General features: G+C 62.4%; 112 protein-coding genes (1 of these 112 running past the window's edge). 52 read left to right on the top strand and 60 right to left on the bottom strand.

The features are described 5' to 3' along the window. The 6 genes from CIT25_RS24250 to CIT25_RS24225 form a co-directional block, all read right to left on the bottom strand. On the bottom strand, window positions 1-1,644 hold the 5' portion of the coding sequence (locus CIT25_RS24250) for a hypothetical protein (RefSeq protein WP_095487217.1). The gene continues 135 nt to the left of window position 1, outside the view; 1,644 of the gene's 1,779 nt are visible here — the first part of the coding sequence; the start codon lies at window positions 1,642-1,644; the stop codon falls past the left edge of the window. A 21-nt stretch (window positions 1,645-1,665) separates the two neighbouring features. After that, window positions 1,666-5,145, bottom strand: coding sequence for a hypothetical protein (locus tag CIT25_RS24245; protein WP_095487215.1), 3,480 nt, complete (start codon window positions 5,143-5,145; stop codon window positions 1,666-1,668). Next, window positions 5,138-5,506: a hypothetical protein gene (locus CIT25_RS24240; RefSeq protein ID WP_095487213.1), complete on the bottom strand. Its 369-nt coding sequence runs from the start codon at window positions 5,504-5,506 to the stop codon at window positions 5,138-5,140. Before CIT25_RS24240 ends, CIT25_RS24245 begins: the two co-directional genes overlap by 8 nt. Then, window positions 5,506-5,874: a hypothetical protein gene (locus CIT25_RS24235; RefSeq protein WP_095487211.1), complete on the bottom strand. Its 369-nt coding sequence runs from the start codon at window positions 5,872-5,874 to the stop codon at window positions 5,506-5,508. Before CIT25_RS24235 ends, CIT25_RS24240 begins: the two co-directional genes overlap by 1 nt. 68 nt (window positions 5,875-5,942) lie before the next feature. Further along, window positions 5,943-7,067: a phage major capsid protein gene (locus CIT25_RS24230; RefSeq protein WP_095487210.1), complete on the bottom strand. Its 1,125-nt coding sequence runs from the start codon at window positions 7,065-7,067 to the stop codon at window positions 5,943-5,945. 1 nt (window position 7,068) lies between these two features. Continuing rightward, entirely contained in the window at window positions 7,069-7,830 is a 762-nt protein-coding gene (locus CIT25_RS24225; RefSeq protein ID WP_095487208.1) for an HK97 family phage prohead protease, read from the bottom strand. 171 nt (window positions 7,831-8,001) lie between these two features. Here CIT25_RS24225 and CIT25_RS36470 point away from each other — a divergent pair, with 171 nt between their 5' ends. Then, window positions 8,002-8,364 (top strand): hypothetical protein, encoded by a 363-nt coding sequence (locus tag CIT25_RS36470; RefSeq protein ID WP_158302639.1) that lies wholly within the window; start codon window positions 8,002-8,004, stop codon window positions 8,362-8,364. Between the two features lie 63 nt (window positions 8,365-8,427). Here CIT25_RS36470 and CIT25_RS24215 read toward each other — a convergent pair whose 3' ends face one another. Further along, window positions 8,428-8,673 carry a hypothetical protein gene (locus CIT25_RS24215; protein WP_095487204.1) on the bottom strand — a complete coding sequence of 82 codons (246 nt, stop codon included), beginning with the start codon at window positions 8,671-8,673 and terminating at the stop codon, window positions 8,428-8,430. Continuing rightward, window positions 8,670-9,566, bottom strand: coding sequence for a hypothetical protein (locus CIT25_RS24210; RefSeq protein WP_095487202.1), 897 nt, complete (start codon window positions 9,564-9,566; stop codon window positions 8,670-8,672). The genes CIT25_RS24215 and CIT25_RS24210 overlap by 4 nt, the downstream gene beginning before the upstream one ends. A 499-nt stretch (window positions 9,567-10,065) precedes the next feature. Here CIT25_RS24210 and CIT25_RS24200 point away from each other — a divergent pair, with 499 nt between their 5' ends. Further along, entirely contained in the window at window positions 10,066-10,647 is a 582-nt protein-coding gene (locus CIT25_RS24200; RefSeq protein ID WP_095487198.1) for a VOC family protein, read from the top strand. Window positions 10,648-10,674: 27 nt separating this feature from the next. After that, window positions 10,675-11,565: a glutathione S-transferase family protein gene (locus CIT25_RS24195; protein WP_095487196.1), complete on the top strand. Its 891-nt coding sequence runs from the start codon at window positions 10,675-10,677 to the stop codon at window positions 11,563-11,565. Window positions 11,566-12,010: 445 nt separating this feature from the next. Here CIT25_RS24195 and CIT25_RS24190 read toward each other — a convergent pair whose 3' ends face one another. After that, window positions 12,011-12,895: a hypothetical protein gene (locus CIT25_RS24190; RefSeq protein WP_245329979.1), complete on the bottom strand. Its 885-nt coding sequence runs from the start codon at window positions 12,893-12,895 to the stop codon at window positions 12,011-12,013. Between the two features lie 428 nt (window positions 12,896-13,323). Here CIT25_RS24190 and CIT25_RS24185 point away from each other — a divergent pair, with 428 nt between their 5' ends. Further along, a complete protein-coding gene (locus CIT25_RS24185) occupies window positions 13,324-13,695 on the top strand; it encodes a hypothetical protein (protein WP_095487194.1) in 372 nt (123 codons plus the stop codon). A 205-nt stretch (window positions 13,696-13,900) separates the two neighbouring features. Here CIT25_RS24185 and CIT25_RS24180 read toward each other — a convergent pair whose 3' ends face one another. Together CIT25_RS24180 and CIT25_RS37655 are read right to left on the bottom strand one after the other, a co-directional pair. Next, window positions 13,901-14,116: a hypothetical protein gene (locus tag CIT25_RS24180; RefSeq protein WP_095487192.1), complete on the bottom strand. Its 216-nt coding sequence runs from the start codon at window positions 14,114-14,116 to the stop codon at window positions 13,901-13,903. Window positions 14,117-14,379: 263 nt separating this feature from the next. Next, window positions 14,380-14,805, bottom strand: coding sequence for a hypothetical protein (locus CIT25_RS37655; RefSeq protein WP_245329978.1), 426 nt, complete (start codon window positions 14,803-14,805; stop codon window positions 14,380-14,382). A 34-nt stretch (window positions 14,806-14,839) separates the two neighbouring features. Between CIT25_RS37655 and CIT25_RS24175 the strand changes: the two genes are divergently transcribed. From CIT25_RS24175 to phoB, 9 genes are all read left to right on the top strand, one after another. After that, on the top strand, window positions 14,840-15,541 hold the full coding sequence (locus tag CIT25_RS24175) for a DUF2865 domain-containing protein (RefSeq protein ID WP_245329977.1): 702 nt from the start codon (window positions 14,840-14,842) through the stop codon (window positions 15,539-15,541). A gap of 32 nt (window positions 15,542-15,573) precedes the next feature. After that, the gene (locus tag CIT25_RS36465) at window positions 15,574-15,804 is read left to right on the top strand and encodes a hypothetical protein (protein WP_158302638.1); all 231 of its coding nucleotides are present in this window, start codon (window positions 15,574-15,576) and stop codon (window positions 15,802-15,804) included. 465 nt (window positions 15,805-16,269) lie between these two features. After that, window positions 16,270-16,626, top strand: a complete 357-nt coding sequence (locus tag CIT25_RS24165; protein WP_425351755.1) for a response regulator — start codon at window positions 16,270-16,272, stop codon at window positions 16,624-16,626. Window positions 16,627-17,132: 506 nt separating this feature from the next. Next, on the top strand, window positions 17,133-18,137 hold the full coding sequence (locus CIT25_RS24160) for a PstS family phosphate ABC transporter substrate-binding protein (protein WP_095487186.1): 1,005 nt from the start codon (window positions 17,133-17,135) through the stop codon (window positions 18,135-18,137). A gap of 121 nt (window positions 18,138-18,258) precedes the next feature. Then, window positions 18,259-19,647 (top strand): phosphate ABC transporter permease subunit PstC, encoded by a 1,389-nt coding sequence (gene pstC, locus CIT25_RS24155; RefSeq protein WP_095487184.1) that lies wholly within the window; start codon window positions 18,259-18,261, stop codon window positions 19,645-19,647. Continuing rightward, window positions 19,640-21,253 carry a phosphate ABC transporter permease PstA gene (gene pstA, locus CIT25_RS24150; protein ID WP_095487182.1) on the top strand — a complete coding sequence of 538 codons (1,614 nt, stop codon included), beginning with the start codon at window positions 19,640-19,642 and terminating at the stop codon, window positions 21,251-21,253. The genes pstC and pstA overlap by 8 nt, the downstream gene beginning before the upstream one ends. A gap of 12 nt (window positions 21,254-21,265) precedes the next feature. After that, on the top strand, window positions 21,266-22,081 hold the full coding sequence (gene pstB, locus CIT25_RS24145) for a phosphate ABC transporter ATP-binding protein PstB (protein WP_095487180.1): 816 nt from the start codon (window positions 21,266-21,268) through the stop codon (window positions 22,079-22,081). Window positions 22,082-22,116: 35 nt separating this feature from the next. Then, window positions 22,117-22,824: a phosphate signaling complex protein PhoU gene (gene phoU / locus CIT25_RS24140; protein ID WP_095487178.1), complete on the top strand. Its 708-nt coding sequence runs from the start codon at window positions 22,117-22,119 to the stop codon at window positions 22,822-22,824. Between the two features lie 16 nt (window positions 22,825-22,840). Continuing rightward, window positions 22,841-23,530: a phosphate regulon transcriptional regulator PhoB gene (phoB, locus tag CIT25_RS24135; protein ID WP_031254097.1), complete on the top strand. Its 690-nt coding sequence runs from the start codon at window positions 22,841-22,843 to the stop codon at window positions 23,528-23,530. 34 nt (window positions 23,531-23,564) lie between these two features. On the opposite strand, the gene CIT25_RS24130 is transcribed toward phoB, so the two are convergent. Beyond that, entirely contained in the window at window positions 23,565-24,812 is a 1,248-nt protein-coding gene (locus CIT25_RS24130; RefSeq protein ID WP_095487176.1) for an ROK family protein, read from the bottom strand. 267 nt (window positions 24,813-25,079) lie between these two features. On the opposite strand from CIT25_RS24130, the gene xylF reads away from it, so the two are divergent. From xylF to CIT25_RS24110, 4 genes are all read left to right on the top strand, one after another. Continuing rightward, window positions 25,080-26,120: a D-xylose ABC transporter substrate-binding protein gene (gene xylF, locus CIT25_RS24125; protein WP_095487174.1), complete on the top strand. Its 1,041-nt coding sequence runs from the start codon at window positions 25,080-25,082 to the stop codon at window positions 26,118-26,120. 145 nt (window positions 26,121-26,265) lie between these two features. Continuing rightward, window positions 26,266-27,597 (top strand): sugar ABC transporter permease, encoded by a 1,332-nt coding sequence (locus CIT25_RS24120; protein WP_095487172.1) that lies wholly within the window; start codon window positions 26,266-26,268, stop codon window positions 27,595-27,597. A 12-nt stretch (window positions 27,598-27,609) separates the two neighbouring features. Continuing rightward, a complete protein-coding gene (locus CIT25_RS24115; protein ID WP_095487170.1) occupies window positions 27,610-28,410 on the top strand; it encodes an ATP-binding cassette domain-containing protein in 801 nt (266 codons plus the stop codon). Between the two features lie 129 nt (window positions 28,411-28,539). Next, window positions 28,540-30,162 carry a CHASE domain-containing protein gene (locus tag CIT25_RS24110; RefSeq protein ID WP_095487168.1) on the top strand — a complete coding sequence of 541 codons (1,623 nt, stop codon included), beginning with the start codon at window positions 28,540-28,542 and terminating at the stop codon, window positions 30,160-30,162. A gap of 94 nt (window positions 30,163-30,256) precedes the next feature. Here CIT25_RS24110 and CIT25_RS24105 read toward each other — a convergent pair whose 3' ends face one another. The 6 genes from CIT25_RS24105 to CIT25_RS24080 all read right to left on the bottom strand — a co-directional run bounded on the left by CIT25_RS24105 (window position 30,257) and on the right by CIT25_RS24080 (window position 33,734). Next, window positions 30,257-30,499, bottom strand: a complete 243-nt coding sequence (locus tag CIT25_RS24105; protein WP_095487166.1) for a YMGG-like glycine zipper-containing protein — start codon at window positions 30,497-30,499, stop codon at window positions 30,257-30,259. Between the two features lie 79 nt (window positions 30,500-30,578). Beyond that, the gene (locus CIT25_RS24100) at window positions 30,579-30,905 is read right to left on the bottom strand and encodes a hypothetical protein (protein WP_095487661.1); all 327 of its coding nucleotides are present in this window, start codon (window positions 30,903-30,905) and stop codon (window positions 30,579-30,581) included. 135 nt (window positions 30,906-31,040) lie between these two features. After that, window positions 31,041-31,223 carry a hypothetical protein gene (locus tag CIT25_RS36945; protein WP_095487164.1) on the bottom strand — a complete coding sequence of 61 codons (183 nt, stop codon included), beginning with the start codon at window positions 31,221-31,223 and terminating at the stop codon, window positions 31,041-31,043. A gap of 142 nt (window positions 31,224-31,365) precedes the next feature. Continuing rightward, window positions 31,366-32,400, bottom strand: coding sequence for a sensor histidine kinase (locus tag CIT25_RS24090; protein ID WP_095487162.1), 1,035 nt, complete (start codon window positions 32,398-32,400; stop codon window positions 31,366-31,368). Window positions 32,401-32,555: 155 nt separating this feature from the next. Next, window positions 32,556-32,723, bottom strand: a complete 168-nt coding sequence (locus CIT25_RS24085; RefSeq protein ID WP_023797107.1) for a DUF1328 domain-containing protein — start codon at window positions 32,721-32,723, stop codon at window positions 32,556-32,558. Window positions 32,724-32,939: 216 nt separating this feature from the next. Beyond that, entirely contained in the window at window positions 32,940-33,734 is a 795-nt protein-coding gene (locus tag CIT25_RS24080; protein ID WP_095487160.1) for a response regulator, read from the bottom strand. Between the two features lie 237 nt (window positions 33,735-33,971). Between CIT25_RS24080 and CIT25_RS24075 the strand changes: the two genes are divergently transcribed. Both CIT25_RS24075 and CIT25_RS24070 read left to right on the top strand, forming a co-directional pair. Beyond that, entirely contained in the window at window positions 33,972-34,166 is a 195-nt protein-coding gene (locus CIT25_RS24075) for a NepR family anti-sigma factor (protein ID WP_095487158.1), read from the top strand. A 3-nt stretch (window positions 34,167-34,169) separates the two neighbouring features. After that, entirely contained in the window at window positions 34,170-34,721 is a 552-nt protein-coding gene (locus tag CIT25_RS24070; RefSeq protein ID WP_029348707.1) for an RNA polymerase sigma factor, read from the top strand. Window positions 34,722-34,760: 39 nt separating this feature from the next. Here the strand turns inward: CIT25_RS24070 and CIT25_RS24065 are convergent, their stop codons facing one another. Continuing rightward, complete coding sequence (locus CIT25_RS24065; protein ID WP_095487156.1) at window positions 34,761-35,141, bottom strand: response regulator; 381 nt, start codon at window positions 35,139-35,141, stop codon at window positions 34,761-34,763. 337 nt (window positions 35,142-35,478) lie between these two features. Between CIT25_RS24065 and CIT25_RS24060 the strand changes: the two genes are divergently transcribed. Together CIT25_RS24060 and CIT25_RS24055 are read left to right on the top strand one after the other, a co-directional pair. Next, window positions 35,479-35,805 carry an ElaB/YgaM/YqjD family protein gene (locus tag CIT25_RS24060; protein ID WP_095487154.1) on the top strand — a complete coding sequence of 109 codons (327 nt, stop codon included), beginning with the start codon at window positions 35,479-35,481 and terminating at the stop codon, window positions 35,803-35,805. 11 nt (window positions 35,806-35,816) lie between these two features. Then, window positions 35,817-36,281, top strand: coding sequence for a hypothetical protein (locus tag CIT25_RS24055; protein WP_095487152.1), 465 nt, complete (start codon window positions 35,817-35,819; stop codon window positions 36,279-36,281). 101 nt (window positions 36,282-36,382) lie between these two features. On the opposite strand, the gene CIT25_RS24050 is transcribed toward CIT25_RS24055, so the two are convergent. After that, complete coding sequence (locus tag CIT25_RS24050) at window positions 36,383-37,915, bottom strand: sensor histidine kinase (RefSeq protein WP_095487150.1); 1,533 nt, start codon at window positions 37,913-37,915, stop codon at window positions 36,383-36,385. 163 nt (window positions 37,916-38,078) lie between these two features. Here CIT25_RS24050 and CIT25_RS24045 point away from each other — a divergent pair, with 163 nt between their 5' ends. After that, entirely contained in the window at window positions 38,079-38,279 is a 201-nt protein-coding gene (locus CIT25_RS24045) for a hypothetical protein (RefSeq protein WP_095487148.1), read from the top strand. 29 nt (window positions 38,280-38,308) lie between these two features. Here the strand turns inward: CIT25_RS24045 and CIT25_RS24040 are convergent, their stop codons facing one another. Continuing rightward, window positions 38,309-39,229, bottom strand: coding sequence for a diacylglycerol/lipid kinase family protein (locus tag CIT25_RS24040; RefSeq protein ID WP_095487146.1), 921 nt, complete (start codon window positions 39,227-39,229; stop codon window positions 38,309-38,311). A gap of 290 nt (window positions 39,230-39,519) precedes the next feature. Between CIT25_RS24040 and CIT25_RS24035 the strand changes: the two genes are divergently transcribed. After that, entirely contained in the window at window positions 39,520-40,920 is a 1,401-nt protein-coding gene (locus tag CIT25_RS24035; protein ID WP_095487144.1) for a PRC-barrel domain-containing protein, read from the top strand. 49 nt (window positions 40,921-40,969) lie between these two features. Here the strand turns inward: CIT25_RS24035 and CIT25_RS24030 are convergent, their stop codons facing one another. Next, window positions 40,970-42,547 carry an alkaline phosphatase family protein gene (locus CIT25_RS24030; protein ID WP_095487142.1) on the bottom strand — a complete coding sequence of 526 codons (1,578 nt, stop codon included), beginning with the start codon at window positions 42,545-42,547 and terminating at the stop codon, window positions 40,970-40,972. 224 nt (window positions 42,548-42,771) lie between these two features. Between CIT25_RS24030 and CIT25_RS24025 the strand changes: the two genes are divergently transcribed. The 4 genes from CIT25_RS24025 to CIT25_RS24010 all read left to right on the top strand — a co-directional run bounded on the left by CIT25_RS24025 (window position 42,772) and on the right by CIT25_RS24010 (window position 45,872). Continuing rightward, window positions 42,772-43,704 carry a VOC family protein gene (locus tag CIT25_RS24025; RefSeq protein ID WP_095487140.1) on the top strand — a complete coding sequence of 311 codons (933 nt, stop codon included), beginning with the start codon at window positions 42,772-42,774 and terminating at the stop codon, window positions 43,702-43,704. A 10-nt stretch (window positions 43,705-43,714) separates the two neighbouring features. Then, window positions 43,715-44,338 (top strand): alpha/beta hydrolase, encoded by a 624-nt coding sequence (locus CIT25_RS24020; protein ID WP_095487138.1) that lies wholly within the window; start codon window positions 43,715-43,717, stop codon window positions 44,336-44,338. 3 nt (window positions 44,339-44,341) lie between these two features. Continuing rightward, entirely contained in the window at window positions 44,342-44,641 is a 300-nt protein-coding gene (locus tag CIT25_RS24015) for a GNAT family N-acetyltransferase (protein ID WP_095487136.1), read from the top strand. 172 nt (window positions 44,642-44,813) lie between these two features. After that, window positions 44,814-45,872, top strand: a complete 1,059-nt coding sequence (locus CIT25_RS24010; RefSeq protein WP_095487134.1) for a dipeptidase — start codon at window positions 44,814-44,816, stop codon at window positions 45,870-45,872. Window positions 45,873-45,883: 11 nt separating this feature from the next. Here the strand turns inward: CIT25_RS24010 and CIT25_RS24005 are convergent, their stop codons facing one another. The 4 genes from CIT25_RS24005 to CIT25_RS23985 form a co-directional block, all read right to left on the bottom strand. After that, on the bottom strand, window positions 45,884-46,144 hold the full coding sequence (locus CIT25_RS24005; protein ID WP_095487132.1) for a hypothetical protein: 261 nt from the start codon (window positions 46,142-46,144) through the stop codon (window positions 45,884-45,886). A gap of 2 nt (window positions 46,145-46,146) precedes the next feature. Beyond that, window positions 46,147-47,382: an aminomethyl transferase family protein gene (locus CIT25_RS24000; protein ID WP_095487130.1), complete on the bottom strand. Its 1,236-nt coding sequence runs from the start codon at window positions 47,380-47,382 to the stop codon at window positions 46,147-46,149. 211 nt (window positions 47,383-47,593) lie between these two features. Next, window positions 47,594-49,159, bottom strand: coding sequence for a phytoene desaturase family protein (locus tag CIT25_RS23990; RefSeq protein WP_095487128.1), 1,566 nt, complete (start codon window positions 49,157-49,159; stop codon window positions 47,594-47,596). Next, window positions 49,146-50,765, bottom strand: coding sequence for a phytoene desaturase family protein (locus CIT25_RS23985; RefSeq protein WP_095487126.1), 1,620 nt, complete (start codon window positions 50,763-50,765; stop codon window positions 49,146-49,148). The genes CIT25_RS23990 and CIT25_RS23985 overlap by 14 nt, the downstream gene beginning before the upstream one ends. Before the next feature lie 184 nt (window positions 50,766-50,949). Between CIT25_RS23985 and CIT25_RS23980 the strand changes: the two genes are divergently transcribed. The 5 genes from CIT25_RS23980 to CIT25_RS23960 all read left to right on the top strand — a co-directional run bounded on the left by CIT25_RS23980 (window position 50,950) and on the right by CIT25_RS23960 (window position 56,072). Further along, entirely contained in the window at window positions 50,950-51,744 is a 795-nt protein-coding gene (locus tag CIT25_RS23980) for a class I SAM-dependent methyltransferase (protein WP_095487124.1), read from the top strand. Between the two features lie 6 nt (window positions 51,745-51,750). Next, window positions 51,751-52,467: a transcriptional regulator BetI gene (betI, locus tag CIT25_RS23975; protein WP_095487122.1), complete on the top strand. Its 717-nt coding sequence runs from the start codon at window positions 51,751-51,753 to the stop codon at window positions 52,465-52,467. Window positions 52,468-52,494: 27 nt separating this feature from the next. Continuing rightward, complete coding sequence (locus CIT25_RS23970) at window positions 52,495-53,577, top strand: ABC transporter substrate-binding protein (protein ID WP_095487120.1); 1,083 nt, start codon at window positions 52,495-52,497, stop codon at window positions 53,575-53,577. A 114-nt stretch (window positions 53,578-53,691) separates the two neighbouring features. Beyond that, a complete protein-coding gene (locus CIT25_RS23965; protein ID WP_095487118.1) occupies window positions 53,692-54,765 on the top strand; it encodes an extracellular solute-binding protein in 1,074 nt (357 codons plus the stop codon). Further along, window positions 54,762-56,072: a flavin monoamine oxidase family protein gene (locus CIT25_RS23960; RefSeq protein ID WP_095487116.1), complete on the top strand. Its 1,311-nt coding sequence runs from the start codon at window positions 54,762-54,764 to the stop codon at window positions 56,070-56,072. The genes CIT25_RS23965 and CIT25_RS23960 overlap by 4 nt, the downstream gene beginning before the upstream one ends. Here CIT25_RS23960 and CIT25_RS23955 read toward each other — a convergent pair. The 3 genes from CIT25_RS23955 to CIT25_RS23945 are packed head-to-tail and all read right to left on the bottom strand — an operon-like array spanning window position 56,036 to window position 58,917. Next, window positions 56,036-57,109 carry an ABC transporter ATP-binding protein gene (locus tag CIT25_RS23955; RefSeq protein ID WP_095487114.1) on the bottom strand — a complete coding sequence of 358 codons (1,074 nt, stop codon included), beginning with the start codon at window positions 57,107-57,109 and terminating at the stop codon, window positions 56,036-56,038. The genes CIT25_RS23960 and CIT25_RS23955 overlap by 37 nt on opposite strands. Window positions 57,110-57,149: 40 nt before the next feature. Then, window positions 57,150-57,974, bottom strand: coding sequence for an ABC transporter permease (locus tag CIT25_RS23950; RefSeq protein WP_095487113.1), 825 nt, complete (start codon window positions 57,972-57,974; stop codon window positions 57,150-57,152). Between the two features lie 25 nt (window positions 57,975-57,999). Then, window positions 58,000-58,917, bottom strand: coding sequence for an ABC transporter permease (locus CIT25_RS23945; protein WP_095487111.1), 918 nt, complete (start codon window positions 58,915-58,917; stop codon window positions 58,000-58,002). Between the two features lie 60 nt (window positions 58,918-58,977). On the opposite strand from CIT25_RS23945, the gene CIT25_RS36460 reads away from it, so the two are divergent. Then, on the top strand, window positions 58,978-59,259 hold the full coding sequence (locus tag CIT25_RS36460) for a hypothetical protein (protein WP_128242987.1): 282 nt from the start codon (window positions 58,978-58,980) through the stop codon (window positions 59,257-59,259). Next, on the top strand, window positions 59,228-60,640 hold the full coding sequence (locus tag CIT25_RS23940; protein ID WP_095487659.1) for an aminotransferase: 1,413 nt from the start codon (window positions 59,228-59,230) through the stop codon (window positions 60,638-60,640). Before CIT25_RS36460 ends, CIT25_RS23940 begins: the two co-directional genes overlap by 32 nt. A 177-nt stretch (window positions 60,641-60,817) precedes the next feature. Here CIT25_RS23940 and CIT25_RS23935 read toward each other — a convergent pair whose 3' ends face one another. Beyond that, window positions 60,818-62,020: an aromatic ring-hydroxylating oxygenase subunit alpha gene (locus tag CIT25_RS23935; protein WP_095487109.1), complete on the bottom strand. Its 1,203-nt coding sequence runs from the start codon at window positions 62,018-62,020 to the stop codon at window positions 60,818-60,820. Window positions 62,021-62,454: 434 nt separating this feature from the next. Between CIT25_RS23935 and CIT25_RS23930 the strand changes: the two genes are divergently transcribed. Next, window positions 62,455-62,865, top strand: a complete 411-nt coding sequence (locus CIT25_RS23930) for a hypothetical protein (protein WP_095487107.1) — start codon at window positions 62,455-62,457, stop codon at window positions 62,863-62,865. Between the two features lie 134 nt (window positions 62,866-62,999). Here the strand turns inward: CIT25_RS23930 and CIT25_RS23925 are convergent, their stop codons facing one another. Together CIT25_RS23925 and CIT25_RS23920 are read right to left on the bottom strand one after the other, a co-directional pair. Continuing rightward, window positions 63,000-65,087 carry a PAS domain S-box protein gene (locus CIT25_RS23925; RefSeq protein WP_167391089.1) on the bottom strand — a complete coding sequence of 696 codons (2,088 nt, stop codon included), beginning with the start codon at window positions 65,085-65,087 and terminating at the stop codon, window positions 63,000-63,002. Window positions 65,088-65,160: 73 nt separating this feature from the next. After that, window positions 65,161-65,940 (bottom strand): response regulator, encoded by a 780-nt coding sequence (locus CIT25_RS23920; RefSeq protein WP_185928140.1) that lies wholly within the window; start codon window positions 65,938-65,940, stop codon window positions 65,161-65,163. Window positions 65,941-65,988: 48 nt separating this feature from the next. Between CIT25_RS23920 and CIT25_RS23915 the strand changes: the two genes are divergently transcribed. Then, window positions 65,989-66,675: a response regulator transcription factor gene (locus CIT25_RS23915; protein WP_095487104.1), complete on the top strand. Its 687-nt coding sequence runs from the start codon at window positions 65,989-65,991 to the stop codon at window positions 66,673-66,675. Window positions 66,676-66,772: 97 nt separating this feature from the next. On the opposite strand, the gene CIT25_RS23910 is transcribed toward CIT25_RS23915, so the two are convergent. Beyond that, entirely contained in the window at window positions 66,773-66,940 is a 168-nt protein-coding gene (locus CIT25_RS23910; protein WP_095487102.1) for a hypothetical protein, read from the bottom strand. Here CIT25_RS23910 and CIT25_RS36935 point away from each other — a divergent pair. Continuing rightward, complete coding sequence (locus tag CIT25_RS36935) at window positions 66,933-67,433, top strand: hypothetical protein (RefSeq protein ID WP_167391088.1); 501 nt, start codon at window positions 66,933-66,935, stop codon at window positions 67,431-67,433. The two genes, CIT25_RS23910 and CIT25_RS36935, sit on opposite strands and share 8 nt — an antisense overlap. Before the next feature lie 242 nt (window positions 67,434-67,675). After that, window positions 67,676-68,149, top strand: a complete 474-nt coding sequence (locus CIT25_RS23900) for a L,D-transpeptidase (protein WP_095487655.1) — start codon at window positions 67,676-67,678, stop codon at window positions 68,147-68,149. Window positions 68,150-68,227: 78 nt separating this feature from the next. On the opposite strand, the gene CIT25_RS23895 is transcribed toward CIT25_RS23900, so the two are convergent. Next, window positions 68,228-71,314, bottom strand: coding sequence for an efflux RND transporter permease subunit (locus CIT25_RS23895; RefSeq protein ID WP_095487098.1), 3,087 nt, complete (start codon window positions 71,312-71,314; stop codon window positions 68,228-68,230). Continuing rightward, window positions 71,314-72,573, bottom strand: coding sequence for an efflux RND transporter periplasmic adaptor subunit (locus CIT25_RS23890; protein WP_425351754.1), 1,260 nt, complete (start codon window positions 72,571-72,573; stop codon window positions 71,314-71,316). The genes CIT25_RS23895 and CIT25_RS23890 overlap by 1 nt, the downstream gene beginning before the upstream one ends. A 151-nt stretch (window positions 72,574-72,724) precedes the next feature. Between CIT25_RS23890 and CIT25_RS23885 the strand changes: the two genes are divergently transcribed. From CIT25_RS23885 to CIT25_RS23875, 3 genes are all read left to right on the top strand, one after another. Then, window positions 72,725-73,261 carry a TetR/AcrR family transcriptional regulator gene (locus CIT25_RS23885; protein ID WP_095487096.1) on the top strand — a complete coding sequence of 179 codons (537 nt, stop codon included), beginning with the start codon at window positions 72,725-72,727 and terminating at the stop codon, window positions 73,259-73,261. Window positions 73,262-73,268: 7 nt separating this feature from the next. After that, entirely contained in the window at window positions 73,269-74,081 is an 813-nt protein-coding gene (locus tag CIT25_RS23880; RefSeq protein WP_245329975.1) for a 3-hydroxybutyrate dehydrogenase, read from the top strand. 121 nt (window positions 74,082-74,202) lie between these two features. Beyond that, window positions 74,203-75,270, top strand: a complete 1,068-nt coding sequence (locus CIT25_RS23875; RefSeq protein ID WP_095487094.1) for an ABC transporter ATP-binding protein — start codon at window positions 74,203-74,205, stop codon at window positions 75,268-75,270. Window positions 75,271-75,276: 6 nt separating this feature from the next. Here the strand turns inward: CIT25_RS23875 and CIT25_RS23870 are convergent, their stop codons facing one another. Then, window positions 75,277-76,878, bottom strand: a complete 1,602-nt coding sequence (locus CIT25_RS23870) for an ABC transporter permease (RefSeq protein ID WP_245329985.1) — start codon at window positions 76,876-76,878, stop codon at window positions 75,277-75,279. Window positions 76,879-77,031: 153 nt separating this feature from the next. Then, the gene (locus CIT25_RS23865; RefSeq protein ID WP_095487092.1) at window positions 77,032-78,006 is read right to left on the bottom strand and encodes an ABC transporter substrate-binding protein; all 975 of its coding nucleotides are present in this window, start codon (window positions 78,004-78,006) and stop codon (window positions 77,032-77,034) included. A 211-nt stretch (window positions 78,007-78,217) separates the two neighbouring features. Here CIT25_RS23865 and CIT25_RS23860 point away from each other — a divergent pair, with 211 nt between their 5' ends. Next, entirely contained in the window at window positions 78,218-78,493 is a 276-nt protein-coding gene (locus tag CIT25_RS23860) for a hypothetical protein (protein WP_095487090.1), read from the top strand. A gap of 10 nt (window positions 78,494-78,503) precedes the next feature. Here CIT25_RS23860 and CIT25_RS23855 read toward each other — a convergent pair whose 3' ends face one another. The 14 genes from CIT25_RS23855 to CIT25_RS23790 form a co-directional block, all read right to left on the bottom strand. Next, window positions 78,504-79,589, bottom strand: a complete 1,086-nt coding sequence (locus tag CIT25_RS23855) for a Gfo/Idh/MocA family protein (RefSeq protein WP_095487088.1) — start codon at window positions 79,587-79,589, stop codon at window positions 78,504-78,506. 56 nt (window positions 79,590-79,645) lie between these two features. Further along, complete coding sequence (locus CIT25_RS23850) at window positions 79,646-80,410, bottom strand: ATP-binding cassette domain-containing protein (protein ID WP_095487086.1); 765 nt, start codon at window positions 80,408-80,410, stop codon at window positions 79,646-79,648. Then, window positions 80,407-81,408 carry an ABC transporter permease gene (locus CIT25_RS23845; RefSeq protein ID WP_095487084.1) on the bottom strand — a complete coding sequence of 334 codons (1,002 nt, stop codon included), beginning with the start codon at window positions 81,406-81,408 and terminating at the stop codon, window positions 80,407-80,409. Before CIT25_RS23845 ends, CIT25_RS23850 begins: the two co-directional genes overlap by 4 nt. Beyond that, entirely contained in the window at window positions 81,405-82,394 is a 990-nt protein-coding gene (locus CIT25_RS23840; RefSeq protein WP_095487082.1) for a sugar ABC transporter substrate-binding protein, read from the bottom strand. The genes CIT25_RS23845 and CIT25_RS23840 overlap by 4 nt, the downstream gene beginning before the upstream one ends. Before the next feature lie 365 nt (window positions 82,395-82,759). Continuing rightward, window positions 82,760-83,845, bottom strand: a complete 1,086-nt coding sequence (locus CIT25_RS23835; RefSeq protein ID WP_095487080.1) for an ABC transporter ATP-binding protein — start codon at window positions 83,843-83,845, stop codon at window positions 82,760-82,762. Then, window positions 83,838-84,875: an ROK family protein gene (locus CIT25_RS23830; RefSeq protein ID WP_095487078.1), complete on the bottom strand. Its 1,038-nt coding sequence runs from the start codon at window positions 84,873-84,875 to the stop codon at window positions 83,838-83,840. Before CIT25_RS23830 ends, CIT25_RS23835 begins: the two co-directional genes overlap by 8 nt. Further along, complete coding sequence (locus CIT25_RS23825) at window positions 84,875-85,597, bottom strand: ribulose-phosphate 3-epimerase (RefSeq protein WP_095487076.1); 723 nt, start codon at window positions 85,595-85,597, stop codon at window positions 84,875-84,877. Before CIT25_RS23825 ends, CIT25_RS23830 begins: the two co-directional genes overlap by 1 nt. After that, a complete protein-coding gene (locus CIT25_RS23820) occupies window positions 85,594-86,427 on the bottom strand; it encodes an alpha/beta fold hydrolase (protein ID WP_095487074.1) in 834 nt (277 codons plus the stop codon). Before CIT25_RS23820 ends, CIT25_RS23825 begins: the two co-directional genes overlap by 4 nt. Further along, entirely contained in the window at window positions 86,427-87,245 is an 819-nt protein-coding gene (locus tag CIT25_RS23815) for a sugar phosphate isomerase/epimerase family protein (protein WP_095487072.1), read from the bottom strand. The genes CIT25_RS23820 and CIT25_RS23815 overlap by 1 nt, the downstream gene beginning before the upstream one ends. Further along, entirely contained in the window at window positions 87,245-88,321 is a 1,077-nt protein-coding gene (locus tag CIT25_RS23810; protein WP_095487070.1) for a Gfo/Idh/MocA family protein, read from the bottom strand. The genes CIT25_RS23815 and CIT25_RS23810 overlap by 1 nt, the downstream gene beginning before the upstream one ends. A gap of 10 nt (window positions 88,322-88,331) precedes the next feature. Next, window positions 88,332-89,153 (bottom strand): sugar phosphate isomerase/epimerase family protein, encoded by an 822-nt coding sequence (locus CIT25_RS23805; RefSeq protein ID WP_095487068.1) that lies wholly within the window; start codon window positions 89,151-89,153, stop codon window positions 88,332-88,334. 21 nt (window positions 89,154-89,174) lie between these two features. Next, the gene (locus CIT25_RS23800; protein ID WP_095487066.1) at window positions 89,175-90,011 is read right to left on the bottom strand and encodes a carbohydrate ABC transporter permease; all 837 of its coding nucleotides are present in this window, start codon (window positions 90,009-90,011) and stop codon (window positions 89,175-89,177) included. After that, complete coding sequence (locus tag CIT25_RS23795; protein WP_095487064.1) at window positions 90,008-90,937, bottom strand: carbohydrate ABC transporter permease; 930 nt, start codon at window positions 90,935-90,937, stop codon at window positions 90,008-90,010. The genes CIT25_RS23800 and CIT25_RS23795 overlap by 4 nt, the downstream gene beginning before the upstream one ends. A 4-nt stretch (window positions 90,938-90,941) precedes the next feature. After that, entirely contained in the window at window positions 90,942-92,288 is a 1,347-nt protein-coding gene (locus CIT25_RS23790; protein ID WP_095487649.1) for an ABC transporter substrate-binding protein, read from the bottom strand. 157 nt (window positions 92,289-92,445) lie between these two features. On the opposite strand from CIT25_RS23790, the gene CIT25_RS23785 reads away from it, so the two are divergent. Continuing rightward, a complete protein-coding gene (locus CIT25_RS23785) occupies window positions 92,446-93,594 on the top strand; it encodes a Gfo/Idh/MocA family protein (RefSeq protein ID WP_095487062.1) in 1,149 nt (382 codons plus the stop codon). Between the two features lie 18 nt (window positions 93,595-93,612). After that, entirely contained in the window at window positions 93,613-94,596 is a 984-nt protein-coding gene (locus tag CIT25_RS23780) for an alpha/beta hydrolase (protein ID WP_095487060.1), read from the top strand. On the opposite strand, the gene CIT25_RS23775 is transcribed toward CIT25_RS23780, so the two are convergent. Continuing rightward, a complete protein-coding gene (locus tag CIT25_RS23775) occupies window positions 94,577-95,599 on the bottom strand; it encodes a LacI family DNA-binding transcriptional regulator (RefSeq protein ID WP_164759284.1) in 1,023 nt (340 codons plus the stop codon). The two genes, CIT25_RS23780 and CIT25_RS23775, sit on opposite strands and share 20 nt — an antisense overlap. A gap of 245 nt (window positions 95,600-95,844) precedes the next feature. Here CIT25_RS23775 and CIT25_RS23770 point away from each other — a divergent pair, with 245 nt between their 5' ends. The 8 genes from CIT25_RS23770 to CIT25_RS23735 all read left to right on the top strand — a co-directional run bounded on the left by CIT25_RS23770 (window position 95,845) and on the right by CIT25_RS23735 (window position 104,082). Beyond that, window positions 95,845-96,792, top strand: coding sequence for a sugar kinase (locus CIT25_RS23770; RefSeq protein ID WP_095487059.1), 948 nt, complete (start codon window positions 95,845-95,847; stop codon window positions 96,790-96,792). Beyond that, window positions 96,789-98,075, top strand: coding sequence for a D-tagatose-bisphosphate aldolase, class II, non-catalytic subunit (locus CIT25_RS23765; protein ID WP_095487057.1), 1,287 nt, complete (start codon window positions 96,789-96,791; stop codon window positions 98,073-98,075). The genes CIT25_RS23770 and CIT25_RS23765 overlap by 4 nt, the downstream gene beginning before the upstream one ends. Before the next feature lie 181 nt (window positions 98,076-98,256). Then, window positions 98,257-99,141 carry a dihydrodipicolinate synthase family protein gene (locus CIT25_RS23760; protein ID WP_095487055.1) on the top strand — a complete coding sequence of 295 codons (885 nt, stop codon included), beginning with the start codon at window positions 98,257-98,259 and terminating at the stop codon, window positions 99,139-99,141. Between the two features lie 23 nt (window positions 99,142-99,164). Continuing rightward, window positions 99,165-99,824, top strand: a complete 660-nt coding sequence (locus CIT25_RS23755; RefSeq protein ID WP_095487053.1) for a GntR family transcriptional regulator — start codon at window positions 99,165-99,167, stop codon at window positions 99,822-99,824. Between the two features lie 63 nt (window positions 99,825-99,887). Continuing rightward, window positions 99,888-101,222: an ABC transporter substrate-binding protein gene (locus CIT25_RS23750; protein WP_095487645.1), complete on the top strand. Its 1,335-nt coding sequence runs from the start codon at window positions 99,888-99,890 to the stop codon at window positions 101,220-101,222. After that, a complete protein-coding gene (locus tag CIT25_RS23745; protein ID WP_095487051.1) occupies window positions 101,222-102,160 on the top strand; it encodes a carbohydrate ABC transporter permease in 939 nt (312 codons plus the stop codon). Before CIT25_RS23750 ends, CIT25_RS23745 begins: the two co-directional genes overlap by 1 nt. Then, on the top strand, window positions 102,161-102,982 hold the full coding sequence (locus CIT25_RS23740; RefSeq protein ID WP_023797160.1) for a carbohydrate ABC transporter permease: 822 nt from the start codon (window positions 102,161-102,163) through the stop codon (window positions 102,980-102,982). 41 nt (window positions 102,983-103,023) lie between these two features. After that, window positions 103,024-104,082: an ABC transporter ATP-binding protein gene (locus CIT25_RS23735; RefSeq protein ID WP_095487049.1), complete on the top strand. Its 1,059-nt coding sequence runs from the start codon at window positions 103,024-103,026 to the stop codon at window positions 104,080-104,082. Window positions 104,083-104,378: 296 nt separating this feature from the next. Here the strand turns inward: CIT25_RS23735 and CIT25_RS23730 are convergent, their stop codons facing one another. The 8 genes from CIT25_RS23730 to CIT25_RS23695 form a co-directional block, all read right to left on the bottom strand. Continuing rightward, complete coding sequence (locus tag CIT25_RS23730) at window positions 104,379-104,609, bottom strand: hypothetical protein (RefSeq protein ID WP_095487047.1); 231 nt, start codon at window positions 104,607-104,609, stop codon at window positions 104,379-104,381. A gap of 335 nt (window positions 104,610-104,944) precedes the next feature. Continuing rightward, window positions 104,945-105,691: a GGDEF domain-containing protein gene (locus CIT25_RS23725; RefSeq protein WP_245329974.1), complete on the bottom strand. Its 747-nt coding sequence runs from the start codon at window positions 105,689-105,691 to the stop codon at window positions 104,945-104,947. Between the two features lie 364 nt (window positions 105,692-106,055). Continuing rightward, window positions 106,056-106,670: a thermonuclease family protein gene (locus tag CIT25_RS23720; RefSeq protein WP_245329973.1), complete on the bottom strand. Its 615-nt coding sequence runs from the start codon at window positions 106,668-106,670 to the stop codon at window positions 106,056-106,058. A 123-nt stretch (window positions 106,671-106,793) separates the two neighbouring features. Next, window positions 106,794-107,993, bottom strand: coding sequence for an ABC transporter substrate-binding protein (locus CIT25_RS23715; RefSeq protein ID WP_095487041.1), 1,200 nt, complete (start codon window positions 107,991-107,993; stop codon window positions 106,794-106,796). Between the two features lie 86 nt (window positions 107,994-108,079). Next, window positions 108,080-108,835, bottom strand: coding sequence for a lytic transglycosylase domain-containing protein (locus tag CIT25_RS23710; RefSeq protein WP_425351753.1), 756 nt, complete (start codon window positions 108,833-108,835; stop codon window positions 108,080-108,082). Between the two features lie 35 nt (window positions 108,836-108,870). Further along, the gene (locus CIT25_RS23705) at window positions 108,871-109,242 is read right to left on the bottom strand and encodes a hypothetical protein (RefSeq protein WP_095487037.1); all 372 of its coding nucleotides are present in this window, start codon (window positions 109,240-109,242) and stop codon (window positions 108,871-108,873) included. Between the two features lie 60 nt (window positions 109,243-109,302). After that, window positions 109,303-110,733, bottom strand: a complete 1,431-nt coding sequence (locus CIT25_RS23700) for a calcium-binding protein (protein WP_095487035.1) — start codon at window positions 110,731-110,733, stop codon at window positions 109,303-109,305. Between the two features lie 40 nt (window positions 110,734-110,773). After that, window positions 110,774-111,161, bottom strand: a 388-nt coding sequence (locus tag CIT25_RS23695) for an Ig-like domain-containing protein (RefSeq protein ID WP_206072988.1), incomplete at both ends; no start/stop codon positions are given.

Here is a 111,161-nt window from a genome sequence, read left to right as displayed (position 1 = left end):
CCGATATTCGGTCCAGACATCGTCGCCGAACGCTTGGTAATAGGCGAGCTTGTTCTGATCGAAGATGCCGGTTGTAAAGTCGATGTTGTCGATCGCGGTATTCTCGGCGAAGGTGGTGATCGTCTTCGACCCAATGTTGAGCAGATAGACCCTGCCATCGGCGTTGAGACCTTCCGTCATCATGACATAGCCAGGCCTTGGCCAATATCGCTCCTTGCCTGTCGCATTGGTGCCGGTCGTGATGAAATAAGACCGATCGACAGTCACACTGTCGGCGGTGATGCCGGTTTCCGGATCGACATAGCGGACGTAGTAGGCGCCTGCGACCGTCTCAAAGACGATCAGATAGCCGGTCTGTGGATCATACCAAAAGCCAGTCGGAACGCCGGCTGATGTATAGACCGTGGCGACGGTCCAGGCGTCACCATCGAACACCGCCTCTTTGACGGTTCCTCCGCTGCTGCGGATGAAGAAGGACACCGTTCCGGCCGTCTGGCGGCCGTAGACCAGATCGCCACCAATGACAAGCGTATCTGAGACGGTGCCGATCGAGATGTTGCCGGTGATGTCGATCAGTGCATAGGGAAAGGGAGGGTCGTCTCCGAAGGCGTATCCGGTGAAGATGTAGTTCTGGCCGAACGGGAAACCGATCTTCCAGTCGAAGTTCGTGCTCGTCTCAGTGTATGACGAGACGATCTTTCCGGTCGCGACATCGTAGACGACATTGATTTCCGGAAGGGTCGGACTACCAAAGCGGACGAGTACGAAGTTCGATCCACGGATCGCATAGATCCATTCGATATTCGGCTCGTAGCCCTCCGAGCCCTCCAGCGGCACGCGATAGCGTTCGGTGTGCGTGACCGTATCGAGGACGGCGAGATAGACCTGCGCCGAACCATTGATCAGCTGATAGATGACATCCTGCGTCGGATCGTAGGCCGCTGCACGGCCGGCGGCGTTTTGTGTAAAGGTCACCGGCGTCGCCCCGGTCCAGACGATCTCCTGCGTGCCGCCGCCACCGCTTGCGGCGTTGGAAATGACGCACTTGACCGACGGCGCGCTGTCCGCGGCGTAGCCGTCGATAAAGATCATGGCGAAGTTCTGCCAGGCCCCGGCGTTGGCGCCGATTACACCTCTGGCGATCGGGTCGACTGCGGTATGGGTGCCGCCATAATAGCGGAACTGTGTCGAGGCGACGATACCGTTTTCGGCATCGAAGACAACGGCATCGTCGATCTCGACGCGGATCAGTTCATAGCCGTCGCCGAACGGATCATAGGCCAGGAGATAGCCGATCGCCGCGACCTGTTGTGAGCCAGAGATGGGGACCAGAGCAACCCGGCTGAACGGATCGTTGTTCAGCCACTTGCTGCCCGAAGGATAATCGCTGAGGTTTTGCAGCGTCGTCAGGCTGACCTGAGTGTAGCCGGTGACGATCGAAGTGGTGAGCGCCCCGCCGACGACAGGGATTCCATCCACCTTGTCGGTGCCGATGACGATCGGGATCGACCGGCCAAGAACCTTCGAAACCGAGAACGGACGATCGGCTGAGACATTTTCCGGCGGCTTTGTCGTGTCCTGCTTTACACCCGTGCCGCCCCAAGAGGCGCCCGATCCCGATCCGGGCGAAGAAAACCACACCATCAGTTCAGCCCTACAATAACGTTATCGACCACGGAGGGACCTCAAAGCGTCCTGAATGCCAAGTGCGGTGGCGCGGCGGAGTTCGGCCAGGCTTTCCTTCGAAGGAGGCGCCGATCCTTCCCAGCGGTTGGTCTGGCTGAACTGGATCGGTCGATCGCGGCCGCTGGAGTTCGATGAATCGGAACGCCGATCCTCGAACTGATCGGGCCTCGCCACGATGACACGCTCATTCGGGTTCTTGAAGAATTCGACCTTCTGAGTATCGCCAGGTGCGATCATGCCGCCGCTGTCGAAGCCGACGTTCTGGCCACGGAACACGCTCCGCATGGCGTAATTATTGTTGGCGGCCGAGCTTCTCTCATAGGACGTCGACCCGGCGCTGCCGAGCGGCGATTGGCCGCCATAGACAATGTTGCGAGCGATTGTTTCGGGAGAGGCATTGAGCCCTTGGAGACCATAGCCTGTGATGCCACTGCCGACGATACCAGCTGCATGAAAGTTGGATTTGACGCTGGCGAGGACCCTTCGGTATCGCGCGGAGAGCGCGTCATCCTCGCTGACGCTGCTGCTGGACGATGATCCGTCATAGGACGAACCACCGGAACCGCCGTACCCGCTGGATGAGAGCTTATCGATGCTTTCGAACGTCTTGCGGGTGTTCGCCTCGATGTTCATGAGGACCGTCCAGAGGCGGTCCTGTTCACGCGTCGCATCGCGACCGGTGAAGGCAGATTGCGGATCGGCCAGACCTCCCTGCAGCGCATCCACCTGGTTCGGCGTGAAGATGCCGACGGTCTCCTCCGGCGACTTGAAGAACGAGACCCGCTGCGTATCGCCAGGATGGATCATGCCGCCGGTGGCGAAGCGGGTGACGTTGACTGTGGAAGTGCCGAGATTGCCCGACCCGCCCATGCTCCCGTAGCCGCCCGTGCGCGGGACGCTATTCGAAGTGATCGATGGGCCGGACTGCTGGCCGGCGACACCACCGTAACGGGTGACACCAACTGTGCTGGTGCCTCCGCTCTGGTTTGGCACATCATAGAGCGACTGCGTGCCCGACCCGACCTGCTTGGTGACGACGGTGATGGTGACCGTCTTGTTCGGGATGTTCTTGATGCTGGCCGACAGGTTATCGACACCGGATTTGAGGTCGCGAACCTTGAGCTCGCCGTTGATGATGCTGTTGATGAAGGAGTTGATCGCGGTCGGATCACCACCAAGTTGCAACAGGCTTTGGCGGAGCAGTTCGGTGCTTTCGTGAAGCGACCCTATCGAAACATTGCCGGTGTCATAGGCGTCATAGAGCTTGTCGATCGCCGTGACCGTGCGCTCAATGGCCTCAGTGGCCTTGTCCTGGTCTCCTGAGAAGGCATCGCCGAAGACCTCGGAAACGGGCGTTACAGAAGCCGCGTCGAGCGTCTCCTGAATGTCCTTGGCCTGGTTCTTCATCGTCTGCAGCTGCTGCGACGACTGTTCCAACCCGATGAGCTGCGCCCGTTTCGCATCCTCGAATGCGCGGGTGACGTTGATAACCTCCTGGCCGACGCCGCCGATCTGAACCGATACCCCGCTTGCTGCCTTGCCGACGCCGCCTATGGCGGAACCGAGGCCGTTGGCGCCGCCGATCGACTTGTCGAAGCTGACGTTGCCGAGGGCCTCGAGGCCTTCCAAAGCATGGTTGGTCTGGATCTGATCGACGACGCGTTGTCCGAAGTCGCGCAATGGCGTCGAATTCAGTATCGCCATCACCTCTTTCAGATGCTCGGCGTTTGCGGCGGCCAGATCAGCCGACGCGGGGTTCTCGATCCGACCGAGATCGACATTGTCGATCTTGGTCAGCATTCCTCCGAAGGTGTCGTTCAAGTGATTGATCGCGGACGCCACCTTGTTAATCGCGGCTTCCATGATGGACACCAGCGCGTTGGCGGCGCCAATAGCCGCAGCCTCCACAATCGTTGGGAAATTGCTCCAGATGAAAGCGATGTCGGAGCCGACAGCCCTAAACGCGTTGATCGTCCATTCCGCCAAATCGGTCGCCGCCGATCTGAGCTTCCCGAAAGCGTAGCTGATCGGAGAGACGATAGCGGCGTCGATCATAGGTCCGATATTGAAATCGCGGTTTAGGGTTTGGAAAATAGCGTGGAAGGTCTCGCCGAACCCGACGACGCGGTGCTCCGCCTCACTCGCCGCGTCTCGGATCGAGTTGAAGCCAAGCGCCAGGCCGCCGACGGCGGCACCCGCCAGTGTGCCGGCAGCGCTGGCGGCGACGGAAGCGAGCCGCGACAAAACCCCGCCAAGCATACCGCCGATCTCGCCGAGGGCGGCCCTTAGGCCGCCGCGGCCCATGAATATCTGACCGATCTGGGCGACCTGGAAGCCCAGGTTCTGCAGGAAGTAGAGCGGCGACTGGAACGCCAGCGGAATCGACTGCGCGATGTCGATCATCTGGAACTGCAGATTGCGCATTTCGAAGGAGGCAAGCTTGCTGCCGCGGCCGATCGCCGCCGCGGTCGCGTCGAACCTGGTCCTGACCATCGTTTGCGCCGCGGCCAACTCCTCGGCCGAGATCGCACCTCTCTGCGCCAGGACAGCATACTCGGCCAGTTCGGCGTTGACCCGCTCCTGAGCGGCGGCGAGCGGATTGAGCTCAGCACGCAGCCCGGCGACCTTCGCCGCCATAAGGTCGGCTTCCCGACCAGCCTCCTCGAATATCGAGGCCGAGGCGCGTGCCGAATTGCCGCCAGCGCCGATGCCAAAGGAGGCATTGAGGTCGGCCTGGAATGCCGCTCCGATCTGTGCGGCCTTCAAACGCGCGACATCCTCGACCCGGTCTAGCTCGGCGGCAAAGACCGATGCGGCGTCGCGCGCCGATTTCGTGGTTCCGGCGACAAGGCTGCGATCGAGGTCGATCCCGAACGTCTGCCCAGCTTGTTGAGCCTTCAGCGCCGCGATCTCGTCGAAGCGGTCGAGCTCGGCCGCGAAGACGGACGCCGACGCCCGCGCCGATCCGGCGCCGATGTTGCCGATGCCGAGCGTCCGGTTGATGCTCGCCTGCGCCTGTTCGGCGGCAAGTGCCTCGCGGCCCGCCGCCGCCAGCTCTCGATAGCTCTGCGCCTGTGCCTCGGCCGCGGCGGCAACGGCATCGTGTTTCAGTATCGCGAGATCGAGGACGCGCGCGACCTCCTTGTTATCGACACCAAGTTTGATGCTCGCCGCATCAGCCGCCAGGATTGCCTTCTCCAGCATCTGCGTGGATCGGAAGGTAGGGTCGACAGACGCCTTCAGGCGGTCCCAAGCGCGCGCCGTTGCGGTGATCGAACCGGCCGAACCGACCATGACGGCGGTCTGTTTTTCGATCGCGGCCGTTGCCGCCTGTTCCCGTTGGACGAAACTGTTTTGCGAAGCCGCCGCCGCCTGCATGGCCCTCACATAGGCGGCTGCGCCGACCTCTGCGGGCCTCGCGTCGATTCGAAGCTCGGTAATGACGACTTCGTTAGCCATGCCGTGTACTCTTCCGCTCCGGGAATGGATCGAAGATCTCGTCTGTGAAAACGAAGTTGAGCTTTACGAATTCGGTTTCCTCGATCTCCGGCGCGGCGACGGCTTGCCGTAGTGCCTTTCGCGCTTCCATCTTTCGCCCCCTCTCGAACAGAGCAACGATTGAGCGCAGCCTGGCCAAGCGGTCATTGAGCAATTTGCGCAGCGAAGCGACCAGATCCACGCCGGCCTTCAAGTCACCATAGGCGATCAATGCGGCCTTCCTCGTCACTTCGACCTCGTCAGCCAGGTCGAGCGCGTGCGCGGCGATCTCGGTCGGCGTCATGCGCTGGTGCGCAACAGCCAATGTTTCGCGAGCCGACATCAATTCATCGCCTTTGCTCGCGGCGCCACGCCGGTGCGCCGACGCTGAAACTCGTCGGCCAGGATGAGGCAGATACGACGCCAGAGATATTCGGCGGCCATTGAGCGGCGAAGCAGCTGCGCCTGCAGCTCGGTCTCAACGCCGTCTTCGATCGTTTCCATCGCGATCGCCTTCACCTCGTCGCAGGTCTTTCGCGCATCGACCGCCACCTCCTTCAACTGGTCCATGCTGAGAAAGGTGACTCGGTTTGGCATCTCCTCCAGATCGGCGAGCTGCTTCTCCGTCATCTGGGCTCGCGCGAGCCGGTCGTATTCGGCGTGAGGGTCCTCTTCAAGCGCGCGCTCGTCGAGTACCGGAATATCCGTCATGCTGCTTCTCCGTTGTCGGACAGCGGAAAGCGGGGGACCGCCAGACGCGGCCCCGCCTCACGTCGTGATCAGGTTGAGCACTTCAGCTTCTTGATCGCTTCGGCAAGCACCGCGGCTCCGCCGACACGCCTACGTGCGTGAAAGCGAATCAATCCGCTCGTCGCCTGGCTGTAGGGGTCACGTAGGAGCGACAGCGAAACGCGATCGTAGATCCTGTAGGCGGTTTGGAAGTCCCCAACAGCGATCGGATAGAGGTTGGCTCCCTCGGACGGCATATCGACAGCTTCAACGACTGGTCGGCCGAGGATGGTTTCGGGCTGCCCGGCAGCCAGAGCGGGCTGCCAGATGTAGTTGTTCTGCCCATCCTTGAGCTTGCGGACCGAGGCCAAGGTCGTGCCGTTCATCATCCAGGTGGACCGGTTTCGATAGAAGGGCGCCAGCGAGTAGAGAAGGTTGATTAGTCCGTTCGCCTGGCCGTTTACATCGGCGATGGTAGCCGCCGTTCCCGAAACTGAGGAGCCAATCTCAGAACTGCTCATGAAGCCGGCGGGCTTATTTACGCCGTCGCCCAAGACAAAGGCGGCCCCCTCGAGGCGGCCGAACTCCTGGGCGAGATCGAACGCGAGTTCGGAGTTCATATCGACTGCGGCATCTTCGACGAGTTGCTGAGAGATGTCCACGTAGCAGCTCGCTTCGTAGACGACGATCTCCTTCTGACCATAGGACGGCGCGCTCTCGGGTCGCGTTTGCGTCTCCGTCACCCACTGCGCCGTCGGCGCTCCGGTGCGCACCGGGAGGATCACGCTCTTGCTCATCGTCGAGCCGACGCGAGCGGCTTGACGCACCGGAGAAAACTGCACGACGCCCTTGATCACCTCGCCAACGAAATCACTTGGAGCGAGATACCCGCCTCGGGTGTCCTCACCAACGATCAGCGACTTCACCTCGTCCTGTGGCATTCTCTGCTCGCCGAAGGAGATGTAGCTCCCGAACGCCTTCATCTCCTCGGACTCCTTGAGGCCAGCCGGAGTGACGCCTCCTGCGGGAGCGCGCGCGATGGCGACCTCCAGTTTTGACAAATGGTCGGCCATCTTCTTGAAGTCGGCCTCAAGCTTCCTCTGGCCTACGACTAGCGTTTTGACTTCGCCGTGATAGCCATCGAACGCCGTCTTCAGCTCTGCAAAATCGTCCATTTCAACGTCCTTTCAGGTCTGTTTTTGCCCCCTGGATCGATGCGATCAGGTCGGCAATTTGGTCGTGGTTGTTGTCTCCGTCTTGGGTCGGCAGAGAAGTCCAGCCGCTTGCGGCGATTATGCCGGCCGCAGCCTTCGAGAAGCCGGCATCGCGAAGGAAGTCCTGGAATTCACGGATCGTCTTGATACCGTCGGCGGGCGCGTCGTCGCCCAATAGGCGCTTCACGTCGTAGACGCGGGACAACACATTCGACGGATCGTCGACGAGCGAGACCTCGCGCAGGTTGGCGGTCTTTATCCAGCGAGCAGGCTCGCCTAACTTGCCGGATCCTTTGCGGGATCCGCCAGGCGGCACCCGATATCCAATCGAGAGGCCACTAAGACCGCCTTCCCGGAGCTGGGCGTAGTTCCATTTGCCCTGTTCGGTGTCCAGGCCGATCAGTCGGCCTTTGACGTGGAGGCCGTTCGGATCCTCCGACATCGCATCCCAGACGCCGATCGGCTCGTGTCGATTGCCTGTCATGGCGCCGTGCATCTTGTACATCGGCGGCAGCGACCGACCCTCGCGCTGACGATCGAGCAGCGATTTCGCGAAGGCACCAGGCTCGATGACGTCGCCATGGCTGTCGGTGTTGCCGAAAACAGAGCCATAGCCTTCGAAGGTTCCTGGCGCTCCGCCGCTGGCGAATTTCGCCTCGAACGGCGCGCCGATGCAGCCGAAAGACGGCTGCGTAGCTGGGTCATGAAGGGCATCGCGCGTCATAGGCGCACCTCGAGCGATATTGCGAAAGGGGTTGAATTCACCACTTCGCCCGGCATCCCGCCGGCGCTTTGAGGCGCGGTCTCAGCATCCCGCCGATGACACGCAAGGTGGAATCTACGCATCGTTGCCCTTTCCGTCAACACTACCCGGCGAGGATGTGGATAACTGACCTTGGGTGTTGATGCCCAAGTGTCTAAGTTCGCCTGCCTCGGCGCGCTGGACGAGCTCGGCCGCAAGTGCTCGGCCCTGCGCGTTGTAGGCTTCACTACGCCGGCGGCTGCGCTCCCTCCGGCAGGCTTGGCTGCAAACCTGGCGAAGGCCTCGGCTCCCAATCTGGATTTGGTCGAACGGCTGGCCGCAGATGCTGCAATCGCATCGGACTTGCGTCCGAGGAGCCTCAGTAAAATATTCGTCGGTTTTGCGTTCCCGCTTCGCGACTTCGCCAGTAAACATGTGCGTTTTCAGGTACTTAAGTGCTTTCATGACCACATCACCCCCTCTTCCGGGCCTTCCCCGAAAATTCCGCGAAAATAAAAAACCTCTGAATGAGCCCGGTTACGGCCCCCGTATCCGCCCAGAGATTTGACCCTCCCCCCCTCACCGCGCTTGCCTCTGTAGGCGACGCCAGGCCCGGAGGAAGCCGGCCGCAGCGGCTCTGGCGTATGGCTCTAGCGCGCGGCTACCAATGCCAGCGTCTGCTGCTGGCTCCCGCATCGAATCCCTCATGATGTCGACGACAACCTCGGTCGGATATCGATCGTCGGGATAGAGCCGGTAGTGACGTTCCGCCATGTCATCGCCGAACTCGCGATGACGGCTAAGTGCGACTGGATCGAGCTTCATGATTTGGACCTTTCCCCCTCAGCGAAGAGCTCGGGATAGAGCTCGGGGCGTTGGCGTTGGAACTTTGTCGGCTGCTTCACTGCTGCTGGCCGCGGCGTTGTTGCCGGCGCTGGGCTCGCCTTCGGCCGCTCGGGCAGCGCTTTCCACATCCTTTCGGCGAGATACCTGGTGAGGCTGCAGATCAGCTTTCGACCGGCCGATCGATTGATCGCGACGAACCTGTCGATCTCGCTGACGGCATCGAGGCGATCATCGAGCGACAGCGCGTCCCATGCTTTCCGTGCAGCCTTTGGGCTATCGATAACAGGCCAACGCTTCAGTGCTTGATCGAAGTCATCCATCGCGCGCTCTCTCTCAATTGATGGTTCTTCTGACGAGTCGGGGCGCATGGGTGCGCCCCGTGGGGGCGCATGGGTGCGCCCCGTCTGCTGGGTGTCACGGGGTGCATGGGTGCGCCCCGTCTGCTGGGTGTCACGGGGTGCATGGGTGCGCCCCGTCGACTGGGTGGTACGGGGTGCATGGGTGCGCCCCGTCTCGCCCTTTTTCTGACGCCGCTCATCGGCCTTTTCGAACTCCGGCAACTTCGGAAATGTGTCCAGCCGAGCGACGTTCATTTCGTAGCGCCTGGTCATGCCAGGAGCGCCACCCTTGTCGTTTCCAACGACCCGAAACCACCAATCGCCGGCCGCGTCATCTCCTGATGGCATGAGCGAGCGGAGGACGCGTTTTGCTTGAGATCTGCTGACGCGCATGGCCTCGGCGAGCAGTGCAATTGAAGGATAGAGGCTATCGCCATCGTCGTTGCACCAATTGGCCATGACCAACATGCACGTGAGCTTGCTGCCGGCCACCGGCGCGCGCTGAATGACCTTAGTCATGACGTCGATGCTCATGCCCGCGCGGCCTCGCGCAGCACGGCGATGGCCTGCAGCGGCGTCAGGCCAAATCGGGACCGAAGCGCAGGAATGACCGGATGTTCGCAGGTGGCCGCGTTCGCTCGGTACCACGCTGCCGCGATATCGATGGCGGCTGTTGACTGATGGCAAAGGCCAGTCGTTCCGCCGACAGGCAGGTTGGACAACGCGCCAAAATCGCTAATCGTTTCAACGAGGGGGGTTAAGAGGGTTGGACGAGCTAAGCCACTGATTTTGCGGTTTACTGCCACGCCCCTTGGGCGTACCAAGGATTTCAAATTTGCGTACACGGATATCGCCGTCGGTCAAAGCCGGAGTCGTCGCTTCTGGTGCGGCGCCCTCAATTGAATTAGCATCGCTTCATGTAACCGAAGGGCCAAGGGTCCAGGACGGTGCGCAGAACGCCGCCGGGACGAATCTGTCGCGCGGCGAATAGATCGACGCTCGTCGGGAACGAGAAGATCTAGGGAGAGGGCCAATGCAAAAACTGCAATCCCAGGGCGTCCATCACATCACGCTGGTCGGCGCCGGGCGTCAGACCTCCATCGATTTCTGGGAAGGCGTGCTTGGCATGCCTTTCATCTTCGAGCAGCCCAACCTCGACAAGGCCAGCGAAAGCCACCTCTATTTCGATCCGGGCGATGGCCGGCTGATCACCATCTTCACCGACGAGAGCCGCACGCCGGAGAAACGGCGCACGCCGACCGATCCGGGCTGCGTCCATCACATCGCGTTTGCGGTGTCGCGCGTCACCTTTCTGCAGGCGGTCGCCCGGCTCGACGAGCGCGCCATCAAGCATAGCGGCGTCAAGGATCGCGGTTTTATGGATTCGATCTATTTCGAGGATCCGCTCGGCCTGCTGATCGAGCTCGCCTCCTACCGTTTCGAGCCGCCGGCGGGCTTCACCCACGCCGACGTTCTGATGCAGGCGCACAAGATCCGCGTCGCGCGCGGCGACTATGCAATAGCCGAAGTGCATCTCGCCGACGCGATCCAGGCGCTTATCGAGCGCTCCCGTGCGACTTTGTCGGACGACCGGACACCGAAAAATCCATACTGACGACAGCAACCGCGAGGGAGGACCATAATGGCAAAGACGACAACCAAGAGTGCGAAGAAGCCGGCCGCCAAGGCCGCTACGAAACCAGCTGCCAAGGCCGCGACAAAGCCTGCAGCCAAGGCGTCGAAAGCTTCCGCCAAGTCGGCAACGAAAGCCGTCGCAAAACCTGCAGCCAAGGCGTCGGCGAAGTCCGCGCGGAAGGCCGTAGCGAAATCAGCGAAGAGGCCCGGACTGACGCTCAGCATGCTGAAGCCGAGCGTCAATAACATGAGCGTTCGGGTGTTTGCACGGGCGGCGGGGCTAGATCATTCCGAGACCGACGTATGGGGCCACACGCGCTCGCCTGAATACATGGCGCGAAACCCAGCCCATCTGACGCCGATGATCGAGGACAAGGGCTTGCCGAGAGGCGTCTTATGGGAAAGCTGCGCCATCATGCAGTATCTCGCCAACAAGCATGGGCTGGAGAAATTATATCCGAAAGCGCCGGCCAAGCGGGCGATGATCGACAGCGCTATGTTCTACCTGATCGGCACGCTCTACCCCTATGTGGCGCGCGCCACCTATCCTGCGCTGAACTTCCCGCAATATGCCGGCGAGGTCGGCCACAGCGACGCCCACCCCGACAGGAAATCGGAGGCCCAGAAGGCCGCGGCGGCCGCAATTGCCGAGCCGCTGGAGGTCTTTCACTCCTTCTTCAGGAACGGCAAGCCGTTCATCGGCGGCAAGAACCCATCGATCGCCGACATCCGTCTAGCGGCGACGCTCGAATTCCTCGCCGTCATCGACTACGCGCTGCCCCAATGGGCAAAGGAATATATGGCGGCGATCGAGAAGAAGCTCGGCAAGGCCTACGCGGAGCCGGCCAGCGACGTGCGCGGCTATATCGCCTATGTGAAGTCACAGGCCGAGGCGTGAGGCTTTCGCTCTAACGGTTGCTTCCTAAGCCGACCTAAAACAGAGGTCGAAAGCCCTGCCTTTTACTGGACGTAAGAATGTTTGAAGCGTCGACGAAGAAGCGACGGTTGACCTGGGGGCATGGGTCCCGATGATGGGGCCGCGCGGGTGGCGTCCATGGAAGGGACTGTACATGACCCGCAAACTACCTTTATTCGCCGCGTTCGGTTTGGCGCTTGCTGCCCTGGCGGCGTGTGACCAAACTCAATCAGGAGGAACGCAGGCGACGACCGCTGGCCAATTGCCGCCACCTCCAGCCGACACGATGACGCCGGCACCCGCAACCCCGCCAGCTCAGACCGCCCCTGTTCAGTAGCAGATCGTAGCTTCAAAAATGGAACCCTCGCCCAAGGCGGGGGTTCACTTTCGGCATCGCCAGAGCCCAACAGGTTGTTGCGCTTGTCGTTCAGGGACCGAATATCACAAGCTCGGTGAACGTCAGATCTCCAAGCGAGGGTGGTTTGGGGCCCTTGAAATATTTCAGCCCCCTGTTGTGGCGGTACCGCCCGTGCAGACCTGCAATCGGCTCCTTGGCGTCGACGACGCAAAGCAGGATGCCGCTTCGCAAGAGAAAGCGCCCCACAGCGCCGGCGCACCGGCTCAAATCCGCGAGGGAGCGGCAATAGATGACCTGATAGCACGGGACAAGACCGCGCAATATTCGGCGCGGCATCAATACGAAAGGAAACGCCACGCCGTCGCAAATGCAAATCAATGACATGCAGCCCAGCGCGGAGTGTTCCGAGAGTATGTATCTCTCACTGTCGGGCAGCATCGCCATTTCCGCAAGATCGGGACGAGCCTCGAGCACGCGATATGACTGCGGCACTGAATTCAAAGCCGGCAAGAAGGCGAATTGTCCGGTGGAAAAGGGGCGAAAGCCGAGCGCCCAGTTAGCCTTTAATGTCGCGGGCGCCGGCGAAATATTCGTGTACGTCACGTCCCTTTGCTTGAGAATCGTCGTAACCAATTTGGCGCCATAGGGACGGGATTCCGCGTCGACGGACCAGCTTGAAAGGTTGCAGCGGACTTCGTCCCCTTCCTGCCCGCGATAACGGGTATATAGGGTCAGCACAACGCCAACGATCCGACCAGCCTTCTCCAAAGCCAAGCCGTATTGTGGGAACTCGGCGACGGCAGGCCGCTGCGACAAACGGGTCAGCGCCTGTATCCAGTAATTCCGGTCACGCTTCGGAAAGCCCCGGCACAGGCAGTCGACCACCCCTTCCCAATCAGCTTCGCGAATTGGTCGACAGAGAACGTCGGGAGGGAGGGCGCCAAGCACGGCCATAAATCGACTTCCAGAATACGATAGTTACTTCGATATGTCTCACGCGCCAACATGTTGGTGCACAACGATTAATAGTCTGTGCTGGTTTTAAAAACGACTTTCCGCATTCATCACGAGAACGCCGATCAAGGTTGGCCAGGACACGTCGGTGAGCAGCCCCGCCAGCTAAGGATTTGTTAACCAAAGCCCTATCTACTGATCGGCAATTCACCCCCAATTCGTGACCACGGATGTACTGGCGCGGGCGAGGTGAAAAGGAAAGGTCGGCCATGTGCCGGCCTTTTTGCTCTCAAGGGCCATTTCGCCGGGGAAACTGCGGCCTGACTTCGCGATTGCCGGGCATCAAGCCCTTGCAAAACATATTGTCATCGTCGCCATTGTCCGTACCATATCGCTGTGCGGGCAAGGCGGAAGGACGAGGACTTGCAATGAAACGCGCTGCAGGGCTTTGCGTGATTGCGGGCGCGATATTGGCAGGCGCCACCTGTCAATCGAATGCCGCATCGCTCAACACCATGGACGATGTCGGGGCTGCGATCCAGGCGTGCTGGACCCCGCCGGCAGATGCCGGGAATTCAACCGTCACGTTGAGCTTCAGCTTCAAGCGCAATGGCACGCTGATCGGCCCGCCCAGGCCGGCTGCCATCAACGTGACCGGCGACGCGAAGGCACGGCAATCCTTTGTCGATGCCGCGATCGCCGCCGTGGAAGACTGCTTGCCGCTGAGTTTTTCGCCGGCGCTCGCCCAAGGGATTGCAGGCAACGTCTTCACCCTGCAATTCAGCTCGCCCAAACAGTAATCGGGCGTCACCCCAAGGCAAAGGGCCGGGCGGGCGCATTCAGCCACGCGTAACCGGTGGCGCCATCCCAAAGCGATCGGGCCGAATTCCGGTACGAGATGTCAAAGCGCGTCGCGTTGAAACGGATTCAATCGCCACGCTTTAAGCCTTTGTTTTTATGCATGTCGTTATCCCAAAACCGCTGCGCACTTTTGGGCGACATGCTCTAGTGCTGCCCACGCCTCGCATTGACATGGCGCGCCAATTCCGGCGTTTCGAAGACGTAGTCGCTCCAGGCCGATTCCGGAATCTGGCCGGACAGATAGCATTCCAGCAAAAGACTTTGCTCAGGACTGAGAGGTCTCGGCGCGCGCTCATGATCCAGTCCAAGCGAATGAAACAGATTTCTGGTCAGGCCCGAGACAGTGAAGTGAATCGACATGTACGTCTCCTTTGACCGTCCAGCGCATGGTCCCAAGACCGGAAACGACATGCGCCAAATCAGCGTCCTTTGTGCATCCAAAGGGACGCGCGGCGCTGCAATGGCCATTTAACGCCGAAGACAGGACAAAGGTTTCAGTGCGAAACTGCCGGTAACGCCGGATTGATCGGAAATTCACCGGTCGATCGAGGAGTCCGAAACCTGCCAGTCTGGTCAAATTTTCGGCAGTGGCGCGGGTAGCCGGCGTTGTTTTTGGTTTCGTCTCAATCTTGAAACAAAAGTGCAATATTGAATTTACGCGAATACATGTAATACACTAGTATTAAGGTCTCTTGAAACTGCAATTTCGCTGGAATTAGGTGGTGCTCATTTAGAGAACCCTTATTCACCATCAACAAAGAATGCGGTTCCAGGTTATCGGCAGAAACAATGGCAATGGTCGCTCCAATGACACGCTTCTGGTCTGACATGTTTCTTTTGCCGGTATTGGTGACGGCATTTATGCTCGGCACTTCCTCTTCATACGCGGATAGTTGCAGCGCGATCAAAAGCCAAATGCGTTCGGCCGAACGCGGCGGCGGGTCGAGCCCGCAGCTTGCGCAGTTTCGCCGGCAGCTTGTTGCGATCCAACGGTTGGAGAAACAGCGCCAATGTTCGGCCAAAAGTTCGCTGGTCGGGTTCTTCTTCAACCCTTGTGCCGATCTCGTCAGGAGCAAGGCAGAGGTGCAACGCCAGATCGCGGCCGCATCGAATGCGCGCAGGAATACAGCCGGCCTGCGGGCCAGGTTCGCCGCCCTGGGCTGCGCGCCCACCGCCAAGCAACAGAATCGGCAGAAAGAGCAGCAGCAGGACCAGCGTTCGGCAGCCAAAACCCAGACCGCTGGCCTGAAATATGCTGGCAGCCCGATGCTGTTTTGCGTGCGCCTGTCGGACGGATATTTCTTCCCCGCGCCAAAATCGCAGTTCGCCAAAAGAGACGATCTGAAGGAGACCGTCGATCAGTGCCGCTACATTTGCGACGATCCAGGTGTCGACCTCTATACGCTGGAGGATGCCAGCCTCGAGACCGAAGCGATGGTCGCTCTCGAGACGCGAAAACTCTACACAGAGCTTGCGACCGCTTTCAGGTACCGCGACGACGCGAATTTCAAGGCGTGTAGCGTCAAGCGTTATTCTCGGCGGGTCGCCGAACTCAGGGCGCGGACGGTAACGCCCGCCAACATGGCCAACGCCATCATTCCATTGCCGACGACAAAGCCGGATCTTGGCGCCGTTGCAGAAATTCTCGGACCCGATGCCAAAGCTCCGGATCTCGGGGCTCCCAATGCCGAAGCCAAGGGCGCCGCTCAGCATCAGTCGATCGAAAAATTAACCGAAACGCGGCCGGTAAGGGTGGTCGGGCCGGCTTTCTTCCCCGAAAACTGACCCCGTGGAGCTTAATTTAGATCACCGTTTGAATGCCGGTCGGCTATTCGCAGACCATGCGGACCCGTTTTCCGGGTTGGCTGATATTCCTGCAAGTGAGCGGTTTTGCCGGCTCGGATGACGGCGTCGGCGGATCTTTGGAAATCCTGGTGATTTGCCTTCTCGGCGCCACGGGGGTGTTGGTTCTGCGGACCTCGGCTTTTTTCGGCGTTTCGGGCGCCACAGGAAACACATCGGTCTGCAACTGGGGCTGTTCGGCTTGAGCCTGCTGCGGCGGCCTGTCCCAGAACCGCCGGACATCGAGCGGCCTTGGAATGACGACGGTGCCGTCATAACTGCGCGAGCAGCCGCTCCCGAACAGCAGCATCGGGCATAGCAAAAAAGGCAGAATCCGTCCCAACATCGACAACACCCTTACGGGATTGTAACGCGGCTTCGGTTCTAGCGGCAACGAGCGAATTCCAAATCCGCCGCACTGGTCACGATCTGTTAAGGTTAGCGGAACGTTAATGCTTGTGGGACACATTCCACCGACGAGCCGCCGGCCGGCGGTTCCGAGAACGACATGGCGCAGTCATCGCCGGTGCAACCGCCGCTGCCCGTATACGGAGCCGCGTCCGGGCGGGCGCTGCTGCAGCCGCCACCGGTTCGTCCCCGCACCAGCACGCCGGCAGGCCACCGGGCATCGGCTGGATGTCCTCGTTGCCGAGGACAACGAGGTGAACCAAATGGTTTTCACTCAGATTCTCGGCGAAACCGGCTACGGCTTCGAGATCGTCGGCAATGGCCGCAAGGCGCTCGATGCCTTCGGCAGGCTCAATCCGCGCATGATCCTGATGGATGTTTCGATGCCTGAGATGAACGGCCACGACGCGACCGCCGCTATTCGGCGGCGGGAAGAAGAGACCGGCACGCATGTCCCGATCGTCGGCGTCACCGCGCACGCGCTGAAGAGTGATCGCGAACGGTGCCTGGAGGCGGGCATGGACGATTACCTGCCCAAGCCCATCAGCCCCAGGGCCTTGCTCGAAAAGGTCGAGCGCTGGCTCGGCGCGGACGGCGAAATCCAGCGCAACGCGGGGTAGGCATCCGCGTCAGGCTGCAGAAGTTCACTTGAGATTCGGCGACGCGTTGCGGACGAGACTATGGTGCGATCGCACCATACCAAAGCGTGCGCCAGGTTGGGACAATAAGCACATTCGAGTTCCGCTCCTCCAGTTACGGGCGGGAGCAGCGACCGCCGGCAAGAAACAGGGTCAGATTTACCCCAACGGACCTGTTTCGGCGATGGCGCGGCCATGACCTCCTTTGGCCGCATGCAACGCGCTCCCGCCCGGATTTTCTTTTTCGACGCAAATTTGCACCGCCTGTCCGAGGAAATGCCGGCTGGAAACCGTGCAAGCTGCTGATTCCAGCGGCAAACCACGGCTGTGCCGGCGAGACCCGCGGCGCTTCCCTTTCGACATGGCTGTGCGGCGTTACCGGGCTGACATCAAACTGTCATGCGACTGTTGTAATCGGGGGCTATTGGCCTCAGCGGGCGCCGAAGGAATGGCGCCGAGAGACCATATTCCGAACAGGAGCAGGCCACATGAAGAAATTTCTCCTTACGGCGTCGGCCGCGGCGCTTGCGCTCGCCACGTCGGCTGGTTATGCCGCCGCGCGCGACCAGATTCAAATCGTCGGTTCGTCCACAGTGTTCCCATTCACGACGGCTGTCGCCGAAAAGCTCGGCCAGAGCGGACAGATCAAGACCCCGGTCGTCGAATCGACCGGCACCGGCGGCGGCATGAAGCTGTTTTGCCAGGGCGTCGGCGAAAATACCGCCGACTTCACCAATGCCTCGCGCGCCATCAAGGACAGCGAGCTTAAAACCTGCAAGGCAAACGGCGTGACGCCGGTCGAGATCAAGGTCGGCTTCGACGGCATCGTGCTCGCCAACTCGAAGGCAGGGACTGTCGTCGATCTGACCAAGGAACAGGTTTTCAAGGCGCTCGCCAAGAATGTCGCAGTTGACGGAAAGGTCGTCGCCAACCCCTACAAGAACTGGTCGGATGTCGATGCGTTGCTTCCCGCGACAAAGATCGAAGTGCTTGGCCCGCCGCCCACGTCTGGCACGCGCGACGCGTTCGTTGAACTCGTCATGGATGCGGCCTGCCAGGAAGAGGTGAAGGCGGCTAATGAAAAGGGCTGCGGCGAAATCCGCGAAGACGGCGCTTTTGTCGAGGCCGGCGAAAACGACAATCTGATTGTCCAGAAGTTGGAAGCCAACCCCAATGCCTTCGGCATCTTTGGTTTCTCGTTCCTTGACCAGAATGCCGACAAGCTGCAGGGCCACAAGGTCGACGGCGTCGAGCCGACCTTCGAGAACATCGCATCCGGCAAGTACGGCGTTTCCCGCTCGCTCTACATCTATGCCAAGAAAGAGCATGTCGGCGTTATCCCCGGCATGCAAGAGTTCATCGCCGAGTATACCTCGGAGGGTGCATGGGGTCCTGAGGGTTATCTGGCCGACAAGGGCCTGATCCCGCTGCCGGACGCCGAGCGCGCCACGTGGGCCGAAAACGCCAAGGCCCTGAAGGGCATGGGCTCCTGATTTTTTCGGGGTCCGGGCAAATATCCGCTCTGACCCTCATGCTCTAAAGCACAAAGCGCGGGACCAACGTCCCGTGCTTTGAGCCGGTGAATGGCCGGCGGTCGAGGGGACGTCCTGAATCATGGTCGGTTATCTCGTTGTTCTTCTCTTAGTTCTGGCTGCTGCGGCCTATTGGATAGGTCGGACACGCGCCATCGCCAGTGTCAATGGCGACGTCGCGCGGTTGCATTCGCTGCCTGGCCAACATGGCATGTTTCTGGCGCTTTTTGCTGCCGGTCCCGCGCTGCTTGCGATCGTGTTGTGGTCGATGGTTACGCCGGGAATTGAATCGTCGATCATCGCCGACCGCTTCTCCGCCGAGCTGTCGGGAATGGGCGTTCCGCAGGTCGAAGCTTTCATCCGCGACGCTCGTGCGATGGCATTTGGCGGGCTTGTCGGCTTCGCCGATCCCACGAAAGAGGCAGCCGCGGCCGTCTACAAATCGATCCATACGACCAGCGCCTGGATCATCTGGGCCGTCGCGCTCCTACTTTCCGCGTCCGGATTTTACTGGGCCTATTCGCGCATCGCACAGGCCTATCGGGCGCGCCACGTTGTCGAGCGCGTTCTTCGCGCATTCTTGATCACCTGTTCGGCGGTCGCGATCCTGACGACGATCGGCATCGTTTTGTCGCTCATATTCGAATCCTTGCGGTTCTTCCAGCAGGTGCCGCTCTATAAGTTCCTGTTCGGCACGCATTGGTCGCCGCAGAGCGCCTTCACCGGCGCCGGAGCGGAAGCCGGGGCGGTCAACCAGGACATTTTTGGCATGGTGCCGCTCTTTGCCGGCACGTTGCTCATCACCTTCATTGCCATGCTGGTAGCTGCGCCTATCGGGCTGATGGCTGCGATCTACCTTTCGGATTACGCCTCCAAAAGCGTCCGCGCGGTCGCAAAGCCGGTATTGGAAATCCTTGCTGGCATTCCGACCGTCGTCTACGGTTTCTTCGCTGCGCTGACGGTTGCGCCCTACTTCCGCAGTATGGGCGAAAGCCTGGGCCTCAACGTTGCGTCCGAATCCGCGCTCGCCGCAGGCGTGGTCATGGGTATCATGATCATTCCCTTCGTTTCCTCGCTTTCCGATGATGTGATCAACGCCGTTCCGCAATCCCTGAGAGACGGTTCTGCCGGCCTCGGCGCGACCAAGTCTGAAACCATCCGCAAGGTGATCCTTCCCGCGGCCCTTCCGGGCATCGTTTCGGCGATGCTGCTCGCAGTCAGCCGCGCAATCGGTGAAACAATGATCGTGGTCATGGCCGCAGGGCTGGCGGCAAATCTCACGGCCAACCCGCTCGAAGCGGTCACAACAGTGACGGTGCAGATCGTGACGCTGCTTGTGGGCGATCAGGAATTCGACAGCGCCAAGACGCTTGCAGCCTTCGCGCTCGGCCTGGTGTTGTTCTGCATCACGCTTACCCTCAACATCGTCGCTTTGCGCGTCGTCCAGAAATACCGAGAGCAATATGACTGATGCGATCGCGTCATTCGGCGCCGGCAGACGGCCGGTCAGCATTCATACCGACGATGCCGCGAAGGCACGGCTGAAGGGCCGTTACCGCGCGGAAACGTGGTTCAAATGGCTTGGCGCCGCAGCCGTCGCGTTGGCCGGCTTGTTCCTTGTGCTGCTCTTGTCGACGATCGTCACGCAGGCGATCCCGGCGCTGCGGCAGAACTATCTGACGCTGCCGATCGATCTTTCGGCGGCCAAGGTAGACGCGGCGAAACTCGACGCCGTCAACTACGACGCCATCGCCCAGGAAGCGCTTACGGCAAAATTTCCGGATGTGACGAGCCGTCAGGACAAGCGCCTGCTGCGCGGACTGATTTCCACGGGCACAGGCGTGTTCCTGCGCAAAGATATCGCTGCTGATCCGGGGATGCTCGGAGGAACTGTGGACTACGCGGTTCCACTTGACGATTTTGCCGACCTTTATCTCAAGGGTTTGCTTGCCGACGTCGGTTCGGACGAGGCGATTTCGACAAGCGTCACGCCTTCGCAAAGCAGCGGCGACATCGATCTGACCTTCGGCGACGATGCCATGCTGGCGTTGGCGCGTGGCCATGGTGCGACCGAGGGCGAAAACGGCATGCTCACGCTGACGAGCGGCGCGTCGTCGCTGCTGGTCGCGTTCAATGGCGGCACGGTCAAGCTGACCGCGCTGTCGCCTGGGGCCAACGGAACGGCGGTCGCAAAGGGCACGGTGATCGAGGCGCTGGACAGCACGGCGCCAGCCGCGAGCGGCCAGGCATTCCTGCGGGTCATCGACACGCCGGAAGCATCGCGAAAGATTTCGGACAAGGTGATCGTCTGGCTCGATACGCTGAAGAGCGCCGGCCTGATCGAAAGCCGGTTCAACTCGATCTTCTTCTTCACCGGCGCAAGCCGCGAGCCGGAACTGGCTGGTATCTGGGGCGCGGTCGTCGGATCGTTCCTGACCATGATCGTAACGCTCGCCATCGCCTTCCCGATCGGCGTTTCGGCGGCGATCTATCTTGAGGAATTTGCGCCCAAGAACCGGCTGACGACGATCATCGAAGTGAATATCAACAATCTGGCGGCGGTGCCTTCGATCGTCTTCGGCCTGCTTGGACTTGCCGTATTCCTGAATTTCTTCGGCCTGCCGCGCTCGGCCCCGGTGGTCGGCGGCATGGTGCTGGCGCTGATGACCCTGCCGATCATCATTATCGCCTCACGCGCTTCGCTGCGCGCCGTGCCACCGTCGATCCGCGAGGCGGCGCTTGGCATCGGAGCGTCCAAGGTCCAGACCGTATTCCATCACGTCCTGCCGCTGGCGATGCCGGGTATCATGACCGGCACCATCCTCGGAATGGCGCATGCGCTGGGCGAAACCGCGCCGTTGCTGATGATCGGCATGGTCGCCTTCATCGTCGACATTCCCGGTGGCTTCACCGATCCCGCGACGATCCTGCCGGTGCAGATATTCATGTGGGCCGATTTTCCTGAAGCGGGGTTCCAGCAGAAGACTTCGGCGGCGATTTTGATTTTGCTGGTGTTTTTGGTCATCATGAATGCCATCGCGGTGATACTGCGCAGGCGCTTCGAGCGGCGCTGGTAAGGAGTAGAGGATATGAACATCATGACGGAAGCCAGCGTCGAGCAGAAACTGAGTAGCGGAACCAACGAGCCTTCGATCAAGATGAAGGGCGAAAAGGTCTCCGTTCATTACGGCGAGAAGCGAGCTCTGTTCGACGTGGATCTCGATGTCCGCGAGAACCAGGTGACGGCGTTGATCGGCCCATCGGGCTGCGGCAAGTCGACCTTTCTGCGTTGCTTGAATCGAATGAACGACACGATCGACATCGCGCGGGTAAGCGGCAAGATCACGCTCGACAACGAGGATGTCTACGACCCGAAAATCGATGTCGTCGAGCTGCGAGCTCGCGTCGGCATGGTGTTCCAGAAGCCGAACCCGTTTCCGAAGTCGATCTACGAAAACGTCGCCTACGGTCCGCGCATTCACGGTCTGGCCAGGAGCAAGGCGGAGTTGGACGGCATCGTCGAATCGAGCCTGAAGAAGGCCGGCCTGTTCAACGAGGTCAAGGATCGCCTGCTCGAGTCGGGCACTGGCCTTTCCGGTGGCCAACAGCAGCGTCTGTGCATTGCGCGCGCCATCGCTGTGTCACCGGAAGTGATCCTGATGGACGAGCCGTGTTCTGCGCTCGATCCGATCGCCACCGCCCGTGTCGAGGAACTGATTGACGAACTGCGCCAGAACTACACGATCGTCATCGTCACCCATTCGATGCAGCAGGCAGCGCGCGTGTCGCAGCGCACGGCGATGTTCCATCTCGGCTATCTGGTCGAGGAGGGCGCGACCGATAAGATGTTCACCAACCCCGACGACAAGCGCACCCAAGACTACATCACCGGCCGGTTCGGCTAAGCGGTCCGGCGAATTTCGAGCACGAGGACAGTATCATGGGTGAACATACCGTCGCATCTTTCGACGAGGAATTGGAGCACATCGACAGGCTGATCCGCGACATGGACGAGCTCGCCGCCGCGATGGTCGCAGCGTCGATCCGCGCGTTGCTCGCGTCAGACAATGCGATGGCGCAGCGCGTCGTCTCGGATGACGCCATCATGGATGCGCGGCAGCGTGAACTCGACGACAGCGCGATCACGCTGATCGCCAAGCGGCAGCCGATGGCGCAAGATCTGCGCGCCGTGGTTGGCGCAATCCGGATGGCCGGCGATCTCGAGCGCATCGGCGACCTGGCCAAGAACATAGCCAAGCGGGTCAACGCCGTCGGTCAGAGCGCCACGCCGCGTAATCTCTCGCACGGTATCGACGCGATGGCGGATCTCGTTCTCGAGCAGCTCCGCGGCGTGGTCGAGCACTATGTGTCGCGCAACGCCGGCGCGTTGAAAGAGCTGCGCGCCGCCGACGAGAAGATCGACGTGAAATACACGGCGGTTTTTCGCGAACTCCTGACCTACATGATGGAGGACCCGCGCAACATCACCGCCTGCACGCATCTTCTGTTCTGCGCCAAGAATCTCGAGCGTATCGGCGATCATGTCACCAACATCGCCGAAAACGCCTACTATGTCGTGACCGGGCAGCAATTGCCGGCGGATCGACCGAAGCTCGACGAAACGACGATGTCGGCGTCGGCGACATGACAGGGGTAACCGGCCGATGATCGCGCCGCGCATCATGGTGGTGGAGGACGAAGAGCCGCTGGGCGTCCTCCTTCGCTACAATCTGGAATCCGAAGGCTATCAGGTCGAGGTGGTGACGCGCGGCGACGAGGCCGAAATCCGGCTTCAGGAAAACGTGCCCGATCTTCTGGTGCTCGACTGGATGGTGCCGGCGGTTTCGGGCATCGAGCTTTGCCGTCGCCTTCGGGTGCGTCCCGAAACCGAGCGGCTGCCGATCATCATGCTGACCGCGCGCGGCGAGGAAAGCGACCGGGTGCGCGGCCTCTCGACCGGGGCCGACGACTATCTGGTCAAGCCGTTCTCGACACCGGAATTCATGGCCAGGGTCAAGGCGCTGCTGCGCCGCGCCAAGCCCGAAGTGCTGTCCAGCGTGCTGAAGGTCGGTGACATCATGCTCGATCGCGAATCGCACAGGGTCTATCGCAAGAAGAGCGAGATCCGGCTCGGGCCGACCGAATTCCGGCTGCTCGAATTCATGATGCGGCACCCGGGTCGGGTGTTCTCGCGCAGCCAGTTGCTCGACAATGTCTGGGGCGAGACGATCTACATCGACGAGCGCACGGTGGACGTCCATGTCGGCCGGCTGCGCAAGGCGGTCAACAATGGTCGCATGCCCGATGTCATCCGCACCATCCGCGGCGCGGGCTATGCGATCAGGGAAGACTGAACAGACTGCCTAAATTCAAGCTGCGTTCTTCCGTTCAGGCCACGTGCTTCCTGGCCGTGCCGGACTTCCCTTGCGCGCCCGGCGCGAAAATCTCCTGGTCGACGAAGCTCAGCGCTCGCATGGCGCAGCCTTCGCGGATCAGCGGCAGCTCGTTCGGCTCGGTGTCGAAGGAAATCGAACCCGAATGCTGACCGCCGGCGGTCTGAGCGATGGCCTCGCGCAGGGCCGGCTCGATCAGGTCGAAAGCGGCAGCGCTGGCGCCGACCATGGCGACCGGCGCCGGATCGATCAACGCGAACAGGCTGCCGAGCCCGAAGCCGAGCGCTTCGCCGGCCTTGCGGTAGGCTTCGCGCTCCGGTCCGTCCGTCTGGCGCGCCCGGGCCGCCAGTGCCCGCATCTCGGCGTCGCTGACATCGGCGACCGGCTCGGCGTTCTCGCTCAACTGCCTTGCATTGCGCCAGATGGCGTAGTTGCCGGCATAGGCCTCGACGCAGCCGCGCCGCCCGCAGCGGCAAAGCGCGCCGCCCGGCCGGTGGATCATGTGGCCGAATTCGCCGCCTGAGGAATGGGTGCCGGTGAACAGTTCGCCCTTCAGCACCAGCCCCATGCCGATGCCGTGGGAGAGCAGGATGGCGATGAAATCGTCGCGGTAGCGATCCGGGTCGCGCCAGCGCAGCGCCACGGCCATCATGTTGCAGTCGTTCTCCATGATGGCCGGGATGCCGAACTCACGTTCCAGAATGTCGGCGAAGGCAATGTTCGTCTGCGGCGTGATCGGCGACCACAACATGGCGCGCGCATGGGAATCGGTGATGCCCTGGATCGCCAGCGCGATGCGGGCGACGCTTTGGACATCGAGATCGGGATCTTCGAGCCGGCGCCGGACGATGGCGACACATTCGTCGATCAGCTCGTCGCGCGACATGGTCAGCGTGTCCAGCCGGCGCTGTTCCTCGGCGACCACTTGTCCGGCATAATCGATGACGGCGACCGAAAGGAAATTCAGCGACAACACGACGGCCAACACCGCTGCCGCTTCCGGATTGAGGCTAAGGCCGACCTGCGGCCGGCCGCGTTTCAGCGAAACGGTCTCGCTCGCTTTGCTCTCGGTCAGGATGCCTTCCTGGATGAGGTCGGAAGAGATCGCCGATATGGTCGAATGGCTGAGGCCGGTGGTCGCGGCGATCTCGGTTCGCGACGGCTGGCCTGCCCGGCGTACGGCCGAAATCACCATCGCCCGGTTGCGCCGACGCAAATCGTCATGACGGATTCCAACCGACATCCTTTGCTTCCTCCCTCTTGCCGCGGCCGCTCATGAACCGGAAGCCGTCGGTAGCGTCCGACAAATACTGGCAGAAGCAGAAGGCCCTGTCATTGTTTATTCCGGGGCTCGAAAAAAGTCGGCAGGGACATCAAAATCCATCAGAATTGATGTTGACAGCGCTTCGGCGTTGGACCAGTATTTTTTCGAGGCTCGAAAAAATAGAGCCTTTGTGCCGGCCTTCGGGCCAGTTTGGTAGCGCCGTATCGCGGCGCAGGGAGGACTATCATGAAGAGATTCGCAGCCGCCATCCTGGCGGGGGTCGCCATGTCGCTGACGCTCGCGTCGGTCGCACAGGCGAAGGACAAGGTCATTGGCGTTTCGTGGTCGAACTTCCAGGAAGAGCGCTGGAAGACCGACGAAGCCGCCATGAAGACAGCGATCGAGGCCGCCGGCGACAAGTATATTTCCGCCGATGCGCAGTCCAATCCCGGCAAGCAGCTGACCGATGTCGAGAGCCTGATCTCGCAGGGCGCCAACGCGCTCATCATCCTTGCGCAAGATGCGTCGGCCATCGGGCCGGCGGTGCAAAAGGCGCTGGACGAAGGCATTCCGGTCGTCGGCTATGACCGGTTGATCGAGAACAAGGACGTGTTCTATCTGACCTTCGACAACCAGGAAGTCGGCCGCATGCAGGCCCGCGAAGTGTTCAAGGTCGCGCCGGAAGGCAACTACGTCTTCATCAAGGGCTCGGGCGCCGATCCGAATGCCGATTTCCTGTTCGCCGGCTCCATGGAAGTGCTCAAGGATGCCATCGACAGCGGCAAGATCAAGAATGTCGGCGAGGCGTATACCGACGGCTGGCTTCCCGCCAACGCCCAGAAGAACATGGAACAGTTCCTGACCGCCAACGACAACAAGGTCGATGCGGTGGTTGCCGCCAATGACGGCACCGCCGGTGGCGTCGTCGCGGCGCTGACGGCGCAAGGCTTGGCCGGATCCGTCCCGGTGTCCGGCCAGGACGGCGACCATGCAGCGCTGAACCGCATTGCGCTCGGCACACAGACCGTATCGGTGTGGAAGGACGCGCGAGAGCTCGGCAAGAACGCCGCCGAGATCGCCTCGCAGCTTGCCGATGGCAAGCAGATGACCGACATTGCGGGCGTCAAGGACTTCACCACGCCGGGCGGCAATGCCGTCAAGTCGCTGTTCCTGACGCCGATTGCCATCACCAAGGACAATCTCAACGTCGTCATCGACGCCGGCTGGATCAAGAAGGACGAAGTCTGCGCGGGTGTCGCCGCGGGCAGCGTTGCGGCCTGCAACTGATCTGGATCATTTCGCAAGGAAACGAACGCCGCGGCTGTCAGGCCGCGGCGTTTTTCGAGAGGCTTTCCGCTTCAAATGACCGTGGAAAGCAAATAGCATTCTGTTCCGGCATCCGCGCCAGACGGCAACCCGGTCGGAGGACATCATGACCGACACGGCATCCAACCCACCGGTCGCCCACACGGCCGAAGACCGGGCGCGCGAATCCGAGCTCAGCGCCATCGGACGGTTCCTCAAGGCAACCGAGCTCGATATACGCATGCTCGGCATGGTCGGCGCTCTGCTGGTCATCTGGGTTGGAATTCACATCCTGTCGGGTGGGCTTTTCCTCACGCCGCGCAATCTCTGGAACCTGTCGGTGCAGACCTCCTCGGTGGCGATCATGGCGACCGGCATGGTGCTGGTCATCGTGATGCGCAACATCGATCTTTCGGTGGGCTCCGTCGAAGGCGTGATCGGCATGGTGATGGGCGTGGCGCAGGCCGAATTCCTGATCCGCGTCATGGGGCTCCAGGTGGGAAATCCCTGGATATGGATTATCGCATTGGCTGCCGGTGTGGTGCTCGGCCTCATGATAGGCGCGCTCCAGGGCTTCATCATCGCTTATCTCGAGGTTCCGGCCTTCATCGTGACGCTGGGCGGCTTGCTGATCTGGCGTGGCATGGCGTGGCTGATGACGAGCGGGCGCACCGTCGCGCCGCTCGACGCCACCTTCCAGCTCATGGGTGGCGGGCCGCGTGGCTCGATCGGGGCAACCGCAAGCTGGATCGTCGGCGTTCTCGCCTGTGCGGCCGTCGCTTTCATGCTGCTCAACGGCCGGTCGCAGCGCAAGCGGTTCAAGTTTCCGCTGCGTCCTGTCTGGGCGGAGAGCTTGCTTGGTGTTGTCGCCTGCGCCGCCATCCTCGGCGCCGTGTGGATCGCCAATTCCTATCCCTGGCCAATCGGCATCGTGCGCCAATACGCGCAGCGGAACGGCATCACCGTCCCCGAAGGCGGGCTGTTCATCGCCCATGGCATCGCCATACCGGTGCTGATTGCGGTCGCAGTGGGCATCGTCATGACCTTCATCACCAGGCGCACCCGTTTCGGCCGCTATGTCTTTGCCATTGGCGGCAACCCGGAAGCGGCGGAACTCGCCGGCATCAACACGCGCTGGGTGACCATGAAGGTGTTCATGATCATGGGCATATTGGCCGCAATCAGCGCGGCGATTGCGTCGGCTCGCCTCAATGCCTCGACCAATGCGCTGGGTACGCTGGACGAGTTGCTGGTCATCGCCGCAGCCGTCATCGGCGGCACGTCGCTGGCCGGCGGCTCCGGCACGGTGCTCGGCGCCATGCTGGGCGCGCTTCTGATGCAGTCATTGCAATCCGGCATGGTGTTGCTCGGCATCGATTCACCGCTTCAGAGCGTCGTCGTCGGCGCCGTCCTGGTGATCGCCGTCTGGCTCGACACCGTCTACCGCAAGCGCGTTTAGGGAAGGGCGATCATGGTTGACACAACTGCTCGCACAGGCACGCCGTTGATCGATATGCGGAACATCTCGATTGCCTTTGGTGGTATTCGCGCGGTCGACGACGCGTCGATCGACCTTTTCCCGGGCGAGGTGGTGGCGCTGCTCGGCCACAACGGTGCCGGGAAGTCGACGCTGATCAAGATCCTGTCCGGCGCCTACAAGCGCGACTCGGGCCAGATATTCGTCAATGGCGAGGAGGCCTCGATCTCCAATCCGCGCGATGCCAAGAAATACGGCATCGAAACGATCTACCAGACGCTGGCGCTCGCCGACAATGTCGACGCCGCCGCCAACCTCTTCCTCGGCCGCGAGCTGATGACCGGCTGGGGCACGCTCGACGATGGCGCCATGGAGGCCGAGGCGCGCAAGGTGATGGGCAGGCTCAATCCCCGCTTCCAGCGCTTCAAGGAACCGGTGGTCAAGCTTTCGGGCGGCCAGCGGCAGTCGGTGGCGATCGCGCGCGCCATCCTGTTCAACGCCCGTATCCTGATCATGGATGAGCCAACGGCGGCATTGGGGCCGCAGGAAACGGCGCAGGTCGGCGAACTGGTCATGCAGCTCAAGGCCGACGGCATCGGCATCTTCCTGATCAGCCACGACATCCACGACGTGTTCGAGCTTGCCGACCGCGTCTGCGTGATGAAGAATGGTCAGGTCGTTGGAACGGCGCGCACCAGCGACGTGACCCAGGACGAGGTGCTCGGCATGATCATCCTGGGGAAGTGTCCGCCCGGTGCCATTCCGGGGCCAGGTGCGCTGAAGATCGCAGCCTGAGGCTTTAAATAGCCGGCTAAATATCTGCGACATGATATGCCAGCCGTCATGATGGTTTGGCCGCGCCATTGTGTTGGCGCGGGGACTTGCCCATAAAGGTCAGGAACCGTTCATGGGCCGCAGCAGCAATTGAAGAAGTTCTTTCCGACCGTCGCTTTCATCGCCGTCGCGCTGATCAGCCTGACGATGGCGGGATTCGCCTATTTCGCGACGCAGGAAGCGGCGCGCATCAAGTTCGAGGCGACGGCGGACGACGCGCTCAACCGGATCGATAGCCGCATTGACCTGCATCTGTCGCTGCTGCGATCGACCCAGGCGCTGTTCGACGCCCGCAATGGCGGCATTTCGCGGGGCGAGTTCAAGGCGTTCTTCCATGCGCTTGGCATTAACGACAATTTCGCCGGCCTGCGCGGCATAGGCTTTCTCAGACTGGCGAGAGCCGGCGACGAGGCAGCGGTCGAGCGTGCCATCCTGCACGACTATGGCACCAGCCATGCCGTCTATCCGGATACGACATTGCCGTGGCGTACGCCCATCATGCTGTTCGAGCCGCTCGACGCTTCCAATCAATCCAGCATCGGCTACGACATGTTCACCGACCCGGTGCGGCGCGAGGCGATCGAAAAGGCGATGGCCGACGACCAGCAGCACGCGACCGGGCGCGTGCAGCTAGGCCAGGAGACAGGTGCTGCGCAAACCTTCACCGGCTTCCTGGTTTTCGTGCGGCTCAACGTCGAAACCGCGCCGGACGGCATCGATGCGTCCAGATCCTCGACATCAGGCTTTCTTTATGCGGCCTTCCGCGCCCGCGATCTGTTCCAAACCGCGCTCAGCCGGACGCCGCTGCTGCCGGTGAACATCGAAATCTATGACGGCAAGGTGGATGCCGACCATCTTTTGTTCCAGTCGGAAACGCCGCCGGTGTCGACCTTCGGCGACAGGCTGCTGGCTTCCCGCAAGATCACCATCGCCGGACGACCGTGGACGATCCTGTTCAGGCCGACAAGCGCCTTCTCGCAACCCTCCTCGCGCGCCATTCCGGTGATGCTCGGCCTGTTCGGGCTGTTGCTCGCAGGCACCATCGCGCTGGTGGCACGCTATCAGGAGCGGGCCTATGACGCGGTCTCGCTGCTTCACGAGACGACGGAAAAGAGCCTGCTCGAAAAAGACCTGATGCTGCAGGAAATGAAGCACCGCATCAAGAACTCGATCACGCGGGTGCTGGCGATCGCGCGCCAGACGGCGTCGCACGCCACCGACGTCCACGAGTTCTCCTCCTCCTTTTCGGCCCGGTTGCAAGCGATGGCGGCCTCCCAGGACATGCTGACGCGCTCGCGCTGGCAGAAGGCCGATCTCGGCGATCTCTTGCGCATCGAGCTTGGCCAGGTGTTCGGCAAGGAGCTTCCCGAGGGGATATTGTCGGGGCCAGAGGTGCTGCTCGACGAGACGACAACGCAAGCGCTCGGCCTGACCTTTCACGAACTGGCGACGAATGCACTGAAATATGGCGAAACCGGCAACTCAGTCGGCTCGCTCAAGGTCGACTGGTCGGTCGAAGGTCGCAGGCGCGATAGGACGCTGGTTCTCAACTGGCGCGAAGTTGGCCAGAAGAAGCTCGAAGCACCTGTCAAAACCGGTTTTGGCACCAAGCTGATCGATTTGAACGTGACGCGCGAATTGCGCGGCACGATCAATCGCGATTTTCACGATGGCGGATTGAGCGTGGAAATCAGGATTCCACTGTCGGGCTGAAACGCTGCCGCAAACCGACCGTTTTCGAAGGCGCAAGCAAGCAGAGACCGGACGAGCCGGTCTCTGCTTCTATTGCCTCATGCGTTTGAACGGATCAGCAGCGAGCCGTATAGAGACGGCCACGGTTGTCGCGGTACTGGCAATAGCCATTGCGCAGGTTGCGCACCAGCAAGCCGGAACCGGCACCGATGGCTGCGCCGACAAGCGCACCCTTGCCTCCGTCAATCAGGCCGCCAGCCAAAGCGCCGACACCGGCGCCGACGCCGACATCCCGCTCGGTGGTGCTGCAACCGCTGACTGCGACCACGGCAACCATGGCAATAATCATCTTCCGCATAGAGTCACTCCTCGCTTTGTCCTCACTTGTAGCTCCACCCGTCACTTATCATGCGAAAAAGGGTTTTGCCTGCTCGATTTTATTGTTGGCTAAGAGAATCTTTTACGGGGCGCGCGCCGTTCGAAACAACCTCGACGTTGGAAATCTCAACGGAAGCGTCGAGCGTGCCGTCTGGACGCACATTCCAGACGATCTGGTCGTAATCATCCTCCAGTGGCGGATCGACGGGCAGGCATTTGGCAATTACGCGCGGGGCTTGACCTTGCACATCGCCCAGGGCGAACGGACGCTCGGCGGTGCATTCCTGAGCGGTTTCGAACACGCTCATCGATGCGGGCAGTTCGCGGCATTCGGTCATTGTGTTCGAACAACCAATGACCAGCAGCACGGCAGCGATGTGTTCCATGGCGACGGTCCTCTCGCCATAAGAAACGGGCCACATTCGCCAAAGTTCCTGCGATGCAGGCTGGCGCGCGATTGATTCGAGAAACAGGTCAACATGAGGCAAGCACAACCCGCCGGCCACTTTGGTTCCGATGCTCTAGATCAACTGGAACGCGGCGGCCAGGACGACCGCCGCGGCCAGCGCAATTGCGGCGACGCCGAGGGTCGGGAGGGAAGCACGGGGCGATGGCATCGCGGATGCTTCGATATCCTGAAACCCGCCCATCGAAACGCGTGCGGCCTGTTCCAGCCTGTTGATGTCGGCAACCGTCAAAGCCACTCCTCCCGTGCTGCGCAGCAAACTGCGATCGAAAACGTCATGCGTAGCGGTGCTGGGAAAAACAGCATCGGACTTTATGGTGAATAGGTGGTTAAAGCCGGGGCGGCCGTGATCAGTCCACTTTGGCTCGGCTGTTGTCCGTTCAATCGGTCTCGAAATTGCCGCGAGGAACAATAAGGCGATACTCGAGGCGGTCCCTGGTGATTTCAAGTGTCGCCGTGCCGTTCAGCGACGCAGGGACGACGCGCTCGAGCGCGACACTGCCAAAACGCTTCTCGCTGGGCTGATTGTCATTGGCTCCGATGGCTTCGGCCCATGTCAGCGACAGGGCGGTCTCACCAGCGGAAGCAGCCGTCAGATCGGCCGTCACCTCGACGAATCCGTCGGCTCGCGACAGCGCGCCGTAGCTGACCGAATTGACGGCTAGCTCGTGCATGGCCAAGCCGATATGCAGGGCGGCATTGGGGTTGAGGTATGGATTTGCACCCTGGAAACGCAGGCTGCGCGAGGGGTCGGCTCCATAGCGGCCAACCTGACCGGACACCAGTTCGCGCAGTGCCGCTCCCCGCCAGTTGGACGAGGTCACCAGATCCTGGGATGAGGCAAGCGACTGCAGCCGGCCGCGAAAGCGTGTCAGGAAATCACCGAGCGTGTCTGAATAACGGCTGGTCTGGGTGGCGATGCTCTGGATGATGGCCAAAAGGTTCTTCGAGCGGTGGCTGACCTCGCGCAGCAGCGTCTTCAGGGTCTGCTCGCGACGTTTCTGCTCGGTCGTTTCGACCATGGTGGTGACGACGCCCTGCACGGCGCCGCCGTCGTCGTGATCGGCATCCACCCATATTTGGAACCAGCGAACGCCATCGTCGGCGGGAATGCTGAGCTCAAGATGTTCGGGATTGCCGGATGCGATGACGTTGCGTTTGGCCGCACCGATACGCTCCGCCTGCGCCAGTGGCAGGTTGCCGTTGCTGTCGGCCGTATCGGAGGCCCATGGCGGGCGCATGTTGCGGGCCCAGACGGTTTTCATCTCGCGATCCTGATAGAGAACCGAGATGCCGGCATTGTGCAGCGCATGGAGAAGGGCCCGGCCAAGCTGCATTCCACTCTCAGCGGAATGCAAAGCGATGATCTCATCACTTCGTCCGCTGTCTTTCATGTCTCCGGCTCTGGATTGCATCGCACTTCACCCGCCCAGTCCAGGCTGAACGGATGACGGAAAAATGGGTTCCCAAAACAGGTCCGCCGAGCGACGTCCCGTTGAAGGACACCGCCCGGCGGTAGCTGGAAACCGCTTGAGGGGTGCGGCTCCCAGTGTCTGATCGCACCTAGCGTTCACGACGCCCGTTTGAACAAGCCCGCGATAAGCGAAATGATCAGGAAAGCGAGAAAGATGAAAAACAATATCTGCGCTATACCGGCAGAGGTGCCGGCGATGCCGCCGAAACCAAGAGCGCCTGCAATGATCGCGACGACGAGAAATACGAGCGCCCAGTAAAGCATGATCCATCTCCTTCGAATGGTGTGGCAAAAACGCCTTTCGCTGCCGTTTGTTCCACCATTTCCCGAAAAAGACGATCCCTGGAAATCTTTCCGGCCCGAATTGAATCGTCACGAGCAGGGAAAGTTCTAGGCGCAAAGGACGTTTGCCAGCCGCAAAGGGCCAGCGTCGTTTGATCTGTGGAAAACAGAGCGGCGCTAGGCTGGGCCTATCCGGTCCTATGCAGCGGCTTTCGCATGCCGGTCGAAGAACAGCGCCTGGCTGATCAGGGCCTTGACCATCTCCGGATTGAACGGCTTGGTGACGAGGAAGGCCGGCTCCGGCCGCTCGCCGGTCAGGAGACGTTCGGGAAAGGCGGTGATGAAGATCACCGGCACCGGCGTGGACGACAGGATTTCGTTCACCGCTTCGATGCCCGAGCTGCCGTCGGCAAGCTGGATGTCGGCCAGCACCATTTTTGGCCGCGTCTTTGCGAACATAGCCACCGCCTCGGCGTGGGTACGCGCAGTCCCGACGACGCGGTGACCCAGGCTTTCGACCATTTGCTCGATGTCCATGGCGATCAGCGGCTCGTCCTCGATGATCAGCACATCGGTTGCCACCTGGCGGGAAATCTCGTTGCTGGCCTCGGTGAGAAGTTCGGAGAACTCCTCATCGTCGACGTCGAGAATCTCCGCCGCCTCGTCTTCGCTGAAACCTTCGACGGCGACCAGCAGGAAGGCCTGGCGGGGGCGCGGTGAGATCGCGTTCAGATTGGCGGCGGCGCGCTGTTCCCACGCCGACTGCGGGTGCTCTTGCGGAACGCGGATGGCGACCGAGGTGAACAGCCTGGCGAAGACTTTGTAGAGCGCGATCCGGTCGTTCGACGCGTTCGGAAAGATGTCGACGTCGGCGATGATGGCTTCGAGCATCGCGGCGACCAGCGCGTCGCCACTCTCCTGCGATCCGGAAACCGCCCGCGAGAAGCGGCGCAGGAACGGCAGGTGTGGAGCGATGGTTGCGGATAGGCTCATGACGGACGTCTCCCTCTGACGTAAATGCATAGATTGCAGGCTAAGCTGATTACAAGTCCCGAAAATAGCCCTGAAAACACAAACGCCGGATTTCCGAAAAAGTTCCGATGGTTGTGGAACTAATATAATGGGTCGGCGTTTGAGGTCGGGATGGGGCAACCCGACGAGGGGGCCGCTTGCTTTGCGTCTTGTGTTTAGGGGCGGCCGGGTGCTGGGAACAAAGGGCGAAATGAAGACATGACGAAAAATACCACGGCTGGCGCTGCAAACAGGCGCCGGGCTGCTTCCGGCGACCCGCTCGGGCCAAATTCGGAAATCGGCCGCAAACTCAAACAATATTACGACGAGCTGGTCTCCGACAATGTGCCGGATCGCTTCGCCCAATTGCTCAGCCAGTTGGAACGGGCCCAACCTGCACAGAAAAAGGACTGAGGCATGGCGGCTGTCTCCCAGAGCTTCAAGACCGATCTGCTCGGCTCGATTCCGAGCCTGCGGGCCTTCGCCGTATCGTTGACGCAAAACGCAGACAAGGCCGACGATCTGGTGCAGGAAACGCTGGTGAAGGCCTGGGACAAGCATGAAAGCTTCGAGCCGGGCACCAATCTCAAGGCATGGCTGTTCACCATCCTGCGCAATGAATTCTATTCGCAGATGCGCAAGCGCGGCCGCGAGGTGCAGGACAGCGATGGCATCATGACGGCCAGGCTAGCCGTCCACCCGGCCCAGCACGGCCAACTCGACCTCAAGGACTTTCGTAGCGCGCTCGAGCAATTGCCCGAGGACCAGCGCGAAGCCATCATCCTCATCGGCGCTTCGGGCTTTTCCTACGAGGAAGCCGCCGAGATCTGCGGCTGTGCGGTCGGAACGATCAAGAGCCGCGTCAGCCGCGCCCGCACGCGGTTGCAGGAAATCCTGAAGATTTCCGGCGATGACGAGTTTGGCCCGGACGCGATCTCGGCTCAGGTGACGGGGTCGAACGCCGCCTGAACACTGACCCCGGCAATGCGCGCCTCCGTTTCCGGACCCTCAAACAAGAGGTCCGCGCCCGCACGCCGCCGCCACTGCCTGCACGAGATCGTCTCCCGAATAGGGCTTGGTGACCAATCTGATATCGGGAAAGGACACCTTGATTTCGTCCATGTCGGAATAGCCCGAGGCGAAGACGAAAGGCACGCCCGATTCGCGCAGCCGCGAAGCGAAATCGAGCGTCGAAGCGCCGCCCAGCATGAGATCGACGATGGCTGCGTCGAATCGCAAGGCAACGTTCTTGCGATCGATCTCACCCAGATCGCGGGCGATGGTCACGTCGCCGGCGCCGTAGTCGCGGCAAAGCTGCTCGACATCCATGGCGATCAGGAATTCATCCTCCAAAACAAGAATCCGCAATCCGTCAAGCAGGGGTGGCACGTGGCAATGTCTCCGTGGCGCGCAGGGAAAAGGGGAAGCGCAGGGAACAGAGGAGTCATGATCGCTATTTGGTGTCCTGTCATCTAAAGTTATTTGGCATTCTGTTATGTAAAAAAACATGTCCGTCGCAGACGACGGAATCTCGATCGTTCAACAGACGATCCGCAGGCTTAGCTCGCGCTGGGGGGTAGCCGGCTGCTGATCTGACGCCGGTCCTGGGATGTTCGGTTCGGGCTGGACTCATACGCGGAAACACCCTTTCATGGACCTTGTTCCGATTTCGGAACCTTGGTGAGTATCGAGCGTTTGAAACCAAGCAAGCGCAAGGAGTTAAGCAATGGCGACTGCCGCAGGAAAGACCGCGAACGCAAGCCGGGCGAATTCGGATCTCGAGGCCGACATCAGGCAATTGAAAGCCGATATCGAAAAACTCACCAAGCAATTGGCCAAGACCGGCGAACATGGTTACGGGACGGCCCGCCGCGCCGCGACCGAAGGCGTCGAGCAACTGCGCGCCCAGGGCGAAGCGGCCTTCGACACCCTGCGCAGCAACGCCAAGGACCTCGAAGCGCAAGTGGCGGCGAGCGTGCGCGAAAAGCCGGTGACGTCGCTGGCGATCGCCGCCGGCGTCGGCTTTCTGTTCGCGCTTCTCGCGCGCCGCTAGCCTCAGCCCAGATGGGAATGCTGGCATCGCTGATCTCGGGCCTCGCCTCGGGTGAGACCGTTGCAGCCGTGCGTCGCGCGCGCACGGCTGCAATCGTCTATGCGCTCGCGGCACTTGCAGCACTGTGCGGCCTCGGTTTCCTCGTCGGAGCGGCCTATATTTGGGTGGCGGGCCGCTACGGGCCGATGGCAGCCTGCTTTGGTTTCGGAATCGGCTTCCTGGTGATCGCAGGGGTCCTCCTGCTTATTTATCAGCTGTCGGCCGGCGCGCGCGCCCGACGCAGGGCGCGGAGGCGCAATGCCGACATGAAGGCGGTCGGCATCACGGCTGCGCTCGCCATACTGCCGACGCTGCTCAAGGGGAAAGGTGGCCTGGGCACCATTCTCGGTCCGGCGATCGCACTCGCCGCCTACGCCATCTACCGCGAGAATATAAAGCCCGATGCCGACGATCCGGATGCCGGCGAAGCGAAATAGCTCGAAGCGATTCTTCTTCTTGCTCGACCATGATCTTATCCGAAAACCGGACCCCACTTTTCGCTGACGAGGACCTTCGGTTCGGGATCAGGGTCGAGCCATCACTTCGACAGATCCTCCAGCGGCATCGATATTTCGGCAAACACGCCTTCCGGTCGGAATTCGTGGGTCACTTCGCTGGAGATGACCTTAGCCAGGCTGCGGCGGATCAGGATCGAGCCGAAGCCGTGGCGTTCGGGCGAGGCAACTTCAGGCCCGCCGCTTTCGCGCCAGGTCAGCACAAGACGCCGTGCGCCTTTCCGGCCCTGTGCCTTCCAGTCGAGATCGACCTTGCCCGCAGCCGCCGACAGCGATCCGTATTGCAGCGCGTTGTTGGCCAGTTCATGCAGGATCAGGCCGAGCCCGACCGCCTGGTCGGGCGAAAGCAGGAGATCGGCGCCTGAGATCGTCATGCGCGGCTGTTGGGCGGTGTCGAACGGCTTGACCTCGATCTGCACGAGTTCGCGAATGCCGATGCCGCGCCACTCGCGGTCGGACAGCAGGCTGTGGGCGGCGCCTAGCGCCTGAAGCCTGGCGCTAAAGGCTTCGAGGAACTCGCTCGGCTGGCGGGCATGGCGAACGGTTTGCGTCGCCAGTGCCTGCACGGTCGCCAGCGTGTTCTTGACGCGATGGTTCAGCTCGCGCAGCAAGAGCCGTTGCCGCTCGTCGCCGAGCTTGCGTTCGGTGACGTCGTAATTGACGCCGAAGATCAACGTCGGCTTGCCGTCGCCGTCGCGCTCGATGACACGGCCGCGCGTAGCGAGCCAGCGCGGCGGACTGAAGCCCTTGACGCGGTATTCGCCAAAATAGTCGTCACCGCTGGCCAGCGCGTCGCGAAAGTGCGTCTCGGTCTGGTAGACATCGCGCGGGTCGATGGCAGCAAGGATATCGCGCGCCCTTAGCCGATTCGAGCGCGGCAGGTCGAACAGCTCGGACAGCCGGACATCGCATTCGATTATATCGGTGGGGATATCCCATGCCCAGCTAGCGAGCGAGGCGGCGTCGAGCGCTATGGCGCGCCGCTTTTCCTCACGCGCCAGCGCCGCAGCGGCGCTGGCGCCGTTGCGGGTGGCGTCCTTCAATGCGAACAGGCTGGCGGCGAGCCTGGCGAGCGCCGTCAATTGTTCGAGCTTGGCGTTAGACGGCGACGCGCGCGGCTTGCGGTCGAGCACGCAGAGCGTGCCGATCCGGGCGCCGGCTACCACAATCACCGCACCCGCATAGAAACGGACATGGTGCTCGCCGGTGACCAGCGGGCTGGCGTTGAAACGCGAATCCGTGCTCGCATCGGTCACCACCATCGGCTCGTCGCCGGCGGCAATGGCGTGGGCGCAGAAAGATGTATCGGTCGCGGCCTCGGTCTCATCCAGGCCGACACAGGACTTGAACCATTGCCGCTCGACACCGAGCAGCGTGACGAGCGCGATAGGCGCTTGCATCACCGCGGCGGCAAGAGCGCTGATACGGTCGAAGTCAGGATCGGCCGTCGTGTCGATTGCATCGAGACCGTGGAGCACGGCAAGCCGGTCCGCGGCGCCAACCGCGCCAAGCACATCGACCGGCAGAGTCGGCTTTTTCACTACCCTGCTATCCACAAGGCCCCCAAATGCATCGGCTTGCAGCCATTCGCGCTAGGCCAGTTGCCTGGCTCTGAAACCGGAACCTTCGCCTTGAGGAACCGTTACCCAACCACGTTTTGCCAGCCGCGCCCGCCGGCGCCAAACAATATGCTTGCGCCAAACAACATGGAGGCCGATCATGCCCAAGATCGTTCCTGAAGACAAAGCCCGCCAGGGACGCTGGGGGTGGCACACTTTCCGTATCTTGATCGCCGCGCTGCTTTTGGCGTTTATCGCCTGGGGCATCGCGGAGATTTACGGCAACATGATAGACAAGACGTCGACAACCGAACAGGGCGAGCTTCCCAGGAACGAACAGGGCGAGATTCCCAAAGGCTGAAGCCTTCCGATCGACTGTGCCGGCCTGCATCACGCGGCCTTCGCTTGGACAGCGCGCGCCGGGACGAGAACGTTCAGCGCGCCAGGACGGATTTCGATCGTCGTTTCGCGGTCAAGCCTGACCAGTTCGCCATCCATGACGGCTCGGAATTTCTTGGTTGCCGAGTGGACTTTCAAAACGGCCCGGTCGGCCTGGTGGATTTCGACGTGCTCGCTGTCGCGCCATTTGCCGCGCGCCATGTCGAAGAGGACCCTGATCAGTTCGCCACGCCGCCGCGCCACCGTGACATAGATGCCGAGCACGCCGCCGGCGGGATTGTCGGCATAGGGTAGATGACCCTCACCGAACAGATTGTTGGTGATGCCGATGCCGGTGGTGCGCGTCACGATCTCGGCTTCGCCGATAGTCAGCGTCACCTTCATTGCCGACGGATTGTTGATCGCCGCCCAGGCAGCCTTCGCCGAGGCCCGCATCTTTCCCAACCGCGAGCCGAACTCCATGGTCTGGCGAAGTTGAACCATCCTGGCATGCATGCCGATCGAGAACTGGTGCACGAATGGCTGGCCATTGGCGGTTGCCATATCGACTGCGATCACCTCGCCGTCGGCAAAGGATTTCACTGCCGCGTCAAGGGTCTGTGGGATGCCGAGCCCGCGCGCGAACAGGTTCATCGTGCCAGCCGGCAAAATGGCAAGTGCCTTCTTCTTGCCCATCAACCGAGCCGCCGCGGCCGAAATCGTGCCGTCGCCGCCACCGGCCAGAACAATGTCGATGCTGTGCTTCGAAGCGATGCGGTCCAGCGCTCTAACGATGTCATTGCCGGCAACGATGTCGATATCGATGGAGTGACCTGCTGCCTCCAATGTCTGGCGCATCCGGTCGGTGAACGCGGAAAGATCAATCGTGCGCAAGGTGCCGCCCTCCTGGTTCAGCACCGCCGCAAATCGCATCCCCCCGCTCCGTTTTTTCTTGTCAGCCATTGGGTAATCATCGACCAGGACAGACCCAGCCACAGGCTGAAACGGGGCGGCTGAAAAAAAGTTCCGCAGCTCTAACGAAAATACAGGCGCGAATCTCACCGGCCGACTGCCTGATTGGCGCGGTTCGGAGGGTTTTTTCACGACGCTCGCCATGGTTTCGGAACAACGGCGCGGTCACGACGTTGTGAATATGTAACGCCGCGACCAATCTCCCACCGGCGGCCCGTGGCGTGAACGAAATAACGCACGAGGAGATTACAATGATCCGCACCCTTTTAACCACCACCGCACTCGCAGCGTTGATTGCGACCGGCGCATACGCGCAGACGGCCACAACCCCGGCGCCGACGCAGGATCCAGCAGTCCAGGATACCGCTCCGGCTGCTCCCATTCCGCGCGCCGAGGGCAGCCTGGTAACCAATATCATCGGTGAATCTGTCTACAATGGCACAGCCGACGATGCCGAGAACATCGGCAATGTCAGTGATGTCGTCTTCGATGAAAACGGTCAGGCGAAGTCCGTCGTCATCGGCGTCGGCGGCTTTCTTGGCGTCGGCGCCAAGAATGTCACTTTCGACTACAGCAAGCTGCAATGGGCCGAACGGAATGGCGACCGCTGGCTGATTGCCCAAACCACAAAGGATGAATTGACGGCTCAGCCGGACTTCGATCGCAAGCCCTATGATCCGGCTCCTGTGGCCAGCGATACCACGGCTACGGCTCCTCCAGCCCCTTCTGGCACGACCGATACCACCGCACAGAACGCTCCGGCGGCTCCGGCTGAACCGGCTCCGGCCGAGCCCGTGAAGCGCGCCGATGGGAACCTTGCCACCAACATCATCGGTGAAACCGTCTACAACGGCACCGGCGACGACGCTCAAAACATCGGCGACGTGAACGACATCGTCCTGGCCAAGGATGGCAAGGCCGAGTCGCTGATCATTGGCGTCGGCGGCTTCCTTGAGGTTGGCGAAAAGAACGTGGCCTATCAGTTCGACAAGGCCAAGTGGGCGGAGAGGGACGGCGATCGCTGGCTGGTGGCCGAGACCACGAAGGAAGGTCTGGAGGCGTTGCCGGAGTTCGACCGCAGGCCCTATGATCCCGCCCCGGCGACTACCGCATCCACTGACGCGGCGGCGCCGGTGGCTACCACCCCTACCGTCACTCCGGCTCCAGCCCCGGCGGATAAGACCGCGGAAGCCCCGGCGGCAACGCCTGACACCGCCGCTCCGGCTCCAATGGACAAGACAGCCGAGGCTCCGGCTGCAGCAACGCCTGACGCCTCAGCCCCCGACCAGACGCAGACCGCGGCGATCGACAAGTCGGCGCTGACCGAAATGCCGGTCGACAAAATCCGGTCCGAGGATCTGGTTGGAACCACCGTCTATGGCGCCAATGATGTCAATGTCGGTGAGATTGGTGACGTCGTGCTGACGGGCGACAAGAAGGTCGACGCCGTCATCATCGACGTCGGCGGTTTCCTTGGCGTTGGCGAGAAGGAGGTGGCGATCGGCATGGACAACCTCAAATTCATGACCGACAAGGATGGCAAGCGCTATCTCTACACGAACTTCACCAAGGAGCAGCTCGAGGCGCAGGCCCCCTATGACAAGGCTACATATGCGCAAAACCGCGACACACAGCGCATGATCATGCGGTAGTTCGCTCCAACGATGAAAAAGGCCCGTGCCGGCAACGGCGCGGGCCTTTTCATGACTGGAAAGGTGGCAGGCCTGCGACGTGGCCGGCAACGCCATCCTCGGTCAGTTCGGCAAGCGCCAGCGACTGGTCGAGATGTTCGGCCCGCCAGGCAAGCAGCCTTTCGGCAAGCTCCAGCCGGACTGGCAAATAGGCCGGGTCGCCAGCGACATTGGTTAGCTCGTCTCGATCCTTCTCCAGGTCGAACAGCAGTGGCGGCAGGCCGCCGCCGAAATGTACATATTTGAATTTTTCCGTGCGGATGACGGCCAGATTGCACTGGCGCGGACCGATGCCGAAGTGGCGCTCGGCATCACCGTCGGCTACCGAGCGGAAATCGAACTCCCAATGCGCGGCCTCGCGCCAGTTGTCCGGCTCCCCGGCATCCAGGAACGGCTTCAGCGATTGTCCGTCGAGATGCGGCGGCGTTTCCTCGCCAAGCAGATCGAGCAATGTCGGCGCTATGTCCACCGCCTCACTGAAGCGGTCGACGCTGGCGCCGGCCGCATTGCGGCGACGCGGGTCGCGGATGATCAGCGGAATATGAAAACTGCCGTCGAAGAAGCCGCCCTTGCCCAGCATGTAATGGTCGCCCATCATCTCGGCGTGGTCCGAGGTCAGCACGATGATGGTGTCATCCCATGCACCCGCCGCCTTGACCGCCTGCCAGATGCGGCCAAGCTGCGCGTCGACCTCCGAGATCATGCCGTAATAGAGTGAGCGGATGCGGCGAAAATCGTCGTCGCCCCAATCGCGCACCTTGCCTTCGGCGCCGGGGCGGAATTTTGCCCGCTGCTGCTGGTCAAGATCATAGGCAAGGTAGGGGTGGCTCTCCGCCTCGGCCTGCCAGCTCGCGGCGCGGCGGAAGGCTGTGCCGTCGGCCGGATCATACATCATATTGTAAGGCTCCGGCACGATGAAGGGCGGATGCGGGCTGAGGAAGGAAAGATGCGCAAACCACGGTGTGTCGCGCTCCTGTTCGCCAAGCCAGCGGACGAATTCGCCGGTCAGGAAAGCGGCTGGGGTCTCGTCCTTCGAATAGACGGGCGGCGCGCTGGTCACCGCGCTTTCGATCCTGCCTCCAATCTCGCTCGCTGGCCGATGGATGTCGGGAAAGCCGGCGCCGCTATCGATGCCGCGCGCCTTGAGCCAGGACAGCCACGGTTTCTGATGCTCCGGCAGGAGTTGGCGCACGGTGAAGCCGGGCAGCACGCCTTCGTAGCTTTTCAGCCGCGGGTCGCCTGGCGCCAGAGCGCGCGGGTCGGGCGACACGTCGGTATAGCCGAACAGCGTCGGATCATAGCCGAGGCTGCGCGCCCAGAGCGCGATGTTGCCGTGGCGTGCGTCGAGCGGAGTGCCGTTGCGGCAGACGCGGTTGTTCATCTGGTAGAGGCCGGTGTAGAGGCAAGCGCGCGCCGGCGAGCAGGGCGCCGCGCCGCCATAGTGTTCTCTGAACAGTACACCCTCGGCAGCGAGTGCGTCGACGTTTGGGGTCCGCACCACCGGATGACTGACAGCCGACAGACAATCGCCGTGCCACTGGTCGCAGGTGATCAGGAGAATGTTCTGGCGTCTGCCTTTTTCGGCCAATCGCTGTATCCTTCCCAATCATGTATCCGTGCCGCTCATGGAGCCGAATTTTGGCGATGACGCAAGCCTGACGGGTTTTCTGAATAGTGAACAGAAATCGCCATATTGTTCACTTTTCCAGCACAGTCTATTCTGCGTTTGCGGCCTTTGCCGCCGGCTGGCGGGTCCTCATATTGGCGTGGACCGCGGCATGGGCCGCACAGGACAAGGGAAGGAGCAGGAAAATGCTCGACCAGATCAAGGGCCTGCATCATGTCACCTCGATGGCCAGGGATGCACGCCAGAACAATGAATTCTTCACAAAAAAGCTTGGCCTGCGCCGGGTCAAGAAAACCGTCAATTTCGACGCGCCGGATGTCTACCACCTCTACTATGCCGACGAGGTCGGCACGCCCGGCTCGGTGATGACCTATTTCCCCTTCCCCAACATCGGCAAGGGCCGCCACGGCGTCGGCGAGGTCGGCACCACGGTCTATTCGGTGCCCGAAGGCACGCTCGCCTATTGGGAAAAGCGTTTTGCCGATGAGGGCGTCATGGGGCTGTCGCGCGAAGAAACATTCGGCGAGAAGCGGCTTGCCTTCGCCGGTCCCGATGGCGACGGGTTTGCGCTGGTCGAGAACAAGGCCGACCATCGTGCGCCATGGGCGAAAGCTGGCATTCCCTCCGACGAGGCGATCCGCGGGTTTCACTCGGTGTCGCTCAGACTCAAGGATGGCGGCGCCACAGAAGAGCTGCTGAAATTCATGGGCTATGAGGAAGTCGACACATCCGGCAACGTAAAACGGCTGGCAGTGAAGAACGGCAATGGCGCCAATTTCGTCGATATCGAAGCGCTGCCGGGCGCTGCTTTTGCTGATCTCGGCGCGGGATCCGTCCACCACGTCGCCTTCGCCGTCGAAAACCGCGCCAAGCAACTCGAAGTGCGCAAGGCGCTGATGGACACCGGCTATCAGGTGACGCCGGTGATCGACCGCGATTATTTCTGGGCGATCTATTTCCGCACGCCTGGCGGCGTGCTGTTTGAGGTCTCGACCAACGAGCCGGGCTTCGACCGCGACGAGGATACGGCCCATCTCGGTGAGGCGCTGAAGCTGCCGACGCAGCACCAGCATCTGAGGCCCTATCTCGAACAGCATTTGCAGAAGCTCGAAGACTGAGGACAGGGCCATGAGCAAGGACGCTTACATCCACAAGGTGCTGCCCGGTTCACCGGGCAGCGCGCTGCTTTTCGTCTTCCACGGCACCGGGGCCGACGAGAGCCAGCTTCTGTCGCTCGGGCGCGATCTCGGGCCGCAGGCGACCATCATCTCGCCGCGCGGCGATGTTTCGGAACACGGTGCGGCACGCTTCTTTCGCCGCACCGGCGAGGGCGTCTACGACATGGGCGACCTGGCGCGTGCGACCGACAAGATGGTGGGTTTCATCAGGGCACATGTCGAGGCGGCAAAACCCTCGTCGGTGCTTGGCCTCGGCTATTCCAACGGCGCCAACATCCTGGCCTCGGTGGTGTTCGCGGCGCCGACGCTTTTCGATGCGGCGGTGCTGATGCATCCGCTGATCCCGTTCGAGCCGCAGGTGCACGGCAGCCTTGCCGGCCGCCGCATCCTGGTCACCGCCGGCAGGCGCGATCCGATCTGCCCGCCCAACCTGACGTCGCGGCTGGAGGCGTATTTGCGCGCCGATGGCGCCGATGTCACAGTGGAGTGGCATGACGGCGGCCATGAGGTGCAGTCGAACGAGATCGAGGCGGCGCGGCGATTTCTGTCCGCTACGCCGGTAGAAGGAGCGTAAGCAATGCTTGACCAATTGCCGGAGATCGAACTGGAGGACCGCGGCTCCAAGGGCCGTTATCTCTTGCGCGGGCCTGATGGCGCCGAGGCGGAGATGACCTTTACCAAGGTCGGCGAGCACCAGATCATCATCGACCACACCGAGGTGCCGGATGCATTTCGCGGCCAGGGTGCCGGGCTTCGCCTCGTCACCCGCGCCGTCGAGGACGCGCGCGCGGCGGGCAAGAAGATCATCCCGCTTTGCCCGTTCGCCAACGCCCAGTTCCATCGTCACAAGGAATGGGCCGACGTGCTGAAACAGTAGGTTCGGCTCAATTCGGCCACCTGAGCGCGCGGGATGACGGTGGAAGAGCGGGTGGCCACAAGGCGATAACGTCTCTGGCATTTGCGCAGTTCGCACATCTTGCCTAATTAGGCGTATCGCCTGCAGACTGGCTGCGTGCTGAGGCACACCCCCTTAACCGAATGGCTCCCTGATGACCGAATCCGATCTCGTCCCCGTCTTCGACGGCCACAACGATACGCTGCTCCGGCTCTATCAGTCGAAAGACACCGATGTCGAAAAGCTGTTCATCGAAGGGACGCAGGGCGGCCACATCGACCTGCCCCGCGCGAAGAAGGGCGGCTTTGCCGGCGGCATGTTCGCGATCTTCCCGCCGCCGGCTGAGAAATCCAGGCGCAGCGCGGTGCCGCCGGCACCCAGCGACAACGAGCCGTTGCCGCCAGAACTCTCCCGTGCCGAAGCGCTCGATTCCACCATCGCCATGGCCTCGATCCTGTACAGGCTGGAACGGGCGTCGGCGCTCACCGTTTGCCGCAGCGCCGGCGACGTGCGAAACGCGATGGCGCAAGGATCGATCGCTGCGGTGTTCCATATCGAAGGCGTCGAGGCGATCGACCCCGAACTGACGATGCTCGACGTGCTGTATGCCGCCGGCTTGCGCTCGCTCGGCATCGTCTGGAGCCGCCCGAACGCCTTCGGCCACGGCGTGCCGTTCCGCTTTCCGTCGACACCCGACACCGGACCTGGCCTGACCGATGCTGGCAAGGCGCTGGTCAAGGCCTGCAACCAGCTCGGCATCATGGTTGACCTTTCGCATCTCAACGAAAAGGGGTTTCGCGACGTCGCCGAGATCAGCGACGCACCGCTGGTCGCGACCCATTCCAATGTCCATGCGATCTGCGGCCATTCCCGCAACCTCACTGACTGGCAGCTCGGCGCGATCCGCGACTCGGGCGGCATGGTCGGGCTGAATTTCGCCACCGGATTCTTGCGCGAAGACGGCAGGATGAATGCCGACACCAGTCTCGACATCATGGCGCGCCATGTCGATTCGCTGCTGCAGGCGCTGGGCGAAGACGGCGTCGGCCTCGGGTCCGATTTCGACGGCGCCATGATCCCGGCTGTGATCGGCGATGTCACCGGCCTGCCGAAGCTCATCGATGCGCTCGCCGCGCGCGGCTTCGGTCGCGCGCTGATCGAGAAGATCGCCTATCGCAACTGGATCAGCATGCTGGAAAAGACGATTGGTTAAGTGCGTGAGGGCTACTCGAAACTCATGCGCTTCAGCCAATCCTGGCCGACGCCGCGGTCGCGGATGATCGGCAGCGGATCCGTCGAATCCAGCCGCGCGCAGATGCGGTAGACTTCGAGCGTCTCGGCGCTCATCTCGCCGCGCTTGTAGAAGAACATGGCCGCGGCATAGCGCGTGCGCCCCGACCATTTTTCGCCGAGCGGCGTGTTGACCAGCTCCCACTGCTCGCTGGCTTCTGCATCGACGTCGTGCTTGTTTGCCTCATCCGTCATGGTCAGAAATCTGCCGGCGGATTGGCGGTGCGCCGGTCGAGCTTGATGAAGGGTCGCTGCACCACCTTGGCCCGCTTCATCAACTTCTGGTATTGCAACTCGCGCATGGCGTAGATTTCGACCCAGAGGTCGTCGACGACCGTGTCGCCAAACGGCCGCGCAAGAGAGGCGATGGCGATGTTGCGCTTGGCCATCGGTGACCACATGGCGGCACTGACCAGCCCGACCTCCTGGCTTTTCCTATAGTAGACGATGGCGTGTTCGGCGGGAATGTTGCCCTCGATCTCAAGCCCGACCAGCACATGGCGAAGACGCCTCTTCGCCCGCGCGCCTTGAATGGCGCGGCGGCCATTGAAATGACCCTTTTGCAGGTCGACCATGAAGCCGAGACCGATCTCATCCGGCATGCGCAAGCGGTCGGCGCGAATGGCATGCTGGGACGTCGTGAAATCCGCATTGGCAACGATCAGCCCAGCTTCGAGCCGGGCGCGATTGAGCGCGGTGTAGCCGATGGCGCGGATGCCGCGTAATTCGCCGGCCAGTATCAGCCGGTCCCAGAGGCTGAGCGCCTTGTCGGCCGGCACGAACAGTTCGTAGCCGAGATCGCCGGTGAAACCGGTTCGCGAGATGGTGATGGTGCCGTGGTCATGCGGGAACTCGGCTAGATCAAAAACCCTCAGCCTTTCGACGCCGGCGAAACCGGCATCGCGCAGCACGGCAAAGGAGGTTGGGCCTTGCAGCGCCAGACCGGCGACGGCCTCTGTTTCTTCCTCGACCGTCACGTCGAAGCCTGTGGCGCTATCCAGCAGCCAGGGCAGATGCCGTTCCTGCGAGCACAGCCGGAACCGTGTTGGCGACAGGCGGAACAGCGTGCCGTCGTCGAGGACGAAACCGTCGTCGTCGCACCAGGCGGTGTAGTGGACGCGGCCCGACTTCAGCTTGGTCACGTCGCGCAACGTGACGCGATTGAGGAAGGCCTCGGCGTCCGGCCCGGCGATGCGGTATTTCGTCATCGGCGAGATGTCGAACAGGGCCGCTTGGCTGCGGATGGCGAAATATTCGAGCTCCTCGTCCCACAGCGAATGTGGGGCACGGTAGCCGGCCCAATTGTACCAGTCATTGGTCCTGGCCAGCGCGTCGATGCGCGGCTGGAACGGCGTGCCGAGCCGCAAGGTACGGAAATGGGATTGTGCTGCGGCGCGGGCTGCTGAGGCGTCGAGGGTAGGTAGCTGATTCATGACTGCATTCCTTCGCGCCCCCCTCTGTCCTGCCGGACATCTCCCCCACGAGGGGGGAGATCGGCAGCTTGGGCGCCTCCTCTTGTTCCTCGGGCGTTGGTGATTGGCGAAAGTCGGGATGGCGGCCAATCTCCCGCCAAGTGGGGGAGATGTCCGGCAGGACAGAGGGGGGCGCCGTAGAGCACGGCCTTGGCCGATTGAGTATTCATGCCTACCCCTTCATCCCAATAATGCGCCGCGCGGCATTCAAGCCGGGCGCGCCGGAAACGCCGCCGCCCGGATGCGAGCCGGCGCCGGCGAGGAACAGCCCGTCGATCGGCGTGTCGTAGCCCGACCAGCCGGAGACGGGGCGCGACATCAGCATCTGGTCGGCCTGCAGTTCACCGTGATGCCAGTGACCGCCCGGCATCCGGTAGCGCGCCTCGATGTCGGCCGGTGTCAGCAGCTCTGCATGAAGCACAGTCTTGCTGATTCCCGGCGCAGAGGTCTCCAATTGAGCCATGATCGCCTTGAGGAATTTCGGCTTGCCAACGCTCCAGCCTTCTTTCAGCGCATAGGGCGCATACTGCACGACCGCAGACAGCACACAGGCGCCGTCCGGCGCCAGCGACGAGTCGGCAAGGCTGGGCAGCGTGATCTCCATCACCGGCTCCGGCGAGAACTCGCCGTACTTCGATGGATTGAAGGCGCGCTCGACATGATCGGGCGAGGGCGCGATCACCAGACGGCCCTTGTGGCCGGCGGCATCGACGCCGGTGAATTGCGGCGGCCGGTCGAGCGCCAGATGCAGCTTCGCCGCATCGCCCTTCATGCGGATATTTTTCATCTTGCGCACGAAGCCTGTGTCTAACTCGCGCGGCCCGACAAGATCGAAAAAAGCGGTCGCCGGATTGATGGCGGAGACGATCGTCTTGGCGCGGAGCATCTCGCCGCTGGCCAGCACAACGCCGACGGCGCAGCCTTTCTCGACGATTATCCTTGCCACCGGAGTCGCCGTGCGGATGGTCACCTCTGCCTTTTCCGCTGCAGCGCGGATGGCTGAAATGACAGCACCCATGCCGCCCTTTGGCAGAACCTGCGCGCCGGCTGTGCCGCCTGCCTCGCCTGCCAGCCGAAAGTAGAGACCGAGCAGCGAGGTCGGCGAGCGCGGGCCGAGATGGCTGCCGAGCGTGGCATCGAAGGCGAGCAGCCCCTTCAGCCTGATATCGGCAAGCTGCTCATCGAGCAGGTCGGCAACGTTCATCAGCAGCACGCGCAGGAAATCGCGCATATCCTCCTTACCAAGCTTCTTCAATGCCAGCGCGGTCTGACCGAGCGATGCCGTCTCAAGCAGCGACATGCTGCCGAGGTCGGGCGGCCGGCGTGCAAGGAACGGCTTCAGGATGCCGGCGTAGCGCAGCAGTTGCGCACGCAGCTCCTTCCAGGCGGTCTGCTCGGAGGAACTGGCGCCGGTCAGCACCTCGCCATAGGCGCCGTGCAGGACAAGCGACGGGCCGTCTTTCGACAGCGCCACGGACGGCACGAAGTCGTCGCGCGCGAATTGCAGGCCGTGCTTCTCCAATTCCAGCGTCTTCACCACTTCGGGGTGAAGACGGTTCAGCAGGTGAGCGATTGAGGAGACGCGAAAACCCGGCGCGAACTCCTCGGTGCGCGCCGCGCCGCCGACGTCTCGGGCGGCTTCCAACACCAGCACCTTGCGGCCGGCTTTCGCCAGCGTGGCGGCAGCGACGAGGCCGTTGTGGCCGCCGCCGATGACAACAACATCAAATAACGTCATGGGCCGGGCTCATATGCTTAGTCGGCTTGGCAAGGTCGCGCAGGATTTCGGCCGCTGCATTGCGACCGGGCGCGCCCATGACGCCGCCGCCGGGATGGGTCGAGGACCCGCACATATAGAGCCCCGTGACCGGCGAGCGGTATTGCGCGTAGCCCGGCACCGGGCGGTTGAACAGCAGCTGGTCGAAGGTCAGTTCGCCCTGGAAGATATTGCCTTCGGTGAGGCCGACCTCGGCCTCGATCTCACGCGGCGTGCGCACCTCCATATGGACGATGCGGTCGCGGAAGCCCGGCGAATACTCGGCGATCTGCGAAATCACGCTTTCGGCAAAACCATCGCGGTCGGCGTCGGTCCAGTCGCGGCCGTTCACCTTCGGTGGCGCGTACTGCACGAAGCAGCTCATGAAGTGCTTGCCAGGCGGCGCCATGGTCGGGTCGAGCGTCGTCGGGATCACCATGTCGAGGAAAGGGTCGGCCGACCAGCGTCCGGCCTTCCAGTCGTCATAGGCGCGCTCCATGCGCTCCATCGAATCGGTGAAATGCATATCGCCGCGATAGACCGGCGAATCCTTCGGCAGCGCCGGGAATTCGGGCAGCGAATCCAGCGCGATGTTGACCTTGCCCGACGAGCCGCGGATCTTGAAATTCCTGACTCGGCGCAGGAAGACGTCGGGCAGTTCCTTTTCCTCGACCAGCTTGAGGAAAGTGCGTTTCACATCGGCGTTGGAGACGACGAGCTTGCCATAAATCTCCTCGCCGTCGGCCAGCATGACGCCTTTGGCCCTGCCGCGCTGGATCAGCACATGATCGACCTCGGCGCCGGTGCGGATGGTGCCGCCGGAGGCCTGGAAGCTCGCGGCAAGCGCCTTGGTGACGGCGCCCATGCCGCCGCGCGCATAGCCCCAGGCGCCGACGGAGCCGTCGACCTCGCCCATATAGTGATGCAGCAGCACATAGGCGGTGCCCGGCGACATCGGGCCGAGCGCAGTGCCGATGATGCCGGACAGCGCGAAATTCGCCTTGATGACATCGGTCTCGAAATATTCGTCGAGGAAGTCCGAGATCGACATGGTCCAGAAGCGCAGCGTCAGCGCCATTTCCTCAGGCGTGAGCCCGGCGAACTTTCTGCCCAGATACAGAAGTTCGCCGAGGTCGCGTGGCCAGAAACTGGTCGGGTCGGGTGCAGTGCGCATCAGCAATGGCTGGATGAAGCGGCACTGCCGCGTCACGTCACGGGAATAGCGGTCATAGGCTTCCGCGTCGCGCCTGGAGAAGCGGGCGAATTCGCGCCGGTGGGCATCGTGGTCCCGGTAGTTGGCGAGGTAGTCGCCGTCGCGGGTGAACACCGCGCCGCCCTCGTAGGAAATCACCTGCAGGCCGAAGCGCGGCAGTTCGAGGTCGCGCATGATCTCGGGGCGAAACAGCGAGCAGACATAGGAGCAGTTGGAATAGAGGAAGCCGGGCGTCAATTCCCTGCTGGTGGCGGCGCCGCCGACCCAGCCGTTCTTCTCCACGACCAGCACATCGAGCCCGGCGCGCTGCAGATAGCAGGCATTGACCAGACCGTTGTGGCCGCCACCGATGACGATCGCATCCCAGGATTTCATCTTGGCTCAGCCTTCATTTCTGCCCGACCGCTTCGTGTGATCGATCCCGAATACGCGAAATCTGGCATGGCCGTCGCCGCATTGTCCAGCCATTTTGAATGAATGTTCAACAAATGATGTTGCGTTTTCGCGTTAATCCGCTAGGCTTTGCCAACATTCGATATGGGCTTTGGACTGAGGTCTGATGATCGAAACGGTAGATGCCGAGCCGGAGTATGACGACACTGCCATCCGCTTCCTCGAGGCGCTGTGGGGCGACGGCTATCTGTCGCCTGGCGGGCCGGATGAGGTCGACCGGGTTGTCGAGGGCCTCGCGCTCGAGGGCAAGACGATCCTCGACATAGGTTGCGGCTCGGGCGGCATCACGCTGCATCTGCTCGAGCGCCATGGCGCTGCCCACGTTACAGGCTTCGATGTCGAGCCGCCGGTGATCGAGATGGCCAGGCAAAGGGCGGCCGCACGCGGGCTTTCCGGTCGCGCCAATTTCGTCCAGACGCCGCCCGGGGCGTTGCCCTTCGCCGACAGTTCCTTCGACGTCGTCTTCTCGAAGGATGCGCTGCTGCATGTGTCTGACAAGGAAACCTTGTTTGCCGAAATCTTTCGCGTGCTGAAGCCGGGCGGTGTCTTCGCGGCATCGAACTGGATGATCTCGCAGGACGGCGAGCCATCGCCTGAGATGAAGGCCTATGTCGCCGCGGAAGGCCTGTCCTTCGCCATGGCATCGCCGGCCCGCTATGCCGCGGCGATGCGCCGGGCAGGCTTTGCAGACGTCACGGTGCGTGACCGCAATCCCTGGTATCGCGACGTCGCGCGGAAGGAATTGAAACGCCTCAAGGGCCCGCTCTACCCGGCGGTTGCGGCTGCGGTCGGTGCGGCCTATGTCGACAAGAACATACGAACCTGGGAAGCCATGCAGAAGGTTCTTGACAGCGGCGAGCACCGTCCCACTCATCTTCGCGGTCGAAAGCCGGTTGGATAGCCGGCGATGCTGGAGACCATCACGCCCATGAAGACAGCCGAGGCCAGGGAGGCCCTCCTCGAATCAGCGCGCAAACACGAGCCCGAAAAGCGCGGTCGCAAGGCGTCGAAGGAGGTCAGGCAGCTGCAGCTGATCGAGGCGACAATCGATTCGCTGGCCAAGCGCGGCTATTCGGAGACGACGATGGCCGATGTCGCCGATGGCGCCGGCCTGTCGCGCGGGATCGTCAACTTCCACTTCGAGAGCAAGGAGAAGCTGCTCGTCGCCACGTTAGCATACATGGCCGACGAATATGCCGCGCACTGGCGCGCTGCCCTCACCAAGGCTGGCGACGATCCTGCCCGCCAGTTGCAGGCTCTGGTTGCCGCCGATTTCGACCGCTCGATCTGCAACAAGCGCAAGTTGGCCGCCTGGTGCGCCTTCTGGGGCGAGGCAAAGTCGCGCCCGACTTATCAAGCGCTGTGCGGCGCGCGCGACGCGGCCTATCAGAAAGTCTTCATCGATCTTTGCGCGACGCTCAAGCAAAGCGGCGGCTATGCCTTCGAGCCGCAAGTCATGGCGCTGGCGCTCAGTGCCATGCTGGAGGGTCTGTGGCTGCGGCTGATGATGGGCACCGAGGACGTCACCCGCGAAACCGCGCTGCAGGCGGCGAACGAGTTCCTGTCGTCTGCATTTCCAAAGCATTATCCGTGGCCAACAGCCGGCAGCGACAAGGCGGCATGAAACAATCAAAAAGAGGATGGAACAGCAATGAAGACCATGACCCGACGGCTGACACTGACATTGGCACTAGCCGGAACCTTGGCGGCCTCAGTCGCAGGGCTTGCGATCGCTGCCGACAAGGACCTGGTCGTGTTCGACTGGTCCGGCTACGAGGATCCCGGTTTCCACCAGAAATATGTCGACAAGAACGGCGACTCGCCGACCTTCACCTTCTTCGGCGACGAGGACGAGGCGTTCGAAAAAGCCCGCTCCGGCTTCAAGGCCGATCTCGGCCATCCCTGCTCGCAGAGCGTGGTGAAATGGCGCGACGCGGGCCTGCTGCAGCCGCTCGACACCTCGAAGATATCGGCCTGGAAAGACCTCAATCCCGGTATCATGGCGATGAAGGATCTCGCTACCAGCGCCGACGGCAAGGCCTGGTTCATGCCTTGGGACTGGGGCAACTCGCAGCTGACCTATAATTCCGACAAGGTCGATGAGAAGGACGTCCAGTCGCTGAAGGCCTTGGCCAATCCCAAGTTCAAGGGCAGGGTTTCCATCGGCGACAATGTCGACGACGCCTATGCGCTGGCCTCGCTGGCGATCGGGCTCAAGGACTGGACAAAGATGACCGACGACCAGTTCAAGCAGGCGTCGGACTTCCTGCGCCAGGTGCACAAGAATGTTCGCTCCTACTGGACCGATTCCACCGATATCGTCCAGCTGTTGAGCGGCGGCGAGGTCGACCTTGCCTGGGCGTGGAACGACGCGACGGTGCAGTCGGTCGCCGCCGGCGTGCCGATCAAGGCCAAGAAGGATACCGAAGAGGGGATTTCGACCTGGGTCTGCGGCTATGTGCTGTTCAAGGATGCGCCGGGGAATACCGACAAGGCCTATGATTATCTCAATGCCGTCAACGATCCGGAAGTCGCCAACATCCTGGTCAAGGACTGGGGCTATGGCCAGGCCAACGCCAAGGGCATGGCCGCTGTCGATCAGGCCGTGCTGAAGGAAAAGGGCTACGACGACGTGCAGAAATTCATCGACAAGACGCTGTTCCAGGCGCCGGTTCCATCGGATCTCAAGCTCAAGATGATCGCCGAGTTCGAGAAGATCAAAGCCGGCTATTGAGCTTGTTTCACCTATCTCGCCTGCCCACCAAACCGGCGGGCAGGCGGGCTCGCCAAGGTCACTGAAATTCCGTAACGTCGCTGCGCCACTTCCAACGATGAGGAGTTTCGCGCCATGGGTTCCATGCTTCGCCGCCTTGCCGTTGCTGCCGCATGCACGATCGGCCCAGCTGCCCTCGCCGTTGCGGCGGACGGGGGCGACCTCGTCGTGTTCGACTGGTCGGGCTACGAGGATCCGCTGCTCCATCCGGCCTACGTCGTCAAATACGGCACTGAACCGACCTTCGCTTTCTTTGGTGACGAGGACGAGGCCTTCCAGAAGATGCGGGCCGGCTTCAGGGCCGACATTGCGCACCCCTGCTCGCAAAGCGTGGTGAAGTGGCGCGAGGCCGGCATGCTGCAGCCGCTCGACACCAGCCGCATCGCCGGCTGGAAAGACCTCAATCCCGGCATCATGGCGATGAAGGATCTCACTACTGCCGCCGACGGCAAGGCCTGGTTCATGCCTTTCGACTGGGGCAACACATCGCTGCTCTATCGCACCGACAACGTGACGGCGGAACAAGCGCAGTCGCTGCGGATCTTCTCTGATCCGAAATTCAAAGGGCGCGTCACCATAGGCGACAATGTCGACGACGCCTATGCACTGGCAAGCCTCGTCATCGGGTTGAAGGACTGGACCAAGATGACCGATGCGCAGTTCAAGGAGGCGTCCGATTTCCTGCGCCAGGTGCACAAGAACATCCGCTTCTACTGGACCGACGATACCGACATCAATCAGGCCTTCTCCGGCAACGAGGTCGATCTGGCCTGGGGCTGGAACGAGACGTTTGTGACGCTCAAGGGCCAGGGCGTGCCGATCGCCATGAACCGCAACACCAAGGAGGGCCTGTCGACCTGGGTGTGCGGTTATGTGCTGATGAAGGACGCGCCGGGCAATCTCGACCACGCCTATGATTTCCTGAACGCCGTCAATGCGCCTGATGTGTCAGGCTACATGGTCACGACATTCGGCTATGGTCATGGCAACGGCGCCGGCATGGAAGCGATCGAGCCCAAGCTGCTGGCCGAGCGGGGCTTCGACAATCTCGACAAATTCCTCGACAAGACCTTGTTCCAGCAGCCGGTGGCGCCGGAGCTCAAGCAGCGGATGATCGAGGAGTTCGAGAAGATCAAGGCCGGCTATTGAAGAGCGGGATCGAACGAACCGATGTCGTCATCGTCGGCGCCGGCTTCACCGGCCTGTCGGCGGCGCTGGAACTAAAGAAGGCCGGCGTCGATTTCCTGCTGCTCGAAGCGCGCGACCGTGTCGGCGGGCGGGTCGAGTCAATGGAGATCGGCCTCGGCGAGCGCGTTGACAGCGGTGGCCAATTCCTGTGCGAGGACATGCCGGAACTGATGGCGCTGGTCGAGGCCCGCGGCAAGACGCTGGTTGAGACCTATGTAAAGGGGGAATTCATCACGCAACCGCGGATGAGCGCTCAGCAAGCCGACCGAGCTTACCTGGGTTCGATGGCGATTCGCGACCGGATGAATGCGATCGCGCCGGACGAGCCTGATATTGCCGGATTGACCGTCGCGGTATGGCTCGACCGTCAGCCTGATCCCGACCAGGCCAAGGCGGCCTTCCGTTCGATGATCGAGGGCTTGTGGTGCCAGGCGCTCGAAAAGCTGCCGCTGTGGCACCTGATCGACAATGACCGTCGCATCACCAACGAGGTTTCGGAGCTGCAATATTTCGTGCGTGAAACCATGCAGTCGCTGGCGGACGATCTGGCCGGCGACCTCGGCGATCGCGTGCGGCTGAACACGCCGGTCGAAACCATCGAGCACGGGCCGGAAGGGGTTCGTCTCGTCTCGGCGATGGGTGTGGTCGAAGCGCGGTCGGCCCTGGTCGCGGTGCCGCCGATGACGGCCTCGAAGCTGGACTTTGCACCGCCGCTGCCGGCTGGCCTGAGAAGGGCGCTCGGTGTCTGGCAAAGCGGCGCGGTGATCAAAGTGCTGGTGCGCTATCCCAGCGCCTTCTGGCGTGCAAGAGGTCTGAGCGGCGTGGTGATGTGGCGCGACCTGCCAGGGCTGTTTGCCTGCGACGTGAGCAAGGACAACGACCATGCCGCGCTGGTCGTCTTCGTCGGCGGGCCGCTGGCCCTGCGCTGGCGTGAGCTCGGCGACACGGCATTGCGCGCCGAGGTGACGACGAGGCTGAAGGATGCGCTCGGCACGGAGGCCGCCGACATGCTCGATTTCAGCTATCGCGACTGGACGCATGATCGCTGGAGCGGCGGCGGCTACAGCGATCTTATCGTCGATGCGACGGCGACCGATGCCGAACGCATCATCCTTGCCGGCGCGCAGCCACTGCATTTCGCCGCGTCCGAACTGTCGCCGTCATTCCCGGGCTACATTGAGGGCGCTGTTATGGCTGGGCGCATCGCTGCACGAAAGATCATCTCGGGCCTTCAGTCTGCCATCGCCACCAGCGCCTCGGGATCGTAGGCGAGGCGGATCGAGGTGCCGACCGGTATGTCGTCGGCGCCGAAATCGTTGGTTTCGGTCACCGAAAGCGGCTTTTCCAATCCCGGGATCTCGACGATCAGATGGGTGATCTCGCCGAAGTAATGGCGCTCCACCACCTTGCCGGCCACCTCGAACTTCGCCGTGGCGTTGTCCCACAACACGCGCAGACGCTCCGGCCGGATGCCGAGCGTCGCAGCGCCGCCATTGCGGACGAAAGCCCTAGGCTTGTCGGTTTTGACGCGGCCGAAGCCCAGCGTGTCGAGGACCAGCGAAGCGCCGTTCTCCTCGACGATCTCGGCCTTGACGAAATTCATGCCGCCGAGGAAGTCGGCGACCTGACGGTTGACCGGCCGCTGGTAGATCTCCTTGGGCGAAGCGACCTGCGCGATCCTGCCGCCGAACATCACGGCGATGCGGTCCGACATCGCCAGCGCCTCATACTGGTCGTGCGTGACCAGGACGAAGGTGATGCCGACCGCCTGCTGCAGGCGGCGCAGCTCGACCTGCATCTGCTCACGCAGCTTCTTGTCCAGTGCCGACAGCGGCTCGTCGAGCAGCAGCACCTTGGGCCGCATGACCAGCGCCCGGGCTAATGCGACGCGCTGGCGCTGGCCGCCGGAAAGCTCGGTGGCGAGGCGTTTGCCGAGGCCGGTCAGCGACACCTGGGCCAGCGCCTCTTCGACGCGGCGCTTTTCTTCCGACCGTTCGAGCCTCAACCGCTTCAGCCCATAGGCCACGTTCTGCTCGACATTGAGATGCGGGAAGATCGCATAGCTCTGGAAAACCATGTTGGTTGGCCGGCGATTGGCCGGGATGCCCTCCATCGACTGGCCGTCGACCGAGATCAAGCCGCTGGTCGGATTGTCGAAGCCGGCGATCATGCGCAACAACGTGGTCTTGCCGCAGCCTGACGGGCCGAGCAGCGAGAAGAATTCGCCCTCCTTGATGGTCAGCGAGGCGTCGTCCAGCGCCTTGAACGACCCATAGTTGCGGGTGACGTTGCGAATCTCGATCATTGGTCGTTCGGTTTGGTGGGATCGTTCGGCTTGAGGCGGCTTAGGCATGGAGGCCTCCCTCGTTCTGAGTGCGCCTTGCCGCGCGGCGACGCAGGATTTCAGCGATGGTCATCAGCAGGAACGAGGCAGCCAGCAAGAGCGTGCCCAGGGCCAGCACGCCGGGCAGCTTCGAGGCGAAGCGCAACTGGCCCCAGATATAGATCGGCAGCGTCGCCTCGGTGCCGGTCAGGAAGAAGGCGATGATGAACTCATCGAGCGAGATGGTGAAGCAGACGAGCAGGCTGGAAATGATGGCCGGCGCCACCATCGGCAGCGTCACCCGTCTAAAGGTGCCGAAGGCGCTCTCGCCGAGATCGGCGGAGGCTTCCTCCAGGCTGCGGTCGAAACCCTCGAAGCCGGCGGTCAGCACGGTCATCGAATAGGGAATGCAGATCAGGACGTGGCCGAGCACGATGGTGAACAGCGACAGGCTCAAACCCAGTTGCAGTATCACCAGGAGCATGGATATGGCGACGATGATTTCGGGCAGCACCAGCGGCGCCATGATCAGGCCGTTGATGGCGCGGCGGCCGGGGTAGCGATAACGGGTGATCGAGCGGGCGGCGAGAATGCCAAGCACGGTGGAGAGGATGGAAGCCGATACGCCGACGACCAGGCTGTTCCAGGCAGCGTCAAGCAGCGCCGGCGTGCGTGGCAGGTCCTCATACCATTTGAGCGTGAAGCCGGAGAGCGGGAATTTCGGCGTCGCGGCGCTGTTGACCGAAAAGATCGGCAGGAAGATGACCGGCAGGTAGAGGAAAACGACATAGAGGAACGCATAGGTCGACAGCCAGCCGCTGGCCAGGAAGCGCCGCATCGCCGTCATCGCGCCAGCCTCATCGTGCCAGCCGTCATCGTGCTAGCCTCTGGGCGGCGCGGATGATCAGCACGGTGGCGCCGGCCATCAGCGTCACGATCAGCATGGTGGTGACCGAAAGCGCGGCGCCAAGCGGCCAGTTGGAGGCCTTGCCGAACTGCGCTTGGATGGCGTTGGCGATCATGACGCCGTCCTTGCCGCCGACAAGCTTCGGCGTGACATAGTCGCCGACGGTCGGGATCATGACGATCAGCGCCGCCGAGATGATGCCGGGCGTCGACAGCGGCAGCGTCACGCGCAGAAAGGAGCGAATGGGACCGTCGCCGAGATCCTTGGCCGCTTCGACCAGCGTGCGGTCGATTTTTTCCAGCGAGACGAAGATCGGCAGTATTGCGAAGGCCGCCCAGGCATGGGTCAGCGTGATGATGACGGCGCTCGAATTGTAAAGCAGCGCGGTCGACGGCTCATCGATGACGCCAAGACCCATCAGGCCGGAATTGAGCACGCCATTGTAGCCGAGGATGACCTTCCACGACATCACGCGCAGCAGATAGCTGGTCCAGAACGGTATCGTGATCAGGAACAGCCACAGGCTCTTGTGGCGGCCGCCATGGAACGAGATGAAGTAGGCGATCGGATAGGCGAGGACCACCGTGAAGAAGCTCACCATCAGCGAGATGTAGAGCGAGCGCCAGAGCAGGTCGCGATAGATCGGCTCGGTCAGCGCAACTCGGTAGTTTTCCAGCGTGAAGGTGCGATCGATGGTCAGGTAGTTCTGCGTCCAGAAGGAGTGCGCGACGACGACCAATATCGGCAGCACCAGAAGCACGAGCGCGTAGAGAAAGGTCGGGCTGATCAGGGCAAAGCCCTGGACGGGTTCGGACTGCAGAAGGGCGTTTCGCCTGGCCCGCGTCGTGCCAAACGTGGGCGATCCTTCTGCAGCCGCCGTCATTGCGGGCCCTCGGGCAGGGCCCTGGGCGTGATCTCGGTTGCTGGCGCGGATTGTCCTGCCATGCGGCGTCCCATTGCTAGCGCACCGGCTGTTTGTTCCCAATTTTGTACCCAGGGCGCCATCGCGGATCGCGCTCCGAGCTTGCCGGCTTTCTTTCATCATGCGCGCATCCGTGGATTGAAATCAAGCGCTATTTCTGCAATGTTGATTGAACGGACATTCAAAATTGTGCCAAGAAAGCCGGGTTTTCCGGTGCTTGGCGCCGAAATTCAGTCCGATGAAATTTGCGATGAAACGATGCGAGGCAACGATGGCGGCTGCAAGAGATTTGAGGGCGATTGAAACGGCTGGGCCTAGCGATGCCGTCGAGCTGGCCAAGCGCCACCTCGTCCAGCCCTGGCCGTTCGCCGGCTCGGTCGGCGCAGAGGCGCGCGCCCTGATCGGTGAGGGTGACGGCATCTACATCACCGACGGCACCGGCAAAAAGCTGATCGACGGGCCGGCCGGCATGTGGTGTGTCAATATCGGCCACCGCCGCGAGGAATTGGCGCGGGTGATGTACGATCAGGCGATGGCGCTGTCCTACAACACGCCGTGGTACACGATGAACGCGCCGTCGGCGGAACTCGCCATGCGCATCGCCGGCTATGCGCCCGGCGACCTCAGCCATGTCTTCTTCACCACCGGCGGCTCTTCGGCCGTTGAGACGGCGCTGCGCTTCATGCAGTTCTACAACAATGTCCGCGGCCGCCCGGAAAAGAAGCTGATCCTGAGCAGGGGCGGCGCCTATCATGGCTCGACCTATCTGTCGGCCTCGCTCAACGGGCGCCCGCGCGATCGCGACTGGATGGACGGCGCCGACGATCTGGTCGTCAAGCTGTCGTCGCCCGATCCGTTCCGCCGTCCGCGCGGCTTGAGTATTTCAGCCTTCACCGATGTCCTGGTCGACGAATTCCGCGATACTGTCGGCCGTGTTGGCGCCGACAGGATAGGCGCGTTCGTCGGCGAACCGGTGCAGGCGTCGGGCGGCGTCATCGTGCCGCCTGACGGGTATCTCAAGCGCATCCGCCAAATCTGCCGCGACAACGACATCCTCTATGTTTCCGACGAGGTGGTCACCGCCTTCGGCCGGCTTGGCCATGTCTTTGCTTCCGGCGATATGTTCGGCATCGATCCTGATATGATCACCTTTGCCAAGGGCGTCACGTCAGGCTATTTCCCGCTTGGCGGCGTCATCATCTCGGAACGGCTTCTCGAGCAGCTGCGCCGCTCAAACCATCCGGACGCCATGTTCGGCCATGGATTGACCTACACCAGCCATCCGGTCGGTTGCGCAGTGGCGCTGAAGAACCTCGATATCCTGGAAGAAAGCGTGCTGGCCCATACGCGCGAGGTCGCGCCCTACTTCCAGGCGCAACTGAAGACGCTGGAAGAGCTGCCGCTGGTCGGCGAGGTGCGCGGCCTGGGGCTGATGGCTTGCGTCGAATGCGTCGCCGATCGCGAAAGCAACGATCCGCTGCAGCTCGACAAGGATGTCGGCAAGCGGATCGATGCGCATTGCCATGAACTTGGCCTGCTGGTCCGGCCGCTAATCAACATGTGTGTGATGTCGCCGCCACTGATCATTACGCGAGAGCAGATCGATGACATGGTGTCGATCCTGCGCGAAGGCATTTCGCGCACGATGGACGATTTGCGGAAGGAAGGGGTGTGGCAAGGGTGACAGCCGATCTCCCCCCTTGAGGGGGAGATGTCGCCGAAGGCGACAGAGGGGGTCGGTTCGACCGGACGCGACCTACTGCGGTAGATGGAGGTTGGCGCTCTATGTGGGGCGACCCCCTCTGGCCTGCCGGCCATCTCCCCCGCAAGGGGGGAGATCGGCAGCTTCTCCGTCTCGCCTTTACATCTGCGACCGCAGCGCGTCGTTCAGCGCCCACATATCCTTTTCCTTCGGCGCCGTTTCCAGCCCGAGCACGGGGATTTGCTTGCGCAGATGGTCGTGGTGGGTGCGCACGCCATATTCGAGGTCGGAGAGATAGAAGCCGCCGAAGGCTTCCGACAGCATGGATTCATTGGACCACACGGAAAGCTGCACGTCCTCGTTCATGGTGTCCCGATCGATGCGGTAGGCGAGATAGCGTGCCGCTGCCTGCTCCCTGGTCTCGTCGGGGTAGCGGTAGATGGCGCCGCGCAGCAGCGTCTCGCCGGTCGATAGCGGAAACTCCTGATAGAACTGCACGGATTCCGGCATGATCGACAGCGCGTTGTTAGGGAAGATGCCGTAATAGATCCAGGCCTTGCGCAGGTGTTCCGGCAGACGCGTCGCCTCGGGCGCGATCTTGATGTATTGCCCGACGCTCCAGCGCCGTCCGGCATGCGGATTGTAAGTGGCGAAGGAACGCGACACGCCATTGATGAACGGCTCGTCGAAATAGGTCGCGCCGTAAAGGTCCTGCAATGCGGGATGCGCCATGGCAACGTGGTAGCCTTCATTGTCGACATCGCGCACCGACTTCCAGTTGACCGGGCTCTTCTGGGTCCAGATACCCCAGGACGGCACCATCTCGGCGACATTGTAATGGGCGATCTCGGTCTCGATCGGTTTCAGCAGCTCTGCCACCGACGGCTGCGGGCCGCCCTTGCGGAAGCGGATGAAGATGAGGCCCATCCAGATCTCGAGATCGAGCGGCATCAGGCCGAATTCGGTCTTGTCGAGATCCGGGAAAGAGCGCGGACGGGCGGCGCCCCGCAGCGTGCCGTCGAGATTATAGACCCAGCCATGAAAAGGGCAGACCAGAGCATTCTTACAGGTGCCCTGGCTGTCGGCGACGACGCGGCTGCCGCGATGGCGGCACATATTGTTGAAAGCGCGCACGACGCCGTCCTTACCGCGCACGATCAGCGCCCGCTCGCCGACTACGTCCATGGTCAGATAGTCGCCGGCGTTCGGCAGGTCGGAGACGTGACCGGCGATCTGCCAATGATTGCGGAAGACGTATTCTTTCTCGAGTTCGAGCAGGGCGTCAGAATGATAGCTCCAACCCGGCAGACCCCGCCGGTCCCATTCGTTGGGGATCGCCACGTCACGGAGGTGTGGGTTCATAAAAGACTCATCTTTTGTTGAATGCTCATTCAATAAAAGCATATTTTTCATTGAATTGCAATGGCTTGTCGGAATTGGTCCAGTTCTTGCCGCGAAATCTTCCGACGTTGTTTGTCGGAAGCCAAACGCTCAAGGCTTGAGAAATCTCGAAAATTCCGGGTGTTAGCCAAGGTTCGCATAGACGTCTTATCTCGGCTTGAGCCATGAGAGCCGCGTGGAAAACATGGCTCCCGAAGATGGAAAAAAACCGCCCAGGGCTCGCCTGTTTTCAGGGCAATTCCGATGTCCGCCGATGCTCGAACCGGTTTTGTCCAAGATGCCGAAAAACCGGTTTCTTGCCCGTTACATTGCCGGATGCGCGTCATCGTTGGCTTGTTACAAAGCGCGAGTACGTTCGTTTCAACAGAAAAAGAAAATCAACGAAGGGAACGGCGATGTATACGAAAATCCAGACTGCCTACAATGACCGCCGTGTGCAGGCGCCGGAGCGCAACGACCGCCGGCCAAAGCTGGCACTGCGCCAACGCGCCAACGACCATCCGATGGCGCTGTTCGCGGTGCTGGCTGCCGCCGCATTCGTCGGCATGGCGTTCGCGCCGACTGTTGGTCCAGCCTTCGCCTCACTCAATCCACCGGCAAACATCGTCGACGGCGCGCCGACCACGACCAAGACCGCGCGCCTGCCGATGCCGGAGATCGATTTTGTCTGCAAAGGGCAGGCCTGGGGCGCCGAGAGTGCGGACTGCCTGCGCGTCATCGCCGAGCAGTCCGGCATCCACAAGGCTCGCACGGTCCGCGTGATCGCCAATGCCGCGCCAGCCACCGATACGCCGAACGTTTTTTGATGCCCCCCGAGCGACCCTCCAGCGCTCCAGGCAGGCTCCCACCGCATCGTCGGTCGGGAGTCTTTTTTCTCCGGGCGCTAGCTCTTTGTTGAGAATCGCATTTTCCAAAAACCGGTTTCCACCGGTCCGAAGTTCTAGCTGCCCAAGGCGGCCTGCTCGGCAATGGCCGAGAGCACGCCGCGCACGTCCAGTGTGCTGAACGGCTTTTCCAGGATCTGCGGCCGCTGCGGCGCAGGCAACCCCTCGATTTCGGCTTTCGCACCGATCAGATCGCCGGTGACCAGCACGAAACGCCGCGCCAGATCAGGTTTTTCGGCGAGCAGCTCGCGATAGATGGCGATGCCGCTGATGCCGGGCATGCGCAGATCGGAAAAAACGATGTCCGGCGGCATATGGCCGTTCAAGGTCGCGGCGGCCGATGCCCAGGCCGGCACGATCCGCGACTTGATTCCCATCAACTCCAGAATGTCGGACAGCGACGCCGCGACATCCGGCTCGTCGTCGATGATCAGGGCATGACGCAATCCGCTCGAGCGCGCCGGGCTTTCGCCGGCGATGGCCGCGCCGGCGGAGATCGCCGGCAACTGGACGACGAAACGGGCGCCCCTCGGCAGAACTTCTTCGAACCAGACATTGCCATTGTGCCGTTCGATGATCGATTTCGAGATCGACAGGCCGATGCCGGTGCCGACGCCGACCGGCTTGGTGGTGAAGTAGGATTCGAAGATGCGGGAGCGTATCGCTTCCGGCACGCCCAGCCCGTTGTCCTCGACCGAAAATCCGGGATTGCCGTGGTCGCCGCGAAACGTACGGACCTTGATCAGCCGGTCGCCGGCGATGCCGGCCAAAGCATGCTGGCTGTTGATAAGGAAATTGGCCGCCACTTGCGTCACATGGTCGGCGTCGGCCATGGCCAGCAGCGGACCGCTGGCGAAATCGGTGTCGATGATGATGCCGCTCGACCTGGCGCCGTAGGCGGTCACTTCGAGTGCCGCGCGGACCACCTGGTTGAGGTCGGTCTCGGCCTGCGACGCGGGATGCAGGCGGACCATCGAGAGAAAGCTCTTGACGATACGGCCGCAGCGCTCGGCGGCGGCGCGCACCTTCTCGGCGCGCACCTTGGTCTGCGGGTCAGATGCGAATTCATGCAACAGCGTCGATTGGGCGACGACCACGGCAAGCGGGTTGTTGAGCTCGTGTGACACGCCGGCTAGCAGCGAGCCCATCGCCGCCATCTTCTCGTTCTGGTGCAGCTTTTCACGCTGGCGGCCGATCTCCTCCTCGGCACGCAATTTGTCGCGAAGGTCGCGGATCGAGCCGAAGATCAGGCGGCGGTCGGCGACCCGCATCTCGGTCGCTGTCAGTTCGATCGGAAAGACCTCGCCGGCCGCATTCTGGGTGACGGTCTCGATCCGCTGGCCGACCATCGGCGCGCCGCGGCCCGACATGTATTCGGCGCCCGACACATAGCCCTTGCGATAATATTCCGGAACGACGGTGTCGAGCAGGTCCTTGCCGAGGATGTCGCTGCGCTGGTAGCCGAACATCTTTTCGGCGGCTGGATTGAATTCGATGATAGAACCGGTCTCGTCGATGACGATGATGGCGTCGAGAGAAGCCTGCAGCATCGTGCGGCGGATGACTTCGCTGGCATGGGCATCGGAAAGTGATCGTTCGATGGCGTCGCCGATGGCCAGTGCCACGATATGCAGCGTCGCCTCTTCCTCGTCGCTCCATTCACGCTCGTTCACGCAGTCGTTGACCGCCAGCGTGCCCCACAGATGGCCATGCGCAAAGACCGACACCGACAGGAACGACTTGATGTGCTGCTTTTCGAAGTCGGTCCTCAGAAAGCCTTCGAGGTCGCGCGTGTGTCCGGCGAAGATCTTGCCTTGCCGCTCGTCCTCCGCCACCCGTTCCAGCAGTGGGTCCGAATTGACGACCGACTGCATGATGATCGTCGGCGACGCCAGCTCGCCGCCAAATCGGGGTTCGATCCAGTAGGCCGCGACCGACTGGGCAAATCCCTGGCCGGGCAGCTCGCGCAGCCGGAACAGGATGCCGCGCTGGCAATCCATGGCCCCGCAGAGCGTTTCAAGAATGCTGTCCATCTCGCGCTGCCAGTCGCCAGCTTCGCGAAGCCGGCGAACGACATGGACAGCGGCCATCGCCGCGCCCTGCCTGACGCCGTGCATATCGCTGGGTGCTGCTTCAACCGTCATGGTCAGCCATCACTTCAGAATCGTACCAAGCCAGAGTGACGCCGGGCTAGATGATACCAGGCGGTCGCTCCGCTCAGTTGCTTTCGCCGGTCGGCAGCGAGAAGATATAGCCTTCGCCGCGCACCGTGCGCAGGAATTTCGGATTGGCCGGGTCCGCCTCGATCTTCTTTCTCAGCCGCATGATGCGGATGTCGACCGCGCGCGACGATTCAGGATCTTCCACGAAGCCGATCGCCTCGGAGATCGCCGCACGCGTCAACAATCGGTTGGCGCGTGTCAGGAAGACCTCCAGCACGTCGAACTCGCTCTTGGCCATGTCGATGACCGTCCCATTGGTGCCGGTGACAAACCTGCCGTCGAGATCGGCATGGAAGGGGCCAAAGCTCATGTAACGGCGATTGGCTGTTGCTTCGGCCTTGGCGCTCTGCGGCTCGGTCGGCTGCGGAACGCGGCGCAGCACGCTGCGGACCCTCGCCAGCACCTCGCGCAATTCATAAGGCTTGACGATGTAGTCGTCGGCCCCAAGTTCCAGCCCGACGATGCGGTCGAGCGCGGTGCCGGCGGCGGTGGCATAGATGATGCCGATCGGCATTTTCGAGCGCAGCCAGCGGCCGAGTGACAGGCCGTCTTCGCCTGGCATGGCGATGTCGAGGATGGCCAGGTGAAACGACTGCGTTTCCAGCAAGGTTCGCGCGGCGCTGGCACTCTCGGCCGTGGCGACATCATAGCCGCTGGCGCCGAGATACTCGGCGACCGCGTCCCTCAGATCGGGCTCGTCCTCGACGATGACAATTCGTGCCCGCACTATGCTCTCGCTCCCGCTTTCAGTGGAAAGTAGATTGGGTATAAACATCATGTCCAGCGCTCATCTTGGGTTGCCGGTTGCAGGGTGGGGAAAAAAATGGCTGCACGATCCATTATCGCGCTTGTTTCCGTCGCCGAAGTGGTCGCGACCAATCTCGCTGACCATCTTGAACGGCGCGGTCATGACGTGCGCGCGGTGCGGCAGCCGTGGGAGGCCGAATCCCTGCTTTCCGGAAAGGGCATCGATGTCGTCGTCGTCGGCGACAGCCTCAGCCAGGCGGAAGGGCGTGATCTGCTCAGGCGCCATGGCGGCGAGGGCGGGCCGGATTTCATCCTGATCTGCCGGCCGGCCGATCTCGTCGATAAGGTGCTGGCGCTCGAACTCGGTGCCGCCGATGTCGTCGAAAGCCCGCTCAACGTCAGGGAACTCGCCGCCCGTATCGGCGGCTTGCTGGCACGGCGCGGCAGGAACGCCGGGGAATTGGTCGTGCTGGAGAACGCGACGGTCGACCTCCGGTCGGCCATGGTCATGCATCGCTCCGGCACTGAAGAACAATTGTCGCCGGGTCAGGTGGCGCTGCTCAGACTGTTTCTGGCCAGCCCGCGCAAGGTTTTGACGCGCGACGACATCATTGCCGCCGCGCCCGCCGAAAATGCCGATGCCTTCGATCGCTCGATCGATTCGCGCATCGTGCGGCTGCGCCGCAAGCTCGACACCGAAACCATCACCACCATAAGGGGGGCGGGTTACCGGTTCGATCCGCCGACGCAGTTCGCCGACTGACGGCTGGCCCACCTCGCAAAGGATACTGTAGCACTTCAATTTTGCGCATGATCCCCAGCGACAATCGTCTCCGATTTCGGGGGCATGCGCTTGCAACTCAGCGCACCACGAGGAGCGACGGCCCTGACGGCCTTTCGTAGGCCGTGCCGAGTTCGCTGGCATAGGCCCGATCTTTCAGGAGCACGGTGGCGAGGCCGGCAAAGCCGAGCAGGCCCTGCGCGTAGAGCAGTGCGGAAAGCACCGAAGCAGCAAATTTCGTGTTCATCGTCTTTGTTCCCCAAATTCGGTTTCAGGTTCGCTTCAGGGAAACCCCCGAAGCGCCCGCGCCGCCAGCGGAGCCCCCCGTCGCGGCGCGGGCCTTCGGTCCTCTCGGCTGCAAGTTGCCGGAGGGGCCGCGCATCTTCTTCAGCCCAAAACCGACCCGCCAGAGGGCCTTGAGCCGGTTAATGCGCAGGCTGGACACAATCCAGACCGTGGCGAAAAACAGTGCGGCATGTAGCGTCGAAACTTCGCTTGAAGTCATCCCCGCAAGCTTCGTCGTCGGGCCGCCAGCGAAGGTGCCGACGCCGCCAAGGACCGCTGCGGCTATGCTTATCCTGAAAAGCCAGGACATCGCGTTCGATTGCAGGTTCATCTTCGTTTGTGCCGGCTGTTTTCGTTGGGTCAACTCTGCGGGTCGCCTGTATCCAGATCATGCCGCTAGCGCGCGCGCTTTGTTGCAAATTGGTTTCGATGCAAGTCAAATTTCTTTCATATGAGGCAATATTACTTTCGTTTAGCAATGACTGCGCCTTCTGCCGGCCCGGATCCGGTCAGACGAGGGCGTCATGTCCTCCGGTTCCGCCTTCCGGATGTCCCACGGATAGGCTTCCGGTCGTTAACCAGAGGAAACAGATTCGAAACAGAAATGCCTGCCATACGAAATCAATTCGAAACATCGCACGACGATAAGCCGGTCATCGAATTGGAGCCGGCCATGTCCGGCAGACAGGGGGATCTCATGTACACTGCCATTTCTGCCAAGCTCATCAACGTCGCTGCCGCCGCCCTGACGGGTGCAGCTCTTCTGTTCGGCGCCGGTAATGGCGTCGCCCATGCCGCCAATCGGGCCGCCAATCAGATCGTGGCGCGGATTTCGATTTCGCAACAGACGATGGAAGTCCTGGTCGACGGGCGGCCGACCTTCGCGTGGAAGGTCTCGACCGGCGCCAAGGGGCATGTCACCCCGACCGGCTCGTTCAAGCCGACCCGCATGCACCAAATGTGGTATTCGAGGAAATACGACAACGCGCCGATGCCGCATTCGGTCTTCTTCAAGGGTGGCTACGCCGTCCATGCGACTAATTTCGTCAAGCGCCTGGGACAGCCGGCCTCGCATGGCTGCGTGCGGCTGCATCCGGCCAACGCCGCCGATTTCTACCAGCTTGTCGAGATTTTTGGCCCGGCCAATACCCGGATCGTCATCGTCAAATAGCTAGCCGAGACGATCGGCCTGACGAGTATGACTGACTGCCCAAGAAAAAGGCCGGAAGTTCCGGCCTTTTTTCGTCATTCAATCAATCGGCACCGGCATCAGCTTCGGGTCCGGCTTCTCGGCATGATGCGGCAGGTCCTTGCTGGCGATGAAGGTGTAGAACATCGGCACCACGAACAGGGTGAACATGGTTCCCACCAGAATGCCGGTGAAGATCACCAGGCCCATCGAGTAGCGTGCCGCAGCACCCGCGCCGCTGGAGATGATCAGCGGCACCACGCCGAGCGCCATCGCCGCCGTCGTCATCAGGATCGGCCGCAGCCGCACCTTGGCCGAGGCGATGATGGCATCGCGGCGCCGCATCCCGTGGTGCTCGCGCTGCTGGTTGGCGAACTCGACCAGAAGAATGCCGTGCTTGGTGATCAGGCCGATCAGCGTGATCAGGCCGACCTGCGTATAGATGTTGAGCGTTCCCAGCCCCAGATTGAGCGGCACGATCGCGCCGAAGATCGACAGCGGCACCGACATCATGATGATCAACGGATCGCGGAAGCTTTCGAACTGCGCCGCCAGCACCAGATAGATGACGAGAACGGCTGCCGCGAAGGCGATGATGATCGTGTAGCCCTGTTCCTTCTCCTGCCGCGACTGGCCGGTATAGTCGATGAAGAACGTGTCGGGCAGGCTTTCCCTCGCGATATCCTCGATGGTCTTCAGCCCATCGCCGGTGGTGACGGTGGGCAATGGCAGAGCGGAAATCGTGGCGGAGTTCAACTGGTTGAACTGCTCGATCACGGCCGGCGAGGCATTGGTCGAGATCTTCACCACTGCCGAGAGCGGCACCATCTCGCCCGACGCGCTGCGCACGAAATACTCGGCCAGCTTTTCAGGGTTGTCGCGGAATTTCTGCGGCACTTGCGGGATGATGTCGTAGCTGTTGGATTCGCGGTCGAATTGCGCCACTTCGGCGCCACCGACCAAGAGGGTCAGCGTCCGACCGATGTCGGCGATCGGCAGGTTGAGCGCCGCGGCGCGGTCGCGGTCGATCGTCACCGTCACTTGCGGCGCGTCGAAGGTCATCGAATTCTGCACGACCATGAAGCGGCCGGAGGCCTGCGCCTTGTTCTTGATGTCCTCGGCCGCCTCGTAGACCTGGGAGGCCTCGCCGGTCGAGCGCACCACCATCGTGATCGGCAGGCCGCCGCCGGAGCCTGGGAGCGTCGGCGGTGCGAAGACGAAAGCTTCGACGCCCGCCACCTTGCTTAGGCGACCCGTGATGTCTTCCTGGAGTTCCTTCGAGCTGCGCGTACGCTCGGCCCAATCCTTGAACGCAAAGCCGACGAAAGCGGTGTTCGTCTGGCCGCCGCCGAAGGCGACCGCCGAGAACCGTGCCCGCGTCTCAGGCAGGTCATCGACCAGGCCGAGTATCTGATTGACGTAGCTCTCGGTATAGTCCGATGTCGCGTAGCGCGGCGCGGTCACCAGGGAAAGCAGGAAGCCCTGGTCTTCTTCCGGCGCCAGTTCGCTCGCGGTCCTGGTGAACATGAAGCCGGTCGTGGCGACCAGTGCGATGACGATCATCAGCGTCACCGGGCGATATTTCAGCGAGCCGCTGACCAGCCGCTCGTAGAGGTTTTCGACGCGCCCGAACGTGTTGTCGACAATGCGCTGGAAGCGGCTGTGCGAGCCGGCCCTCAGGATGCGTGCCGACATCATCGGTGTGATGGTGAGGGCGACGACACCCGAAAGCACCACCGAGCCGGCAAGCGTCACCGCGAATTCGCGAAACAGTGCGCCGGTCAGGCCGCCGGTGAAGGCCAGCGGCGCGAACACGGCGGCCAGCGTTATCGTCATGGCGACGACGGCGGAGGAGATCTCCCGCATGCCGTTGAAGGCCGCCTGCATCGGCGACATGTTGTCTTCTTCCATGTGGCGGTGAATGTTTTCCACCACCACGATGGCATCGTCGACGACGAGGCCGATCGCCAGCACCATAGCCAGCAACGACAAAAGGTTGATCGAATAGCCCAACGAAAACAGCAGGAAGCAGACGCCGATCAGCGACAGTGGAATGGTCACGATAGGCATCAACACCGAGCGGAATGAGCCGAGGAAGAGCAGGATGACGACGATGACGATGATGACCGCCTCGCCGATGGTCTTGAACACCTCCTCGATCGAAGCGCTGATCTGCTCGGTCGAATCGTAGACGATCTCGATCGTCATGCCGAGCGGCAGCGTCTCCTGGATGGTCGGCACAATTTCGTGGATCGCCTCCGCTGTCGTCAGCGGATTGGCGGCCGGCGTCGGGAAGATGGCGAGGAAGATGCCGGGCTTGCCGTTGAAGCTGACCCTGGTGTCGGTGTTCGCCGCGGCGAGCTCGACGCGCGCGACGTCACGCAGCCTCACCACATTGCCGTTGTTGGAGCGGAGCGGAAGGGCGGCGAAAGCCTCCGGCGTCTGCAGCGTCGAGCGGACGGTGATCGAGGAAGCCACATACTCGTTTTCGGTATTGCCGGGCGCGGAGAGGAAATTCGATTCGTTGATGGCGGTCAGCACTTCCGCCGCCGTCACGCCGCGCGCCGCCAGTTTGATCGGGTCGATCCAGACGCGCATCGAATATTCGGCGGCGCCGAAGATCTGCACGTCGGCAACGCCCTCGACCGTCGACATGCGCGGCCGCACGACTCGCTCGATATATTCGGTGAGCTGTTCCGGCGTCATGTTCGGATTTTGCATCGAGATATACATCATCGCGAACTGCTCGCCGGTGCCCTTGACGATCACCGGGTCTTCGGCCTCGTCCGGCAGCTCGCCGCGCACGCCTTGTACCTTCGACAAGACTTCGTTCAGCGCGATGTCGGGGTTGGAGCCGAGTTTCATCTGCACCGTCACGGTGCTGGAGGACGGCCGGCTCGCCGACGTGACATAATCGATGTTTTCGGTTGAAGCGACGGCACGGGCGATCGGCGCGGAAATGAACCCTTGGATCAAGTCGGCGCTGGCGCCGGGATAGGCCGTGGTGATGGTGATGGCCGTTTCTTCAACTTCCGGATACTGCCGGATCGAAAGGTTGAAGATGCCCTGGAAACCCAGAAGCAGGATCATCAGGGCGAGCACGGTCGAAAGGACCGGACGGCGGATGAAGAGGTCGGAAAAGCTCATTACTGGGTTGCCTGCTGGTTTGCCGGCTTGGTCGGGTCGATCGTGTTGTCGACGGCAACGGACATGCCGTTGGAGAGCCGGTTCTGGCCGGCGGTAACGACTTCGTCGCCGGGCTGGATGCCTTCCAGGATCTCAACTAGGCCGGCGTTGCGGCGGCCGGGCTTAACGAACACCTGGGCAAGCATGAGCTGCGGCTTCTGTTCTTCCGCTTTCGGTTCGGCCGGGGTAGCAGCCGGTTTTTCCTCCGGTTTTGCCGCGGGTGCTTCGGCCGCGGGCTTCGCGGTGTCCGTGGCGGGCTTTTCTTCCGGCTTCGCAGCAGCAGGGGCCGCGCCACTGGCTGCGGCCGGCTTCGCCGGACGCACCACAAAGACAAAGTCACCGTACAGGCTGGACGTCAGCGCGGTCTGCGGCACCGTCAGCACGTTGTTTTCCTCGGGCAATTCGACGCGCACCTGCACGAACTGGCCAGGGGTCAGCTTGCCTTCGGGGTTAGCGACCTCGGCCCTGACCGTCACCAGCCGGCTGGTCGGGTCGATCTTCGGGTCGATACCGCGGATGGTGCCGGCGAACGGCAGCTCGCCGTCGCCAATGCCCAGCCGCAGCTTCTGGTCGATCTTCAGTAGCGGGAGCTGCTGTTCGGGAATCGAGAAATCGGCCCGCATCGTCTCCAGGTCCTGCAGTGTCACTACGGAAGTGCCGGGTGAGAGATACTGGCCGAGATCGATCCTGGGAATACCGACCGTGCCGCCGAAGGGCGCTGTCAGCAGCTTCTGATCGAGCACCGCCTGCAGCCTGTTGACCTGCGAAGCGGAAGCCGATGCAGTTGCCCGCGCCGTGTCGAGCGTCGATTCCGAGCCGACACCGCGTTTCTGCAATTCAAGGGCGCGTGTCAACGCCGTCTGGTCGAGCGCTGCTTGCGCCTTCGTCGCATCGAGATCGGCGCGCTCGGCGGCATCGTCGAGCTGAAGGAGAACCGCGTTGGCTTCAACCTTCTGATTGGCGTGAAATAGGATGTCCTTGACGATGCCGGCGGTTTCGACGGTCAGGTCGACGCCGCGTACCGCGCTTACCGTGCCGATCGCTTCGACGCCCGGCGTCCAGCTGGTCGGCTTGACGATTGTCGTCGACACCGTCGCGGCCGGCGGCTTCATCGTGGCGAAGAATTGCTGGATCGCATTGTCGCGGAACAAATTGAAGCCGACGATGCCGCCGCACACCAGCACGAGCAGAATGAAGGCGATGATGAAGCGCTTGATCACGAACAGTCCCCTTGGCCATGGCCCGGCATAACGGTCGGATGACCGAAACACATACCTGTGACTGGTCCCGATTTCAAATGACGGCGATCTTACTGTACCGTCTGGACGGTCTTGTCAATTCCGCATAGGCTAATGTATGGGGAGGCGATTGATGAAAGCCCGCAGAGCAAATTCGCGTGAGAAGATTCTCGCCGCCGCCGCCGATGTGGCACGCGAGACAGGGCCCGGCAGCCTGTCGCTGGACGCCGTCGCCAGCCGTGCCGGCGTGTCGAAAGGCGGCTTGCTGTACAATTTCCCGACCAAGGCGAAACTGATGCAGGCGCTGGTGGAGGATTACCTGCGCGCCTTCGAGCAGGCGCTGGAGTCCGCCCGCACGGCCGGCGTCATCGGCGAAAGCCCGCTTGCGACTTACATCAAGCTTTCAGCCGAACATGCCGAGGAGTCGAAACCGTCGGCTTCCTGGATATTTTCGGCGATCGCCGAGGATCCCGATTTCCTGACACCGATAAAATCGTTCAGGCGGCAGGTTTTCGAGCGGCTCAAGGGAGAGACGCCGGACCTCAAGGCGCTGCTGGTCTGCTATCTCGCCATCGAAGGGCTTCGCAGCATGAACCTCTTCGATTCGGACGTCCTTTCACGGGACGAACGTCGATTGCTGGTATCGTCCTTGCTGGAGATTGCGGGATAGATCGAGGATGCCATCAGAGCCGTCCGGCCAGCGGTTTCTCGTCCGATGCGGTCCAGCGCAGCCTTTCCATACTATCCAAAACCGGTGCGCACACTCGGGTCAGGTCGATAGCAGCGCTTTTGAGCGCGCCAACGTCACCATCAACGGCCTGGGCGAAGCAGCTGCCATCGAGCGCGCCGGCATCGAAGCGGATTTCGGCGTCAAATGCCGTTACTCCGGCGCCAACATGATGGATGGGGCAGCGGTGAGCGCCATGGTGCGCGAGGCCGAAGAGACCTTCGGCAGTCTCGACATCCTGGTCAACAATGCCGGCATCCAGCATGTCGCGCCGATCGAGGAATTCCCGGACGACAAATGGGAAGCCATCATCCGCATCAATTTGCTCGCCGCCTTCTATGCAATCAAGGCGGTGCTGCCCGGTATGAAGGCGCGCAAATGGGGCCGCATCATCAACACTGCGTCGGCGCACGCGCTGGTCGCCTCGCCGTTCAAGTCCGCCTATGTGTCGGCCAAGCACGGCATAGCGGGCCTGACCAAGACAGTGGCACTGGAGGCGGCACTTGACGGCGTCACCGTCAATGCGATCGCGCCCGGCTACGTCTGGACGCCGCTGGTCGAAAAGCAGATTCCCGACACAATGAAGGCGCGCGGCATGACCGAGGAAGAGGTTAAGCGCGACGTGCTCCTCGCCGTCCAGCCGACCAAGGAGTTCGTCACCGTGGACGAGCTTTCCGCACTGGCGTTGTTCCTATGCTCGGATGCGGCAAAGCAGATCACCGGCACAACCTTGCCGATTGATGGCGGCCGGACGGCGCAGTAAGCACCGGCGCCATTGCCGCAGCCATCATTGTCACGGCCGGATTTCCAACGTATGCCGACGCCATGCCGCACCGGTTGCGTGAACAATCGGCGGGACACAATGATATGCCGATTGGTGAAGCATGAGCGAAATCAAGGTGGAGCGTCTCACCAAGCGGTTCAACGAAACCGCAGCGCTTGACGCCGTTTCGCTGGACTTCGCGGCGGGCTCGTTCACCGCGCTGCTCGGCCCCTCCGGGTGCGGCAAGACCACGATGCTGAGACTGATCGCCGGCTTCGAGGCGCCCAGCCAAGGCCGCGTGCTGTTTGGCGACGAATTGATGGCCGATCCGCAGCGGCAGGTGCCGCCGGAAGCGCGCGGCGTTGGTGTCGTCTTCCAGTCCTATGCGCTTTGGCCGCATATGGATGTCGCCGAAAACGTCGCCTATCCGCTGAAAGCCCGGCACGTCAAACGGGGCGAGATCGCTGGCCGTGTCGGCGCGGTTCTCGATATCGTGGGACTCAATGGGTTTGAAAGCCGCCGCATCGAGGAACTGTCCGGCGGCCAGCGCCAGCGCGTGGCGCTGGCGCGCTGCCTCGTTGCCGACGCCAAAATTATCTTGTTCGACGAACCGCTCGCCAATCTCGATATGCATTTGCGCTCGTCGATGGTCGACGCCTTTCGCGACATCCATCGCCGCACCGGCGCCACCATCGTCTATGTCACCCACGACCAGGCCGAGGCCCTGGCGCTGGCCGACCGCGTTGCCATTATGAGCCGAGGCAAGGTGCTGCAGGCGGCGGCGCCGCAGGAGGTCTATCGCGCCCCGGCCAATGCCACGGTTGCCGGCATCGTTGGGCGCGGTTCCATCGTTGGGGGGACAGTCATCGATCATGCCGAAGAAACCGCGACGGTCGACATAGCCGGGCATCGCCTCGTGGCGCGAAGTGCCGGGACATCGGCAGGGCCGGTGAAAATCCTGCTGCGACCGGAAGCGCTGCGGATTTCACCTGAGGGCATGCCGGCGACGGTGCTCGACAGCGTCTATCGCGGTCCGGTGCATGAGGTGCGGCTGGCCTTGCCGATGCCAGGGCGAGGGCCAGGACCAGGACCAGGACAGGAATTGCTGATCGACAGCACCGAGGCAGTGGCAGTCGGCCAGAGCGTGAATGTCGCCGTCTCGGACGCCTGGATTATTCCAGGCGCCTAACGCTGCTTACCGCCAGGGCAAGACGCCTGCCGGAAGCCGCCGGCCGAACCGGTCGAGCACAAGCAGCAGGACGACGACAACGGCAATCGTGGAAACGGCGATCGCGGCGGCCTGCGTTCCCAAGCCTGCTTCCTCGAGGCTGAACAGCACCACGCCGAGCGTCTCATTGCCGCTCGACCAGAGCAAGGCCGAGACCGTCAGCTCGTTGAAGGCGCTCATGAAGACGAGCAGCCCGCCTGCCACTGCCGCGGGTGCGGCGAGCGGCGCGGTTATCGTTGCAAGCCGGCGCAGGGACCCGGCTCCCGACACCGCCGCCGCCTCGTCGAGATCGCGTGAAATCTGCCCGACCGCGGTAGCCACCGGTTTCAAGGCGAGCGTGAAAAACCGCATCGCGTAGGCGACCACGATGATCGAGGCCGTTGCATAGAGGCTGCCGACCAGCGGCAGCGGGCGCAGGAACAGGAGGATGCAGGCAATAGCAAGCACGACGCGGGGGACCGCATAGGGAAGGTCGACGATGCCGCTGAGGAGACGCTGCCAGCGCCGGCCGAGCCGTTCGAGCACGGCGGTCACCGGAATGACGCCGATGGCGAGGATCAGTGCCGCAGCACCGGCAAAAAGAAGGGAATTGCGGAAGGCGCGAACGGTCGAAGCCTGGCGGACAAGAACCTCGGCATAGTTGGACGCGGTCAACGTTTGCCAGCTAAGCGGGACACCGAAGGACGGCACGAGCGACGTCGCCAGCAGCGCGCAAGCCGGAAGCACGAGGATGAAGCCGATCGCCAGCCAACCGAGACCGGCCAGCAGCAGGCGGCAGCGCCCGAGCTCGAAACGCGCCGGCGTGCCTGAAGTAAAGCGGTGAGCGGCGCCGCGCAGAGCCAGCGACTGGCAAGTGACACCGGCCAGCGCCAGCACGCCGACCAGCACCGACAGCGCGGTGATCTGCGGCAAGACGCCAGGTCCAAAACTCGACAGGTCCTGATAGATCAGCGTCGGCAACGTCAGATAGTTGACCGGCATTCCAAGCAGGGCCGGGATACCGAAATTGCCGACGCCGGAAACGAAGGCGAGTGCCGCCGCAGCCACGATATAAGGACGCACGATTGGCAGGACGATGGTTCGCAGCACGAAGAGCGGCCTGGCGCCGGAGGCCCTGGCTGCTTCGACGAGATCGCGAGGAATCTGCGAAAGCCCCGCCCGCAACGTGATGAAGACGATCGGCGCGTGCTGGACGGCGTAAAGCAGGATGATGCCATTGCGGCCGAGCATCGGATTGGGTGTGCCCGGTGGCGGCGCCATGCCGACCATGCCGAGAAGCGTGCTGGACGGGCCAAACAGATGCAGCCACGACAAAGCGGTCACCTGCGGCGCGATCATCAGCGGCAGCAAAAGCAGGAAACCAAGGGGCTTTCGCCCGGGCAGGTCGGTCATGGTGATGGCGATGGCGACGGGGCCACCGAGGCAGACCGCCAGCACGGCGCCGAAAAAGGCAGTATCCAGCGTATGCCACGTCGCCCGTAAGGCGGCGGGCTTGGCCAGGCGTTCGGCGAATGCGCCGAAATCGAGCTCACCGCCCGGCGCAACGGCCGCGACGAGGAGCCTGACCATCGGCAGCAGACTGAGCAGGGCGATGACCAGCAGAACGGCGAGCGCCGACGCGCGAAACCCCGATGTGGTCCGCACCCCGGGCCCGCGCCGTGCCGGCACGGACTGCCCGGGGAGGATATACTGCGCGGACGATACCACTGGCGGCTGGACTCGCTACTGGCTCATCACGGCGCCGAACTTTTCCTTGTTGGCGGCGTCGTTGGCGAGCGCGGCGGCCGCATCGTAGCGCAGCACCTTGATCGACGAGCGATCGGGATAGCCGGCCGGCAAGGCAATATCGGCGCGCGCCGGAATGTAGCCCATCTTCGCGGCGGCTTGCTGTCCGTCCTTGGACAGCAGGAAATCGACGAAGGCCTTGGCCGCCTCGGTGTTCTTGGCCGTGGACAGTATGGCGACAGGCTCGGTGACGGCCGAGACGCCTTCCCTCGGGAATACGAACTCGACGGGCGCGCCCTTGGCCCTTTCGCGGATGGGCATGTAGTCGACAATCATGCCGAACAGCTTGTCGCCGCCGCTGACGGCCTTCAGCACGTCGCCATTGCCGCCGCTTGCCTGGGCGCCGTTCTTGGCGAGCGCGTTGTAATAATCCCAGCCTTCCGGCAGGTTTCCGGTCAGCGTCACGGTGTGGATCATCGCCGCACCCGAGGTCAGCGGGCTGGGCATCGCGACAAGGCCCTTCGCCTCCGGCCTGGTGAGGTCTTCCCAGCTCGCCGGCACGAAGGGCGCCTTGGTGTTGTAGACAATGCCGGTGGTGATCAGCTTGGTCGAGAAATAGGTCTTGTCCTTGTCGTAGAGGGTGGCGTCGATGCCGGAGACATCGGCCTCGGGATAGGCGAGCAGCCTTCCTTCCTTCTTCAGCCCTTCCATGGTCACAACGTCGGCGATCAGAAGCACGTCCGCCTGCGGCTGGCCGGCTTCGATCTCAGCACGCAGCTTGGCCAGGATCTTCGGTGTTCCATCGCGCACCCATTCGACCTTGACTGCGGGGTATTTCGCCATGAAGGCATCGACAGTCTGCTGAGCGTCGGTGTTGGGCTGGCTGGTATAGAGGACCAGCGTGCCGTCGGCAGCTGAAGCGCCTGCGATGGCGGATGCCAAAAACATGGCGGCGAGAATGATCTTGCGCATGGAAAACCCCACTTCGTGTGAAGAGACGGATCCGGCTGAGCGCCGGATGCGAGAACGCTCTCCCTAGCGCCGCAGGATAAACCTATTGTGACAGGCGGGGATCGGCAAGGATGGCAGGTTTTTCGTCGCCTCGGACGATCCGGGGAACTTTTGCTCGGCTGGCGATTTTGGATGTATGGTGAGACGCTGAACGGCCAGAAGGTGATTGCCGATGACGACAAGACGCTTTGCGATCCGCGTGCTCGCTCTCGCGATAGGCTGTAGCCTATCCGCTTCCGCCTTCGCGGGCGACAAGCACCGCGACCACCGGGTTCAATCCGAACGCTACGTTCCCGCCGAAGACGATATCATCGACATCCTGTTTGGCGGCCCGCGCTACTATGACCAGCAGTTGGTCACCACGGCCGCAGGAGCCTGCTCCTACCACCGGATCGGACCCGACGCGAATGCGCTAAACAAGATCAACGATCACCATTGCGGGAAGTAGGCGCGGGCACTCAGCGCCCGCCAGCCTCCTTCATCCGCGCGATGATCTCGGCCATCAGCGCCAGGTCGCGGCGCGAATCCGCCAGGTCCGTCAATGGCCTGGTGCCATCTGAGATGTGGCGGTGGAAAGTCTCCAGCTCGTTGGAGAAGGCGTCGCCATAGAGCGGCCCGAAGGTCCGCGTGACCGGGCCGAGCGGTCCGGCTTCCGTCACTTCGAGCCGTGTCGGCAGGCTGCGGATATAGGGCGTGTCGTAGACGATGCGGATGCGTTTGGTGTTCGAGCGCACCTCGATCATGGCATCGAACAGGCCGAGATCGTCGACCACCGCGTCATACTGGCAGGCGAAATGGCCGTAGTCGAAGGTCACTGAGGTGTTGGCGCCGCCATTGGTCCGGTGCGCGGCGAGCACGCGAACCGGTTCGCCGATGAGCCCGCGCATCGCTGAGATGTGGTGCGACGACAGCGCGGTCAGGCCGCGATAGGCGCGCACGAGATCGGCCGGCGCATCGGCACCTACGACTTCGCGGATCAGCGTGTCGCGCTCCCTGGCGCCGCGTGCCAGTAGCGCCGAGTCGATATCGCTGGGATAGAGGATGTTCTGGCTCTTCTTCAGGAAATGCCGGCCTTCGGAGATCAGGTCGAAGATGCGCACATGAGTGATGTCGGCGAAGGCGGGTAGTTCGTCCCTGGCAGCCAGATAGGCAGGTGCATAGCGGCGCATGTAGCCGACGAAGATCGTCTTGGCGTAATTCGTCGTCAGCACCAGCAGTTCGTCGATCTCGCGCACCGTCAGACAAGCGGGTTTTTCCAGAAGGACGTGCTTGTCGGCTGCTACGGCAGCTCGGACGAAACGGCTGTGGGTGTCATCTGATGACAGAACAAAAACTGCGTCGATGTCGGGCGAATTGATCAGCGCTTCTGCCGTTTCGAAGGCCTTGGCGGTTGGGTATTCGGATGTGCACAGCGCCACCAGGCTCGGCGAGACGTCATGGACGCCCGCTATCACCCAGCGATCGCGCTGGTCGGCCAGCACCGGCAGATGGATCGACTGCGCGACCTCGCCAAGACCCACAAGTCCGACACGGATTATCGCCACTCGCAAACTCCCTTTGTATCGTTCAATTCGTAACGAGATGGCCGGATGGGTTGCCTCTACGCCGCGCCGGTGACAAGTGCGACGAGTTCGTTGCCGGTGGTCTCGGACGATCGGACCGTTGCCACCATCCGTCCCGCCCGCATCACCCAGATCTGGTCGGACAGGCGCCGCACCTGATCAAAATTATGGCTGACCAGAATGACGCTGACGGCCTGTTCGCGCAGCCGCCGGATCAGGGCTTCGACATTGGCCGTCTCCTGCACGCCGAGCGCTGCCGTCGGTTCGTCCATCACCACCACCTTGGCGCCTGAACCCGCGGCGCGGCAGATTGAGATCGCCTGTCGCTGTCCGCCCGACAGGCGCCGCACGCGCTGGCTGACCGAAGGCATGTTGATCGACAGGCGTGACAGCATGGCGCGCGCCTGTTGTTTCATGGCTTTGCGGTCGAGCAGGGCAAAGGGGCCGATCCGGCGCACGATCTCGCGGTTGAGGAACAGGTTCTGCGCCACGGTCAATTCGTCGATCAGCGCCAGGTTCTGGTGCACCGTCTCGATGCCGGCCTTGCGCGCCTCGTCGGGGTTGGCGAAGGGACGCGGCTGGCCGTCGAAGAAGATTTCGCCGCCATCCGGCACATGCACGCCGACCAGACAGCGTATTAGCGTCGACTTGCCGGCGCCATTGTCGCCGATGACAGCGGTGACCTCGCCGCGGCGGGCCTGGAACGCGACGTCGGTGAAGGCGCGAATGCTGCCGAAATGCTTGCTCAGCCCTTGGCAGGCGAGGATCGCCTCGGATGGCGGGATATGATGGACCGCGCTCATTTCTGGTACCGCATGATCAGAGCGGCCAGCACCACGATGGCGCCCACGGCGAGCGGCTGGTAGAACGCCGAAACGCTGAGCAGGGTCAGTCCGTTGACCAACGCGGTGAGCATCAGCGCGCCGATCGCCGGCCCAAGAATGCTGGCGCGGCCGCCGAACAGGCTGACTCCGCCGAGCACCACCGCCGCCACCGAATTCAGGAGAAGGCTGGTGTTGATCTGCGGTTCGGCCGAGCCGATGCGCGCCACCAGGAGCAGTGCGGCGATGCCGGCGCAGAAGCCTGAAATCGTATAGGCGGCGATCTTGACCCGGTTGGTGCGGATGCCGAGCGCGCCGGCGCTTTCGACCTGGCCGCCGGTCGCCAGCAGATGCACGCCGAAGCGGGTGTGGTAGAGCGCTATATGCGCCACGATGACGGCTGCGATCGCCACCCAGACGGGATAGCCGAACGGCCCTAAGGAACCCGAAGCCAGCCGCAGCAGGAAGGTCGAGCCGACCATTATCGGCTCGCCGCCTGACAGGATTAGGCCGAGGCCGGTGACGCCCGAAAGCGTGCCGAGCGTCACCACGAAGTCGGGTATTTTCCCGGCTGTGATGAGCACGCCGTTCAGGAAACCGACCGCGCTGGTGGCGGCGACAGCCAGCGCGCAGGCGAGGAAGATGCCATAACCCGCGGCGTCGACGAGGCCGAGGATGATGGCGCCCAGCATAACCGCGGCAGCCAGCGAGAGATCGATGCCGGCGGTCGCCACGACGAAGGTCTGGCCGATCGACAGCACGACCAGGATCGCCGCCGCTAGCAGCAGGGCCTGCAGATTGGCGATGCTGAGAAAGACCGGCTGGGCGATGCCGAAGACGATGACGAGGCCGACAAGGCCGACGACCGATGCCCAGTCGGCCCAGAAGGAAGGATCCAGGAGGAGAGCCGACAGGGAGGGGCGGCTCTCCTCCGCCGCGCCCGCGGTATGCACGGGCGCGTTTTGTTCAGGAGTGCTCACTTCAACATCTCGCGGAAGGGATCGGGATAGTCGCCGCCCGGGCGCGGGAAGTTCTTCAGCGAGGCTTCGGCATTGTCTTTGTTGATCAGCAAGACCGGCGCCGGCACGTTGGCGGGCAGTTCCTTGCCCAAGGCCGCCGCCTTACAGGCCTCCACGCCCATGGCGCCGACGACATAGGGATACTGGGCGACGGTGGCGGAGAGTTCGCCGGCCGCGACCGATTTCAGCGCATCGACGATGCCGTCAAGGCCGATCACCTTGACGTCCTTGCCCGAGGTCTGGACGGCGCGCTGGACGCCGAGCGCCATGATGTCGTTGGCGGCGAAGAAACCGGCGAGATCGGGATGCGCGGCCAGGATATCGGTGGCCGCGGTCAGCGCCTTCTCGCGGTCCCAGTCGGCGCTGACCATCACCACGACTTCGAGCTTGCCTTCGACGGCCTGCTTGAAGCCCTTGATGCGGGCGTTGCTGCCGACATCGCCGACGATGCCGGCCACCAGCGCGACCTTGGAGCCCGCAGGAACCAGCTTCAGCATCTCCTCGCCTGCCAATACGCCGGCGGCAACGTTGTCGGTGCCGATATAGGTTGAGATGGTGAAGCCGGCGGCCTTGGCCTGCTCGGCGTCGATGGTGCTGTCGATGTTGATGATCGGCTTGTTCTTCTGGGCGACAGGGACCAGTGCCTGGACGAGGTTGCTGACACTGATCGGATTGACCAGATAGCAATCGAAATCCTGCATGGCCATGGCGGTCAGCCGATCGGCCTGCCCGGTGGCGTCGCCCATATTGGCGGCTGCCTGGATAGTGACGGCCACGTTGTCGGCCTTGGCCTGCTCTTCGATGCCCCGGTGCATGTACTGGAAGAAGGGATTGTCGAGACCTTTGACGATAGCGGCGACCTTCGCCGCGTCTTCGGCGTGGGCGGGCATGGAAATAACGGTTGCAAACAGACCTGCGCCAAGCGTCAGGCAATTGAACATGCGCATGCTCTTCCTCCTCCTAATTGTTGGTTGTGTCGCAATCGAACCGTTGTACGGCTAACGGAGTGCCTGTGCCGGCGAAGGCCAGCCCGGCGCTTGCGATGACAAGCTGCCGACCGATCAGCGATTGCGGGTTCCGCGCCCGGTTCGGGCCACTTTTCGTCAGGCATTTCTCCTCCCAGAGCGCTGACCGATGCCTGTCAGCATTTCCGCATGTTTTAGAAAAATTTGACACGCGTCAGGATTTAAAATGGTATGCAGCGGCTTTTGATGTGCTGCAGCGCAGCAGGGAAAGGGAGGAAGAACGCGGCGATGAAGGACAGGCGCTGGCGCTGTCCCGCCAAGGTCTCCCGAATGTCGGGGAATTCAACTCAAGACAGCGAGGCCAGCGCCGGGCCATCCATACGAAACAGATGGCAGACCGCGGGAGAAATATCGAGCGCGATGGGGCTGTGCAGCGGCGTGGTGTCGCCACCTTCGGCCTGCACCACCAGGGTGACATCGGGCGCGACCTCGACATGCAGTATTGTCAGGCTGCCCAGCCGCTCCGCCAGCACGGCTTGCCCCTTGAACTGTCCGTTGGCCGAGGTGCGGAGATGCTCCGGCCGCATGCCGAGCAGCAACTCGTCGCCGGGTCGGGTTGCGCCCGCCGCAACTGGCACGGACAAGGCCGAGCCGTCCGGCAATGTGACGGAGACGCCTTTGGGACCAGTCGCGGCTACTTTCAGCCTCAGCAGGTTCATCTTCGGCGAGCCGATAAAGCCGGCGACGAAGATGTTTGCCGGCTTGTTATAAAGATCGAGCGGCGAACCGACTTGCTCGATGTTGCCGCCGTTCAGCACGACGATCTTGTCGGCCATGGTCATGGCCTCGGTCTGGTCGTGGGTGACATAGATCATCGTCGCGGCCAGATGTTCATGCAGGCGCATCAGCTCAAGCCGCATGCTGACCCGCAAGGCGGCGTCGAGATTGGACAGCGGCTCGTCGAACAGGAAAACTTTGGGATTGCGCACGATGGCGCGGCCGATGGCGACACGTTGACGCTGGCCGCCCGACAGCGCCTTCGGCCGCCGGTCGAGAAGATGCGAAAGCTGCAGCACCTCGGCTGCCTCTCGCACCTTGCGTTCCTTTTCCGCGGCGGAAACACCGGCGATCTTCAGTGCAAAGCCCATATTCTCGGCCACCGTCATGTGCGGATAGAGCGCGTAGGACTGGAACACCATGGCGAGCCCCCGCTCGGACGGATCGATGTCGTTGGCCCGCACGCCATCGATCAGCAAATCGCCGGCGGTGATCTTTTCCAGGCCGGCGATCATGCGCAGCAGCGTGGACTTGCCGCAGCCGGACGGGCCAACGAAGACGACGAATTCGCGGTCCTCGACGTCCAGGTCAAGGCCCTTGATGATCTCGACGGATCCGTAGGACTTGCGCGCACCACGCAGCTTGAGCTCAGCCATGGCTTGTCTCCCTGGCATCGGCACGTTCGGTCGCGCCGTGTTCGTTGTCGTCGTCCTGCGCCATCGCCAGTGGGGCGCCCGGTTCGCCCTCCCACAGGATCAGGCTGGCCGCGCCGATCAGTCCTGCGCGGTCGCCGAGTTGTGCCGGCACGATCGGCACATCCCGGTAGGCCGGCATGGCCCGCTGCTCGACGGTTGCCCTGATGGTTGGAGCCAACAGGTCGAAACCGTTGGCGAGGCCGCCGCCCATGACGATCAGGTCCGGCGAATAGAGGTGAAGCAGGTTGGTGAAGCCGATGCCGAGCCACTTCGCTTCCGCCTCGATCAATTCGAGCGCACTGATATCGCCGGCACGCGCGGCGTCGACGACGTGCCTGGCCGAAACGTCGCCGTCAGCCGAAAGGCGCCTGAGCAGGGAGCCATCGCCCGGCGCTGTCAGCGCCGTGGCGCGCCGCCCGAGCGCGGTTCCGGAGGCGACCGCCTCGAAACAGCCGACAGCGCCGCAGAAGCAGCGATCGCCCTCGCCGGTGATGGTCATGTGGCCGATCTCGGCCGCCAGACCGCGCCGGCCGTGATAGATATGGCCGTCGGCAACCACGCCGCCGCCAATGCCGGTCGACACGGTGACGAACACCAGCGAGCCGCTGCCACGGCCGGCGCCGAGGCGCCATTCGCCGAGAGCCGCCGCATTGGCGTCGTTCTCCAGCCGCACCGGCAGGCCGAATTGCCGGCCGAGAATGTCGATCAACGGCACGTCGTGCCAGCCGGCCAGGGTCGGCGGGGCGATCACGATGCCGGCCTTGGGATCAAGCGGCCCCGGCGCGCCGATGCCGATGCCGACGACATCCGCCTGTGGGCGCTGTGTCAGAAGAGCCCCGGCCAGTGCAATGATCTGGCCGATCACCGCATCGGATCCCGCGATCGCCATCGTCGGCGCCGAAACTTGCGCGACAACGCGGCCGCCGCTCTCGACCAGCGCGCCGCGCAGCTCCGTTCCGCCGAGATCGAAGGCGAGGGCTAGTCTTGTCATCAGGCGGCGACCTTCAGCCCATGCAGCCAGGCCATGCGTTGCGCGAGGTCGGGGTCGCCGAATGCCAGCGATCCGAGCACCACCGTCTCGGCCCCGGCGGCGCGCAAGCGCGGCACCGTCTCGTGGCGGATGCCGCCGTCGGCAGCCAGGATGATGTCGGTTTCACGGCCGGCTTGCCGCATCAGCGTGCGCGCCTCTAACAGGCGTGGGCAGGCCTGGTCGGAAAGGCTCTGGCCCTTGACGCCGATGGATGTGCCGAGAAGCGTCACGAACGCGACTTGCGACAGGAAAGGCGTGACCGCAGCGACCGGCGTTTCCAGCCTGAGCACCACACCGGCCTCGGCGCCGAGATCACGCGCCAGCCGCACGGCGCGCAGGCCGGCTTCGCCGTTTTCGGCATGGACGCTGATCAGGTCGGCACCGGCCTCGATGAACTGGCGGGTCTGCTCCTCGACGATCTCCGCTTCGACCATCAGGTGCACATGGATCGGCTTTGCCGTCAGCCCGGCGATCCGCCCCACCAGATCCGGGAAGAACAGGAATCCGGGGGTGAAGCGGGCGTCCGCGACGTCGATGTGGTGGAGGTCGACAAATGGATCTATGCGCTTCAGGTCGCGCTCCATATTGGCAAGGTCTGACGACCACAACGAAAACTCGCCCAGCAGCCGCTTGCGCGGCAGGGCGGCGATGGCAGCGGGGCCGGACAGGGATTTGATCGTCATGACGGAACGAGGCTCCGGATGTTGAAGTGAGCGTGAAGGAAGGTGGTGATCTCAGTCTGTAGCTCGGCGAAATGCCTGACGCTGTCGAGCGCCTTGGGAGTGATTTCGGCAAAGGCCGCGCCGGGGATGGGCGAGGCAAGCGTGTGGGCGGCAGAAAGGGGATGCACCGCATCCATGGCGTTGCCGATGACCAGCGTGGGGATGCCAAAGGCCGCGGCGTTGTTCGCTGAAACACCTGGGCCGTCGGCGGCGATGTCGGCGAGTACCTGCGCGAACGCGGCGGCATCCGGCCGGTCGAAATAGCCGAACAGCGAAGCGAGATTGTCGGGTGCGTCGCGCTGGAGGCGCGCTGCCGTCTGCGATTGTGCGAAGATCGTTCTCGCCTTGCCAGGGCCGTGGTCGAGGATGAGGCCGGCAACCTCGGCGATCGGCCGCATGTTCACGGGTGCGCTGCCGAAAATCCAAGCCGGACGCACAAGCATCAGGCCCGCGACACGGTCCGGATGACGGCAGGCAAGGCGCATGGCGATCGCGGCGCCCATGGAAATGCCGCCGGCGACGAAACGGTCGAGACCGGCTTGATCGGCGGCGGCAACAACATCGTCCGCGAACATGCTCAGGGAAAAAGGACGGCTGGTGCCCAGTTCGGAGGCGCCGTGCCCCCGGCATTCCAGCGTGACGCGCCGCGACCCCGACCCGGAAGGGAAAGCTTGGGCGACCTGCGCCTCGCCACCGCCCAGCCCGTGCTGGAACACGACCGCCAGCCCGTCGCCTGTGTCGGAAACCCGCAGCGCGGCGTCGTCGCGAAGCAAGGTAGTCGGGCGGGTCATCACACCAGCCCCTTGAGGAAACGGGCGACTTCGGGCGCTTCCTCAGCCGAAAGCCCATGTGTCACCAGCGGCCCGTCAAAGCCTGATGCCTTCAGTCGGGCGACAAAATCCGGGAAATTGACGACACCTTGCCCGGCGGTGGCGAAGCGTCCGTCGGCGAAACGGTCCTTGGCATGGGCCATGGCGACATGGCCGGCCGTGGTCTCGACCGCAGCGGCCACGATGGCGCGTGCTTCGGCGGGGCTGGCCTGCTCGAACAGGTTTGCCGGATCGAGCACGATGCGCAGCCGTTTAGAGCCCATCGCTGCAATGAGGCGCATCGCGTCTCCCGCCGAGGTGACGATGTTGGCCTGTTCGGGTTCGATGCCGAGGTCGACACCGTGACGTTCGGCGAGATCAAGCGCCTTTTCCATTTCGCCCGCCATGTCGGCCCATGCCGAGGGATCGGGATTGTCGGGATGGTGCGCCCACTGGTCGTCCGGGTTGCGGGTTCCTGTGCACAGCGTGACCAAGGGAACGGAAAGATCTGCCGCGGCCTCGATGATCACGCCAAGCCGGCGCAGGCCGTCGTCGCGCACAGTCCTGTCCGGATGGGCCATGTTGTAGGTGCCCGAGAGCGCCACCAAGGCGACACCGCAAGCATTCGACGCGGCCGCGATGGCGCTGATGGCGTCGTCAGGGACCGCATCCGGCATCGAGGGCAGGCCGGCGCAGGCCAGGTTGAACTGGGTGACGGCAAATCCCGCGTCGCGCACCGCCGCCAGCACACTGGCCGGCTCACGCCCCGGGAAGGTCTTGGCGAACACCCCGATCTGCATCAGACCGCTCCCGTCACGCTGGCGATCTCGACGCGCTCGCCGCTCTCGACCGAACGGGCGATTGCCACCATGGCGCGGATCGAGGCAAGGCCGTCCTCGACGTTGGCGCCGCGCATCGGCTTGTTGTCAAGGACTGTCTCGGCGAGGCCTTCGAGCTGGCGCCTGAAGAAATGCCCGTCGGCGCCCAGCGGCTTTCGTGATGTCGCATCCTTCTCGTGAAAAATATCAACCTCGCTCGCCCGGAAATACCAGGGATTGAAGGTCTTCGCGATCACTGAGCCGTTCTCGCCATAGAGCTGAAAACCCTCGTGCCAGTCCATGCGGACGGCCACGGTGAGATCGAGATGGCCAAGCGCGCCGTTGGCGAACTCCGTTTCGACGAACCAGCAATAGGCGCCGAAACGCTCGTTGAGGCGGGCACGCACGGCGACGATCTCGCCGCACAGGAAGCTCGCCGTGTCGACGAGGTGCGAGCCGTGCGCGAGCATGAAATACTGCCTGAGATCGGCTTTCGGATTGCCGCCAGGTTTCCTTGCCAGCTTGCTGGTGACGGGAAGCGGCTGGACCGCATCAGTGTTGGTGTAGCGATGGGTGGAATCGCAATACCAGGCCTTCAGCGCCAGGATTTCGCCCATCTCGTCGCGGACGAAATCGCGCGCCGCCTCCAGCGCCGGATCGAAGCGCTTCATATGGCCGACCTGCAGCACCTTGCCGGAGCGCCTGACCGCATCGGCGAGCATCTCGCCTTCCTCGACCGAGACGCCGATCGGCTTCTCGCACAGCACGTGCTTGCCGGCCTCGAGCGCCTTGATCGACATCGGAACATGATAGGCGTCCGAGGTCGCGACGATCACCGCCTCCAGTTGCGGGTCGGCGAGCATCTCATCGTAATCGCCATACATCTTTTCGGGTTCATAGGTCGCGCCCATGCGCGCCAAGAGATCGGGGGCGGCATCGCAGATCGCATAGAGGTCGGCATTACTGGCCTTCACGCAGGATTCGAGATGGGCGAATTGCGCGATCGGCCCGCAGCCGAGCACACCGACACGAAGGCGACGGTCTTGCTTCCGGATCATGGTCTCTTCCTCACGCGCCGTAGCCGCGCATGGTCTGGCGGTTGGTCTTGACGGCGGCCGCTGGATCGGCGGCGGCAGTCTCGGATTCCTCTTCCAGCACCAGCCAACCGTTGAAGCGCGGTGCCGCACTTGCGATGTCGATCACTGCCGCGGTATCGCAGACGCCCTTGCCGAGCATCGCCCATGTGCCGCCGGCATCGACGTCCTTCAGGTGGACGTAGCGGATGCGGTCCCGGTAGGTGGTGAGCGTGTCGATCATGTCTTCATGGCCGCGCAATATGTGGCCGGTGTCGGGCACCCAGCCGACGAGCAACGGATCGACCAGCCCGAAAATCCGGTCATAATCGGCACGGTCAAAGAGCAGCGTGTTGTGATGGGAACTCGGATGGACGGCGACATTGACGCCGGCCCTGCGACCGAGTTCGCCGGCCTTGTTGTAGAGGTCGGCCGCGATGGCGAATTTGTCGTCGCGCGGGCCGTCGGACACGACGGTGGCCGAGCCCATCGAAATCAGCGCGCCTGGAAAGGCGGCGGCGAAGTCGATCCAGCGCTTGGCGGTCTCGAGGTCGGTGCCGATCTTCTCCTTCAGCGTGAAGCCGCTTTCCGAGCCGAAGGCGAAGGAAACCAGGGTGAGGCCGGCCGACTTCAGTGCCGTGGCGAATTCCGCCGGCCTGTCGACATAGCGGCCGATCATCGTGTCGGTGATCTCGATGCCGGCATAACCGCCATCGGCGATCGCCTTCAAGAGATCGTCGGGGCCACCGGAAAACCGGTCACCGAGCATTTCCCAGGTAAAGGTCTGGCATCCGACTTTCAGGTCTTTCACGTTCATCCTTTCATTCCTTGATGCCGCTCATTCTTTGATGCCACCTTGGGTCAGCCCTTCGATGATGTGCCGCTGGAAGAACAGCACCAGCACGATCAAAGGAACGGTGACAACGGCCGAAGCTGCGGCGATGTCGCCCCAGGGCACGTAATAGAGGTTGGTGAAGTTGGCGATGCCGACGGGGATCGTCTGGCGATCGATGTTGGAGGTGAAGGCGAGGGCGAACAGGAATTCGTTCCAGGCGGTGATGAAGGCAAGCAGGCCCGTGGTCACCAGGCTCGGCAGCGACATCGGCAGGATGATGTGCCAGAGCAGGCCGGGAACGCTGACGCCGTCCATGCGCGCCGCTTCGTCGATCTCGCGCGGCAGCGTCTCGAAATAGCCGAACAGCACCCAGGTGACGAGCGGCAGCCCGAGCGCGAGGTAGGTTATGATCAGCGCAGTATAGGTATCGAGCAGGCCGAGATTGGTAGCCACCAGATAGAGCGGCCCGACCAGCGCGATCTGCGGGAACATCGACACCGAAAGGATGACCATCAGGATGCCGAAGCGGCCCTTGACGTTCAGCCGCGATAGCGCGAAGGCAGCCAGCGATCCGACGAAGAGGCACAGGAATGTCGTGGCCAGCGAGACCACCAGCGAATTCCAGACATAGCGGTGCAGCTGCTTCTCGATGAAGGCGTTGTAGTAGTGCTCAAGCGTGAAGGGCGCGGGGATCAGCGATGGCGAGCCCGAGGTCAGCGCCTTGTCGAGCTGGAACGAGGTCGAGAATTGCCAGATGAACGGGCCGCCGGACCAGACCAGGATCAGCAGAGCGCCAAGATAAATGGCGATGGTCTGCAGCGGCGAGCGTGTGTCGTTCATTGCGCCCTCCTGATCTGCCTGATGAGATAGAGGCAAAACGCCAGTGCGATGATGCCCTCGGTGACGAACATGGCCGTCGAAACGGCTGAGCCATAGCCGAATTGCAGCGTCGAGAAGAGCACCTTGTAGGACAGAGTCGACAGCGTCTCGGTCGAATCGGCCGGACCGCCGCCGGTCAGCACATAAACGAGGTCAAAGACGCGAAAGGCGTCGAGCGCGCGGAACAGGCCGGCGATCAGCAAGGTCGGCATCAAGAGCGGCAGGCGGATGTACCAGAAGGTGATCCAGCCCTTGGCACCATCCATGCGCGCTGCCTCGATCAGCGAATTAGGCACCGTCTGCAGCCCGGTCAAAAGCAGCAGCGCCATGAACGGCGTCGTCTTCCAGACGTCGGCGATGATGATGGTGGTCATCGCGGTGTCGGGAGAGCCGTACCAGTTGACCTTCTGGTCGATCAGCCCGGCATGCAGGAGAATGTAATTGATGATGCCGTTCTGGCCGTCGAACAGCCAGCCGAACATTTTCGAGGTGACGACGGTCGGCATCGCCCAGGGAACCAGCATGGCCGCGCGGACGAGCCCGCGGCCTTTAAAAGCCTCGCACAGGATGAGCGCCATGCCGAGCCCGATGACGGTCTCCAGTATCGTGGATGCCGCGGTAAACCACATCGTGTGCCACCAGGCGTTCCAGAACTGCGCGTCGCCCCAGAGCTGCACATAATTGGCGAAACCGGAGAATTCGTTCTCCTGGGTGATCAGCGAGGTGTTGGTGAGCGAGAGATAGAGCCCGTTGATGATCGGGTAGAAGGAAACCGACGCCAGGGACACGAAGGCCGGCGTCAGCAGGAGCAAGGCCCAGAGCGCGCTGGGAAGCGCCTTGCCAAGCCGCGGCCGGCCAATGCCAGAAACAGTGGCCGCAGCGGTCATGGGTTCAGCCGACGATCTGGTCGATTTGCGCCGCCAGCGCGTCCATCTCGGCCTGGACATTGCCCGACACCAGCGCCTTGGAGATGCCCGACTGCAAGGCCAGCGTCACCTTCGCATATTCGGGTGTGATCGGACGGGCCGTGGCGCCGGTGAATACTTTTTCGAGGCTCGCCATGAACGGCTGTTCGGTCTTGATCTTCTCGTCCTGGAACAGTGCCGGGCGCGTTGGCGCGAGGCCGAAGTTTAGGGCGATGCGATGCTGGGTTTCGGTCGACGACAGCCAGGTCAGCAGCTCGATCGCGGCTTCGCGCTGCTTGGAGTTGGCGTTGACGCCGAGCTGATAGCCGCCGAGACAGGCCGAGCTCTTGCCGCCGGGGAAGGCCGGTAGCGGTGCGACACCGACCTTGTCCACCACCTGGGAGGCCTTGGCGTCCTGGGCGATCGGATAGACATAGGACCAGTTGCGCATGAACATCGCCTTGCCCGAGGTGAAAGGCTGGCGTGACGGCTCCTCGTCCCAGGACAGGACGTCCTGCGGGCTGATCTTGGTCCCGTTGACGGTGTCGTGCAGGAACTGGATCGCGTCGACCGCCGCCTTCTGGTTGATCAGCGACGACTTGCCGTCGGGCGCAAGGATCGCGCCGTTGTTGGAGGTGATGATCTCGACCGCGTCGCAGACCAGAACCTCGGCCTGCTTGCCTTGCCAGAGATAGCCGAAATCGACATCGCCGGCCTTCTGCGCGGCGGCGGCGATGGTCGCCATGTCGGCCCAGTTTTCCGGCACCTTGCCGCCATGCTTTTCCAGCATGTCCTTGCGGTAATAGAACATGCCCGAATCCATGAACCAGGGCAGGGCGGTCAGCTTTCCGTCATAGGTACAGGCGTTGAGGGTTCCGGAGAAGTAGGCGCTGCGCTTGTCCGCCGGAAAGTACTCGTCGAGCGGCAGCGCCCAGCCGGCGGCGGCGAAGCCGGCGATCCAGATCACGTCCTGACTGAAGACGTCGGGCGTGCCGGTGCGCCGGGCAAGCTGCTGGACAAGGCCCTGATAGACCTCCGTCGAGGAACTCGGCGGCGGCAGCTCGATGTTCTTGACCAGAATGCGGTCCTGCGATTCGTTGAAGGCCTTGATCAGGTCGCCGAAAGTCTCCTTGCCGAAGAAGGCGGCACTGGCGAAACTGATTTCGGCGCGCGACTGTGCGCGAGCCCGGCGAACGCCCAGCCCGGTGCTCAGCCCAAGTGTTGCCGCGCCCAGCAGTCCGGCGCTGCCAATGAGAAACTGCCGGCGGTCGGCGATCGTCACATGCGCAACCGGCTTCGAGCCGGAGACCGGCCCTTTTTTGATGTCAGTCATTTTCTCTCCTCCTTGCGCTGGCAGCCTCCCCAGCCAGCATTTGCGCATGTTCCAGAAAAATTTTACGCGCGTCAAGATTTAAAATGCTGTAAAGCGGCTTTCGAATGTGATCCGTTGCCGGTGCAATGATTCACGGCGTTGGGAGGTGGAAAAAAAAATGCGAGGACAATCAGGAGCTAAGCTCGGCATCGGCGTAGTCGGGTGCGGCAACATCTCGATGACTTATTTGCGCAATGCGGCTCTGTTCGGTGAGGTGGAACTGCGCGCCTGCGCCGATATATCGCCCGATATGGCGGCCCTGCGTGCCAGCGAATATGGCATCCGGGCAGTCAGCGTCGATGCGCTTCTGGCCGATCCCGAAATCGATCTCGTCCTCAATCTGACCATCCCGGCGGCGCATTTCGACATCTCGTTTTCGGCGCTTTCGGCGGGAAAGCACGTCTTCACCGAAAAACCGCTGGCGACCTCGGCTAGAGACGGCCGCCGCCTTGTCACCGAGGCGACGGAGCGCGGGCTGCTGCTGGGCTCGGCTCCGGACACCTTCCTCGGCGCCGCCGGACGGCGGGCACGCCGCCTCATGGACGACGGCGCGATCGGCCGCGCGGTGACCGGCACTGCCTTCATGATGGGGCGTGGCATGGAGCACTGGCATCCCAATCCGCAATTCTACTACCAGCCCGGCGGCGGACCGGTCTTCGACATGGGCCCCTATTACCTGACGATGCTGGTCAATTTGCTCGGGCCGGTGGCTCGCGTGATGGCGATGGCAACGCGGGGCCAGGAAGAGCGGTTGATCACCGCCGAAGGCCCCTACAGGAACACCAGCTTCAAGGTCGGCACGCCGACCAACGTCCTGTCGCTGCTGGAGTTTCGCTCGGGCGCCACCGTCACCTTCGGTGCCTCGTGGGACGTCTTCAGGCACTCCAATCATCCGATCGAGTTGCATGGGACCGAAGGCTCGCTCAGGCTGCCCGATCCGGATACGTTCGGCGGCACCGTCTCGCTGTCGGAACGTGGGGCCGACTGGGCCGATTTTCCCAGTGACAGCGAACTCTACGGCGCGCGCAATTGGCCCTTCGCCGCGCCCGACCGCGCGAATTACCGCATGCTCGGCGTTGCCGATCTTTCGCGCGCGCTGATATCAGGAAGAAGGCCGCGGGCGTCCGGCGACCTTGCGCTGCATGTGCTGGAGATCATGGAGGCGATCCTCGCTTCGGGAGAGAGCCGCGAGTCCGTCGCCGTCAACGCAACGGTCGGTCAGCCACCGCTCCTCCAGGAGGACGAAGCGGCCAGCCTGCTTGCCTGATATCGGAGGACACTTACGATGACGACCTCGCTTTCGCCCCTGCTCGATCCAGAGGCCCGGCATGTGCTCGACCTTGGGCGAGAAGCGGCAGCCCCGCCGTTCGAAAGCGGCACGCCTGAAGAGGCGCGCCGCGCCTATGAGCAGGACTTTCCGGCACTCCAGGGCGAGCGCAAGCCGGTCGGCTCACTGACCGAGCGCACCATCGCCGGCCCTTGCGGCTCGTTGACGCTCAGGATCTATCGCGGACAGGGCGCGGTCGGGGCCGCTGCCCCGGCGCTGCTCTATCTGCATGGCGGCGGCTGGGTGATCGGCAATCTCGAGTCGCATGACGAGATCTGCCGGTGGTTTGCCAATATGGCGGCGTGCGCCGTCGTCTCGCCCGACTACCGGCTGGCGCCGGAGCACAAATTCCCGGCGGCGATCGAGGACTGCCGCGCTGCACTTTCTTTCATGCAGAACGGCGCGGGCGATCTCGGCATCGATGCAGGAAGGATCGCTGTCGCCGGCGACAGCGCCGGCGGCAATCTCGCCACCGTGCTTTGCCTGCTTGCGCGCGGCGACAAGAACCCGCCGACCGCGCAACTGCTGTTCTATCCGAACACGGACGCCTCGCAGGCGGCAGACAGCTATCGCCGCTTTGCCGAGGGCTACGGTCTGACATCGGCGACCATGGCCTGGTTCCGCGAACACTATATCAGGGATGCCGGCGATATCGACGACTGGCGCGTGTCGCCGCTCAAGGCCGCAAGCCTTGCCGGCATAGCGCCGGCTTTTGTCGCAATCGCCGGTCATGACATCCTCGCCGACGAAGGCGAGGCTTATGCCAAGCGTCTGGTGGATGACGGCGTGCGGGTCGTGCTGCGGCGCTGGCCCGGCCAGATACACGGCTTCGTCTCGATGGGCCGCCACGGCCCGGCGGCGAGGCAAGCGGTTGGCGCAGCGGTTGCCGCATGGCGCGGCTTCGATCCTGCCTTTGGAACGCTCAGGCCGACTGACGCATGACCAGAGTCGCGTCGAGACTGACCTTGGGGGCAACTGCCGCGTCGTCCTCGTCCAGCAAGGTCAGCAGCGTCTCGACGCTGCGTCCCGCCATGGACGCGAAATCCTGCGCCATGGTGGTGAGGGCAGGACAGGTATAGCGGCTTAGCGGATGATCATCATGGGCCGCGACCCGCAGGTCGCAATCGCCTCTGCGACCGACTTTGCGGCCTTGCGAATAGGCGGCAGCCATCACGCCGAAGGCGAGACGGTCGTTGGCGCACAGGATGGTCTTTCCCGGCAGGCCACCATTGCCGAGCATCTTTTCCATCTGCTCGTAGCCGATCCGCTCGAAATCCCAAGTATAGTCTTCGGTGTTGCCGATGATGACTGGCTCATGGCCGAGCCGCTGCATGGTGGCGACATAGCTGTTTACTCGTTCTGGCGAGTTGTGGTTGACATGCGGGATGTCGAAATAGACCGGCGCGTCGCCGGAGCGGGTGAGATACTCGACGATCGTCGAGACGCTCTGGGCATTGTTGTTGCCGACGAACGGCGTGCTGCCTTCGAGATAGGTATCGAAATAGACGATTGGGATCGCCTGTGTAAGCTTCTCCAGCGTGCGGTGGTCCGAACGCAGCCCAAGCGGCGCAATCAACGCGCCGGAAACTTTCAGCGAAAGAATGGTTCGTGTCGCTTCCACTTCGAGCTCGCGCGAGCCATGCGAGGAGATCACGATCGGCCAGTAGCCCTCATCGCGCAGCCTGAGTTCGATGCGGCTGACCATCTCGGAATAGAAGGGATCGGCGACCGTCGGCACCACGATGCCGATGCTGCGGGTCCGCTTTCGGTTCAGGTTGCGCGCAAAGAGATTGGGCTGGTAGTCGGACGCGCGCAGCGCCACCTCGATCCGCTGCCGTGTCGCCGGCTTGACACTGGTCGGATCATCAAAATATTTCGACAGCGTCGGCCTGGAGACGCCGCAAGAGCGAGCAAAATCCTCCATCGTCTTGTGCGTCATCGGCATTATTCCCTCGCGCCGTTCCTCAGCGCTGCCCGGTTCCCTACATACGGTGCGCTGGCGTGCAACCGCAAGTCGAAACTTTACAGACAATTCCAGCAGTTTCCATGCGTAAATTTATTAATTGACGCGAAAAAGCACAAGCCGTATTCACTTCCAGTGGGCGAATTCGAAATTCGTATCACCCGGAAAGAGCTCGCGCGGTTCATCCGAAGCGAGGCCGGGCGAAATGCCGGGAGGGATTCCGCGAGATGAAGAAGCTGGTCAGTGCCGGCGAGATACTCGTCGAGATCATGGCCGAGCGGATCGGCCAGAGCTTTCTCGAGCCTGGTCCGCTGCTTGGGCCCTACCCGTCCGGAGCGCCCGCCATCTTCATCGGCCAGGCGGCGGCGCTCGGCCAGCCGGCCGGCCTCATCGGCGCCGTCGGCGACGACGATTTCGGCAGGCTGAACATCGAGCGGCTGCGGACGCTTGGCGCCGACGTGTCGGCGATCGCGGTTCACACGGGCCAGGCGACGGGCACGGCCTTCGTCACCTACCGGGCCGACGCCAGCCGGCATTTCGTCTTCAACATCGCCAACAGCGCCTCCGGCCTGATCGAGACCGACACGGCGGCAACGAAGCTGCTCGCCAGTGCCGATCACGTCCATGTCATGGGCTCGTCGCTGTTTTCCGACCGCGCCATCGCGGTGGCGCTATCGGCGATCGAGACTGTCAAGGCCGGGGGTGGAACCGTGTCCTTCGATCCGAACATCCGCCGCGAGATCATGCAAGCTTCCGGCATGCGCACGGCGCTCGACCATGTGCTGGCGCGAGCCGATATCTTCCTGCCGAGCGGTGAGGAGCTCTTCCTGTTTTCATCCGCCAAGGACGAGAAGGGCGCGGTCGACGAATTGCTGAACCGTGGCCTGTCCTGCATCGTCCTGAAGAAAGGCGCCGCGGGCGCCACCTATCATGATCGCCACGGCACGGTCGCCTCACCCGGCTTTGCCGTCGACGAGGTCGATCCGACCGGCGCGGGCGATTGCTTCGGTGCTGCTTTCGTCTCGTTCTGGTTGCGCGGGGCGGCTCCCGCAGACGCAATGCGGATTGCCAATGCCTGCGGTGCGCTCGCTGTCACCCGCAAGGGACCGATGGAGGGCATTTTCCCGCTTGAAGCGGTCGAAGCCTTCATCGCCACAGGGAAGAACATGCAGTGAGTGCCGCGACGCAGAGGTTTGCAAACATTGCGGCCAGGCGCGCTGCAGGCGCGAGAAGCGGCATCGCCTCGGTCTGCTCGGCGCATCCGCTGGTGATCGAGGCCGCCTTGCGTCATGGCGCGGCGCGGCATGCGGATGTTCTGATCGAGGCCACCTGCAACCAGGTCAACCATGAGGGTGGCTACACCGGGATGACGCCGCCCGACTTCCGCAGCTTCGTCGAGGCGCATGCGAAGAAAGCGGGTTTCCCGGTCGATCGCCTGATCCTTGGCGGCGATCATCTTGGACCCAATCCGTGGAAACACATGGCTGCTGCCGCCGCCATGAAGAACGCCGCGGCGATGATCGATGCCTATGCGAGCGCCGGCTTCACCAAGATGCATCTGGATACGAGCATGGCCTGCGCCGACGATCCTGCCGTGCTTGCCGACGAGACCATCGCCGCGCGGGCGGCCGAACTTGCCGCAATCGCCGAGGCGGCGGTCGAGCGGGCAGGCGGCGAAAGACCGGTCTACGTCATCGGCACCGAAGTGCCGGTGCCGGGCGGTGCGCTGGAGGCGCTCGACCACCTGCATGTGACGGCGCCCGACGATGCTTTGCGCACCGTAGAGGTACACGCCCGAGCGTTTTCCCGCGCCGGCCTCGACGACGCTTTTGGCCGTGCGATCGGCGTCGTCGTCCAGCCTGGTGTCGAGTTCGGCAACGCCGAGATCGTGCCCTATGCGCCGGCCAAGGCGACTGAATTGGTGGCGGTGCTCGACCGCGTGCCGCAATTCGTTTTTGAGGCGCATTCGACCGACTACCAGCCGACCGAAGCGCTCAACGCTCTCGTGCGCGATGGTTTTGCCATCCTCAAGGTCGGCCCCTGGCTGACCTTCGCGCTTCGCGAGGCGCTGTACGGGCTCAGCCACATCGCCGATGTGCTCGCGCCTGACCCTTCGCGTGAAAGCCTGCCTGTCGCGATGGAGCGCATCATGCTGGCGTCGCCGGACAATTGGCAGAAATACTATCCGGCCACGCCGGAAGAGCAGCGCGTGCAGCGGCATTTCTCGTTCAGCGACCGCATCCGCTACTACTGGCCGACGCCGGACGCGCAGCGCGCCACGCAAAAGCTATTGGATGTGCTGGGCGAAAAGGACATTCCCCGGCCTCTTGTCAGCCAGTATCTGGGGCAGCTCGACGCCGAGGTTGCGGCAGGCCGGATCAAACCTTTCGCGCACGACCTTCTGATCGGCAGCATCACCCGTGTCCTCGACATCTACGCAGGCGCGACGGGACAGTAGGGCGGATCGGCCCTGGGCGGTGTGCCTGGTCGCACCGCCGAAAAGCGTCACGCGCGAAACCTCTCTGTTCATGTCCGACTCTCGATATCGCCAGCGTTTCGAAAAAGACACTGCTGCAATTTACAACTAACATGTTAGCGTGTTAGCCGTGCTTGCAGATCGACATCTGGAGAAAATAGCAGTGGCTTCGCGCTTTGGTCTTTCGGTTGCCCTCACCACGCCTTTTGATGCGTCCGGGCAAATCGCCATCTCTCCCATGGTCGCGCAAGCCCGGGCTTGCCTTGGCGCCGGATGCAGCAGCGCAACGCTCTTCGGCACCACGGGGGAAGGCGCCTCGGTGGGGACTGGAGAGCGGCGGATTGTCACCGAAGCCATGCTTGCCGCCGGCATTGCGGCGCATCAGCTCGTCGCCGGCGTGCTGGTCGATGCGGCCGAAGACGCCGCCGAACAGGCGCGGCACGCCTTGCAGCTCGGCGTCCGCAACATACTGCTGGCCCCGCCGAGCTACTTCAAGAATGTCGGCGAGGACGGGCTGTTCGGATGGTTTTCCGCCGTCTTCGCCGCGCTCGGCCCGCTGGCTCGCGGTGTCCTGCTTTACAACATCCCTTCTGTCACCATGGTGCCGCTCCCGCTTAGCCTGATCGGTCGGCTGCGTGCGGCCTTCCCCGGCGTGATCGCCGGTGTAAAGGATTCGGGTGGCGACTGGAGCTATAGCGAGGCGTTGCTAAAGGCCCATGGCGACCTGGTGATTCTAATCGGCGACGAGCGGCATTTGGCGAGAAGTGTGCGCCAGGGCGGGCAAGGCGCCATTTCCGGCATGGCCAATTTCGTCACCGGTGAAATCCGCGCCATGGCCGAGGACGGGCGCGACGACGCCCGCGTCGAGAGCTTCGTGCTCGAATTGCTCAAATATCCGGTCACCCCGGCGGTGAAGGTCATGGTGGCGTGCAAGACCGGCGACGAGCGCTGGCTGGCGGTCCGTCCGCCGCTCGAGCCGATCGCTGCGCAGGGGCGGCAACAGCTTACTGCTGCCTATGACAGGCTGTTTGCGACAGAGCCGGCCTGACCGGCAAGGAAGAAACCGCTGAAATGGACGACAGCAGCGAACCGGCCACCCTCAGGGAAAAAGCCTATGCCAGCTTCACGCGGCATTTGCTGGCTCGTGATCTGCGGCCGGGACAGTTCGTGTCGCAGCGCGAACTGGTTGCCTTTACCGGGTTGCCGCTTGGCGCCATCCGCGAGATCGTGCCGCGGCTCGAAGCCGAGGGGCTTCTGATGACCATCCCGCAGCGCGGCATGCAGATCGCCCATATTGATATCAGCCTGATCCGCGAGGCTTTTCAGTTCCGCCTGTTCATGGAGCGCGAAGCGGTGGCGCTATTCACCGTCAACGCCTCCGACGCCGAACTCGCCCGCCTGCGGCGCGAACATGAGGACATGCTGGCTCAAGCGTTGTCGCAGCCGCCGACGGCGGAAATGGAAGCCAAGGCCCAGAACATCGATTGGGCGATGCACGACACCTTCATCGATGCGCTAGGCAACGAGATCATCGCCAAGGCGTATCTGGTCAATTCGGTAAAGATCCGCCTGATCCACCAAGAGCGCTTCCGTATCGATGGGCGCGTCGTGCCGGTGATGCATGAGCACCTGACAGTGATCGAAGCGCTCGAGAGCCGCGACCCACAAAAGGCTGTCGAGGCGATCAGCCGGCATATCGACAATGCGCGCCGGTTGGCGCTCCAGATCTGAGGACGTATGGTTCGCGGCTGCCGCGACGCAATCCACAACGACAGCAACCCAAGGGAGGAAGAAATGTCGTCCAATCCGTTCAAGCCAACAAGAAGGCAAGTCCTTGCAGGAACCACGGCGCTCGCCGCGGGCCTGGCGGGCCTTCGCCCGAGCTTTTCCGCCAGCGTCGACTGGAAGCGTTTTGCCGGCACGACGCTCGACGTCAATCTGGTCAAAAGCCCGCGCAGCGACACCATCCTGAAATATATCGCCGAATTCGAGGAGCTGACCGGCATCAAGGTCAATGCCGAGGCGACGCCGGAACAGCAGCAGCGGCAGAAGACCGTGATCGAGCTCAGCTCCGGCAAACCGAGCTTCGATGTCGTGCATCTGAGCTATCACGTGCAGAAGCGCCAGTTCGAAAAGGGTGGCTGGCTGGCCGATATCGCCGGCTATCTCGCCGACCCGACCTTGACCGATCCTGGGCTGGTCGAAGGCGATTTCGCCGAAGCCGGCATGCTTTTCGCCAAGGACAGTCAGGGCGTGCTGCGTTCGCTGCCCTTCTCGGTGGACTACTGGATCGTCTACTGGAACAAGGAGCTGTTCGAGGCCAAGGGCCTCAAATACCCTGAAACGTTTGAGCAGATGGTCGCCGCCGCCGAAGCGCTGACCGATCCGTCGACCAACACGTTCGGGTTCGTCGCCCGCGGCCTCAAGAATGCCAACACGCCGGTGTGGACATCGCTGATGCTCGGCTACGACATGACGCCGCTCGACGACAAGGGAAAGCTGCGCACCGAAACGCCCGAGGCGATCGAGGCCGCCGCCCTCTACCAGAGGCTGATGACCAAATCCGCCCCTCCTGGCGTCACCGGCTTCAATTGGGCTGAAGCGCAGTCCGCCTTTCTGCAAGGCAAGATCGGCATGTGGTTCGATGGCGTGGGTTTTGCTCCGCCGATGGAGAATCCCGAAAAGTCGCGGGTGGTCGGCAAGGTCGGCTATGGCGTGATGCCCAAGGGCCCGAAGGCGCATGCCTCCGGGACGTTTGGTGACGGCCTCGGCGTGACCGCTTCCAGCGAAAAGAAGGAAGCTGCCTATCTCTTCTGTCAGTGGGCGGTTTCCCCGGCCATGGGCGCGCGCCTGCTTCAGGCCGGCGCCGGCGTGCCTTTCCGCAAGTCGATACTGGAAGACCCCAAGGTGCGCGAAGGCGTCACCATGCCGGCAAGCTGGCTCGATGCCGTCGTCGGCTCGGGCAATATCAGCCGGCTGGCGCTGCCGGTGATCATCCCGGTCACCGAGTTTCGCGACATCTACGGCGTGGCGTTGACCAACATGATTGCTGGTGCTGATCCTGCCGAAGAGCTGAAGAAGGCCACCGAACAGTTCCAGCCGGTGCTCGACAGGAGCGAGCAGGGCTGATGTCCGCCATCGCCCCTGAACGCACCGGGGTAGCGACGCAAGCCATTGAAGGGAGCCAGACGATCCGGCTGGCTCCCAACTACTGGCCCTTCGTCGTTCCGGCGCTCGTCGTCGTTGGCGCCGTGATAGTCTTTCCCTGGGCTTTCACGCTCTGGATGAGCGTCAACCGCTGGACGCTCGGCCAGTCGCGGAGCTTTGCCGGGATGGAAAACTATCTCCGTCTGGCCAGCGATCCGCGATTCTGGGAATCCCTGGTTCATACGTTGACCTACACCTCCTTGTCGGTGGCAGCGCCGATGTTCCTGGGCACTGTCGCCGCCCTGATCTTCGACGCCAGGTTTCCGCTGCGCGGCCTGCTGCGCGGCGTCTTCGTGATGCCGATGATGGCAACGCCCGTTGCCGTGGCGCTGGTCTGGACCATGATGTTCCATCCCCAGCTCGGCGTGCTCAACTACCTGCTATCGCTGGTCGGCATCCCGGCGCAGGAATGGATATTTAATGCCAAAACAGTCATCCCTTCGCTGGTTGCGGTCGAGACCTGGCAGTGGACGCCGCTGGTGATGCTGATCGTGCTGGGCGGGCTGGCCTCGGTACCGCGCGAGCCCTTCGAGAGCGCCGAGATCGATGGTGCCAATGCCTGGCAGCAGTTCCGCTACCTCACTCTGCCGATGATCGCGCCGTTCCTGATGATCGCGTTGATCATTCGCACCATCGATGCGCTGAAGAGCTTCGACATCATCTTTGCAATGACTCAGGGCGGGCCGGGCACGGCGTCGGAAACCATCAACATCTACCTCTACAACACCGCCTTCTCCTACTACGACATTGGCTATGGCTCGGCGATGGCCGTGGTGTTCTTCATCGTCATCGTGGCGCTGTCCTTCATCCTCCTGATGCTGCGCCAGCGCTCGCAGTGGATCGACGCGGAGGGCAAATAGATGAGCTCACGTCTGCTCAACCAGATCGGGCTGTTTTTCGCGGCTCTGGTCATTGTCTCGCCGGCGATCCTGTTCTTCCTCTGGATGATCTCGCTTTCGCTGAAATTCGAGATCGACAACGGCGCCTATCCGCCGATCCTGATCCCCGAACGTTTCGCCTGGTCGAACTATGTAAAGGTGTTCGAGGAGAACAATTTCCTGCTCTATCTCTGGAATTCGGTTCTGGTGACCGGCACGGCGACACTTCTGGCGCTGCTGATCGGCGTACCGGCCGGCTATGGCATAGCGCGGCTCAAGGCCGAAAAATCGGCGGTCGTCATCATGATCGCCCGCATGACGCCCGGGCTATCCTATCTCATCCCGTTGTTTCTGCTGTTCCAGTGGATTGGGATCCTCGGCACGCTCTGGCCGCAGATCATCATCCACCTGGTGGTGACGGTGCCGATCGTGGTCTGGGTGATGATCGGCTATTTCGAGACCACGCCGATGGAGCTGGAAGAGGCGGCTAACATCGACGGCGCCAGCTCCTGGCAAGTGTTCCGGCTGGTCGCTCTTCCCATCGCCAAACCGGGCATCGTTGTCGCCTTCATCCTGTCCGTCATCTTTTCGTGGAACAATTTCGTTTTCGGCGTGGTGCTCGCCAGCCGTGAGACCCGCACGCTGCCGGTCGCCGTCTACAACATGCTCTCCTATGAGCAGGTGAGCTGGGGGCCGCTCGCCGCCGCCGCACTGGTGGTGACGCTGCCGGTCCTGGTCCTGACCATGTTCGCGCAAAAGCAAATCGTCGCCGGGCTGACCGCCGGCGCGGTCAAGGGCGGCTGAAGCCGCATAGCTCGACATCACTCTTTTCCCGGAGAAATCCAATGGCATCGGTAACAATCAACAACGTGCAGAAGGCTTTCGGAGCCACCAAGATCATTCACGACGTCAGCGTCGACATCGCCGACGGCGAATTCGTCATCCTGGTCGGCCCGTCGGGATGCGGAAAGTCGACGCTGCTGCGCATGATCGCCGGACTTGAAACGATCTCGGGCGGGAAGATCGCCATCGGCGAACGTATGGTCAACAACCTGCGGGCGCGGGACCGGAACATCGCCATGGTGTTCCAGAACTATGCGCTCTATCCACATATGACGGTGGCCGACAATATGGGCTTTGCCCTGAAGATAAAGAAAGCCGATCCGGCCGATACCGCCGGCCGCGTCAGGAATGCGGCCAACATCCTTGGGCTGGAAAAGCTGCTTGAGCGCTATCCGCGTCAGCTCTCCGGCGGCCAGCGCCAGCGCGTCGCCATGGGCCGCGCCATCGTGCGCGACCCCCAGGTCTTCCTGTTCGATGAGCCGCTTTCCAATCTCGACGCCAAGCTGCGCGTCCAGATGCGCGGCGAGATCAAGGCGCTGCACCAGCGGCTGGGCACCACCACCATCTATGTCACGCATGACCAGATCGAAGCGATGACCATGGCCGACAAGATCGTCGTGCTGCATGACGGCCTGGTCGAGCAGATCGGCGCGCCGCTCGACCTCTACGACCAGCCGGCCAATCTCTTCGTTGCCGGCTTTATCGGCTCGCCCGCCATGAACTTCATTGCCGGCCGCATCGAGGAAGGCGTGTTCCGCAGCGCCGGTGGGCTGATCCTGCCGCTGCCGGAAGGCGCCCACCCGGCCGATGCTGCAGGACGCGAACTTGTCTACGGCATCCGCCCCGAACATATCCGCGCAACCGCCGGGGGAATGCCAGGCACGGTCACGCTTCTGGAAGCCACGGGTTCGGAAATCTTCGCCAAGGTCGACTGCGCCGGTGAGGAAATTTCCTGCCTGTTCCGCGAGCGGCTTCCGCTCAAGCACGGCGCGCAGGTGCGGATCGAGATCGATCGCGCCTGCGCCCACCTGTTCGACGCGAAAACCGGCCGGCGTATGTGATTGGCGTGGGTTGCGCGACGGGCTCGCTCACGGCTGAGGTTCACCAAGACTTTGAAACTATGGTGATCCCGACAACGTCATTGAGGAACTGGGGCGACAGCTACCGCTCTTACAGCATGCCAGCGGGGCATCACAGTTCAATGGCCATGCAAGTCCGAAGCCACTAACCCCTCGCCTATCCTCCTGCACGCAACGGCGCTGCGGCACTTTGATCTGCCGCATCACCCGGCCTTGGGCCCTGGCAAAAAACCACTCCGATTTTCGGCGACGCCGACCTTCGGTTCGTGGATCATGCGCTAGAGCCAGATACCATCTTTGCGGTCGAGCGGGCCAACGCTCTCGGGTCCCGGATCAGCTTCTGCGGCTTCTGCGCCGTAGACCGTCCAGAGCATGTAGACAAAATACCCGACCTGCAAAACTATCGGGCTAATGATCGCCCAGCCGATTGAACCCGTTGCCCAATACGTCGAGATCGAAACAAGGCACGACGTAGTGAGTATCCCCACCAGGACCTGCAGAACGTTCATCTGTTTTTTCAAAGCGTCCCGGAACTGACAACAGCCGAGAGGCTCCCCCAACCCAATACTCGATACTCAATACCCCGAGCCAACATCTCATTATTTTAGGGGTGGCGCAAGTACCATGTCGGGTAGCGGCTGAGGCATGCAACCTTCAGTTTTAAGTTGTTTAATTCCGGCGGTCTGTCGGCTGCCAACTAAGGGTGTAAAAGCTGGTGGAGGCGACTCTCGCGGATGGCTGCGCCTGGGGCGATCGGGGTGTGTCCTCGTCGTCGTTCGCCTTGGCCTGTCCTGCAGGCCATTCACACCGCAGCCGGAGCAAGTTGCCGCCCTGCAAGCGATCGTCAACTGGGCAGACGAGACAGTTCGAAGTCAGTTCCATTTCTGGATAGCAGCTGCTCGGCGGACCGGAACATGTCGTCAAACGCGAGTTCATTCTCGAAGACTACCCCTCCGACGCCTATGCTCAGGACATCCTCCGCTCCTTTTGGCGCAAAATAGACTTGTGCGACGCGCGCCCGGATACGCTCACCGACCTCCTTGGCGTCTTCTTCGGTGGCACCAGGTAGAAATACCCCAAAGATGGATATCCCTATGCGGCCGATCAGATCCTCCTCGCGCACTGATGACTTTATGGTCGAGGCTATGAGCCGCAAGGCCTCGTCGCCCCATTCAATACCAAATCGCAGGTTGATGGATCGAAGGTGTTCGGGATGGATGACCAGGAAGGCGCCCGAACGAGAGCCACGCTCAGATGGCTTCTTTACTCTGCGTTCGATGATCGAAGTAAAAACCGTTCCGTTCAAGCAGCCCGTCAGGCCATCGTAGGTCGCTGACTTGTTTAGCTCTTGCCGATAGCGGCGGATCTCAACCCGACCCCAGCCGATCAACAGGAAAAGCGGTAGCCCAATGACGAGGGGGACGAGCGTTGCCGTGACAACGCCGCGTCCGAACGGCGTGAGCCCATCGGCGAACAGGAGCAGATAGTTGAGGCCTAGCGAAAAGCCCAAACTCCCGGCGGTCCCCAGAAGCGTCAGCCACGCGATACTCTTCCACGCTTGGGCAGAGCTGTTCGCCATCGATTTTGTCACTACCCGATCTCCTGTCAGATAGGCTGGCATAAGGCCGGCAAGTTACAAATTCGGTCTCAAAAGCCAATACAATTTGATCGATCGGACTGAACGAGCTCTGGCTGACCCACATGTGAAGCTGGAGTTGCCCGCGAGGAAGATGGAAGACAACAGTTAACGAACCAGGTGTCGGCGCAGGCTGAACAACCAGCAGCGCAGGCAACCGCCTGATCAGCATGCTGCTCTAGAGCCTGCCCCGATAAAATCGGGATGGGGCTCTATCTTTTTGTTTGAGCATGATCGTTTCCGAAGCCGGATTCCACTTTCGGGATCATGCTCCAGTTTCGGCAAATACGGTTCCCTGAGGGCTCAAAAGGCGAGCTGACTATCGAGGCGGGCCGAATATACCCATCTCCGTATCCATCGCTGTCACCTCCGCCTTGCCGTAGATACCGCTCGGCAATGACAGGGCCCAGCCATTGGAGACCAGCCAGGCGCCGACATCCTGCCTGCCGAGCCTGCATGGGGCGGCGATAGCGAAACGATCCACTTCCGGTGGCACGAAGCAATTCAGCGCGCGTCCGCGCAACCAGGAGTTGAACGCTGCGCGCGCGCGTTGGCCGCAAGGCCAGACGACGTCATGAAAGGAACAGGTCTTGTCCGTGGCAATGCTCTGGACCCCGCTGATGACCACCGTCCGTCCCATCGATTCGAAGATCGCGGACGAACTCGCAATCGGAGCGTAGAGCAGGACCTCCCGCCAGTCTTGCGGCATCGGCGTTTTCGGGGGCACGGCGAGACCGAGTTCGCTGAGTGGCGGACGGGGCTCAATCCGTTCGATTTCCGAAGAATCAAGTTGTGGCGGAGCGATGAGGTCCTGAGCAATCTTGCGTGCCGGCACTCGCCATTGAGCGTCGAGAACGGTTGCGCCCGGTCGGGTTGGCCGCTTGCCGCGAATATCAGGAGACGGCGCAGGAACAGGCCGGTCGACCGAAAGCAAAGCCCCGCCCTGAATGATCAGGAGGAGCCCGGCCAGAAGCTCCAGGCTTGCGAGCGCGACAGCCAAGCGGATGCGGCTCGGCCTGTCCATCAACTCGATAAGGTCCTGCGGGTTCGCGCCGGGTCAAAAACCCGACGTCGATCTGGCAACCAATTTGAGCGCACCCTTTTCAACTCGATAGAACGGCATCGATCGCTGGCTGGATCCGTCGGCGCGAAACCGGAATAGACCTGTGGATCCGCGAAACCCGCTCGGATTTTCGAGTACCTGTTTGCTGAAGCCATCGGGTCCAACCGCGCTGGCGATCCCAGCAGTCAGCGCAACCATATCATAGGCGTAGGCGACATTGACGTCGGGCTGATAGTTATAGGTAGTCTTGAAGCGGTCGGCGATTGGTCCGGTTTCGCGCGGATCGAGCGTGGCGATATAGGCCCCTTCAAACAGCGGCTCGATGGGGCGTTCCAGCCAGCGGTTTGTTCCCACCACAGCGATTGTTCTTCCCGGGATACCCTTGGATTTCAGGGCGGCAAGGATTTGCAGCGGGCTGTCGTCTCCGCTGGCGACAATGACGGCGTCCGGAGCATCCACGAGTGAGCCCATGTCGGTGACCGCTTTGGTGCCGCCGTCGCCTGCCGAGTACGGGATAGTGACCGCCAGCGTTGCGCCATAGATGCTTAGGCTGTTCGCGACCCGCTTTTCAACGGCACTGCCGTTCGAGCCAGCTGCGACAATCAATACGAACTTCTTGCTGCCTTTCGCCGCGATGCCTGCGGCGCCCGCAGCCGCGCTGTCTGCCTCGCTGAGGCGCACGGCATAAACGCCGGGACCGCCTGTGAAATTGTTGGCAAGTGCCAACACTGGCGGCCGTTTCGGTCCCGACAATTTGGCGATATGCTGCGCCGCCGGTAGTTCGGTCGGACCGATGACGACTTTCGCTCCCGTCGTGATCGCCTTTATCGACAATTCGCTGGCGTGTGCACTGTCGCCCTGCGTGTCCTCGACCGTCAGTGTGAGCAATCCATTGCCAAGATCCGCCATTGCGAGTTTTGCGGCATCGAGCATCTTCCTGCCGGTTTCCCCCGTGGCTCCAGGGGCGGACAAGGGCAGCAGCATCGTGATCTTCGTCGAACCACTGCCGATCGATTGCGTCGCCTGGGATCGGCCCGCAACTGCGGCGTCATTCTGCACTCCGGGTGCGGCGATTGCAGCCGGATCGAGCACTTCGGAAATGCTGCCTTTCGACTGGCAACCTGACAATGTCACGGCGAGCGCAAAGGCGATTGCCCTCGTCCGCAGCCAGAGGACCTGTCGGCCAGCTTCCATGATTTTCCACCCTATGTGCCGCCGGGTCACTTCCCGGTCTGATCTTCCAGTCATGTCACGGCTGAGTTGCGCCGTCTTGTGGTTCTTTAGCCTGCAAAAAGCCGGGCTCTGAGCGTCCTGATCTGTCTGGCTTGCCTTGCATTTCGATAGTCGGCGCATTTCATGTATCGCGGCCCAGGCACGAACACCCGCCGCACGCACACGCGTTTTCCTGCGGCAGGGGCGCTGTCTTCTCCTCCTGCTGAAAATGTGGAAAAGCCGAATGTTGCCACCGGCAATGGCCCGTCAACCTCGAACCCTTCCCTTGCCAGGATCGAGCGCGCGCGCTGGCAGTAGCGGACCGAAAGTGCCGAGAAACGGCTTTCGTTGTGCCCGGCGCGATACTTCATGACGGTGGTGCACAGGTCGCCGTCGGCGAGCCTGTTCGCCTGAGCGAGATATTTGACGCCCAGCGCGATGTTGGTCTTCGGCGCACTCAGCTCTTCGAGCGGGCCTTGAAAGCCAAGCATTCGTGCTGTCGCGGGCATGACCTGCATCAACCCGACTTCCCCGTCGGCACCGCGCGCCTCGGGATCGAACCCGCTTTCGATCTCCATCACGGCGTGTGCGAGCCGCGGCTCCAGGCCGTAGATCGACGACTGGCAGGTCGCGAATGCCTTCAGCGTTTCTCTCGTCCATTCCTGGGTGGCATCGCAGCGCGTCGGCCGCAACCGTTCGGGCAAAGCATTTTGTATTTTAGTGGATTGTTCCGACGCACCCGCGCCGGCATGCATGGCAAGCAGGTCAAAACCGGCCAAGGCGATCGTTCCGACGATCGCCCGCAGCAGTGTTCGGTCGGCCATCATTGTCAGCCAGCCGCGCGTCGCCGCCTTTTTGGTCAGTTCATGTACTCGACCATGCGGTCGTGGAAACACTCGCATTTATTCAGGTAGTCTTCGTCGCGATAATTTGCCTTCAAATAGCCGTAAGCCTTGCCGCAGGCGACCTTGGCCTCGGAGGCCCAGACGAAGACAGGCCGTGACGAATGGATCCATTCCGAGCTGTTGGCGACGGCGACAGACTCGTCCATCAGTTGCACCACCTGGTTCTTGAGATCGACGATGTTGTCGGTCTGCACCAGGTTGGACGTGCCGACGACGCGACAATAATCGACCGACGGACCTTCGATGATGTCGGCGGCATACCCCGTCGATCCAACAGCCAGGAACAGTGTTGCACCGGCAGCCAGAAGTCTTGCAGACTTTTTCATGATGAATTCCCCTCTACCATTCGAATCTATAGCATAGCACCTAGCCCTTGCACTATTCCCCTAAACCGCATTGGCCGTGGTCGTATGCTGGGTTATTCCGTCGTCATAAAGCAGCGTGATCGTGCTGGACACCGGCACGTTCGTTAGCGTGGCCACATCCACGAAATTGGTGCCGTTGGCCGTACCGTCGGCATCGACGCTTAGCGTGCCGGTTCCCGCATCGTAGTTCACGAACTCGCCGATGTTGGCTCCCCCCGGGGCTGTGTCGAACAACGACGTCAGGTCGATCACGTCGCCCTGGCCGCCGGCGCCGCTGTAGTCGGAGATGAGATCCTTGATGTCCAGTTGGTCGAGTTTGAACGTATCAGCGCCGTTTCCTCCAGTCATTGTGTCTTGGCCGAAACCTCCAACGAGGAGATCGTTGCCGTCGCCACCGCTGATAAGATCGCTGCCACCGCCGCCGCTGAGGAAATCATTGCCTCCCCTGCCTATGATGACGTCATTGCCGCCATTGCCATTGAGGTGGTCGATACCGGATGTGCCATAGATCTGGTCGGCCAAGGTGGCATCGCCATTCACCGTTATTCCAGGATCGCCTGGATCATGGGAGAAGAATTCGAATCTGACTGCGCGGGCCTGGTAGTTGCCGCCATCATTGTCGAAATAGGAAAGTGTCCATGTGTCGCCGGCGGCCGGTGGATTTGCGATCAGATAGTCCGCGAGCGTCGTCGTCGTTGCGACCCCGGCGCCGTCGAGAAGGAAGATATGGTCATAGTCGACGGTCGCCTTCATCAGGCCGGTGGCCGGGTCGTAGGTCCAACTCTGCTCGAATGTTCCGGCAGTCAAATCGTCTTCAACAACTGCAAATCGGTTCGCTCCGATCCTGATCTCGACTTGAACTTCCTGTTCGCGATGCGATCCTGCACTGCCATCTCCGAAGACGCCTGGATTGCGCTCCCCTAGCGGGATCGGAGTTACGAAGGGAGACTCCTGGAAGTCGGTGTAGATTACGACTGTCGAGCCATGAGGATCGGCCGTTATGGCGCTTACCGTGGCTTGGGACAGACTCAGGTTCTGGGTCTGGTCATTTCCGGAGGTGAGCGGGCTGTTACCATTACCCACCTGTGCGGTATCGCTGGGCAAGCTGGTCGGCGGGACTTCGTGGATGCCAACAGTCTGAGTGACGTGGGCGGTGCCGTCGAAGACGTCCAGCGATAGATTGACGTTGACGGTGTCGGTTACCGTTGCGGTCGGCCTGTAGACCAGGTCGTCCAGCAGGTTGATGCCGCCGGCCGGATCGTAGAGCACAGTGCCGGCCGTCAGGGCGACGTAGGTGACGCCATCGAAATAGAACGTGCCTGTGGGGATCGTCCCCGTCGCGGTGACAATGAGGTTATCGCCATCCGCATCGGTCGGGATAGTCACCAGCAAGGGATATCCGTCGGGATAGCTCGGCGTGCTCAAAGTTTGCTGTGCCGGATCGCTCGACATCCAGTTCTGGGTGTTTGCGGCAACCGGCGCATTGTTGACNGCCGCCGGAGAGGTTGTCGGCGACCGTGCCGGTCACCGTCTCGGCCGGGCTGGCCGGATTGCTGCCGATCGCCAGTGCTGCTTCATTGACCGTGGCGTCGTCATTGGCGGCCGCCAGGCCGCTGTCCGACAGGGTGATGGTCAGCGTCGTCGTCGACAGGTCGCCGTCGCCGTCCATGATGGTGTAGACGAAGGTGTCGGTGGCGCCGCCGGCCGGCACGGCGTTGGCAAAGCCGTCATAGCTGTAGCTGCCGTTGGCGTTGAGCGTCAGCGTGCCGTAGGTGCCGGCAATGCCGGCGCCGCCGAGGCCGCCGCTCACCGGGCTGGCGGTGTTGCTGCCGGCGGCCACGCCGACAACGCCGCCACCGGCGGCCGCACCGTCGGCGCCG

Origin of the sequence: Mesorhizobium mediterraneum (assembly GCF_002284565.1) — a bacterium.
Classification (GTDB): domain Bacteria; phylum Pseudomonadota; class Alphaproteobacteria; order Rhizobiales; family Rhizobiaceae; genus Mesorhizobium; species Mesorhizobium mediterraneum.
This window is presented reverse-complemented; position numbering and strand designations above follow the sequence as displayed.

Excerpts from the sequence above, each read along its gene's own strand:
- CIT25_RS23865 (WP_095487092.1), bottom strand. The coding sequence starts at position 78,006 with ATGCGCAAGATCATTCTCGCCGCCATGTTTTTGGCATCCGCCATCGCA.
- CIT25_RS24060 (WP_095487154.1), top strand. The coding sequence starts at position 35,479 with ATGGCGACTGCCGCAGGAAAGACCGCGAACGCAAGCCGGGCGAATTCG.
- CIT25_RS24010 (WP_095487134.1), top strand. The coding sequence starts at position 44,814 with ATGACCGAATCCGATCTCGTCCCCGTCTTCGACGGCCACAACGATACG.
- CIT25_RS23925 (WP_167391089.1), bottom strand. The coding sequence starts at position 65,087 with ATGACGGTTGAAGCAGCACCCAGCGATATGCACGGCGTCAGGCAGGGC.
- CIT25_RS23770 (WP_095487059.1), top strand. The coding sequence starts at position 95,845 with ATGAAGAAGCTGGTCAGTGCCGGCGAGATACTCGTCGAGATCATGGCC.
- CIT25_RS24070 (WP_029348707.1), top strand. The coding sequence starts at position 34,170 with ATGGCGGCTGTCTCCCAGAGCTTCAAGACCGATCTGCTCGGCTCGATT.
- CIT25_RS23810 (WP_095487070.1), bottom strand. The coding sequence starts at position 88,321 with ATGATCCGGAAGCAAGACCGTCGCCTTCGTGTCGGTGTGCTCGGCTGC.
- CIT25_RS23970 (WP_095487120.1), top strand. The coding sequence starts at position 52,495 with ATGAAGACCATGACCCGACGGCTGACACTGACATTGGCACTAGCCGGA.
- CIT25_RS24190 (WP_245329979.1), bottom strand. The coding sequence starts at position 12,895 with ATGGCCGTGCTTGGCGCCCTCCCTCCCGACGTTCTCTGTCGACCAATT.
- phoU (WP_095487178.1), top strand. The coding sequence starts at position 22,117 with ATGGGTGAACATACCGTCGCATCTTTCGACGAGGAATTGGAGCACATC.
- CIT25_RS23955 (WP_095487114.1), bottom strand. The coding sequence starts at position 57,109 with ATGATCGAGATTCGCAACGTCACCCGCAACTATGGGTCGTTCAAGGCG.
- CIT25_RS23945 (WP_095487111.1), bottom strand. The coding sequence starts at position 58,917 with ATGACGGCGGCTGCAGAAGGATCGCCCACGTTTGGCACGACGCGGGCC.
- CIT25_RS23920 (WP_185928140.1), bottom strand. The coding sequence starts at position 65,940 with ATGTTTATACCCAATCTACTTTCCACTGAAAGCGGGAGCGAGAGCATA.
- CIT25_RS23910 (WP_095487102.1), bottom strand. The coding sequence starts at position 66,940 with ATGAACACGAAATTTGCTGCTTCGGTGCTTTCCGCACTGCTCTACGCG.
- pstB (WP_095487180.1), top strand. The coding sequence starts at position 21,266 with ATGAACATCATGACGGAAGCCAGCGTCGAGCAGAAACTGAGTAGCGGA.
- CIT25_RS23735 (WP_095487049.1), top strand. The coding sequence starts at position 103,024 with ATGGCATCGGTAACAATCAACAACGTGCAGAAGGCTTTCGGAGCCACC.
- CIT25_RS24200 (WP_095487198.1), top strand. The coding sequence starts at position 10,066 with ATGCAAAAACTGCAATCCCAGGGCGTCCATCACATCACGCTGGTCGGC.
- CIT25_RS23820 (WP_095487074.1), bottom strand. The coding sequence starts at position 86,427 with ATGACCCGCCCGACTACCTTGCTTCGCGACGACGCCGCGCTGCGGGTT.
- CIT25_RS24090 (WP_095487162.1), bottom strand. The coding sequence starts at position 32,400 with ATGCAATCCAGAGCCGGAGACATGAAAGACAGCGGACGAAGTGATGAG.
- CIT25_RS23775 (WP_164759284.1), bottom strand. The coding sequence starts at position 95,599 with ATGCCGATGACGCACAAGACGATGGAGGATTTTGCTCGCTCTTGCGGC.
- CIT25_RS23710 (WP_425351753.1), bottom strand. The coding sequence starts at position 108,835 with ATGGCCGACCGAACACTGCTGCGGGCGATCGTCGGAACGATCGCCTTG.
- CIT25_RS23700 (WP_095487035.1), bottom strand. The coding sequence starts at position 110,733 with ATGTCGAGCGATCCGGCACAGCAAACTTTGAGCACGCCGAGCTATCCC.
- xylF (WP_095487174.1), top strand. The coding sequence starts at position 25,080 with ATGAAGAGATTCGCAGCCGCCATCCTGGCGGGGGTCGCCATGTCGCTG.
- CIT25_RS24115 (WP_095487170.1), top strand. The coding sequence starts at position 27,610 with ATGGTTGACACAACTGCTCGCACAGGCACGCCGTTGATCGATATGCGG.
- CIT25_RS23950 (WP_095487113.1), bottom strand. The coding sequence starts at position 57,974 with ATGACGGCGATGCGGCGCTTCCTGGCCAGCGGCTGGCTGTCGACCTAT.
- CIT25_RS24195 (WP_095487196.1), top strand. The coding sequence starts at position 10,675 with ATGGCAAAGACGACAACCAAGAGTGCGAAGAAGCCGGCCGCCAAGGCC.
- CIT25_RS24225 (WP_095487208.1), bottom strand. The coding sequence starts at position 7,830 with ATGACGCGCGATGCCCTTCATGACCCAGCTACGCAGCCGTCTTTCGGC.
- CIT25_RS24105 (WP_095487166.1), bottom strand. The coding sequence starts at position 30,499 with ATGCGGAAGATGATTATTGCCATGGTTGCCGTGGTCGCAGTCAGCGGT.
- CIT25_RS23875 (WP_095487094.1), top strand. The coding sequence starts at position 74,203 with ATGAGCGAAATCAAGGTGGAGCGTCTCACCAAGCGGTTCAACGAAACC.
- CIT25_RS24000 (WP_095487130.1), bottom strand. The coding sequence starts at position 47,382 with ATGAATCAGCTACCTACCCTCGACGCCTCAGCAGCCCGCGCCGCAGCA.
- CIT25_RS23930 (WP_095487107.1), top strand. The coding sequence starts at position 62,455 with ATGTATACGAAAATCCAGACTGCCTACAATGACCGCCGTGTGCAGGCG.
- CIT25_RS23885 (WP_095487096.1), top strand. The coding sequence starts at position 72,725 with ATGAAAGCCCGCAGAGCAAATTCGCGTGAGAAGATTCTCGCCGCCGCC.
- CIT25_RS23900 (WP_095487655.1), top strand. The coding sequence starts at position 67,676 with ATGTACACTGCCATTTCTGCCAAGCTCATCAACGTCGCTGCCGCCGCC.
- CIT25_RS23840 (WP_095487082.1), bottom strand. The coding sequence starts at position 82,394 with ATGCGCATGTTCAATTGCCTGACGCTTGGCGCAGGTCTGTTTGCAACC.
- CIT25_RS24235 (WP_095487211.1), bottom strand. The coding sequence starts at position 5,874 with ATGACGGATATTCCGGTACTCGACGAGCGCGCGCTTGAAGAGGACCCT.
- CIT25_RS23715 (WP_095487041.1), bottom strand. The coding sequence starts at position 107,993 with ATGGAAGCTGGCCGACAGGTCCTCTGGCTGCGGACGAGGGCAATCGCC.
- CIT25_RS24020 (WP_095487138.1), top strand. The coding sequence starts at position 43,715 with ATGAGCAAGGACGCTTACATCCACAAGGTGCTGCCCGGTTCACCGGGC.
- CIT25_RS24100 (WP_095487661.1), bottom strand. The coding sequence starts at position 30,905 with ATGGAACACATCGCTGCCGTGCTGCTGGTCATTGGTTGTTCGAACACA.
- CIT25_RS23780 (WP_095487060.1), top strand. The coding sequence starts at position 93,613 with ATGACGACCTCGCTTTCGCCCCTGCTCGATCCAGAGGCCCGGCATGTG.
- CIT25_RS24015 (WP_095487136.1), top strand. The coding sequence starts at position 44,342 with ATGCTTGACCAATTGCCGGAGATCGAACTGGAGGACCGCGGCTCCAAG.
- CIT25_RS24215 (WP_095487204.1), bottom strand. The coding sequence starts at position 8,673 with ATGAAGCTCGATCCAGTCGCACTTAGCCGTCATCGCGAGTTCGGCGAT.
- CIT25_RS23870 (WP_245329985.1), bottom strand. The coding sequence starts at position 76,878 with ATGGTCAGGCTCCTCGTCGCGGCCGTTGCGCCGGGCGGTGAGCTCGAT.
- CIT25_RS24005 (WP_095487132.1), bottom strand. The coding sequence starts at position 46,144 with ATGACGGATGAGGCAAACAAGCACGACGTCGATGCAGAAGCCAGCGAG.
- CIT25_RS23985 (WP_095487126.1), bottom strand. The coding sequence starts at position 50,765 with ATGAAATCCTGGGATGCGATCGTCATCGGTGGCGGCCACAACGGTCTG.
- CIT25_RS23805 (WP_095487068.1), bottom strand. The coding sequence starts at position 89,153 with ATGAACGTGAAAGACCTGAAAGTCGGATGCCAGACCTTTACCTGGGAA.
- CIT25_RS24035 (WP_095487144.1), top strand. The coding sequence starts at position 39,520 with ATGATCCGCACCCTTTTAACCACCACCGCACTCGCAGCGTTGATTGCG.
- CIT25_RS23830 (WP_095487078.1), bottom strand. The coding sequence starts at position 84,875 with ATGACAAGACTAGCCCTCGCCTTCGATCTCGGCGGAACGGAGCTGCGC.
- CIT25_RS36465 (WP_158302638.1), top strand. The coding sequence starts at position 15,574 with ATGCCGGTCGGCTATTCGCAGACCATGCGGACCCGTTTTCCGGGTTGG.
- CIT25_RS24040 (WP_095487146.1), bottom strand. The coding sequence starts at position 39,229 with ATGCGATTTGCGGCGGTGCTGAACCAGGAGGGCGGCACCTTGCGCACG.
- CIT25_RS24210 (WP_095487202.1), bottom strand. The coding sequence starts at position 9,566 with ATGAGCATCGACGTCATGACTAAGGTCATTCAGCGCGCGCCGGTGGCC.
- CIT25_RS23745 (WP_095487051.1), top strand. The coding sequence starts at position 101,222 with ATGTCCGCCATCGCCCCTGAACGCACCGGGGTAGCGACGCAAGCCATT.
- CIT25_RS23815 (WP_095487072.1), bottom strand. The coding sequence starts at position 87,245 with ATGCAGATCGGGGTGTTCGCCAAGACCTTCCCGGGGCGTGAGCCGGCC.
- CIT25_RS23935 (WP_095487109.1), bottom strand. The coding sequence starts at position 62,020 with ATGAACCCACACCTCCGTGACGTGGCGATCCCCAACGAATGGGACCGG.
- CIT25_RS23835 (WP_095487080.1), bottom strand. The coding sequence starts at position 83,845 with ATGGCTGAGCTCAAGCTGCGTGGTGCGCGCAAGTCCTACGGATCCGTC.
- CIT25_RS23750 (WP_095487645.1), top strand. The coding sequence starts at position 99,888 with ATGTCGTCCAATCCGTTCAAGCCAACAAGAAGGCAAGTCCTTGCAGGA.
- CIT25_RS24075 (WP_095487158.1), top strand. The coding sequence starts at position 33,972 with ATGACGAAAAATACCACGGCTGGCGCTGCAAACAGGCGCCGGGCTGCT.
- CIT25_RS23860 (WP_095487090.1), top strand. The coding sequence starts at position 78,218 with ATGACGACAAGACGCTTTGCGATCCGCGTGCTCGCTCTCGCGATAGGC.
- CIT25_RS23980 (WP_095487124.1), top strand. The coding sequence starts at position 50,950 with ATGATCGAAACGGTAGATGCCGAGCCGGAGTATGACGACACTGCCATC.
- CIT25_RS23705 (WP_095487037.1), bottom strand. The coding sequence starts at position 109,242 with ATGAAAAAGTCTGCAAGACTTCTGGCTGCCGGTGCAACACTGTTCCTG.
- CIT25_RS24130 (WP_095487176.1), bottom strand. The coding sequence starts at position 24,812 with ATGTCGGTTGGAATCCGTCATGACGATTTGCGTCGGCGCAACCGGGCG.
- CIT25_RS23790 (WP_095487649.1), bottom strand. The coding sequence starts at position 92,288 with ATGACTGACATCAAAAAAGGGCCGGTCTCCGGCTCGAAGCCGGTTGCG.
- CIT25_RS24180 (WP_095487192.1), bottom strand. The coding sequence starts at position 14,116 with ATGTCGATTCACTTCACTGTCTCGGGCCTGACCAGAAATCTGTTTCAT.
- CIT25_RS24240 (WP_095487213.1), bottom strand. The coding sequence starts at position 5,506 with ATGTCGGCTCGCGAAACATTGGCTGTTGCGCACCAGCGCATGACGCCG.
- CIT25_RS23755 (WP_095487053.1), top strand. The coding sequence starts at position 99,165 with ATGGACGACAGCAGCGAACCGGCCACCCTCAGGGAAAAAGCCTATGCC.
- CIT25_RS24160 (WP_095487186.1), top strand. The coding sequence starts at position 17,133 with ATGAAGAAATTTCTCCTTACGGCGTCGGCCGCGGCGCTTGCGCTCGCC.
- pstA (WP_095487182.1), top strand. The coding sequence starts at position 19,640 with ATGACTGATGCGATCGCGTCATTCGGCGCCGGCAGACGGCCGGTCAGC.
- CIT25_RS24025 (WP_095487140.1), top strand. The coding sequence starts at position 42,772 with ATGCTCGACCAGATCAAGGGCCTGCATCATGTCACCTCGATGGCCAGG.
- CIT25_RS23785 (WP_095487062.1), top strand. The coding sequence starts at position 92,446 with ATGCGAGGACAATCAGGAGCTAAGCTCGGCATCGGCGTAGTCGGGTGC.
- CIT25_RS23915 (WP_095487104.1), top strand. The coding sequence starts at position 65,989 with ATGGCTGCACGATCCATTATCGCGCTTGTTTCCGTCGCCGAAGTGGTC.
- CIT25_RS24230 (WP_095487210.1), bottom strand. The coding sequence starts at position 7,067 with ATGGACGATTTTGCAGAGCTGAAGACGGCGTTCGATGGCTATCACGGC.
- pstC (WP_095487184.1), top strand. The coding sequence starts at position 18,259 with ATGGTCGGTTATCTCGTTGTTCTTCTCTTAGTTCTGGCTGCTGCGGCC.
- CIT25_RS23990 (WP_095487128.1), bottom strand. The coding sequence starts at position 49,159 with ATGACGTTATTTGATGTTGTTGTCATCGGCGGCGGCCACAACGGCCTC.
- CIT25_RS23825 (WP_095487076.1), bottom strand. The coding sequence starts at position 85,597 with ATGACGATCAAATCCCTGTCCGGCCCCGCTGCCATCGCCGCCCTGCCG.
- CIT25_RS24185 (WP_095487194.1), top strand. The coding sequence starts at position 13,324 with ATGAAACGCGCTGCAGGGCTTTGCGTGATTGCGGGCGCGATATTGGCA.
- CIT25_RS24085 (WP_023797107.1), bottom strand. The coding sequence starts at position 32,723 with ATGCTTTACTGGGCGCTCGTATTTCTCGTCGTCGCGATCATTGCAGGC.
- CIT25_RS23795 (WP_095487064.1), bottom strand. The coding sequence starts at position 90,937 with ATGACCGCTGCGGCCACTGTTTCTGGCATTGGCCGGCCGCGGCTTGGC.
- CIT25_RS24120 (WP_095487172.1), top strand. The coding sequence starts at position 26,266 with ATGACCGACACGGCATCCAACCCACCGGTCGCCCACACGGCCGAAGAC.
- CIT25_RS23940 (WP_095487659.1), top strand. The coding sequence starts at position 59,228 with ATGGCGGCTGCAAGAGATTTGAGGGCGATTGAAACGGCTGGGCCTAGC.
- CIT25_RS36460 (WP_128242987.1), top strand. The coding sequence starts at position 58,978 with ATGCGGCGTCCCATTGCTAGCGCACCGGCTGTTTGTTCCCAATTTTGT.
- CIT25_RS23880 (WP_245329975.1), top strand. The coding sequence starts at position 73,269 with ATGCCATCAGAGCCGTCCGGCCAGCGGTTTCTCGTCCGATGCGGTCCA.
- CIT25_RS24165 (WP_425351755.1), top strand. The coding sequence starts at position 16,270 with ATGGTTTTCACTCAGATTCTCGGCGAAACCGGCTACGGCTTCGAGATC.
- CIT25_RS24045 (WP_095487148.1), top strand. The coding sequence starts at position 38,079 with ATGCCCAAGATCGTTCCTGAAGACAAAGCCCGCCAGGGACGCTGGGGG.
- betI (WP_095487122.1), top strand. The coding sequence starts at position 51,751 with ATGCTGGAGACCATCACGCCCATGAAGACAGCCGAGGCCAGGGAGGCC.
- CIT25_RS24080 (WP_095487160.1), bottom strand. The coding sequence starts at position 33,734 with ATGAGCCTATCCGCAACCATCGCTCCACACCTGCCGTTCCTGCGCCGC.
- CIT25_RS23800 (WP_095487066.1), bottom strand. The coding sequence starts at position 90,011 with ATGAACGACACACGCTCGCCGCTGCAGACCATCGCCATTTATCTTGGC.
- CIT25_RS23895 (WP_095487098.1), bottom strand. The coding sequence starts at position 71,314 with ATGAGCTTTTCCGACCTCTTCATCCGCCGTCCGGTCCTTTCGACCGTG.
- CIT25_RS24245 (WP_095487215.1), bottom strand. The coding sequence starts at position 5,145 with ATGGCTAACGAAGTCGTCATTACCGAGCTTCGAATCGACGCGAGGCCC.
- CIT25_RS23850 (WP_095487086.1), bottom strand. The coding sequence starts at position 80,410 with ATGAGCGCGGTCCATCATATCCCGCCATCCGAGGCGATCCTCGCCTGC.
- CIT25_RS23730 (WP_095487047.1), bottom strand. The coding sequence starts at position 104,609 with ATGAACGTTCTGCAGGTCCTGGTGGGGATACTCACTACGTCGTGCCTT.
- CIT25_RS23740 (WP_023797160.1), top strand. The coding sequence starts at position 102,161 with ATGAGCTCACGTCTGCTCAACCAGATCGGGCTGTTTTTCGCGGCTCTG.
- CIT25_RS23965 (WP_095487118.1), top strand. The coding sequence starts at position 53,692 with ATGGGTTCCATGCTTCGCCGCCTTGCCGTTGCTGCCGCATGCACGATC.
- phoB (WP_031254097.1), top strand. The coding sequence starts at position 22,841 with ATGATCGCGCCGCGCATCATGGTGGTGGAGGACGAAGAGCCGCTGGGC.
- CIT25_RS24055 (WP_095487152.1), top strand. The coding sequence starts at position 35,817 with ATGGGAATGCTGGCATCGCTGATCTCGGGCCTCGCCTCGGGTGAGACC.